The organism is Haloarcula rubripromontorii (assembly GCF_001280425.1).
Taxonomy (GTDB): Archaea; Halobacteriota; Halobacteria; order Halobacteriales; family Haloarculaceae; genus Haloarcula; species Haloarcula rubripromontorii.
In genome coordinates, this window is the sequence record NZ_LIUF01000001.1 from 1 (window position 1) to 109,412 (window position 109,412).

Genomic DNA, 109,412 nt, shown 5'->3' on the forward strand with positions numbered 1-109,412 from the left:
TGCCGGTCTTGTCGTTGAACGTGCGGTCGCAATCCTTACAGAGATACCGTTGATACTCTCGATAGCTGCCGTGTTTGATCACCGATTCAGACCGGCAGCGCGGGCAACAGAGGCCCTCGCGCCAGCGAACCTGCTCCAGCAGGTTCGCGGCGCTCTCCTCTGAACTCAGCAATTCAAATGGGAACATTGCGTCCGGGTGACGCGTTCGCGTCACCCTTGCCCGCTACGCTTTCACAGCGACAGCTCTACCCGACCAACAATCTGCTTCGGAAGAGCGATGAACGTATTTGCGTCTGTATGTGAGGGGCAACCAATCAGCTAAGGGTGGGTAGAGGGACGCAAGTGCAGGTGGCGCTGGCGGCCGTCGTCGGATTTCTCTTCGTCGAGATGGGGACGCGGACAGCCATTTCGGCGGCGTCCGTCGGCGGTGCATTCGTTGCAGCGGCTGTCCTCACCGGCCCCGCAGCACCGCTCGGTGGGGTCGCTGGGCTTGTCATCCACGACGCCTTCCACGGGGTCATCGGCTACTGGACAGTCGCCACAGCGGTCTGGATACTGACCTTTGCCGGAGTCGTCGCATGGCTGGTCGTCGGCGGTGTCAACGCGACAGCGTTCGCGGCGTGGCTGGTGCTGGTTCTGGGAGCCCAGCCGTTCTACACGGCCGTTATGAGCTACCTTCCGGGCGTCGCCGTGGCCGTGGGCCTCTCTGTGGTCGGGCTGGTCGCTGTGGGGACGGCCGAGCGAGTCAAGCGACTACCCGACACTCACAATCGTTGCACTCGCGCTGAAGACGGCAGACCACATCGACGAGAAGTTGTGACTGCCACACTGCAACCACTGTGCGCCTTCATTGACGACCCGGATACGCCGCATCGCTGGACCTGCAGTGTGGGTGAGACCGCCAGATGGGTCTACGTTTTTACCGCTGGAGGGCGTACGGTAGTGTATGAGTGAATCCGAAGAAGAACTGCCGGGGACGGACGAAGAATGGCGCGAGATACTCTCTGACGAGGAGTACCGAATCCTCCGCGAGTCCGGAACAGAGCCGCGGTTTAGCAGCGACCTCATCGACGTAGAAGGCGAGGGCGTGTTCACCTGTGCCGGCTGTGGGACGGAACTGTTCGATAGCGACCGGAAATTCGAATCAGAGACCGGCTGGCCGAGCTTCTGGGACGTGTATCAGGAGGGCAACGTCGAAACACGGGCGGACAACAGCCACGGGATGCAGCGAACGGAAGTCGTTTGTGCCGAGTGTGGCGGTCATCTGGGTCACGTGTTTGATGACGGGCCGGAGCCGACCGGAAAGCGGTACTGCATCAACGGTGCGGCGCTTGACTTCGAGTCGGAGTAGCGACCACCGGAACCCTTTTTTCCGTCATTGAAGTTGATACGGCTAGACGTGACTGAACACGGGACCGACGAGGCGGGCGACGAGGGGGCCGGACCACCGGTCGACGAGTCGCTGGTCGACGAGCCGCCGACTGCCACCGCCGAACAGCCGCAGCCGGAGAGTCACTTGCTAGCCGAGAGCCTCCGGACGTTTCCGTGGCTCCGCGCGGCCGGTGTCGCAATCGGAACGCTGGCTGTCGAGTATTTGCTCGTCGCACTGCTGTTTCTCGTCGGCCCGTCGTCGGTCGACCTCCCGGAGCTGTCGGACCGACTAGTCCAGTACGGGTTCGTGCTGTACAACGCCCACCACGTGCCGACGTTGGTGACGGCGTCGGACGCAGAGGTGTACGGCTCGGCCGCCCGAAACGTCCTGTACGGCGCACAGGGTGCGAGCGTCCCGCCGTTCGTCTATTTCCTGATTCCGGTTGTCGCGTTGCTCGTCGTCGGCGCGCTGTTTGAACGCTATCGCGGCGATACCCGGTCGGACAGCCTGCTCGAAGAGGCGGCGCTCGTCGGCACCGGCATCGGATTCGGTTATGTCGCAACGGGGTTCGCGGGGAGCTTCGTGTTCGTCCGGACGGTCATGTTCGACGGCGGGGGTGAGGGACAGGCCGCACCGGCAGTGCTGTGGCTCCTCATCCTGCTGTTTTTCTTCCCGCTCGTATTTGCGAGTCTCGGCGCGGCCGCCCGATATCTCTACGCCGACTGGGCTTCGGGCGCGTAGGTCGTGTCGATGAATTCGAGGATGCGCTCGGACTCGGCCATCGTGACGCCGCGGTCGTCGTCGACCAGCACCGGGACGCCCCGCTGGCCGGAGACGCGTTTCACCTCGTCGCGTTTCGAGTGGAGCGCCTCAACCCAGACGCTGTCGTAGTCGATACCGAGTTCGTCCAGTCGGTCCGCAACCGTCTCACAGTACGGACAGCCGTCCAGTTGGTAGAGCGTCAGGCTCATACTGGCGATACGGTCGCCGTCCTCAAGGTGGTTGTGCTGGAAAAACGCAGCAGTCGACCTGGCGTTACTCGTACAGCCAGGGCGCGTCGATCTGGTCCCAGTCGACGAGTTCGTCCTCGTCGAAGAACAGCTCGATTTCGCGCTCGTTTGCGCCCTCGTCCTCGTGGTCGGAGCCGTGGATGACGTTCCGACCGAGGTCGAGGCCGTAGTCGCCGCGGATGGTACCGGGCGCAGACTCGGCGGGGTCGGTCTCGCCCATCATGTTCCGGACCTGCCGGGTCGCGTCCTGGCCTTCCCAGACCATCGCGAACACGGGGCCGGACGTGATGAAGTCGACGAGCCCGTCGAAGAACGGCTTGTCCTCGTGCTCGCCGTAGTGTTCTTCGGCGAGTTCCTGGTCGATCTGCATGAACTTGCCACCGACCATCTTCAGGCCGCGGTCCTCGAAGCGGGAGACGATGTCCCCGATGAGGCCGCGCTGGACGCCGTCGGGCTTGACCATCACGAAGGTGCGCTCGTGCTCGGACATCAGGCCTCAGCCTCCTCAGCTTCCTCGTCGTCTTCGGCCTCAGCCTCTGCGTCGGCCTCGTCGGCAGCGCCGTCTTCGGCAGCCTCGTCCGCAGCCGTCTCGGCCTCCGCTTCTGCCTCGTCAGCGTCAGCTTCGACTGCTTCGGCCTCGTCCTCACCGGCCTCGCCGCGGGCGGTGTCGGTCCATTCGAGGTTGCGGGCCTCGCGGCCCAGGTCGGCGTTGTTCTCGCACTTCGAGGAACAGAAGTGCGTGGTCGCGCCGTCCTTGTGGACGAACATCGTGCCCGTGCCGGGCTCGATGTCCGTGCCGCAGTAGTCACATTCGCGTGTCCGGGGCATGGTTACTGCCCTCCGATAGTGTCGGCCTCGCGGGCCGTCTCGCGGAGCTGGAGCACGTCACCTTCGCGGACCGGGCCGAGAACGTTGCGCGTGATGATGCGCCCTTGGTTCTCGCCTTCGCGGATGCGGCACTTGACCTGCATGGCCTCGCCGTGCATCCCCGTCCGGCCCACGACTTCGATAACCTCGGCGGGCGTGGAACCGCTGCTTTCGGATTCCTCAGCACTCATCCGAGGTCACCTCACCGAAGCTCCTCGACCTTGTCGGCGATGTCCTCGACATCGGCGTCAGCCTCACCGGCGTCGGTGACGGCTGCGGCAGCCGAGCCGACTTCGAGCCCGGCGGCGTGACCGAGGTCGTCCTGCTGCTCGACGAAGATGAAGGGAACGCCCTTCTCGTCAGCGAGCTCCGGAATGTGCATGACGATCTCCTCGGGCTGGACATCTTCGGCGACGAAGACGAGCTCGGCGGAGCCGCGCTCGATGGCTTTGGTCGTCTCGTTTGTACCCTTCTTTACTGCGCCTGTGTCCCGGGCAACCTCGAGCGCCTCAAGGGCGTCGTCTTCGAGGTCCGCGGGAACGTCGAAATCTACGTATACTGGCATTTGTATGTTCACCTCCTGCGCGCGAGCTCAGGCTCCCCCGCCGTGTCCGGGCCGCGAGGCCCGTCACACCGTGATGGTGTGTATCCTGAAAAGGCTGGGAGCATCATCAACTCGGCGCAGGCTGTACCCCATTCTGTGCTACCGGCCCTAAAAGCGCTTTCGAAGCCGAAATCGCGTGCCAGCCCGCCACACAGGTGCTGTCGGGGGGTCTGCCTATTCCGCAGTCGCCGACGCATCGGCCAGCGCAGCCCGCGCGTCCGAGACAAGACGGGCCACCACCTCGCCGGCGGGTCGTACGTCCTGTGTGAGGCCGGCACTCTGGCCGGCGTAGTGTGGCAGGGCCTCGACATCGCCAGTCATCCCCGCAAGCGGTGGCATATCAGCAAACCGACTGATCGGCTCGCAGTCGGGCGTCTGTGCAATCTGTTCGGGGTCGCTGGCATCGTCCAGTTCATCTGAGTCGTGTTCGGCCTGCTGTCGGACCTCGTCGGTCTCCAGCACCCGGTGTGGCTGGTCCGGCCAGCCCCGGTCGAACAGGTCGGTAAACCGCGTCGCCGTCTCGGGCGCGTCGACGATTCGTTGCCGGTATGTCTCGTGTGCGCCCGATTCTTCGGTCGCCACGAACCGAGTGCCGAACCAGCCGCCATCGGCTCCGAGCGTCAGCGCCGCCGCGAGGCCGCGGCCGTCGCCGAGACCGCCGGCCGCGACGACCGGCACCTCGACTGTATCGGCCACCCGCGGGAGCAACGCCATCGTGGTCACGTCGCTCTGGACGTGACCGCCGGCTTCCCGGCCCTGTGCGACCACCACGTCGGCCCCGGCGTCGACAGCGATCCTTGCCTCGGCGGCGCTCCCGACGGTGACCATCGCCGTCCCGCCGGCGGCGTGTACCCGGTCGATGTACTGCTCTGCGTCACCGAAGGAAAACGAGACGACCGACGCGCCGGCGTCCAGACAGGCATCGAGACATGCCGAGGGGGACAGGACGCCCGTCGACTCGTCGAGGACGACGTTGACGCCGACCACGCCATCGGTCGCGGCTGCGGCGGCGGTGTACGCATCGCGAATCGAGTCGGCCTCGCGCCACGACATCGCCAGCATCCCGAGGCCACCTGCGTCTGCAACTGCCGCGGCCAGGGCCGGCGTCGAGACGCTTCCGACCGGTGCCTGCACGACTGGGTGTTCGATATTGATCTCGGAACAGAGCGGGGTCTGGAGGGGAGCCATACCGGCGACTGTGGCCGGTCGCGTGAAAAACACCGGTGGCTCCGTGGGCGGGACCGTCAGGCCCATACTGGCGCGTCTGCCACCTCCGGTATGGACATCGCGCGGTCGCTCCGAGCGGAGGCCCGTCGCGCAAACGAGCGGCGGCTCCTCGTTCTGGCGGGCGACCCTGAAACGACGCGGGAGCGAGCGGCAGCAGCGCTCGACGCGGTGGACATCCCCAGCGCGGAGACGACTGTCGTCGGTCCGGAGCCGTTCCTCGACTGTGAACACCACGAGCAGTCCCGCGCCGAGGAGCTTCTGGGCCGGACGCAGACAGCTGTCGTCCTCGATGCGCACGAGGAACTGCGACCGGACGCGGTCGGGCGGACCGTCGGTGCCGTCGACGGCGGCGGCCTCTACGTCCTCCTCGCGCCACCACTGGAAACGTGGCCCGAGAAACGCGACGGGTTCGACGCCTCGCTCGCAGTTCCGCCGTTCGGCGTCGAGGACGTGAGCGGCCACTTCCGCCGGCGGTTCGTCGAGACGCTCCGGGCACACCGGGGTATCGCCATCGTCGACGCAGACTCGGGAACTGTCGAGCAGGACGGTCTGACAGACCCGCCACCGAGCCGTCCGGTTCCGAGTCCGATCCCGCCCGCCGGCGCGCAGTTCCGCCCCGAGACCTACGTCCAGTGCCTCACCGACGACCAGCGGGACGCGGTCCGGGCGTTCGAGTCCCTGCAGCAGGACGACGAGGCAGTCGTGGTCGAGGCCGACCGGGGCCGAGGGAAATCCAGCGCCGCCGGGCTGGCCGCCGGGAACCTCGCCGCGGCGGGCAGAGACGTGCTGGTGACCGCGCCGCAGTACCGGAGCGCCGGCGAGGTGTTCACGCGGGCGACGCACCTGCTGGAGACGTTCGACGTTGAGTTCGTGCGCGACCGGGCGTCGAACCCCCAGCGGCTCGATGTTGCGGGCGCGGGCTGTGTGCGCTATGCGCCGCCGGACGAAGCTGCATTGCTTCCGGATGGTCCCGACGTGGTCATCGTCGACGAGGCCGCGGCCCTGCCAGTCCGACGGCTGGAGCAGTTCCTTGACGCACCGGCGGTCGCTTTCACCACAACTGTTCACGGCTACGAGGGAGCAGGCCGGGGCTTCTCCGTCCGGTTCCGTGACCACCTTTCCGAGAGCGACCGCGCTGTCACCGACGTGTCGATGACGACGCCGATTCGGTACGGCGACGCCGACCCCGTGGAGGTGTGGGCCTTCCGGGCGCTGTTGCTGGATGCCCGCCCGCCGGCCGACCAGCTCATCGCAGATTCGACGCCGGAGACCGTCGAGTACCGCCGGCTTTCCGCGGCGGACCTGCTCGCCGACGAACACCTGCTCAGGGAGGTGTTTGGCCTGCTCGTGCTGGCGCATTACCGGACGGAACCCTCGGACCTGGCTCGGCTGCTCGACGCACCCAATCTCACTGTCCGGGCGCTGACCCACGATGGCCACGTCGTTGCTGTGGCGTTGCTGGCACAGGAGGGTGGGCTCTCGGCTGACACGCGAGCCACGATGTATGAAGGCGGACGGGTGCGGGGAAACATGCTCCCGGACGTGCTGTCGACGCAACTCCGTGACGAAGCCGCCGGGATCCCGGTCGGCCAGCGGGTCCTCCGTATCGCAACCCACGCCGCGGTCCGCTCCAGAGGACTCGGCTCCGAACTCCTCTCGAATATCAAAGCGGAGTTCGCCGACCACGTGGACTGGCTGGGTGTCGGCTACGGCGCGACGCCGGAACTGGTCCGTTTCTGGGCGGACAACGGATATCAAACGGTACACCTCGCCACCTCGCGGAACGCGACGAGCGGCGAGTACTCCGTCGTGATGGTGGACCCGTGTTCCGATGACGGGGCGGCGCTCGCGGCGCGGCACGGTGCGTGGTTTCAGGACCGCATCGCCGCAGTGCTGTCGGACCCGCTCGACGACTGTGGCCCTGACGTGGTTCGGGCAGTACTTCGAGCGACCGCGAGAGCGCCCTCCCTCTCCCTCTCCAAGTGGGAGTGGCGACTGGTAGCCGGCGTCCCCGGCGGCGCGTCGGTTCTCGACACGAACCCGAAGCCGTTCCGCGAACTCGCCTGCCGGCACCTGTCGGACCCCATCGACCCGACCGCGCTCGCGCCGCGGGAGGAGCGCCTGCTGGTCAAGAAGGTTTTACAAGCACAGCCGTGGCCGACAGTCGCCGATGAACTGGGATTCGTCTCTGAGCGTGAGTGCATGCGGACACTCGGCGGAATAGTCGAAAGGTTGACGCGTCTGTACGGCGACCCTTGGGTACAGGAGGAACTCGACAGACACCAATGAGCCTGCTTGGCCTCGAAACGCTGTTGTTTGTACTCGCGTTTGCGCTCCTGATCGGCGGCGTCATCGGCAGTCTCACGCCACAGGTCCCCGGCGCGCTCGTCTCACTCGCCGGCGTGTACCTGTACTGGGTCGCGAGCGGCATGACCGACCCCGGGACGCTCTTGCTGGCCCTGCTGACGCTGGTCGGGCTGCTGACGTGGGCTGTCGATGTCGCGGGTGGGGCCGTCGCCGCACGCGTCGGCGGGGCGTCGAACTGGACGGCAGCCCTCGCCGGCGTCGTCGCGCTCGTTCTCTTCTTTGTCACCGGCCCGCTCGGCATCCTGCTGGGCGTCGCTGGCACGGTGTTCGTCGTCGAGTTCTATCGTCAAGAGGACGCCAGAGGTGGCCTGAAGGCGGCGCTGGTGACGACCGCGGGGATGCTGGCCTCCGGCGTTGTGCAGGCCATGCTGACCGCGTCGATACTGGTCACCATGATTGCCGTCGCGCTCCTATGACACGGTGTGCGGAGGACGGTTGCGAAAACGAGGCCGCGGTCGAACTCCACATCCCCTGGGACGCGAACCGAACGGTATGTCCGGACCATGCCCGCGTCTGGGCGCAAAAAGACGGCGTCGTCCCGGCGCCGATAGACGGCCACGAGGACAAGTGGCCGTAGGCCGGTGTTGCCGGAAGTGACGCGTTACTTCACACGTGGGTACTGAATCAGCAGGCTGTCAACTGTTCTCGAAGAAAATATAATAATAATTGGGTTTGAATACGACAAGTGAGGCGTGTTATCATGAAACGCGAGATGCTCACCACCGACTTCATCGACCGTGCAGCGGACATCTATGGCGACGTGACCGGTATCGTCGCCCATGACGGGACCGAGTACACGTACGCGGAGGTAAACGAACGGGTCAATCAGTTGGCACACGCGCTGTCGGACCGCGGTGTCTCGAAGGGAAGTCGCGTGGCGCTCCTCGCGCCGAACACGCACTACTTTATCGAGACGCTGTACGCGGCAAACAAACTCGGCGCGGTGTTCGTTCCGCTGAACTACCGGCTCGATCCTGCGAAAATCGAGTATATTCTGAACGACTGTGAAGCCGCAACAGTCATCGCCGATTACGACTTCGCGGAGAAGGTCCAGCCGGTACGGAACGACATCCCTGCAGAGACGTTCATCGGCTACAAGCCCGACCGTATCGACGGGGAATGGGAGGGGTACAGCGATGTCCTCGACGGACAACCGACAGCCGAACCGGACCGGCCGGACATGACCGAAGACGACGATGCCAGCATCAACTACACGTCCGGAACGACAGGGGACCCGAAGGGCGTGGTCAGGACCCATCGGACCGAGAGCTGGCACGCGCTGGTGCTCAACCAACACATGGAGATACGCGACGACGACACGTATCTCTGGACGCTGCCGATGTTCCACTGCAACGGCTGGGGCCACACCTACGCGATCACCGGGACAGGCGGGACACACGTCTGTCAGCGGACCTTCGACGCCGCGGACACCTTCCGCCGGGTCCGCGAGTACGACGTGTCGTTCATGTGCGGCGCGCCGACGGTGCTGAACAAACTCATCCAGCACTACCGGGCCAACGACGGCGACGTAGTGACACAGGGTGACCGCGACGTGCGAATCGCGACGGCCGGCAGCGCCCCGGCAACGGCCACCATCGAGCGCGTCGAAGACGAGTTCGGCTGGCGCATCATCCACATTTACGGGCTGACCGAGACAGCACCCATCATCACGACCAGCAACTCTCCGCGACGTATCGCCGAACGGGGCCGGGAACTCAAGGTGAAGCAGGGCTCGGAGGCGCTGTGTACCGACATCCGGGTCGTCGACGAGGACGGCAACGACGTGCCACGCGACGGGGCGACCATCGGTGAGATCGTGGTGCAGGGCAATCAGGTGATGGACCGCTATCTCAACAAGCCCGAAATCACCGAGGAGGCCTTCAACGACCGCATCGAGGGGTACTTCCACACCGGCGACCTCGCGACGTGGGACGACGACGGGATGATACAGATCATGGACCGCCGGAAGGACATCATCATCTCCGGGGGCGAGAACATCTCCTCGATAGAACTGGAAGACGAACTGTACGACCACCCCGATGTCCTGAAAGCCGCAGTCATTCCGGCTCCAAGCGAGGACTGGGGCGAAACGCCGATGGCAATTGTCGTCCCGACAGCCGACAGTGATGCGACCGAACAGGATGTTCTGGATTTCCTCAGAGAACGCGTCGCGAGCTACAAGGTCCCATCAGGCATCGACTTCCGGGACTCGCTCCCCGAAACGGCGACCGGAAAAATCCAGAAATACGAGCTCCGCGAGGAGTACTGGCAGGAACAGGAGCGGATGATCGGCCAAGAGTAAGCGCGGCGGGGCTGTGGAGCGCTAGGGCGAGATTAACACGATTCTTTATTAGCTTTCCAACAGTCGGTCACACCATGCATCTGGGAGTCGTCGTGCCACGCGTCGAGGACCACAGCACAATCGACCTGGCCGTCGAAGCCGAAGACCACGGCTACGACTCGGTCTGGCTGAACGAACTGTGGGGTGCTAGCTCCGTCGTCGAACTCACGGACATCGCAACCCGGACCGACGACATCGAGATCGGCAGCGCGATACTCAACGTCTTCTCGCGGTCACCGGCCGTACTGGCGATGACAGCGACGACCCTCGACAGGGTTTCGGACGGGCGGGCAGTGCTGGGGCTGGGGACGAGTACAGCCCGGTCCATCGAGAACATGCACAGCATGGAGTTCGAGCGCCCGGTCCGTCGCGCCCACGAGACCATCGATATCATCAAACAGCTCATGACGAGCGACGAGCGGGTAACCTACGACGGCGAGGTGGTCTCGGTCAGGGGTGTTCCACCGCTGGACCGTGACGTGCCGGTGTACCACGCTGCCCTCGGGCCAGCGAACAGGCGAGTCGTCGCCCGACTCGCCGACGGCTGGCTCCCGCACATGGTTCCATTCTCTGAGCTCGAAGCGTCGTTCGACTACATCGCCGAGACTGCACGCGATGCCGACCGCGACCCGAGCGAGATTACGGTCGCGCCGTACGTGCCGGCGGTGGTCCACGAGGACCCCGACCGGGCGACCGAGGAACTCCGGCAGCACATCGCCTATTACGTCGGCAGCGGCGAGGGCTACCGCCGGGCTGTCGCAGAGACGTATCCGGACCGGGCGGAACGCATCGCCGACGCCTGGCAGGCGGGTGACCGCGGCGAAGCAACAGAACTCGTCACCGACGAAATGACGGCTGACCTCGGCATCGTAGGGACGCCGGAACAGGCGCGGGAGAAACGAGATAGTATTGCGGACAGAGCTGTCATCGACCGACTTCTGCTAACGGTACCACAGCAGGTCGACGGGGAGCTGGCTCGGGCGACGATTCGGGCGCTGGGACCGAGCTAGAGGTCGATCTCCATCATCACTTCGTCGGCGTACTCGTCGCCGAACTTGTAGTGGTCCTCGCGGACGGCTTCAGTGTCCCAGCCGTGGCCGTCGAGGAACTCGATTGCGTCCTCGTTCGTCGATGGGACCGAGTTGTACAGTTTCTCGTAGCCGTTCGACGACGCCCATTCGGTGCCCCGGGCGAGCAACTGGGAGCCGATGCCGTGACCCCGATACCGTTCGAGCACACCCAGCGTTAGCTCTGCCGTGTGACTGAGCTTCTCGACTTCGGGGTGCTTGAGATGGACCCAGCCGACCACGTCGTCGTTGATGCAGGCGACAAAGAAGATGCGCGACTCCAGTTCGTTGTGCCGGAGCAGCACGCCCTCGCTGTCCACCACGTCGGCGACGGTCTCCGCGTCGACGTACTCGCCGCCGCCGATAGCGGCCCGGATAGCCCCGACGAGGCCGGTCAGATCCTCCTGTCGCGCCTGGCGGATAGTGAACTCAATGTCGTCAGCCTCGAACTCTTCTTCGACAGTGTCGTTGTAGGCGACGCGGAGTTCCCCGTCGATCTCCTCCAGTACGCCGTCGCGTTTGAGTATCGCGACGTGATGGCCGAACGGTCGCGGGTCCATCTGTAGCGCCGACCGGGCGGCCCTCGGTTCCACCGACCCGTGTGACTCGACGTACTCGTAGATGTCCCGTCGGTCCTCGTGGTCGAACTGCAGTGGCTCTGTTAACTCCATGGTATCTGCTACCACGACACAGTACTTAATCCTTTATCAAAAACCATGTAATTCTCACGGAGCGGCCGCTACCGCCCTGGAACGCCGGTTAGCACCTGCGCCACATCGCGGGCGTTGTGGGTGTCGACGAGCAGTTCCGCGGCTTCCCTGATGCCGTAAGTGCCGGCTAACTCCACGCCGTAGCAGGCGGCGTAGCAGTCGAGCCAGTCGTTCATCGCTCCCTCAAGACGCTCGAACTCGGACTCGGAGAACCGGACCCACCTGCTCCCGGTGCGGGCCTCGCAGTACAGCGCGACGGTGGGGCCGAATCCGTCCCGAAGGACTTCCATGGCGCGCTCCTCGTCTGGGGGGTTGGGATCGAGCGACTTTCGGACCGTCTCAGCGCGCCGGGAGAGCGTCTGAACACGGTCGTGGTACTGGCCGCTAGTCATCGACGAGATCACCCCTGCTCGAACTCGACCCCCTTGCCGCCGGCGGGGTGTTCCCACTCGGTGTCGGCGACGACCGCACAGGTCCCACACTCCACGCAGGGCTGGGTGTCCAGGCTCACGAGGTGCTCCTCGTGGCCGTTCGTCTGGACCCGCTCGTCGCGGTAACAGCCGCCGCCGAAGTCCTTCGCGCTGACCGGGCAGGCTGTGACCGCGGTCCCCGACGCCTCGAAGGACTTGTCGAGCAGTTCGATGTGGGGGTCGCCCACGTCGTAGGTCAGGTCACCGATGCGGTCGGCGAGGTCCGGCGGCGAGACGGTGTTCTCGTCCCCGACACGCTCGCCGAGTTCCTCGGCGATGACCGTCGGCAGGGTCACGTAGGGGAGCTTGGTGTCCGGTATCATCGACACCAGCGTCGGCGAGGAGTAGGCCCGTTCGAGCAGGCCCGACGCGGCCCGAACGCCGAATCGACCGAGGCCGGACTCGGCGACGCTGTTCGAGACGTCGTCGACCGGCCCGAGTTCGCCGAGCCGTCCGAACACCTCGTAGCGGGTCGGGCGGAGCTTGTCCATCACGCCCTCGTCGTGCAGTTTCTTCTCGTACAGTTCGCCGGCGCGGTGGGGTTCGTTGCGCGAGCGGGCGTCGGCGAAGGCCTCGGCGGCCAGCGCCCCCGCGGTGACGGCGTGGTTCATCCCCTTGATGATGGGCCCCTGGGCCTGCATCTGCCCGGCGGCGTCGCCGACCAGCACGAGGCGGTCCTCGTGGGGCGAGGGGTGGGCCGCCTTCTTCGAGTCCGGCACCAGTTTGGCGCTGTACTCGCGCTCGTCGTACTCGTCGCCGAGCCACTGTGCCATGAGCGGGTGGGTAAGCAGGCCGTCAAGCAGTTCGTGGGGTTCGGCCTCCTCCTCCGCGATGGAGTCGAGGTGGAAGACGGTCCCGATTGAGAGCGACGACTCGTTGGTGTAGAGGAAGCCGCCGCCCCGGACGCCGTCGAAGAGGTCGCCCGAGAACAGGTGGGCCGCGCCGTCGTCGGGGTCCACGTCGAAGCGCTCGTTGATGACCTTGGGCTCCATTTCCACGACGGCCTTGACGCCCTGGAACCACTCCTCGGGTTCCTCCCAGTCCATCAGGCCCGCGTCCCGTGCCAGTTCGGAGTTGACGCCGTCGGCGGCCACGACGATGTCGGCCTTGATGGGGTCGAGTTCCTCCGTCGTCACGCCGACGATCTCGCCGCGCTCGCGCAGCAGGCCGGTGACGTGGACCTCGGTCAGCAGGCCGCCGCCGGTCTCGCGGGTGCGCTCGTGGACCTGCTGGGCGAGCCAGGAGTCCATCTTCCGACGGAGCACCGAGTCAGCCCACGCCGTGTCGTGGTGGTGGAGGTCGCCGATGTCGAAGGTCTTGACCTTCTCGCCGGCGACGTTGTGGATGTAGTTCTCGGTGACCGGCCGCTCGGTCGCCGCCTCCCGGAAGTCGGGGAAGAGCCCGTCGATGGTGTAGGGGGCCGACTCCTCGGCGTAGATGAGGCCGCCGGAGACGTTCTTCGACCCGGCGTCGACGCCGCGTTCGAGCACGAGCGTCTCGACGCCGTTTCGCGCGAGGGTCGCCGCCGCCGCGGCCCCGCCGGGGCCACAGCCGACGACGACCGCCTCGTACTTCTCGGCTGGGTCAGTCATCGCTTGCCTCCATCACCGCGCCGAGTTCACCCGCTTCGACCGCCTCGGTCAGCCGCGGCAACACCTCGAACAGGTCGCCCTCGATGAGGTAGTCCGAGAAGTCGCGGATGTCGGCGTCCGGGTCGGTGTTGATTGCGATGATGGTGTCTGACTCGTCGCAGCCGACCTTGTGCTGTATCGCGCCGGAGATGCCCGCTGCAATGTACACGTCCGGTTCGACCTCCTGTCCGGACTCGCCTATCTGGCGCTCCTCGGTGACGTACTGCTCGACGTGGCCGTCGAAGGAGTACGAGGAGGTGATGACGCCCCGCGAGAGGCCGAGGTCGGCCTCGTCGAAGGCGTCCACGAGGTCCAGCGCCAGTTCGATGCCCCGCGTCGGGTCGTCGCCGATGCCACGGCCGACGGCGACGACGACGTCGTTCCCGGTGAGATCGACGCCGCCCGAGAGGCGGTCGAACTCCTCGACCTCGACCTTGAACCAGTCCTCGTCTAACTCCATCTCGTAGTCGACGACCTCGGCCTCGCGCTCGTAGTCGGGGTCCGGAATCTCGAAGCTCCCCGGGATGACCGAGGCCCCCTGCGGATGGAAGTCGCGGTTGGGTTTGTCGATACAGAGGATAGTCGAGTACTCGAACCCGGAGAAGTCCGGGCGCTTCATGTGCAGGACCCGCTCGAACTCCTTCTTGTCGCCGGCCGTGCCGACCTTCGCGGGGTTGGATATCATCGCGTTCTCGATGTACAGCCCCGAGCAGTCCGACGCTAATCCGGAGTCGAGTTCGCCCTGGACGAGCGCCGAGAGGTCGCGGCCGTTGTTCGTGGCCGGGAAGACCGTGTAGCGCGGTTCGTGGTAGTCCTTCCAGTCCACGTCCTCCCGTCCCTCGGCGGCCAGGTCGCCGCCCGCGCGGGCCATGTCACAGAAGATTTCGGTGTAGGGCTGGTGGCGGAACCGCTCTAAGCGGTCGTCCTCGTGGTAGAGAACGAGGTCGGCCCCGTAGGCGATGACGTCCTCGACGTGGTCGCTGGCGTCGGCTCCGACGAGGACGGCGACGACGCGCTCGTCCTCGTCGTACTCGGCGTTGTAGGTGTCCATCAGTTCGCGGGCCTTTCCGAGCATCTCCCGCGACACGTCCACGAGGTCGCCGGCCTGGGTCTCGCAGTAGACCCACATGTCGCGGTACTCCGCGCCGACGGTCCCCTCGACCCACTGCTTGTCGTTGGTCGGGTGGTCGAGGTCGGGGTACTTCTCCTCCGGCGGGACGTACTCGACCTCGCCCGCCGCCTCCTCGGTCCCCTCGACTGACTCGATGCGGCTCTCTATCTGGGACTTCGCCGTCTTTCGGTCCTCGCCCGCCTGCTCGCGCTCCAGGAGGTCCCGGAGCACGTCCGCGTCGTCGACGTCCCGAACCATGTTCGCCACGTCGGCGACGGTCAGCGTGGCGAGGTCGACGGTCTCCGGGTCAATCTCCCCGTCGCCCTCGTCCTCGACCTTCTCGATGCGGTCCTCGATGAGCGTCTTGACGGGGACGCGGTCCTCGCCGCCTTCCTCCAGTTCCAGCATCGCCCGCAGTTCGCCGGCGTCGTCGACGTCCTTGATTTTCGGTCCGAGCTCCGCGATTTCGTACTCGGTGGGGTCGATATCGACCATCGTCAGTCACCCGCCGCGTACGGCGCGAGTTCGTCCACGACCTGTTCCATCGCCTCGTCCGCGCCGGCGTCGACGACCGTCGCCTCCCGCTCGGAGGGGGCCTTCGGAATCGGGTCGACGCCCGCGACGATGGTCGGCGACCCGTCCAGCCCGATGTAGTCCGGGTCGAGGTTGAGGTCGGTGTGGTCCCAGACCGTCAGGTGGTCCTCGTAGTCCTCGGCCCGTGCTTTCGTCTCCGCGCGGAGGTCCTTGTGTTTCAGCCGGTGGCTCGCCTTCCGGTAGGTGGGTTCGAACTCCGGGTCGGCGACAATGAAACACGGCATCGGCGCTTCGACCGTCTCGATTTCGGAGACGTCGCCGTCGACCAGGCGCTTGGCCCGGACGGTCCGTTCGTCCTCGTCGATGTCCAGCGAGAGGACGTGCGTGATTATCGGCCAGTCGAGACACCAGCAGGTCTGTGGCCCGGTGTGGCCGGTCTCGCCGTCGGCCGTCTTGAAGCCCGCGAACACGAGGTCGGGTTCCTCGTCCAGTTTCTGCAGGCCGGTGGCGACGGTCATCGCGGTGGCCCAGGTGTCGGCCGCGCCCATCTCCCGGTCCGAGAGGAGATACAGGTCGTCGGCGTACACGTCCGCCATTCCCTCCTGTAAGACCTCCTCGTAGCCCGGCGGGCCCATGCTCAGCAGCGAGACGTGCCCGCCGTTGCGGACCTTCGTCTGGAACGCGGCCCGTAGCGCGTGCTTGTCGTTGGGGTTCATCACCGTCGGTGTCTTTCCCCGTTCGAGGTGTCCCTCCTCGTCGAACGATACCTGTCCCTCCCGGAAGTCCGGGACGCCTTTCGTCATCACGACTGTGTGCATGGTATCACGACCCTCGTGAGTGTATCTCACACAGGATTCTATAATAAATGTATGTTTACAATTCCGAATGACACGTTGGAAGGTCTGTCCCGACGGTCCCGGGAACTGGGCACGCGGTGTCCGCCAGCGGCCGGACGGCTACGTCGAGGGGCGTGCGCGCGACACAGAACGCTGTACTCCCGCAGAAACAGGCGGATCGGGCGGCCTCAGATACGACCGGCGCGACCCGGGTCCACGTCGATGGCGTCGACCGGACACACGTCGACACAGAGCATGCAGTCGATACACTGGTCCTCGTGGGCGGGGTCGGCCTTGATTTCGCTCTCCGGATGGTCCGGCGTGTCGACCCACTCGAACACGTCGACCGGGCAGTCCTCCAGGCACGCGCCGTCGGCGATACAGATGTCGAAATCGACTGCGACGTGTGTCCCGTGGATGCCCAGTTCCTCGGGTTCCTCGACCGGCCCCCAGACGTCGTGTCCGTCGTGCTGTTCGACAACGTCGCGGTTCTCTTCGAACTCCGGGTCTATGGCCATTGGTATCTTATCTCATCTTTGGGAGCTACTTAACTTTTCGACCTCGGCGTCAGAACCCCGGGCCGTCGCGGCGGTCCGGACCCCTGTTGCCTCCCGGTCCGGAGCCGTCGATGCGGTCGGTCGGGTCCGGCAGGTCGCCGCCGGGGACGCCGGTTTCCTCGGCCGGGTCAGGCGCGTCAGCAGTATCCGGTCCGGCGACAGCCTGCCGGAGGAACTCGACGGTCCGCTCGTACACGTCGTCGTAGTGAGCGCCGTGGAACGGGAACCCGTGGTCCGCCGGCACCAGTTCGTGAGCCACGTCGGTCATGGGCCCGAGGGCGTCGGCGAGCAGTTCGGACTGGGACGGCGGGACGGTCTCGTCCTCGCTGCCGTGGAGTAACAGCGTCGGGGGCGCGTCGGTGTCGACCTGTGCGACCGGCGAAGCGAGGTCGTAGGCCGCGGGTTCGTCGTCGGGCCCGCCGCCGAGGTACTGCCGGTGGAACTGTTCCCCCTCCGCCGTCACGGCGTCGAGCGACCGGAAGTCATAGACGCCGGCGTAGCCGACGGCGGCCGACAGGCGGGAAGACGCGCCGGGGTACAGCTCGGGTTCGAACCCGGGTTCGTCAGCCGTCAGCGCGGCCAGGACGACGAGGTTCGCGCCCGCCGAGTGGCCGACGCCGACGATTCGGTCGGCGGCGCCGTAGCCCTCGCCCTCGGACCGGGCCCACTCGATTGCGGCTTTCACGTCGACCAGCGCCGCCGGGAAGGTCCACTCCGGTGTGAGGCGGTACTGGGGCTCGGCGACGAGGAAGCCGTCCGCCGCGAGGTCGAGCGCGTGCCGGGCGAACTCGCCCTTGTCGCCGAACGTGAACGCGCCGCCGCGGACCAGCACGGCGACCGGCTCCGGGCCGCTGGTCGCCGGCGAGTCGTACAGGTCGAGCGTCAGCGTCTCGCCGTCCACCTCGTGGAACGGGATGTCGCGCTGGACGGTCACCGACTCGGGAGCGGGGTCTGTCACGGGTTGCAGTCGGGCCGTCTCCGGCTTAAGCCCGACGCTATTCGCTCTGAACGAAGCGAAAAAGCTCGATTATCGAGCGGTACGCCTGTGGCCCGACGGTTAGCCTTCGATCTCGATCTGCTTGCCTCGGGCCGTCGCGCCCGTCTCGACGAGCAGGCGCACTTCGAGGATACCGTTGTGTAGTTCGCGGCGAAACGAGCCGACGGCGCGACTGTGTCAGGGATGGGCGAAGTACGCGACGGATTCCGTCTCGGGGTCCTCGGCAATATCGTCGAGACGGGCGAAGCCGATGCGCTCGAACTGGACCACGTCATCGGCGTCGTAGCCGAGTAGTCCGGGTTCAGCCACGCCGGACACGTCACCGTCCATGGTCCGCAGGCGGAGTCGTGGGCCGTCGGCCGGTGCCCAGTGAATCACGTCGACGCCCTCCTCGCGGACGGCGTCGATGTCGTCGCCGGTGTACTCGAAGGTGTCGCGGGTGTGGCGCACGCAGCCGTACCCCTTGAGCCAGATTCGGTCGCCGTGGTCCGGCAGGTCGTCGCCCTCAACGGCGACGCCGCTGGCCACCGGAATCTCACGACGGCCGCGGTCCTCGTAGTCCGGATGCAGCGGCGGTTCGCCGGCGTCGGGGCCGCCGACGATCTGACGTTCGACAATCCCACCGTGGTCGTCGCTGTCCCGGACGAAGAACGCCCGGTCCGAGTCGTCGTCGATCAGGTCACGGTTGTTCGAGTAGATCGAGGACATCGCGAGGTCGACGTTCGAGGTCGACGTGCCCAGTTGGACCATCGCGTCGACGACGGCCTCCCCGCGGATACCGCGCCGTTCGAGGCTGGCAACGGTCGGCGCGCGCGGGTCGTCCCAGCCCGCGAGGTCGCCGTCTGCGATGAGTTCGGCGATGCTTGAGGTGGAGAGTGGCACGTCGTACTCATCGACCTGGACGTGGCCCCAGTGGATGACCTCGGGGTACTCCCAGTCGAAGTAGTCGTAGACGAACTGCTGGCGCTTCGCGGAGTCCTGCAGGTCGATGCCGCGGATGATATGGGTCACGCCCAGCAGGTGGTCATCCAGCCCGCTCTGGAAGTCCAGCATCGGCCAGCAGCGATAGTCGGCCGCCGTCTCGCGCGGATGAGGCGTGTCGATCATCCGGAAGGCGACGAAGTCCCGCAGTGCGGGGTTCTTGTGCGTGATGTCGGTCCGGACTCGCAGCACCATCTCGCCGCTGTCGTACTCGCCGTCGACCATCGCCTCGAACTCCTCTCGGGTGGTCTCGGCGTCCTTCTCGCGGTGCGGACAGGCCTCGCCGCTGTTTTTCATGTCGGAGAACTCGCCCTGCGGACACGAGCAGGTGTAGGCCCCGCCCTTGTCGATGAGGTCGCGAGCGTACTCGTAGTACGTCTCGACGCGGTCGCTGGCTCTCACCACGTCGTCTGGCTCGAAGCCCAGATAGTCGATAGCATCCAGAATTGCGTCGTAGGCCTCCAGGTCTGGCCGCTTGGTTTCGGGGTCGGTGTCGTCGAAGCGGCAGATGAACTCCCCGTCGTAGCGCTCCTTGTACGTGCCGACGACGGCCGCCATCCGTGCGTGGCCGATGTGCCACGGGCCGTTGGGATTAGGCGCGACCCGCATCCGGACGGTGTCGTAGTCGTCGGCGTCGGGCAGGTCCGGCAGCGGGTGGTCTTCGCCCTCGTCCTCGCTCTCCAGTTCTTCGAGCTTATCTGGCGCTAGCTCCGCCAGCCGCTCACGGCGCTCCTCCGCGTCCATCCCGTTGACCCGCTCGACGACCGGTGCGATGACGCCCGGAATCTCGTCGCCGTACTCGCGGAACTCGGGGTTGTCGCCCATGAGTGGCCCCATTATTGCGCCGACCTGTGCCTCGCTGTCGTGTTTGACCGCGTTGAGGAGGGCGTTCGTCTCCGCCGCCTCCTTGACGCGGTCTCGCAGCTCGTCGTCCATTACTGGGTTCTGCGACTGGGAGGGTCAAAACGCCGTCGGACCACCTTTTTGCTGCGAGGGGTGTCCTCGACCGCGGAGCGGCCTGCGGACACCCCCGCTTGCAAAAACGTGGGCGAAAAAGGCGGAAGCGCCGCGTCGCGGCGCTTCCGGGGAACCGGCGGCGAAGCCGCCGGATGCTCGTCTCTGCATGTCGTTTTGTTCACCCGCCGAGATGTGTCCCTATCTTCTCCAGCGCCTCAATACCGGTCACCTCCCCGGATTCGTCGGGCACCGTCCACAGGTCCAGCTCCGGCAGCGATGCCCGCAGTTGGTCGATGGCGTCCGCCTGCACCGCCTGCTTCCCCAGACAACGCTGGCAGTCGCCGGCGTCCTCGATGACCTTGTTCACCACCAGCGTCGTCACCGGAACCTCGAACTCCCGGAGCTTCCCGACCAGCCGCTCCGTCTCGCGGACGGCCATCGTCTCGGGGATGGTGACGACCCGGAATGCCGTCCGCTCGGGGTCCCGCAACGCCGTGCCGACCCGCTCCATCCGCTCGCGCATCGCGGTGAAGTCGTCCGGGTCGTCGTCGCGGCGGCGCGCCATCGGGCCGAACATCATGGTCCGGGCGGTGTTGACCTTCCGGCGGACCTGGTCCCGGAGGTCCATCGCCGTCGCCACGCCGCGGTCCATCACCGACGGCAGGTCGAGCAGGCGCAGCGTGTGGCCGGTCGGCGCGGTGTCGAACACCACGCGGTCCCAGCGGTCGCTCTCGACGTACGTCGCCATACCCTCGATAGCCGCCAGTTCGTCGCTCCCGGGCATCACGCCCGACGTGAACAGCTCCGCGACCTCGTCTTCGTCGAGCCTGATACCGGCGTCGGAAAACTCCGCCGCCAGCGCCTCGAACAGTGACTGGTAGCGGTCGATGCCGGTCTGTGGGTCGACCTCGACGCCCCACAGCCCCGGCCGGATTTCCGTCGGGTCGCCGCCGACCGCCGTCTCGACGGCGTCGGCCAGCGAGTGGGCGGGGTCAGTAGAGACGACCAGTGTCTCGTGGCCCGCCGCCGCCAGCCGGTGGCCCGTCGCCGCCGCCACCGTCGTCTTGCCGACGCCGCCCTTGCCGCCGTAGAGGACGAATCGAGTCACGGGCGTCCTAGGGAGCGACGCGTCTTAGTAGCTGACCAGGGGCTATCAGGGTCGGAAAAGGCGGAAAACGGGCCGACGACGGCCCTCAGTAGTCGCGCTCGACGAGGTAGTTCGCGATGCCCTCAAGCAGGTAGCGGGCCTCGTTGTCCGGCAGGACTTCGAGGTTCTGCTTGCCGCTCGCGATGAGGTCTTGACCGGTCTGGCGGGCGTACTCGATCGAGCCCACCTCTCGCAGGCGCTCGACGGCGGCGTCGATTTCGGCCTCCGAGACGGCTTCGACAGAGTCCGTATCGACCAGGTCGCCGACATCGACGCCCTGCTGCCGGGCGTGCAGCGTCACCAGCGTCTGCTTTTCTTCGACAAGGTCCGATCCCCGTTGCTTGCCCAGTTTCTCCGAGGGGGTCGTCAGGTCGAGCAGGTCGTCCTGAATCTGGAACGCGCGACCCACGTCGAGTCCGTAGTTGTACAGGGCGTCAACGGTCTCCTCGTCGGCACCCAGCAGCGTGGCCGGAATCGAGGCGGCCGCGCCGTACAGCACTGCGGTCTTGAGTTCGACCATCTCCAGATACTCCTCCGGCGTGACAACATCGCGTTGCTCGAACTCGATGTCGAGTGACTGGCCCTCACAGATGCGGGTACACGTCGTCGCGAGTCGCTTGTTCGCGGCGACGGTCCGTTCGTGGGCCGCGCCCGTATCGAGCAGGAACTCGAAGGCCTTCGAGTACAGCGTGTCGCCGGCGAGAATCGCCGTCGAGAGGTCGTACTCCTTGTGGACGGCGGGCACTCCGCGCCGGAGCGCGTCGTCGTCCATGATGTCGTCGTGGATAAGGGTGAACGTCTGGATGACCTCGATGGCGAGCGCGGCCGACATCATATCGGCCTGCCCGCCCGCAAGCGTCGGGAAGTCACGGTAGTCTGCCGTCAGCGGGTCGACATCGAGCAGCGACTCCGCGACCAGCAGCAGGACCGTCGGGCGGAGCCGTTTTCCGCCCGCGTCCAGCAGGTACCGCGACGCCTCGTAGAGGTGGTCCGGCTTCTGTACCGGAAGGTCCTCGGGGAGGGCGTCGTTGACCCGGTCTCGTCGGGCGACAATCGCGTCTTCGACCTGCTGATGGCGTTCGGACATCGATTTACTCGGTGAGCTTGATCATGTTGCCGTTGCGGGTGATGTGGAGGTCCCGTCCGGCTTTGTAGCCCATGTCTTCCGCGAGGTCGACGTACGGTGCGAACCCTTCGAGGCTCTGGTGGGCCGGAATGATGTTCTTCGGCTGGAGCGCGTCGATCATCTCGTAGTGACCTTCCTCGCGGAGGTGGCCCGAGACGTGGATATCGTCGTAGATACGTGCGCCCTGCATGCCCAGGAGCTTCTCGGACTGGTAGCGCTGGCCCTCGTTGGTCGGCTCCGGAATGACCCGGGCCGAGAAGAGGACCTTATCGCCGTCGTCTAGCTCGTAGGGCGTCTCGCCGCGGCCCATGCGGGTGAGCATCGCGCGTGGCTCGCCCTGATGGCCGGTGACGATGGGGAGGAAGTTCTCCTTGCCCTCGTTCATGATCCGCTTGAACGTCCGGTCGACGGATTTCCGGTGGCCGTACATCCCGAGGTCCTCGGGGAAGTCGACGAAGTCCAGTCGCTCCGCGGTGCCGGAGTACTTCTCCATCGAGCGACCCAGCAGCACCGGCTGGCGGCCGATGTCGTCGGCGAACTCGACGAGGCTCTTGACACGGGCGATGTGCGAGGAGAACGTCGTTGCGACGATGCCGCCGTCGTAGTCAGCGACGCTGTCCATCACGTCTTTGAGGTGCCGACGCGCCACGGACTCGGAGGGGGTCCGGCCCTTCTTGCCCGCGTTCGTACAGTCCTCGATGTAACAGAGGACGCCCTCGCCCTCGCGGCCGATCTCTCGGAACCGCTTCATGTCGATCGGGTCGCCGATGACCGGCGTGTGGTCCATCCGCTTGTCAAGTCCGTAGACGACCGCGCCCTCCGGCGTGTGGAGGACTGGGTTGATAGCGTCGATGATGGAGTGTGTCACGTTGACGAACTCCAGTTCGTTGCGCTCGCCGATGGACATCGTCTCGCCGGCCTCCATCTTCACGAGGTCGTTCTGGACGCCGAACTTCTCCTCGCTCTTGATCTGCTGTTTGACGAGTTCGATAGTAAAGGGCGTCGCGACGATAGGTGCGTCGTAGCGGTGGGCGAGCTTGGATATCGCGCCGATGTGGTCGAGGTGACCGTGTGTCGGCACGATGGCCTTCACGTCGCCCTCCAGGTCGGACATGACCCGGTCGTCCGGGATGGCACCCATGTCGATGAGGTCCAGCGAGTGCATCCGTTCCGTCTCGACGTTGTCGTGAATCAGTACCTTCGAGAGGTTCAGGCCCATGTCGAAGATGACGACGTCGTCCCCTGCACGGACGGCCGTCATCTGTCGGCCTACAGCCTCGTAACCGCCAATTGTCGCAATTTCGACTTCCATGGTTGTAGCTCCGAGTGGAAAGCCGGCCGCGGGCATCCGGTGGGGCACGGCAACGACGGTATCTGCAATGTAGGCGACTTCGTCCGCGTCGGCGCTCCAGGCCAGTCGGGTACGCCCGTAGCCTGTGCAACCGCAGTGGGAGGGACTTCCGTCCCGCAACTTACATCCGCCGTCTGCCGGCCGCCGAACCGCAGTCCACGGGCGGCCGTGCGCTCGGTTACTTCGGACTACAACGGCGCTTCTTAAAACGGTGTGGGTTCGTCGCTACTCGTCGTCTAAAGGGTCCGAGAGCGGATCGTCATCACCGGAGACATCAAAGCCAGTGACACCGTCGTCCGCGAGCGTCGAGTCCTCGTCAGCAGTTGTCTCCGCGTCCTGTGACTCCGGCTCGCCCTGCATGCTCTCGTCAGCTTCGGTACCGGAGTGTTCGGTATCAGTGCCGCCGAACAGGTCGTCCGTCGTTCGCGGCCCGTCAGACGTGTCTGCTCCACCAGCTTCGTCGAGTAATCGGGTGTCCTGAGTCACCGCATCGTGCTGATCCGCCTCGTCAGCACCGGCTGAGCTGACGCCGGTGGGTTCAGTATCGCCTTCAGGTTCGGTTTCCCGGTCGTTGGCTGGTCCTGGCTCGTCCCCTCCCCAGTCGTCAGCCGCCGCGGGGTCCTCGCTCTGCGTGTCGAACTCCGCAGGGTCCGGCGGTGTCCATTCCTGTGGTTCTGTACTCGGCTCCGGTTCTTCGGTAGCGTCCTCAGCGAGCAGATCACGGTCCGACTGCTCGCTAGGTTCGGACTGGGGTGCAACCGGTTCCGAATCGTCGGCGAACTCCGTTGGGGATGGCTCCGGAGTGGGGTCGTCCACCGCCTCAGATTCCGGTCCGGAGACGTTTTCAGCTGGCTGTGGCTCCGATATCTCTTCATCCTGAGCCGCCGGGGCTGTCTCTCCATCTGTCGCCGGGGCCATCGTCTCGTCGGCCGACGGTGGTTCCGGAGTGGCATCGGCATCAAGACGGTCCGTCTCTGTCGCTGGCACATCGTCTGCCACCGGCTCGGCAGCCGTCAGTGAATCAGCATCTGCCGGCGGATTCTCGTCGGCTGCCGTCACCGCAGCGTCATCGGTCCCGGTCGCCGCAGTCTCGGACGTAGCAGATGGCGCTGCTGTGTCAGACGGGTCGGTGTGTTGTTCCGCGGACGCGTGGATTCCCGATTCACTGGACGGGTCAGCGTCTGGCTCGGAGTCAGCGACCGGTTCCGTCATTTCGGACTCGTCAGTCGCCGACTCGACAGCCGTCGGGTCAGCAGCCGGACCGGTATCCTGTGAAACCGCCGGTTCAGACTCGGCCGACTCCGGTGTGGGTCCGTCAGACTTCGAAGCCGATTCGGTAGCGGGCGCAGCGCTGCCCTCGGCAGTGTCAGTCGCTGTCTGGTCGCTCGCCGAGGGACTTGCGGCTGGCACATCGCCCACATCGCGCTGTGCTGTCTGTGCCGCGAGCGTGCCCGCCATCGTCGCGTCGGCGATGAGCTTGTGGGTCAGGCCGAGCACTCCGGAGAGCAACAGGAGGCCACCGAGCGCACCGACGACGATACCAAGTACCGCACGATAGCCCGCGGTCCCCGAAAGAGACCTGAGCGAGCCGTTCTGTATCAACACGTACCCTGCAGCGATGAGGCCGCCACCGACGCCGGCGACGACAAGCAATGTCCCAAGAAACCTCGTTCCGTATCGATAGACGTCGGTCAGACCTACTGCAGACATAGTCGCATAATTGCTAACAGAGAACAAATATGTTACGACAGTTGCTGAAGTGATATTTAAGCTACCAGTCTGCCGAAGTCAAGCAGTGATACCGCTTCAGCAGCAAGTCTCGGGCCGACATCGACTACAGCGTACTCTGGGATGAGGTTGTTGACGACAAGTCAGTCGGCGTCACCACCAGCGATGGTCGTCCCCGGACTCTCACCGGCGAGAAAGGCGGGCAACGCATCGGGACCAAACACGAGAGCGGGGGCAGAGAGCGAAAGCAGCGCACGCACCTTGCCGGCCATCCCACCCGACACGTCCGTCGCCTCGCTCTCGCCCAGTGCCGCTGCGACGGCCTCGAACGTCTCGATGCGGTCGATGACTGTCCCGTCGTCGTCGAGAACGCCGGACACGGTCGAGCAGACGCCGACGCGGTCGGCGTCGACGGCCGGCGCGAGTTCGACGACCAGTTCGTCGCCGCTCAGAACTGTCGCGCCAGCGCCAGCGTGTGCGACGAGGTCGCCGTGCAACACCGGAACGAACCCCTCGTCCAGCAGGGTCTCGACCTGCCGCGTCGGCAATGAAAGGTCCCCGTCAGCGTCGCGTGTGGCCGCCGAGAACGGATGGACCGGAACCGCCGGGACGCCCGCGTCGGCGAGTGCGTCCACGACGGCGGCGTTGAGTCGGCACATCGCGCCGTGGATGGCCCGGACGCCGTCTACATCGTGCGTCCCCGCAGTCGTGCTGACGCCGTGTTCGGCGGCGTGGTGGTGGCCGAAACTCCCGCCGCCGTGGACGACGACGATATCGTCACCGACCGGCGACTCGGCGACGGCAGACACTGCGGCCGACAGAGCGGCCCGGTCGACCGTCTCGGGTTCGTCCTTGTCGGTGATGACACTCCCCCCGAGTTTGAGAACGACCGTCATTCCTGCCGGACTCCGTCGGTGTCCAGTTCGGCCCGGAAGACATCCTCACACCCCGGCGTGTACTTCAGCGCCGTGAGCGCGTCGTCTGTCTCGTCCAGTGCGACGATACAGCCGCCGCCACCGGCTCCGGTGAGTTTCGCGCCGTGTGCGTCGGCGTCGCGGGCCGCCCACACCATCGAGTCCAGCGACCGCGAGGAGACGCCCAGCGCCGAAAGCAGGCCGTGGTTGAAATCCATCAGCTCTCCGAGCCGTTCGTAGTCGCCCGTTCCGAGCACTGCCTCGCCCTCACGGACGATGTCGCCGATTGCCGTGACGGTGTCGGCGGCGAAACCGTACTTCCCACGGAGGTCCCGGACGCCGGCGACCAGCGCCCCGGTGTCGCCGGCCCCGCCGTCGTAGCCGATGACGAAGGGGAGGGTGTCGATGCCGTCCAGCCGCCGGCAGTCGTCGCCCTCCACGCGGACCGCCCCGCCCATCGCCGAGCAGAACGTATCCGCCCGCGAGGCCTGCCCGTCCTGTACCTCATGTTCGACCTGGTAGGCGCGGTCGGCGATCTCGCTCGCCGGCAGTTCGACGCCGAGTTCTCTGGTCGCCGCGTCTATCGCCGCGACGACGAGCGCGGCCGACGAGCCGAGTCCCGCCCCGAGCGGGATGTCGCCCTCGACGGAGATCTCGAAGCCAGCCTCCGGCGCATCAGCCGCGTCACGGGCCTGTGCGACCGCTTCGTTGACGTATCCCATCCCAGCCTCGACAAGCGACTCGGCGACATCCACGTCCGGATGGCTCTCCCCGTCGCCGGAGTACTCGACGGTAAAGCCGTCCAGTTGCAAGTCGTTCGCGTGGATGCGTAACCCCTCGTCAATTTCGGTTGCCGTCACGTGCACCCGCCGCTCGATGGCGCAGGGCACCGCCGGCTCGCCGTAGACGACCGCGTGCTCCCCGAACAGGTACACTTTCCCGGGAGCGCTCGACGTGACCATACCCGCCCGTGTGCACCCAGGGCGTTAGGCGTTTTCGGAGTCGTCGGTCAAGACAGCAGTTGGGATACTGCGAAACGCTGCTGACATCGGAGAACTCGAACCGCACGCCACCGGAGTGGTCCCGTCGGAATCCGCGCTACCGCTCCTGCACGCGCATCGACATTTCCTGCCGGGGATGTGCAGTCAGCGACGGTAGCAGCTCCAGCGGCGTCTCGCCTTGGAACTCCAGTCGGTACTGGCTGGCCGTCGTTGCGGTGATAAGCTGCGCTTCCAGCATTGCGAGGTGCTTCCCGATGCAGTGACGCGGGCCGCCACCGAAGGGGAAGTAGGCGAACCGGGGGCGCTCGCTCGCTCGCTCGGGCTTCCAGCGCTCCGGGTCGAACGCCTCGGGGTCGTCGTAGAACCGCTCGGATCGGTGGACGCCCCACTGTGGGACCATCAGCGTCGTCCCGGCCTCGACGTCGTAGCCCGACAGCGTCACGTCCTCGGTCGGCTCCCGGAAAATGGTGTACACCGGCGGGTAGAGCCGCATCGCTTCCTGAATTACCCATTCGAGATAGTCCAGTTCACGGACGTGTTCCATCCCCGGCCGGTCGTCGCCGATAACATCGTCCAGTTCCTCGTGGACCCGCTGTTCGACCTCGGGGTGTTCCGACAGCAGGAACCAGGTGTACGTCAGCGTCAGCGCCGTCGTGTCGTGGCCCGCGAGCAGCATCGTCATCATCTCGTCGCGGAGTTGGTCGGGCGACTGGTTCCCGTCGTCGCGTGCCCGCAAGAGTACTGACAGGAAGTCCATCGGGCCGTCTTCGGCTGTCCCGACCGAGTCCTCGCGGACCTCGATAATGTCGTCCAGCACCTCGTCCAGCGTCCGCACGGCGCGGTTGAACTCGGCGTCATCAGGCATCGGCATCCACTGCGGCATGGCGAACCGAATGGGGTCGGGCTCGAACCGCTGGCCCAGCGGCAACAGTTGTTCCTCGATTGTGCGGACCCGCTGTTCGGAGAGTTCGACGCCCATCATCAGGTCCAGAATCACGTCCAGCGTCACTCGGGTCATCGACTGCTCGGCGTCGATGACGTCGCCGTGGGACCAGTCGGCGATGCGGTCCTCCGCGTGGCCGGTGATGCGGTCGGCCATCCCCGAGAGCCGAGCCATCGAGAACGCGGGGTTGGCGAGCTTTCGCTGCTGCTCCCACGTCTCGCCTTCACTCAACAGCAGTCCGTCACCCAGCAGGTCCCCGAGCGCATCTCCCTGAAAGTCGGGTTTGCGGAACCGATCGGCCTCTGAAACCAGTACTCGCTCGATTGCTGTTGGGTCACACAGCATGACCGTATCCATCGGCCCCATGTCGAAGCGGGCGACATCACCATAGGCCCGCTCCAGCGCCGAGATGAACCGGAACGGGTCACGAGCGTACGTGCGACTACTGCCGAACAGCGGTTCGCCCTTCGGTCCGGGCGGCGTCTTTGACATCGACTACTGTTAGTGTCGAACACGCTTGAATGGTGTGCCAAATGGCTGGAGGCGAGCGGTTCTGGGACGCTCAGAGCCAGCGGTCGGCGTCTAGGTCCCAGCTGGTGTGTACCGATATCCAGACGCCGCCGAGGCCACCGAGAGCGCTGAGTCCGACCGTGTACAGCAGAAAGAACGCGAACACGAGCGCCAGAAACAGGTCGTACCCCGGCGCGCCGGGCGGAATCCCGAACCCGAGGAGGCCAGCGATGTACAGCGCCGGGATGAAGAGAGCAAGTAAGGGGACCATCGCACAGACGCCGGCCAGCGTCCCCAGCCAGAGCCCCGCCCGGTAGCCGCCACCGTGGTTCGCCGCGGCCACGGCACCGCCGGCTATCGACGAAAAGGGGATGAACGACAGCGCAATCGTGACGACTGCCCCGATAGCGGCGTTGGTCACCGACCCGCGCATATGCGTTCGCAGTAGTGGCAGCCGCAGTGATGTAGTTACCGACAGCGTTGTGAACGGTCAGTCGCCGATAGTCGTGTCGTGCTTGACGTAGTTGCCCAGCCAGCCCCCGAGCGCGCTCAGGCCGAGGAAGTACGCGGCGGTCATGATCGTTCCGACGACGAGTACGAGTAGCCCCATCGCGCCGAATACGCCGAGCGCGTCGGGAACGATCGCCAGGAACGCGGTCAGGAAGACGAACACGACCGCAAAGAAGACCAGCGAGATCGCCAGCCCGATGACGCCGGACAGGAACCCGACACGGACCCCGTCGTCTCGTCCGCCCCCTTCGAGGTAGCCGGCGATTCCACCGCCGAGTAACGGCGCGAGTGGGACGAACCCGCTCAGCAGGGCGGTTGCAACGGCTCCGATGACGGCGTTGACGAACGTGTCTCCCTCTCCCATTTCCCGATGCTTCTCCGGGCCTCGTGGTAGGTCTTGTGTTGGCGACACCGGCGTCGCCACTCGCGTCTCGACGGGCCGGAAAACGAAACGAAGCAGCAGCGACGTTAGATGTCGGACTCGAAGTCGTCGAGTCCGTACGTCGGCTCGGCACCGCGGCGGTCGAGCGTCTCGTTGGCCAGCAGCCAGTAGACGACCGACAGCGCCTTGCGCCCCTTGTTGTTCGTCGGGACGACCAGGTCGACGTTCGACGTGGTGTTGTTGGAGTCACACATCGCGATGACCGGGATGCCAACCGTGATGGCTTCCTTGACAGCCTGGGCGTCACCGATGGGGTCGGTAACGACCACGATGTCAGGCTCGATGTAGCCGTCGTAGTCGGGGTTGGTCAGCGTGCCGGGGATGAACCGACCGGTGCGGACGCGCGCGCCGATCGCTTCGGCGAACTTCTCGGCCGGGAACCGTCCGTACTGGCGCGACGATGCGGCCAGAATCTGCTCCGGTTCGTAGTTGGACAGGAAGTCCGCGGCGGTACGGATGCGCTCGTCGGTCATCGAGACGTCCAGCACGTAGAGCCCGTCAGTTCGGACGCGGTGGATGAACCGCTCCATGTCCTGGGTCTTCTGCTGGGTCCCGATGTGGACACCGGCGCCGAGGTAGTCCTCGACGGGGATGAGGAGGTCGGCCTCCGACTGCTCGTCGGGCATGACGTCCTCGTCCAGCTGTGGGCCGGCGGCCGAGTCGGCCGCTTCGTCGGCGTCTGCGTCTTCGTCAGTTGGTTCGGCCTCTGTCGCCTCTTCGGCGTCGTCGGCGGGCTGTTCGGCTTCCGTTTCGGTCTCCGCGTCGACCGCTTCGTCGTCCTCCTCGGACGGGTCGAAGTCGGAGTCTGACGCGTCGAGACCTTCTTTTTCGTTGCCGCTCATACTGCGTTGTCCTCGATACGGATTAGTTCGTTCAGCTTGGCTGTGCGCTCGCCGCCGACCGCGCCGGTCTTGATGAACGGTGCGTCAGTGGCGACAGCGAGGTGTGCAATTGTCGTGTCTTCCGTCTCACCACTGCGGTGGGAAACGACGGACTCGTAGCCGCTTGCCGTCGCCAGTTCGATGGCGTCGACGGCGTCGGTGAGCGTCCCGATCTGGTTCGGCTTGATCAGGATGGAGTTCCCGGCGTCGGCGTTGATGCCGGCCTGCAGGCGCTCGACGTTCGTGACGAACAGGTCGTCACCACAGACGAGCGTCTGGTCCCCGACCTGTGCGGTCAGGTCCGCGAAGGCCTCGTAATCGTTCTCGTCGAGGGGGTCCTCGACGTAGACGAGGTCGTACTCCTCGACCTTCCCGGCGATGTACTCGATCTGCTCCTCGGTGGATTTGACGCCGTCGTCGTAGACGTAGCCGTCGGACTCGTCGTCGTAGAGTTCCGCGCCGGCGACGTCGAGTCCGAACGAAATTGCGAAGCCGAAGTCGTCGGCCACAGTCTCGACGGCCTCGTCCATGATCTCGAACGCTTCGTCGTCCGAGACAGATGGTGCCCAGGCACCCTCGTCGCCTTTGCCCGCTGGCAGGTCGCGGTCGGCCAGAATGTCGTGGACCTCCTGGTGGACCGCGGCGTTGGCGAAGACAGCCTCCTCGACGCTCGGTGCGCCGACGGGGGCCGCGAGGAACTCCTGGATGTTGGTCGCGTCCGCGGCGTGCTCGCCGCCGCCGATGATGTTGCCCAGCGGCGTCGGGTACTCGTTGCCCCGGAACGTGCCGCCGAGGTGCTGGTACAGCGGTGCGCCCAGCACGTCAGCACCGGCCTTTGCGGCCGCCATCGAGATGGCGACCGCGCTGTTTGCGCCGATACCGGAGAAGTCGTCAGTGCCGTCAGCGGCGTGGAGCGCCGCATCGACATCGCGCTGGTTCCCGGCGTGGACTTCACCGATGAGTCGCGGGAGTGCTTCCTCGCGGGCCTTGGCGATGGCTTCGTTGGCGGGGAGTTCGATGGCCTCGTACTCACCCGTGCTTGCGCCGCTCGGTGCCTTGCCACGACCGAAGCCCCCACTCTCAGTGAGGACGTCGGCCTCGACGGTCGCGTTCCCGCGGGAGTCGAGGACGCGGCGGAGTCGGATGTCAGTGATGAGCGTCATCGTTAGTCACTCCTGTTGACCGTAAACGGTAGGACGCCAGCGTCGTACTCCTCGGCGGCGATGAGTATCGGCTGGGTGTGTTCCGTCTCGATGAGCACGGGAGCGCCGTGGGCCAACTGCAGCGCTCGTGCGCCGAGTTTGCGGGCCTTCTCGTAGCGGCTTTCCTGTGCGTTCATTGGTAGGGTGAGACGATGTCGACGAGGTCTTTGTGCGAGACGAGCATCCGGCGACAGCAGTGCCGCTCGACGCCGAGTTCGTCGAGGACCTTCTCCGGGTCCTCTGGCTCCTCGGCCTCGCGGGTGCGAGCCTTGAACTCCTCCCAGTGTTCGCCGACGACGTTACCGCACGTGAAACACCGAACCGGTACCATCATACCTGTATCACCTTAGCGGTACGATTTCTGGTAGCGGGCCCGCGCACCGGGGCCGCCCCACTTCTTGGGTTCGGACTGGCGAACGTCGTTGACCAGCAGCGAGCGGTCGAACTCCATGAACGCGTCGCGGAGTTCGGCGTCGTTGGTGTGGTCGACGAGCCCGCGAGCGATGGCGGTTCGGGCGGCATCTGCCTGCCCCATGACGCCGCCACCTTCGACGGACACTTCAACGTCAACCTCGCCGCGGAGGTCGTCCTCGGCGATGCGGAACGGTTCCAGCATCTTGAGCTGCGCCAGCTCTGGGTCGACGAGTTCGACCGGCTGCGAGTCGATACGCACGCGGCCCTCGCCCTCGCGTACGGTCGCGCGGGCGACGGCGGTCTTCTTCTTGCCAGACGTGTTCGTTACCATGTCTTGTTCGCTCCAAGCGTTTCGCTGATTTCGCCCAGCGTGACGAACTTGATGTTCGACAGTCGGTCAAGCGACGTGCCGTCTAGGACCTCGCCGTCCTCGTCGTACGGGTTGCCGAGGTAGACACGGACGTTCTCGAACGCCTCGCGGCCACGCTGCTTCTTGTGGGGCAGCATGCCGCGGATGGTGCGCTTGAAGATGCCGTCCGGTCGCTTGGGGTAGAAGTACCCGTTGTCGTTACCGATGTCGACACGTTTCTTGTACTTCTCCGTTATCTGCTCCTCTCGGCCGGTGATCACGGCGCGTTCGGCGTTGACGACAGCGACCGTCTCGCCGTCGAGTGCCTGTTCGGCGACCTGTGATGCGACGCGGCCCATGATACAGTCGCGGGCGTCAATGATGACATCCGCGTCGAACTCTGCGACGCTCATCGGATCACCCGGACGTGGGAGCCTTCTGGGTTGTTTTCGATTGCCTGTTCGAGTGATACAGCCTCTCCAACCTGGTCGATCTTCGTCTCGGCGGTTCCGGAGAAGTCGACAGCGGCGACGGTGACATCCTTCTGCAGGACACCGGAGCCAAGCACCTTGCCGGGCACAACGACGGTTTCGTCTTCCTGGGCGTATCGTTCGATACGGCCGAGGTTGACTTCCGCGTGTGTGCGCCGTGGCTTTTCTAAGCGCTCGGCGACGTCGCCCCAGACAGCACCGCCCGAACTGCGGGCGGCTGACTTCAGGTCGGCGATGAGACTACTGAGTCTCGGGTTCGTCTTACTCATATGATTCCTCCGTTGTGGGAAAAGTGCAGGGAGCAGGATTTGAACCTGCGGACCCCTACGGGACAGCGCCCTGAACGCTGCGCCGTTGGCCAAACTTGGCTATCCCTGCGCGCGATTGTTCGTTTTGCGTGCCCCGTAAAACCCCTTTCGGTCCTCGCGCTCGGGGAGCGGGCGGTCATCGGTGTCGATGGGGTGTGTCGGGGCATTGTGTCGTTACAGCTGGACTGCGTCTTTCAGTTCGGTCGCGCGGTCACGCAGCGTCTCGACCGCGCGCAGGACCAGTTCCTCGGTGGTGAACGACCCGTCCGTCTCGACGTGGAACACGAACGCGTTCGGCACGTCCGAAACCTCGACGTCTTTGCCGGGGTAGCGGTTCCGGAGGTCGTTGTCGAACTCGTCTGTCGCGACGAGTTCACCGTTGGTGGCGTCGCCGGCGGCGTGTTCGGCCGCCTGCTCTTCGATGACGCCACGCAGGATGTTCGGATCGTCGTCCTCGAACTCGCCGAGGTCGCCGACGACCTCCACCTGCTGGAGGTGTCGGTAGCCGACGGCCACGCCGCCCTGATGTTTGGCGTGTTCCCGACCGGTGTCGAGGACGGCGTCGGCCTCGACTTCGAGACGTTGGCCCTCCTTGAGGTCGATGATCGGGATGTTGTCGTCGGCCGCCTCGACCATCGGGTCCGAGGAGACGAGGTCGCTGGAGTAGGCCGTGGCCGGCCCGTCGACGGACAGCGACAGCGTCACCTCGTCGCCGATCTCGAAGTCGTCGAGGTCGGTCGTCAGCGGGACCAGTCCCAGTCGGAGACCGATCTGCTCGTTGAACATCACGCTGGTGTTCTCGATGACGCGGACGGTATCGATACTGAACGTCGGTACGTCCGCGACCATCGCTCGGCGGATGCCGTTAGCGAAAGCCGGCGTGATGCCGCGCACGAGGATCCGCGCCTCGCGCTCGCCGCGTTCGACGAACTCAACCTCGTAGTCCTGTGTCATTGGTTAGAATCCGGAGTTCTTGGGTGCACGAGTACCGTCGTGCGGGGTCGGCGTGACGTCCTCGATGCGACCGATCTCCAGCCCCGCTCGGGCGAGTGCGCGGATCGTCGCCTGCGCACCCGGGCCGGGCGAGGTCTGGAGGTTGCCGCCGGGACCGCGGACCCGAACGTCGACGCCTTCGACGCCACGGTCGAGGGCCTTCTCCGCAACGACCTCGGCCATCTGCATCGCCGCGTACGGCGACGCCTCGTCGCGGTTCTGCTTGACGACCGTCCCGCCGGAGCTCTTCGCGAGCGTCTCCGCGCCGGTCTGGTCGGTGATGGTGATGATCGTGTTGTTGAACGATGCGTGCACGTGGGCGATGCCCCAGATGTCTTCAGTGTCTTCGCTCATTCTTGGGCCTCCGCGCGCTCAGGGTGGAGTTCGTCCGACAGCGAGCTGTGCTCGTCGAAACCGACCGAGCTCTCGACAGCGGTTTCGACCGTCATGCCGGGCCGGGTGACGCGAGCGTCGTCCAGCACGATGTGTCCGTGGACGATGAACTGGCGGGCCTGCTCGGGCGTGTTCGCGTAGCCCTTGCGGTAGACGACCGTCTGCAGGCGGCGTTCCAGCACGTCGGTCACGTCGAGCGACAGCACGTCGTCGAGCTGGTCCTGCTCGTTGAGGATGCCGTAGCGCTTGAGCCGAGCGAGGAACTCCTCGGACTCGGTCTCGTGTTCGCCAGCGCTGCCCAGCAGCTTCCGGGCCTCACGACGGTAGCCACGAAGCTCGGACTGTGCGCGCCAGAGCTCCTCCTTGTTCTTCAGGCCGTAGCGGCCGATGAGGTTGGCCTCGTCGGCGATGCGCTCGCCCTGGAAGGGGTGGTTCGGCGTCTCGTAGAACTTCGTGTTTGAGCCAAGTGCCATTATTCGTCATCCTCCGCGGCGGCATCTTCGGCCTGCTCTTCTTTGATCGCCTCGACGTTGACGCCGATGGTCCCCTCCGTCCGGCCGGTGGACTTGGTACGCTGTCCACGAACCTTCTGGCCACGCTTGTGGCGGATACCGCGGTAGGAGTCGATCATCTTCATGCGGTTGATGTCCTGCCGGCGGGTGAGCTGGAGGTCGTTGCCGGTCTCGTGGGTGGTCTCACCAGTGAAGTAATCCTTCTGGTGGTTGGCCATCCACTCGGGCACCTCGTCGGCGAAGTTCTCGACGTGGTCGACGACGCGCTCGATGACGTCGTCGTCGAGCTTGCCGAAGACAGCGCGCCGGTCGACATCCGCTTTCTGGGCGATGATTCGGGCGGCCCGATGGCCGATACCGTTCAGTTCTGTCAGTGCTCGCTCGACGGATTTCGTCCCGTCGAGGTCTGTCTGTCCGATACGGACGAAATAGCGGATGTCCTCCTCCTCTTCGGCATCCGCGTCCTCGCCCGCGTTGGGGTCTTCTGCACTCATATGTAGGTACTGATGGGTGAGCGTCGTGGCGGGGATTCGAACCCCGGAGGCTGTACGCCACAGAGTTAGCAACCCTGCGCCTTGGGCCAGGCTTGGCTACCACGACACGCGTTCTATGACACTCGCGCCCGCGGCACGCGGACTCGGGGGCCGGTCCCCCTACACGAGTCTATCCGATTCTATTCCGGGGTTGTATTTAAACGCAACGAAGGTGGTCTGCCGCGTGAGTGTTCGACATGGCCACTGAGACATGTAATACCAAGCCCCACCATGTGGACGGCGGGCTAAAGTATTCCCCCAGGGGCTGCATGGGTCCACACATGCCCCGGCGCGTCACTGATGGCGGCAGCAGCGTTGATCCGACCGACCGAGCGGCAGTCCGTGACCACCTCGAACGGTTCGCGGGGGCCGACGCCGTTACCGAGGCGGACGACGGAACGCTCCGGGCTGAGTTCAGTGGCCGCACACACGTCGCGGTGGCTCCCGACGGTGCGGTAGACACCGGCATGCCGCTGCACTCGTTCGATGGGACGCCGGAGCGACTCGTGTTCGACCACGACAGCGGCGAGTTACGCGCAGAACTTGACGACGGCGGCGTCTACGTGTTTCGACGCCCCTGAGTCCAACTGGGCCGCTGTACCCACGGTAGCTCCGATCTGTGCGCCTTGGTACTGACCAGAACCCCAATACCGCTGGCGTCGTTCGATTGCTGGCGTGTCCGGCAGTGTCACAATCCTTATCGCACCTCCGGGACCTACCCCTGTGCATGAATACAGACGACGTACGCGAGCGCCTGCGAGCGGTCGAGGACCCGGACCTTGGGGACGATATTGTCTCGCTCGGGCTGATAAACAGCATCGACGTGACCGACGACGAGGTCAGCATCGACCTGGCGCTCGGTGCGCCGTACTCGCCGACGGAGACGAGCATCGCGAACGAGGTCCGCGAGGCACTTGGCGACACTGACCGCGAAATAGATCTCTCGGCGAGCGTCGACCGCGGTGTTCCGGAGGCGGAGGACCCGCTCCCGAAGGTCAAGAACGTCATCGCGGTCGCCTCGGGCAAGGGCGGCGTCGGCAAGTCCACCGTCGCGGTCAACCTCGCCGCCGGCCTCTCGCGGCTCGGTGCCCGCGTCGGCCTGTTCGACGCCGACGTATACGGGCCGAACGTCCCGCGGATGCTCGACGCCGACGAACAGCCCCGCGCGACCGAAGACGAGGAGATAATTCCCGTCGAGAAACACGGGATGAAACTGATGAGCATGGACTTCCTCGTCGGCAAGGACGACCCCGTCATCTTCCGCGGCCCGATGGTCGACAACGTCCTCACGCAACTGTGGGACGACGTGCTCTGGGGCGAACTCGACTACATGGTCGTTGACCTGCCGCCGGGGACCGGTGACACGCAACTGACGATGCTCCAGCAGGTGCCCGTCTCCGGAGCCGTCATCGTCACCACGCCCGAGGAGGTCGCCCTCGACGACGCCCGGAAGGGGCTGCGGATGTTCGGTCGCCACGAGACCCCTGTCCTGGGCATCGTCGAGAACATGTCGTCGTTCGTCTGCCCGGACTGTGGCGGCACGCACGACATCTTCGGTAGCGGCGGCGGCCGCGAGTTCGCCGACGAGACGGAGATGCCGTTCCTCGGCGAGATTCCGCTCGACCCCGAAGTCAGGGAGGGGGGCGCGACCGGGGAGCCACTCGTGCTCGACGAGGACAGCGAGGTCGGCGAGTCGTTCCGCGATATCGCCGCCCGCACGGCGAATATGCAGGGCATCATCCACCGGAAACGCCAGAGTGACAACAAGCGTGCGCAGCCAGAACAGTAGCGGGCAGTGACTGAGGAGAGCAGCCGCTCAGATGCCGCGGGAGACAGAGAGAAAGAACCGAGTTACGCTTCGACTGGGTTGTTCATCTTCCGGGTGACGTAGCCGGCGATGCGGTTGCGGACACCCTTGGATTCGATGTTTGTCAGTTCCTCGACGACATCTTTGTTGTGTTCGAAGTCGGCACCGAAGGCGTCGGGGTATCGCTCCATGAGGAGCGTCCCGGTCTTCTTGACGTAGGCGGGTTTGATTGCCATGCGCGCTACTTGCTTGGTCGCACTCAAAAAGGGTTCGGAACGGACCACGCACGCGAACGTTTATCAGGAGGGGCGGGGCGACCCGTGACCGTGCGCTGACCGTCGCCGTGGCAGGTCCCGCGGGAGTGCGACACAGCCTGCCACGGGCCGACTGTGTCGCCTGTCCGCCCCGCCTACCACTCTGCGTCGACCAGGTCGCGAACGCGCTCGAATGCCGCCCGTTCGCGCTCGCTCCCAGCGGTCTCGACCACTGACTCGAAGTACGCAAGTCGGTCCAGCAGCGCCTCGCGGTCGTAGCTCGGCACGTCCAGCCGCGAGGCCGCGACGGTCGCCTCGACGACGGCGGCGTGGCCGCGGTTGGTCGTCGGCACGACCCGCCGTTCAACGGCGCTGTCCACTGGCTGTAGCGCCCACTCGACCCACTGGGTGTCTCCCTCTGTACCGGCGTCTCGCCGCTTAACGTTTACTTCGACCCACGCGTCCGCGCTGTCGAGGACGGGGTCGTCTTCCTCGCGGACCGATAGCGCCGCCTCGGCGAAGTCCACCGGGTCACGCGTGAACTGGACGTAGCCGCCGCCGCGCTCCCGAAAGTTCCGCCAGGTCCGGGTCCGGCCCCACGTCGTCGCCGTGGCTGGTCCGTCGCCGTCGGGCGCGTGGACGCCGAGGGCAGCGACGTTCCAGCGCTCGTTCGGCCCCAGCGTGGTGACGACAGTCTCGGTGACGCCGGCGAGCGCGACGGGCCACGCCGTCTCGGAGTCCCGCCCGCCGCCTGCCGAGGAATCCGCTGTCACACTTCCAGCCCCCGCTCCAGCGCGACGAACAGCGCACCGGCAACGATATCCGCAGTCGTTCCAGGGTTGATGTCCCGCTCGACGAACTCCTCGGCGAGGTCGGTTGCGTCTTCGTCGCCGTCGAGAACGGCCTGTGCCCGCGTCTGGACCTCCTCTGCCGTCTCGCGGTCTTGCCGGGTGACGACGAAGGTGTCCGGGTCCGCCGCGAGCAGTTCGAGGAAGACATCGGAGGCGCGGTCGGCGACCGACCCGGACCCCTCCAGTAGCCACTCGCTGGCCTCGAACACACGTTCGAAGCCGGAAACCCACTCCGCGGCCACGCCGTCGACGTCGGCGCTCGACTCCATCACGTCGAACAGCGTCAGCTCACGCGCCCGGAGTTCCGGGACGGCGTCGCTTCCGCGGCGAACGTCGAGCGGCTCCAGCCCGTCCGGCGGGTCGTCGACGGCCACGTCAACGTGCTCGAAAGCACGGTAGAACGCCGCCGCATCCTCGACGGTCGACTCACGGACCACAGTGTCCACGCCGGACGGTGACAGCCGCTCGTCAGCGGCCGCGGCGACTAGCGGCGTGAGCACCAGCAAAGCCCCGAACTGGGTGTTCCCACCCGACTGGCCGGCCATCCCCTCGACCGCAGCCTCGAACGCTGGACCGAGGGGGTCGCCCGCGGCTGCGCGGTCAAGCCCGGGTCGTGCTCCGACAGCGCCGGCCAGGAAGTGCTCGAATCGGAGGTCGTCGTACTCCCGCTCTCGGTCGACGTTGCCGGGCTTCGGCGTCCCGGAGACTTCCAGCAGCAGCGCTAGCTGGGCGTTCTGCCCGACCGACCGCTCGCTCACGGTGACACCTCCGACGCGAACCACGACGCGGTCGTCGCCCGCACCTCGTCGAGGACTGCGGGCCGGTCGCTCGCGCGACCGACGCTGACGGCGTCCGCGCCATACGAGAGGTACTCACGCGCGGTTTCGGTCCCTCGGACCCCGTTGTTCGCAACGATGAACAGGTCGGCGGCGTCGGCCACGTCGGCGACGACCGGCTCCGAGTCCATCGCGTCGACGTGGAACATGTCCCCGCCGGCCGCTTCGATAGTCCGAGCGACGGCGGGGAGCGAGACGCCGTCGAGTTCGGCACGACCTTTCACCGAAACCGTCGCCCCTGTCGCCGCTGCTGCTTCCACGAGCGTCGCCAGTCGGTCCGGCTCACGGAGTAGTGACTCGCCAGCACCGGCGGCACACATCTCGTCTTGCCGGCAGTGGGCGTTAATTTCGAGGATTGCGCCGTGGCGCTGACAGACGGCGGCGGTCCGCGCTACGGGCGCTGTCGTCGCGCTCCGGACGTTGAACGCCGGGCGTAGCGGAGCGTCTTCGAGCGTGCCGAGCTGGTCGTCGACGAACGCGACCGGGTCGTCGGGCAGGAACTCGGAGCGGTCGCGGTCCCTCATCGCTCGGGCGGCCTCGCGGGTCTGGTCGTCAAGTGCGATACCGCCGAGGAACGCACACCCGATGTGGGACTCGACCGCGCGGGCCCACGATGCGTCGGCCTCGCCGCTCAGACTCGCCAGAGCGACTCGCGGCTCGAACATCAGGTCACCTCCGAGAGCGCCGTCTCGACGGCGCGGCTCACCCGCTCGGCGTCGGCCGCGTCGTCGAGGGTCGTGTCGGTTCGGACGACGGGGACATCGAGTGTCGTCGAATCGTCATCGTCCAGTACGAACGCGTCGGCGAAGGGGTACGCCTCGGCCACGCCGGCGGTACTTGGCTCACGTCCGACGCCGGCCATCAGGTCCGCCGCCGGCCCCGAGAACACCGTGTCTTCGATGAATGGGGAGACGGCGACGACCGTTGTTTCGTGGAGTGCCTGTTCAATCTCATCGATGGCGAGCATCGGTCCGAGCGAAGTCACAGGGTTCGACGGACCGATGACAACAGTATCGTCGAGCGCGGTCAGAACGGCGTCGGTCGCGCTGGCCGCCGCAGAGCCACGAAACTCCACGTCCTCGACCGGCGGTTCCCCGCCGTGACCGACCCACCACTCCTGGAAGTGCATCGGGCCGTCGGGCGTGTGGACGATGGACGCGACGGGGTCGTCGCTCATCGGCAACAGCGACCGCTCCAGTCCGAAGGCGTCGGCGAGCGTGCGCGTCACCTCAGTCAGTGATCGGCCCTCATCGAGGAGCGAGGTGCGCGTGACGTGGACCGCGCGGTCCCGGTCGCCGATGTGCATGAACTCCGCAACGCCGGAGAAGCGCCGCCAGCGAGCGATGTCACGCCCCGCTGTCTGTGCGTCGTCGGGAAGGTATCGCGGCCCGCCGTCAAGCCCGGCGGCGTCAGCGAGTCGCGTCAGTTCAGTGTGTGTCTCGGTGGTGTCGCCGTCGATGCCCCACCACGTCTCCCGGTCGAGGACGCCACCGTCTAGGAACAGGACAGTATCGAGGTCCGGGCACACGAGGTGGCCTCCCAGTTCGATATCGTCGCCGGTGTTGGCGACGACAGTCGTCGCCGCCGCGGAAAACACGTCGTCGGCACCGGCGAGGAGCTTCGGCGTTCCCGTCCCACCGGCGAGAAACGTCACCATGTCTCGACGTAGGGGGAACTGACAGTATAAACGTGGTCACTGACGCTGGTCGGGGCTGTGAAGCGACCTTCCAGGAACGCCCTTCTATTCAGAGAATCACAGCTGAGAACTGGGTGGGTAGAATCAAGAGGGTCGGTAAGATAGGCAGGGTAACGGGTGCTATGCCCATCGTGAATCCACACCGCTTCGCGCCTGCAGCCTCCAACGAAGAGTACGTCTACGGCTCCTGTGCGCCGGGCTGGCATACGGCCGCCGCGCATCAGGACGCTCTCGATGAGTGGGTCGCACACATGCAGGCACACGACATCGAGCGGGTCTGCTGTCTGCTTCCCGGGCGACAGCTCGACGACGCTGGGGCCAATATCCAGCGCTATCGAGAGGCTTTCGGAGCGTCATCAGTCCGCCACGTACCGGTTCCCGACCACCGACTTATTCCTCAAGACCGCCTCCACGACGATATCTTGCCGTTCCTGGTTGACGCCTGTGAGACAGAGGAGCGGGTCGTCGTTCATTGCCTGGCCGGTATCGGCCGCACCGGCCAGGTACTCGCCGCCTGGCTGGTGTACCATTACGACTACGGCCCCGACCGCGCCATTGAGACCGCTCAGGAGATGGGCCGCGACCCCAGAGATGCTATCAAATCGGGGAACGCGACTGAAGCAGAACTGTCCGATCTGCTGTCATCAGTCGCACGCCTGTAGTGGGGAGCGACGGAGCTCAGTCTGTCTGCGGGAGGAGGCGCGCACCGACCGCAAAGCCGACCACGGCACAGACCGTGAGAACAGCCAGCGGGCCGAGTGCATCGCCAGTGCCGGTCGTTGCCGCACGGACGCCACGCGAGAAGTACGTCAGCGGCGAGAGCCACGTCGGCAACCACGCGGGCAGGAGCGTCTGCGGGACGAATGTCTCCGAGAGAAAGAGCAGCGGGAGGGCGATACCGTTGCTCGCCGCGATGACGCCGTCCTGTGAGTCCGCGAGACTGCCCAGCATCGCGCCGACGGCACAGAACAGCGCGACACCAAGGCCAACGAAGGGGAGCAACAGCCCCGAGAGGCGGATTGTTGCGCCGGTGAGCCACACCATCAGGCCCAGAATCAGGAGGCCGGCGATGCCGATGATGACGACGTTGACGAGCGTCTGCGCCAGCAGCCACTCGGTCCGGGTCAGCGGCGTCGTCGCCAGTTTCTCGAAGCGGTTCCCGTCCCGGTGGCGGGCCACCTCGCTGCCGACGCGGGAGAGCGGCGTAAACAGGACGACGACAGCCAGATACCCCGGCGCGTAGAAGCTCGGCGGCTCGGTGAACAGCCCGCCGCCACCGGGCTGGGTCTGGACCAGCACGCCGAAGATGACGACGATGATGACCGGGAAGAAGAACGTGAAGAAGACAGCCGTCCGTCGCCGGAGGAAGGCCAGCGACGCCGCACGTGTCTCCGCTGTGAGTCGCCCCAGTCGGCTCATTGGGCACCACCCGCGACCGGCCCCGTCTGCTGTGGTTCACCGCGCTGGCCGACGGCCGTCCCGGTGAGTTCGAGGTACACGTCCTCTAGGTCAGGCTGTTTCCAGGTGAGGCTGTCGTACTCGATGCCCGCCTCTCCGAGTTGCTCCGTGATGTTGCCGATAGACTCTGGACGGATGCCGTAGACGACCAGCCGACCGTTCCGGGTCGCTGTCTCCGCCGGGTAGTCGATGGCTGAGACGGCGGCCTCGTCGAAGGACCCATCGACGATGAGCTGGCTGTCGCCGCCGTGTTCGGCCACGAGCCGGTCCGGTGAGTCGAGAGCGACAAGTGTCCCGTCGGCGAGCAGGCCGACGCGGTCCGCCAGGCGCTGGGCCTCCTCCATGTAGTGTGTCGTCACGAGTATCGTCACGCCGCGGTCGGCCAGACCTTCGAGCAGTCGCCAGAGGTCACGACGACCTGCCGGGTCGATACCGGTGGTGGGTTCGTCCAGTACGAGAAGGTCCGGGTCGTTTATCAGCGCCGTCGCGACGCAGGTCCGGCGCTGCTGCCCACCTGAGAGGTTCTCGTAGGTCGTGCTGGCGGTGTCGGCCAGCCCCACATCATCGAGTACGGCCGCAACGTCGCGGGTCGCGTCGTACAGGCCAGCGTAGTATTCCAGCAATTCCCGCGCCGTCAGCCGCTCGTGGGGTGAAAACGACTGCGGTAACAGGCCGATTCGGTCACGAGCGACCGTTCTGGGCGACTGGCCGAACAGCCGGACGTCGCCAGTCGCGTCCGTCGTTCCGGTCAACGCCCGTACTAGGGTGGTCTTGCCAGCCCCGTTGGGACCGACCAGCGCGAGCACCTCTCCAGCAGTCGCCGTCAGCGACACGCCGTCGAGTGCGACCGTATCGCCGTAGCGCCGCCCGACATCCGACGCGACCAGTACCTCGTCCATGCGCCCTCGTCCGGTCGGGTGGCCGAAAGCAGTTCCGTTCTCGTGCGACAGTGGCTACACGTTGCGGCCACATTCCAGACAGACAGCGGGGAGCCACGGCTTGTCCGTGACGACTGGTCTGGTGGTTTCACAGTGGTCACAGAATTCGGTTTTCGTCGCCATATGTCGGAAGTGTCACAGCAGAACAATAAATAGCTTGTTGTGTGGCATACCGCCACAAACAGCTAGTGGCTTCGCTACAGTGTTTCACGAACAGTGTTACTGTGGCCTGCTACATGACGTACGACCGTATCTCACGCACGATAGCGTCCACGTCGAACTCGTCGCCGGCCTCGGCCTTGTCGTAGACCGTCTCGTCGTCGACACTGATTCTGAACACGCCGTGGTCACCCATGACCAGTCGGACGCTGTCGAGTTCGCGCTCAAGTCCCGAGAGGATGGCCTGCTGGGCACGTACTGCCCGCTCACGGAAGCCACAGGGAACGCAGTATTCGATTTCGACAGTACTCATACTGGCTTTCACGCCTGTCGGCCTGAAAGCTCTATCGTCGGCCGATCAGTGTTCTGAGTCGACCAACCAGCGTCATGTCGAACCGATGGACGCCGTACAGCAATCCGACCGAGGTGACGAACACCACCGTCGAGAGGCCATACGACTGAGACAGGGCCGCCTGCGACAGCGTTGCGCCAACACCCACGAACCCGCCCAGTATCGACGCGATAATCGGGAGGACACAGGAGACACAGGAAAAGAGACCGACGATGCCGCCCACCGTACCGCCGCTCGCGTCGACGGCAGTCACGAATACCAGATACGAGAGCGTCAGGTAGCCGGCGACCTTCCACGGGATGAGTACCACGCTAAGGGTCGCGCCGCTGAACACCACCGTCGGCGAGAATCCGGGCGGGGCTTGCGTGACAAGTCGGAGGCCGGTTCCCTGACCGCCCGTTCCGTACACGCCGCCGACGTACCCCAGCACGAACAGATAGCCTATCGCGACCACAGCACTGCCGACCGTCCGACGGCGGCCGGGCAGTGCCGGACGCACTCGCAGGAACACGAGGCCGGCGATGTTGAGCCAGATAAACGGGAACACCAGCAGAAACGGGTCCGTCGCCGGTTGGGCCGTGTTGACGATATAGCCCAGAATGAGGATGACCTCCGCGTTCAAGACGGCCGCCAAGATGACCAGCGAGCGCGTGTCCGGTATCGCGTCCCGGAGGGTCGCTGTCGTGGTGCTCATAGGGCCAGTGCATCGACGACGATGGCGATCAGGACCGCCCCGAGGTAGGCGTTCGACGCGTGGAACGCCCGGAACGCCGCCGCTTCGGTCTGCTCACGGTGGAGCAAGATGACGGTCCAGAGGAACACCGCACCCAGCAACACCGACGTGACGGCATACAGCCAGCCAAGCGGCGTGAGAACGCCCAGAACACCTGCTGCGATGAGTGTCGCTCCAAGATAGTAGACGATGTGCTTGCGCGTCTCCGTCTCGCCGCGGACGACCGGCATCATCGGGAAGCCGCCCGCCTCGTAGTCGTCTTTGTACGCGAGCGCGAGATTGTAGAAATGCGCTGGCGTCCAGAGGAAAATGACCCCGGCGAGGACGACACCCGGCAGGCCGACCGACCCGTCGGCGGCGACCCAGCCGATGAGCGCCGGCAGTGCACCGGCGGCCCCGCCAAGAACAGTGTTCTGGACGGTGTTGGGCTTCAGCACGAGCGTGTAAATAACGCTGTAGAACACAATCGCGGTCAGTCCGAGCAGGGCCACGAGCGTGTTCACCTGCCAGAACAGCCACAGCGAGGCGAGCGACAGGAGCAGGCCGAAGGCTAACGCGTTCCGGACCGGAATCTGGTGGGTCGCGATGGGGCGGTCCGAGGTCCGGTCCATCCGCTTGTCGATATCGCGTTCGAGAACGTGGTTGAACGTCCCCGACGCACCGATAGAGAGGACGCCGCCCCCGAGCGTGAGCAACACCGTTCGAACGGTGAGCGTCTGGCCCGCCGCAAGCGCCATTCCGGCTGCGGCGACCAAGCACAGAAGCCACATCAGCCGAGGCTTCATCAGGCGGAAGTACGCAGACGCGGTCCCGACGAGGCGTTCGCGGAGGGAGAGTGTCGTGGGCCGGCCGGCGGCTTCGTCTCCGGTCGGTTCCGGCGCAGGTGTCGGGTTCTTCACCGGAGTCTCGTCGTCACTGCCCGTCTCAGCTTCGAGGTGCCACGCCAGAGCCAGCACGAACGAGCCGAAGATGCCCATCCCCAGCGCAAGGTGTGCCCCGGGGAGTGCTGTCTCGGTGCTCGTCGCGACGACAGCCCCCAGCGCAATCTGGACCGGATATAGCGCAGTGCCGAGGAGGATCGCTGCCCTGACGCGGCCGCGACAGTCAGAGCGAAGGCCGATAGCGGCGACGGCCACCACAAGGAGGCCGACGGCGGCCGCAACGAGTCGGTGGCCCCAGGCGACCAGCAGGGCCGTGTTTGTCACGTCGACCGGTCCGTCACACAGCGGCCAGGTCGTACAGGCTGCTGCCGCGTCTGTGAGCGTTGTAGTCGCGCCGGCGAGGACTAGCAAGTACACACCGACAGCAGTCGCGGCGAGCAGCCCGGTGAAGGTCCGGCTCTCTGCCATTATTGTATCCTTCGATGCTGGCCACTTAGACCTCGCGATTCCGCTGTCTCTATCCGGAGCGGTGCTGCTACCCTATTGCTGCAAATCGAGGGGCTGCGGCGAAGACAGCAGTTATTTATCTCCGAAATCCTAAGCCGCACCCATGACCCGGAAACGCGCCGGTCTGGTCGCTCTGTTCGGTGCTGCGTTGCTCGCACTCGCCGCCGAGCCGGCCGCCGCCGCACAGATTCAGGACTCGACAACGGATAGCCTCATTTGGGGGCTGAACATGAATCTCCTGTACGTCGCTATCCCGATTACGGTCCTCGTCGAAGGGATTCTGATCTACACCGTCTGGCGGTTCCGTAATCAGGAGGAGGCGCTTCCCACGCAGGAGAACCGCCGACTCGAAGTGACCTGGACTATCGCGACGGCGATCATTCTCCTGTTCGTCGGCGTCGCTTCCTATCAGGTGATGGCGAGCCCGTACGTCACCGCCGAGGCCGGCGATCAGGCTGCACTGCAGGAGCAGGACACTGAACTCATTACCGTCGAGGCCCAGCGGTACGGCTGGACGTTCTACTACAACGAATCGAGCTGGGACGGCGAGGCAGAAGTGACCACTAGGACGGACCTGAAGATACCGGCCAATCAGGACGTATCTTTGCGGGTTACGTCGGCTGACTGGCTACACGCGTTCCACGTTCCCGGACTCGGACTGAAATCCGACGCGTTCCCCGGCCAGTACAACCGTCTTCGAACCAGCGCGAGTAATACCGGCACGTACCAGCTCTACTGTGCTGAGTACTGCGGCTCGGGTCACTCACAGATGCTCGGGACCGTTGAGGTCGTCCCACAGGACGAGTACGAGGACTGGCTGGCAGAGCAAAAGAGCGGCGGCGACTCCGAAGGCAGCAGCGAGTAACGCGGTAACTGAGCGGCTTTTTTGTTTCGAGAAGAGACGACTACGAACTGGGACGCTCATCCAGCAGACTATACAGTTCTGTACGGAGAATGGGAGTCAGACCAATTCAAAGTACCACAAGAGAGTCGACGCTGCCGCCTAGTCCATTATCGGACGATCCATCTGTCAGTTACTTCGGCGTCCAAATCCACTATCGGGTCCACGCTTTGGTGGCTGTTGAGCGTTTCACTGAATGCTTGCTTGCCGTCGGCAGATAACACAACGGTACAGGTATCAGCGTCCGTGTCCGGTTGCGCTGGACTGATCTCCTGGGTGAATTGAAAACTCCGTATCATAGTGTGTGGCTACTGGGGCAGTGGCACCCGAGCGCCCGCCAACACGTAGTATTCAACGAGCGTCGACTATCGACACCATTCTAGTGTCGACACCACCGAGGGCGCTGCCCCGGTTTCAGTGGCGGTTTTGCTCTGCGCCATTATCGCCTTCGGTTCGGGGGGACGGGTCATCACAGAGAATGGCGAGATACCGATACCACTGCTCGCATGCGTAGAGGTGTAGCATTGAAACAGAGATGTGGGGCAGTGGCGGCAAGACAGCGCTCACAGATGACCCGGTGATCAGTGAGCCGATTCGCCCGTTCAGCCGTTAACCGCAGATGTTGGCGGTCGCGTACACGTTGCCGGTGTCGGTTATCTCCACACCGATGCCGACGAGATTGGCGTTGCGGAGTGTGAGTCGTTCACGGTAGTCCGGCCACGCCATCCAGTCATCGACAATCTGCCTTGCGACTTCCTTGTCGGTGGCGTGGAACTCCTCCTCGCCGTTTTCTTCGTACGTTTGGCCGGCGACTGTCTTCTCAACTGCCTCGAACCGGTTCCGATCCGGTTGCTCTATGTACTCGCCCTCTGCAGAGTCGAACGTACACCGGTCATAGAGGCCGGTATTTTCGTATCGGTCTTTACTGGAGACACCGTCGACCTTGTGGATTGCCTTCCCTTCGATGGCCATTTGCTTGCTGTGGTTCTTTGCCATCTCATTGAGGTCTTTTTCGGTCCGAAGCCCAGATTCGAACGGTGGGACACCTGCGGCCTCGCGTTCCTCGTTGAGGAACTTCCGGATGTAGCTCGAGACGTTCTGTTCGTTGAACTCCCGTGCGGGGATCGACTCCTGCTGTGGGGTCGCTGTCTCGGTCAGTGTTCCGTTTGATTCCGGCGTCGGTGTCGGTGTCGTGCTATTACCGGCTGTCGCCGTCGCCGTTGAACTACCGCCATTCCCGCCGTCGTTATTGCTCTGTGAATCGGCTGTCTGTGTCGGTGTCTCCGCTGTCCCGCCCGCAAACTGTGCTCCGATAAGAACTCCTGTCCCTAGAGCCACAAGGAGCACCACGGCGGCAATAGCGAGTAACCCTTTCTTTACCATATGCCACGGGTAGATTACAGAGGTATGTAAGCTTGATTCTTCACATATATCATTCAATAATCACCTTTCCACTGTCGGCGGTGACGATAACCCATATATGCCACGGGCGGCCACTGCCGGTATGGTCGAGAACGTTATCTGGCCGGCAGCGCTCGACGCCAACCGTTCGCGAAGCGACGGGCGTCGTGTGGCACTGGATTTGGCCGTCGAGAAGCCGACTGTCGACGAGATCGCGAAAGCGGTCCAGCAGGTCGGGTACGACGCGGTCATCGAGCGAGACAAGACGTATCCACGAGAGTACGAGGCCCGCGGGCGAGTCGTCGTCAAGGACGCGGACGATGCGACGAAAAGCGACCTGCTCGGGGCCGTGGCAGCCTACATGCAGGCGCTCCGTGAATGAAACGTATCGGCACTGTTTCACGGGTCGCACAGGGACTCGCAGTGGTCCGAGCGCCTGACGACGAGTACGCGTCCGTGGGAACTGACGTAGTCGACGAGGAACTCCAGACTGTTGGCTCCGTCGTCGATGTGTTCGGCCCGGTCGAGCGGCCGTACCTTGCAGTCTCGCCGAACGACAGCGTGCATCTTCCAGCGCTGGTCGGGAAGGTCCTGTACGCGCGGTAACGGCCCTCCGAACCGCCGACGCCTGTCTACACCTGCTTCGTAACGCTCAAATCGGTTCCTGCAGGACGTGTGTGCATGGAGCGACGGTGGCGAATCCTCGGCGGCTGTGGTCTTATCGCTGGTATCTTCCTGTTCGTCCAGCTCGGCGCGCTGGCGCTGGTCCAGCCCTTCGAATCGGCCGGTTACCAGGCCGTCGAAGACCCATCTGACCCCACGAATAGTCTCATGTACATCGGGGCGATTCTGGTCGCGACGGCCGTTATGTTGCTTGCCTTCCGCTACGACGTTGACCAGCTCATCCGCGGGCTTATCGTCTTCTCGGCAGCCTGGCTCTCGCTGTACGTGTTTCAGGTGCTGGTGCCGCCGGTGTTGACCTTCGGCGGCATCAACGTCGTTGCCGGCCTGTTAGCGCTGGGCCTGGGGACGGCCCTGCTGGTCTATCCCGAGTGGTACGTCATCGACGGTGCCGGTGCGGTGATGGGGGCTGCCGCCGCGGGTCTGTTCGGTATCAGTTTCGGGATTCTACCGTCGCTGGTCTTGCTAACCGTGCTCGCGGTGTATGATGCGATTAGCGTCTACGGGACCGAACACATGCTCACGCTGGCCTCGGGCGTGATGGACCTCAAGGTCCCCGTCGTCCTCGTGATCCCGATGACGCTGTCGTACTCGTATCTCGACGCGACGACGCCGGACCCGATGGCAGGAGACGAGACGAGTGACGATTCCCCAGCGGCGGACGACGCGGCCGAGGGGCCGGCAACCACGGAATCCGGGGCCGACGGAGATAGTCCAGCAGTTGCGGACGGGAGCCAGGCGGCCGACCGTCCTGCCGAAGCGACGGACACCGACGAAGCAGACGACGGTGTCGACAGTCACGCCGACCCGCTGGAGCGCGACGCGCTGTTTATCGGTCTCGGTGACGCCATCATCCCGTCGATACTCGTCGCCAGCGCCGCGTTCTTCGCCTCGTCGGACGTACTGACGGTACTTGGCATCCCGCTACCGGCGCTGACCGCGATGGTCGGGTCCTACGTCGGCCTGACGATACTGCTGTGGATGGTGCTGAAGGGGCGCGCACATGCAGGACTCCCGCTGTTGAACGGTGGAACTATCGCCGGCTACATCATCGGTGCGCTCGCCGCCGGCATCAGTATCGTCGACGCTCTCGGACTCGGGCCGTACCTCTAATTCCTGCGACTGCTACCGACCGGTCAGGGCTTTGCTCGCGGGTGCGAAGTCGATCTCCTCGCCTCGGCCTTCTGCCTTCGCCCGCTCGTACAGCAGATGGCCAGCAGCGACGGTTTCGATGGCTGTACCGCCGGAATCGAAGACTGTAATTTCCTCTGGAGACTGCCGCCCAGGTGCGTTTCCGGCGACGATATCACCGAGTTCAGCATGGACGTGGTCCTCGTCGACGACCCCCGCGTCGAGGGCGTTGATGAACGACCCGGCGTCCTGTGTCACCCGTTCGCGCAAGTCTGGAACGTACGTGGCGCGTTCGATTGTCGTCGCGTCCAGTTCGTTCTTTTCGGGGTGGTACTGGCCCATCGCAGTCACGTGGGTCCCCGGTTCGAGCAGGTCGCCGTCGAACACTGGTTCGCTCGCGTTGGTCGCCGTGATGACGACATCGGCCCCTTCGATTGCTGCCGCCGGAGACGCGACGGCCGCCACTGTGGGGTCCAGCGCGTCGTTCATCTCCGCGGCGAAGGACTCCCGGTTACTGGCCGTCGGCGAGTACACCTCGATGCGGTCGAAGTCGCGGACCGTCGCCGTCGCACGGACCTGACCGCGGGCCTGCGCACCGCTGCCGATGACCGCGAGGTCGCTGGCGTCGCGGCGGGCCAGTGCGTCGACACCGACGGCCCCGGCCGCGCCAGTCTTGTGGGGGTTCATGCTCGCACCGTCGAGGACAGCGAGCGGGTCGCCGCTGTCGGCGTCGAAGATCGGGAGCGTAAAGTGTGCATCCCGCCCGCTGAAGCCGGCCGCGTATGTGTACCCACCCATCGCGCCGGTATCTGGGAGAATCGCGAGATAGCCCGTCAACATACCGGCGGGCTCGTCCGCGAACAGCGTTGTTCTGGGAGTCGCCGGGGCACCGTCGCCACGCTGGCGGTACCCCTCCCGGACGACATCGACGTACTCGGCGGGTTCAGCGAGGTCGGCAACCTCGTCACTCTGCAGGAACAGCGCCGTCGCATCTGTTGTCATACTCCGTCGTTTGGGCGACCGACTCTTATACTGTCCGGCGGTGACCAATCTGTTCGAGCGGGGACACGGTCAGCGGATATCTAACGAAAACAGGAGAGGTGATGGACGGGTAGCCGTCTAATCCGCGGTCTGTAGCGGGTCTGACTGCGCACCCTGCTGGGTCGACGCGTCGTTCGGGACCGGGTCGACGGGGGCACGGACGAACATCGCGTGGCCGATGAGGCCAACTGTTACGACAGATGCCATCGGAATCGCCGTCGTCAGTTCGAAGCCGGCAACGAGCAGCGAGGCGGTGATGCCGGCCATGGCGAGCGGGATGAGTCCGAGAATGATGTCGTAATAACCCGTCATAAGTATAATGTATTCTATGATAGCGTAGTATATGAATGTTTCCCTAAAATACGGAACAATGCACGCAATGGCCCCTGCAAATTTACTCAGTACCCGCCGGGTAACAATCTCATAAGTTATGAGTGGGATAATGGGAAAAGATTTATCTAGTACAATTCCTGTGGACAGTTCACAATATAAGGACGAAGCGGACAGCTATCGCTAGCCCACGGCCACAGTCTGCCGGTGGTATCCTCACACAAAAACGAAACTAAGTGACGACAAACCGGTATACGGTAGCCGTTGTAGCAGCTATCTGTTTCTCGGGAAAGGGGCCACTGACACGCCCTTTTTCAGAATTTGAGAACTAGATTAGCGGATTAGTGATGCGGTAACGCCGACTATTTTCTCCGATGATAACTGGGTCCGTGTGCTTATTAGGTACGCCAGGATACGTTAAATCGGAGAAAAACGGAACACCGATTCCAAACGAGACAATGAGCACGAACGCAACGGACAACACGACGGACGCCGCGACCGACGACGAAGAACGACGATACGCCGAACTGAACATCGGGGACGAGGAGTTCGTAATTTACGACCGAGAGAACCACCAAGCATGGATCCAGTCGACAGAGTCGCTTGAAGTCGCCGACCTGCGATAGTCCGTCACCGACACTGCATCTCCGCTGCGAGCCCCCTATTTTGCGATTGCAATCGCGCCCCGCCAGAGCAACAGCAGCATACCACCGACGAGCATGGACACGAGTGCGAACGTCAGCGCCGCATTACCGGGGAACAGCGCCGTTGACCGGAGTCCCTGTGCGATTCCAACTGCCAGCGCCCACCCCACGATAGTACGGCCGAGAGCCGTTCGAACCGTCGCGGTTGCGGCGGCGGTGTACAGTCCCCCAAATCCCGCGACGAGGAGCCAGCCGATATAAAAAGGCGTCAGCGTCCCGGCGAACCGACCCGGATTGAGTATCGGATTGATGCCGTGGGTCACCTCGCCGACGCCGACGAACACGGCAATCGCCAGCAGGTCGCCGACAGCGAGCAGTGCCGTCCGAGTGGACAGTTCGATACGACCGTTCCCCACCGTCGAGACGCTCATACAGGCCGTTCCGGCTCCGGACACTTCGCTCTCCCGGATTCGACGACGGCGGCTGGAACCTTGGAACAGGGACCAGTACTGATTACAGTGGGCGGCCCGTTCAGTTGGACAATGGAGTTCACGCTGCTTGGCTGGCCCGAGGACGGACACCGACTCCGACTGGACCACGAGCAGTTCGCGTACGCGGGGAAGTTCGTGATGACCTCGACCGGAAAGGCCGTCGTCGGCGACGATGGGGTGGTGGCCGCGGCTGCGTTCGATGCCGACCGGACGGACCCCGACACCCTCTGTGTCCGGTACATCACCGTTCGGCAGGACCGGCAGGGGGACCGACTCGGTGCCCGTCTCCTCCGGTTCGTCCGAGAGCGGGCCACGGACCGGGGTTTCGAGCGTGTGTCCATCGGCGTCAACAACCCCTTTTCGTATCAGGCCGCCTACCGGGCCGGGTTCTGCTTCAGCGGCGCGGAGTCGGGGATGGCCGAACTCGACCTCATCTGGCCAGGCGACCGCAGTACCGAGCGGTATCAGGCCGGGCTTGACCTGTTTCGCGAGCGCGACCTCTCACCGGAAGAGGAGTCGTTCCTCACGGCAAAAGCCGACGCTGACCCGCCGTCTATTCTCGGCGACTGGGACGACCGGCCAGCCGCACGGACCGACTGAGTCGCTCGCCGTTGTCGACCTGTCTCGTCTTGGAGCGGAGTAGTACCTCGTCTCCGAGGGATTCAAGCGGCTGTCGGCCAAAGGCCTGCCAATGGGAAACGCTGATTTACGGTCGCTTGCGGCGCTGTCGGACGTGTCGTTCGGCGACCTCGGTGGGAGTGTCGTCGCCGTTGACGCCCACAACTGGCTCTATCGCTATCTGACAACGACGGTGAAGTTCACCAGTGAGTCGAAATACACCACCAGTGACGGCGAGGAGGTGGCAAACCTCATCGGCGTCGTTCAGGGCCTGCCGAAGTTCTTCGAACACGACATGACGCCGGTGTTCGTCTTCGACGGTGCGGTCACCGACCTCAAAGACGACGAGGTCGAGAAACGCCGCGAACAGCGAGCGAAGTACGAGTCCGAACTCGAAGCGGCCCGCGAGGCGGGTGACAGCACCCGTGTCGCCAAGCTCGACTCTCGAACCCAGCGACTGACCGACACTATCGTCGACACGACGCGGGACCTGCTTGCGCTACTCGACGTCCCTATCGTCGACGCCCCGGCAGAAGGCGAGGGGCAGGCGTCAGTGATGGCCCGGCGGGGAGACGTGGACTACGTCGGGACCGAAGACTACGACGCGCTCCTGTTCGGTGCGCCGATGACGCTCCGGCAGATTACGTCGAAGGGTGACCCCGAGCTGATGGACTTCGAGGCCACGCTTGCGCAGCACGACCTCACCTGGGAGCAGCTGGTCGACGCGGCGATTCTGATGGGTACAGACTTCAACGAGGGGATTTCCGGTATCGGGCCAAAGACAGCCGTCAAGGAACTCCACGAGTACGGCGACCTCTACGCGGTGCTTGAGGCCCGCGGAGAACACATCGACCACGCCGACCGTATTCGGACCCTGTTTCTCGACCCCGCAGCCACCGACGACTACGAGATCCCGGACAGCATCGAGCCGGACATCGATGCCGCTAGGGCGTTCGTCACGGAGCAGTGGGAGGTCGACGCCGACGAAGTCGCTCGCGGGTTCGAGCGCATCGACGACTCGGTCGTCCAGACCGGGCTCGACCGCTGGTCCTGAGGGCGAAGGCCTCCGGCTGTCCGACAGTACAGTAAAAGCGCGGCAGTTGCGGCTCAGACGACGGATTCGACCGTTTCGATCTCGTCGAGCGTGCGGTTCCGGATCGCCTGGCCGCTCTCCGTGTCGAAGAGGTGAATCGCGTTCTCGGGGAACCGGACTTTGACGCGCTGGCCGGCCTTGAGCTGTTTCATCCCACCGACTGTCGCGATGAACTGGTCGTCCATCGACTCATCGAACTGCAGGTGGGCCGTGTTCTCGTTTCCGCGTGGCTCGACGACGTGGACCGTCGAATCGAACACGTTCGGACTGGTGTCGCTCTGGACGAACTCGATGTCTTCGGGTCTGATGCCCAGCGTGATGTCGCTCGTCCCCTCGACGGCGGCAACCGTCTCGTCGCTGAGTTCGTACTCGAACCACTCGCCTTTGAGCGTCGACCCCTCCAGCGTCATCGGGAAGAAGTTCATCGACGGCTCGCCGATGAAGCCGGCGACAAAGAGATTGTTCGGCTCGTGGTAACACTCGAGCGGCGTCGCACACTGCTGGAGGACGCCGTCGTTGAGGATGGCGATGCGGTCGCTCATCGTCATCGCCTCCGTCTGGTCGTGGGTGACGTACACCGTCGTCACGTCGAGGTCATGCTGGAGTTCCTGCAGTTCGGTCCGCATCTCGGCTTTGAGCTTCGCGTCTAGGTTCGCCAGCGGCTCGTCCATCAGGAACACTTCGGGGTCCCGGACAATCGCGCGGCCCAGCGCCACGCGCTGTTGCTGGCCGCCCGAGAGTTCGCCGGGCTTGCGGTCGATGAGCTCGAAGATGCCCATGTCCTTACACGCCTGCTCGACGCGCTCGTTGATTTCGTCGTCGGGCATATCCGTCGACTCCTCCAGCCCGAAGGCCATGTTCTCCCGCACGGTCATATGCGGGTACAGCGCGTATGACTGGAACACCATCGCCACGTTCCGGCGGGCCGGCGGCTGATCGTTGATAATCTGGCCGTCCAGCCGGATCTCCCCGCGCGTGATGTCTTCGAGCCCGGCAATCATCCGCAGCGTCGTCGACTTGCCACAGCCGGATGGACCGACGACACAGAGGAACTCGCCGTCCTCGATGTCGACCGATACCTCGTCGACCGCGATGATTTCGCCGTCGTCGTCTTGGAACGTCTTCGTTACCTCGTCCAGTGTGAGTTGTGCCATTGTGAATGCCTCCGTGATTATTCTCCAGCGACGCCTTTCGCGAACTGTTCGCCGAACATGATGTAGACGAGCAGCGTCGGAAGTGCTGCGACGATGGCCCCTGCCATCGTGGTGTTGAACGACTGGACGACCCCGCCAGTGAGCGCCGCGAGGCGCTGGGTCGCCACCTGCGAAGCCGGTTCGTTGACGAGTACGAGCGCGAACAACAGGTCGTTGTACACCTGCGTGAACTGGTAAATGAGCGTCACCGCGAACATCGGCAGCGACAGCGGAAGGATGATGTTGCGGTAGATGCTGAACGCGCTCGCGCCGTCGAGGCGAGCGGCCTCGATCATCTCGTCGGAGATGCTCTGATAGTACGACCGGAACAGCAGCGTACAGATCGGAATCCCGTACGCCGCGTGGGTGATCGACAGCTGCAGCAGCTGTACGTACCCGTTACGGCTCGGATACTGCCAGTTACCGCCCGTGATGAAGCCAAAGACGGTGTTGACGAAGCCGTTGAGCAGCCCCGGAAGCACCTGGAACCAGAACTGTGCCAGCGGGACCAGCACAGCCTGGTATGGGATGAAGATGCCTGCGATGATGAGGACGACCACGCCGACCTGGCCGCGCCAGCTAATCGTCGTCAGTCCGTACGCGGTCATACTGCCCAGCAGCGCCGACACAATTGTCGCGGGAATCGCCATCAGCAGCGAGTTCAGCAGTCCCGGCCGAAGCGTGTTCCAGGCAGTGGCGAGCGCATCGAGTGTGAAGCCGTCACCGCCCGGCGGCGCGAACGGGAGCGTTCGGGCGAACGCGCTCTCGGTCTTGAACATCGTCATCACGGCCGTCTCCACCGGGAAGAGGTAGAAGACGATACCCGCCAGCAGGAGGGCATACAGGCCGAGACGGCTGTTCTCTGTACTGCGAAGTTCGTCGATGAAACCCCCATCTCTAATGCTCATAGTTCACCCCGTCGGTATTCGCTGTAGAGGTACGGTCCGATGACCAGCAGTGCGAGCGCAAACAGCACGATAGCGACGGCGGACCCGTACGCCCACTGCAGGCTGTCGAACGCGACCCGATACATCATCGTCGCCAGAATGTCCATGTTCGCCCCCGGCTGTGAGCCACGGAGCGCGTAGATGAAGTCGAACGCTTTCAGCGCAAACACCATCAGCACCACTGACGCAGACACGGCGGAGGCTCGGAGTTGCGGGATGATTACCCGTGCGTACAGCCGAACCGTGGACGCGCCGTCGACCCGCGCAGCCTCGTAGTGTTCGGTTGGAATCGCCCGGAGGCCGGCGAGGAAGACGACCATCGCGTAACCGCTGAACTGCCAGATGAGCGCAAAGATGACCGCCGCCAACGCGGTCGTGTTCCAGGAGAGCCACTGAATAACCTCGGCGTTGACTCCGGCCGGGCGGAGCAGTCCCACGATGGCTCCTTCGAGGTTGAACAGCCGGAGGAACTGATTGAGCACGCCGTTGCGGGCGTTGTACACCCACGCCCACATCGTCGCCGTGACGACGAACGAGAGGCTCATCGGGAGCAGGTAGATGGTCCGGAACGTATTCTCGAAGCGTATCTGCTGATCGATAAGGATGGCCACGAACAGGCCAAGCGCCAGACAGAGGACAGTGAACACGACAAGTAACACCACCGTATTCTGTGCCGCCTGCCAGAACGCCCCGTCGCTCAGCAAACGGCTGTACATGCTGAGATCGAAAGTCTCGTACTGCGCACCGCCCAGGCCGTTGTAGTCAGTTAGCGACAGGAGGAAGTTCCAGGCGATAGCGCCGTAGACAAAAAAGCCCGCAAACAGGACTGGCGGCAGCCAGAACGGGGCGGATTCGATGAGTTCCCACTCGACCGGCAGTGAGTTCCGGAGCGAGTCTCTCCGGGTCGTTTTCACCGTCGCTCCGCCGTCTGTTGCCAGTTGGTCGCCGTCCGATTCGTCTCTCGATACCGCCGACCGGAGCCGACCCCCGGTGGCGAGGAGTCTACTGAGTATCTCGCGCATGGTTTGTCAGTGGTTCGCCGACGTGAGTTCGCCGTCCATCGTCCCGACGGATGTGTCGTCAGTCACATAGGCTCGCCAGCTAGCACGCGCGGAAACCACGCGACCCGCACAGCCTGTCGCACCAACACAGGCTGGCGGCCGACATGGGTACGCCGTGTGACGGGTGTGCCATCCCGTCGTCGTGCCGAGCGGGCGAGCGGTTGCAACGCGGCGGGTACACCGGCTGCGAGCGATCACGAGGGTCACGTCCGTCGGTGTCCCATTGGCCCCAACAGCCGACGACGGCAGCAACACACTGCAGTCACCGGATATCGTAGGGCATCAGTCATGAACGTCTCTGTGGCGTCGAACTCATGGTAAGTGGAGAGAGATTCTACTTAATATTTCCGAATGATAATACACGTTTATTCAAGTCCTGAGTTCTGAACCCCACGGTCTATGCTGGCCGACTAGGGACTCGGTACAGCCCGTGAGTGATTGTCCCGGCGGTTACAGGGCTGTGCCGAGTGCTGTCCCGACTCGTACCGGTGGGTTTTACGACCGGGCGGACCACCCCCCGGACGTATGACCGACGAGTACCGGACAGAGCAGGATAGCCTCGGTGAGATGCAGGTGCCAGCCGACGCGTACTGGGGCGCACAGACGCAACGCGCCGTCGAGAACTTCCCGATCAGCGACGTAACCTTCGGGCGGCGGTTCATCCGCGCCCTCGGCGTCGTCAAGAAGGCGGCCGCGCAGGCGAACCGCGACCTCGGAACGGTTCCGGAGGACAAGGCGGACTGTATCGTCGAGGCCGCCGACGAGGTCATCGCCGGCGAGCACGACGACCAGTTCCCCGTCGACGTGTTCCAGACCGGCTCGGGCACGTCCTCGAACATGAACGCGAACGAGGTCATCTCGAACCGCGCCACGGAGCTGTACGGCGGCGACATCGGGACCCGTGAGATTCACCCGAACGACCACGTCAACTTCGGTCAGTCCAGTAACGACGTGATTCCGACGGCGATGCACGTCGCGGCCCTCGAAGCGGTCGAGAAGGACGTCATTCCCGGCCTGAAGACGCTACGCGACGAACTCGACGCCAAGGAAGACGAGTTCGAGAACGTCGTCAAGACCGGTCGAACGCACCTGCAGGATGCGACCCCGGTGACGCTCGGTCAGGAGTTCTCAGGCTACCGAACGCAGGTCGAGAAGGGCATCTCCCGCGTGCAAGACGTTCACGGTCGCCTCTCCGAACTCGCGCTCGGTGGGACCGCGGTCGGGACTGGCCTGAACACGCATCCCGAGTTCCCGGCGAAGGCAGCCGAGTACATCAGCGAAGAGACGGACCTGAGTTTCCGCGAGGCCGACAACCACTTCGAGGCCCAGGCCGCTCACGACGCGATGTCCGAGGCCCACGGCGCGCTCCGGACCGTCGCCGGCTCGCTGAACAAGATCGCCAACGACCTGCGGCTGCTCGCCTCCGGCCCGCGCAACGGCCTCGGCGAGATCGACCAGCCGGAGAATCAGCCCGGCTCCTCGATCATGCCCGGGAAAATCAACCCCGTCGTCGCCGAGGCGGTCAATCAGGTCCACAAACAGGTCGTCGGCAACGACGCCGCCGTCTCGGCCGGCGCGGCCGAGGGCCAGATAGACCTGAACCTCTACAAGCCCGTGCTGGCCTCGAACTTCCTGCAGTCGGCACAGCTCATCGCCAACAGCAGCGCGGTGTTCGGCGAGAAGTTCGTCGCCAAACTCGAAGCTGACGCCGACCACTGCGCCGAACGCGTCGAGCAGAGCATGGCGCTGGCGACGGCGCTCAACCCAGCCATCGGCTACGACAAGGCCAGCAAGGTCGCGAAGAAAGCACTCGCCGAGGAGAAGACCATCCGCGAGGTGGTCCTCGAAGAGGGCTATCTCGATGAGGACGAAGTCGACGATGTACTTGACCCCGAGAAGATGACGAAGCGTGGCATCCTCGGCGACGAGTAGGACGGCTGAGCGAAGCGAACCATCCGGATAAGCGAGCGGGAAGCGGTAGCGACTCGCGAGGGCGCGAACGGAGTGAGCAGCCCTCGGAAATGCGGGCGGCGCGAACGTCACGTAGCCCGGCGGTCGCGCCACCAAACTCGGCATGTCCCTCTGCTGGGACGGCGACGCACTCGGACCAGACGGCCCCGATAGTGGCTACGGCCGTCTCCGCTCTCAGATCAGTGACTCGTCGTCGAGGACGTAGCGGCTCTCGGGGTAGCGCTCGCCGCCGATTTCGGTTTCGCTTTCGTCGACGAACTCGAACCCGAAGCCCTCGTAGAACTCGGCTCCCGGCTCGTTCGCCGTGAGCATCATCGCGTTGATCCGCTCGATGTCGTACTCGAATAGCTCCTCGCAGGTCCGTTCTAGCAGCGAGCGGCCGATTCCCTCGCGCCTGTAGTCGGGATGGACGTACAGCCGGAGAATATACCCCTCACGGTCGGTTTCATGCCACGTCGCGTGTGCGAATCCGACGACACGCTCTCCCCGCTCTGCGACCAGCAGGATGGTTTGCGATTCGGCCAGTTCCGATTCGATCTGTTCGGTCGAATACCAGTCTCGAACGCCGTCCTCGGCCGTCTCGCGGGTGAGGATATCCGGGTAATCCGTCTCCCAGGCCGCCGTCGCGACCTGACTGATGGCCGGTACATCGTCCGGAGTTGCCAGCCTCATTGTCACATGAAAACGTATGTCATAATCTGTGAAATGTTTTCCCGCGTCAAGTGGAGCGAAATAGCAGGTCTTCCCTCACCGACTGGGTATGGTCGGCGAAACCGAGTACCAGACACGCAGAATTCATAATATTTTTTGATTAGGAATCCCGAGCTGTGGTACAGATGCGTTACTCCGAAACGTTGCAGCTGTTCGACCAGGCCTGTGAGTTCCCCGCTGACCACGCCACTGTCGTTCAGCAACTCGGTGACGTCGAGCTGGTCGCCCAGAACGGCGACTCGGTCGAAATGGGTGAGGTATTGGCCCGGACCAGCGAGGCCACGTACCAGTCCCCAGAGGGGCTGTACAACTCTCTGGTCGGGAATCTGGACGACGACTTCATCGGCCGGAAGTACTACGACGACCGGGCCGGGAGCACGTCCGGAACCGACGAAGTTCGAACCGAGACAGACCGTCTGTAGCCGCCGGGCTGCGGTGCCGCGTGCTGTCCGCACTCAGTTCGCTGGCGTCGATTCGTTGAGCCACGTCGGCCGCTGCACTGTCGTCTCGCCGATATCCTCGTACCAGAAGCTGTATTCGACGATGCGGTCTTCAGTCCGGTACCAGACGCTGAATCGGCGGACGAGGCCAGCAGGCTCGACCAGCAGTTCGACACGAAACTCCCTCAACTGTTCGGTCGCCGGAATCTCGCCGCCGGACCCGCGAATCCGGTAGGCTCGGCTGCCGTCCCGCGTGACGACGGTCGTGGTGCTCTGGTTGACCACCGCGTAACGATTCAGGTAGAATGCCGTCCGGTAGGCGTACTTGTCGCGGCTGAACTGGACCTCGCCGCGCTGGCGTTCGACAGTCCCGTTGTCACGGCGTTCGTACCAGTTGGTGCCGTCGGCGTAGGTCGACTGTTCGTACCGCTCGACGGTCGCATTCGAGTCGGTCGTTATTCTGACCAGTTCGTCGCGGTACCGCGTCGGCGATTCGACGGTAACGGTTTCGGCGCGCCGGACGGAACTACTGTCGTTCCCGATCCTGAATTCGCTGTAGCGTTCGTTCAGCGTGTATGTAGTGCCGTTGACCGCCTGCCGATGAGCCGCCGCCAAGAGGGCAATGTTTTCGAGCCGGTCGGTGGTCACGCCGGGCGGCGGGTCCAGCCTCGTTACCGTGTCCGACTCCGCTGCTGTCGGGACCGGGGCCGGCGTGACAGTGGGCCGGTCGGTGTTGTCAGTATCGGCGAAGGCGTTACAGCCGGCTGTCAGCAGAAGGACGGTCACCGCAGCTGTCGACAGCCAGCGCATACTGACAGTGAGGGAGACACGGGCAAAAGCGCGGCGCCGAGCGCGGGAAGGGTGCGTTTTTTGGCCCCCGGTCCCGGACACCTCGACAATGACTGAGTACGACTACGAGGAGCTGGGGCTCGTCGCCGGCTTAGAGATCCACCAGCAACTCGATACTGCGACGAAACTGTTCTGTGACTGTCCGACGACGGTCCGTGAACCGGAGGAGAGCGACCGCTCGTTTACCCGCTATCTGCACCCGACCAAGAGCGAACTCGGGGAGATAGACGAGGCGGCGCTAGAAGAGAGCATGGTCGACCGAGAGTTCGAGTACCTCTCGTACGACACCACCTGCCTCGTCGAGGAGGACGACGAACCGCCCCACCGCGTCGACCGCGAGGCGATGGAGACGACGCTGGAAATCGCCCAGCTACTTGACATGGCCGTCGTCGACCAGGTGAACGTCATGCGGAAAATCGTCGTCGACGGCTCGAACACGACTGGATTCCAGCGCTCGATGCTGGTCGCCAACGACGGGGCCATCGAGACGAGCGACGGCCCGGTCGGCATCGAGGACATGCTGCTGGAGGAGGAGTCCTGCCAGCGCGTCGAGGAGACCGACGACGGCGTCCGCTTTTCGCTGGACCGCCTCGGCATTCCGCTGGTCGAAATCGGCACGAAGCCGGACATCAGTTCACCCGAGCAGGCCCGCGAGGCCGCCGAGCGCATCGGGATGCTGCTTCGTTCGACGGGGAAAGTAAAGCGCGGCCTCGGGACCATCCGCCAGGACGTGAACGTCTCCATCGCCGAGGGCGCACGCATCGAACTGAAGGGCGTCCAGAGCCTCGACGACATCGACGACCTGGTCCGCAACGAGGTCCGCCGGCAGGTCGAACTGCTGGACATCGCCGACGAACTCGCCGAGCGCGAGGCCTCGGTCGGCGAGCCACAGGACGTGACCGACGTGTTCGCGGACACGGACTCGGGAGTCATCGAGGGCGCGCTCTCGTCGGGCGGCGACGTTCAGGCGGTTCTGCTGGAAGGCTTCGACGGCCTCGTCGGCCGCGAGATTCAGCCCGACCGCCGGCTCGGCACGGAACTGTCCGACCACGCCAAGCGCCACGGCGCGGGCGGCATCTTCCACACCGACGAACTGCCGGCCTACGGCGTCACCGAGGCGGAAGTCGAGGCGCTGCGGGACGCTGTGGGGGCCGGCCCCGAGGACGCCGTCGCCATCGTCGCCGACGACCCGGAGACGGCCGAACTCGCCATCGACGCCGTTGCCGAGCGGGCCGAGACGGCGCTTGAGGGCGTCCCGGAGGAGACCCGGGACGCTAACGAGGACGCCACGTCGCGGTACCTCCGCCCGCTCCCCGGCGCGGCGCGGATGTACCCCGAGACGGACGTGCCGCCGGTCGAACCGGACGTGACCGAAGTCGAGACGCCGGAACTGCTCACCGAGAAAGTCGACCGGTACGAGAGCGAGTTCGGCCTCGGCTCCGGCCTCGCCGAGCAGGTCGCCTACGGCCAGCGGTGGCCGCTGTTCGAGGCGCTGGTCGAGGGCGAGGGCGTCGACCCGACGCTGGCCGCTGGCACGCTAGAGTCGACGCTGACGGAACTCCGGCGCGACGATGTCCCCGTCGAGAACCTCACCGACGAGCACCTCCGCGGGGCGATACTGCTGGTCGACGGCGGCGACGTGCCCCGGGAGGGCATCGAGGACCTGCTGACGGCGCTCGCCGAGGACCCGTCGCTCTCGGCCGAGGCCGCCGTCGAACAGGAGGACCTCGGCGGCGTCGACGAGTCGGAGGTCAGGGACGCCGTCGTCGAGGTCGTCGAGCGCCACGAGGACCAGGTCGCCGAGGAAGGGATGGGCGCGTTCTCGGCGCTGATGGGCGAGTGCATGGGCGCGCTCCGTGGCAAGGCCGACGGCGATACGGTCAGTGACGTGTTGCGCTCGGAGATCCAGAAGCGGGCTTAATTGCTTCGCTCGGGCTGCAAGGAGTCGATATCGACGGCGTTCGAGGTCAGTCCGTTACCGCTCGCCGACAGATCGTGCTCGAGCGTCGATTCGAGCAGCGGGACGAGGGCCGGCGCGTTCGGCCCGATGTCGACCATATCTTCCGACTGGTTGTACTGGACGACACCGGCATCGACCAGCCGCGGAAGGTGGTTGTGATAGAGGGCCGTGTAAATCGTGAGCCGCTCGTCGCGGTGCTGTTCAGCCGGTGTCCCGTGTTCGAACTCGGTCACCGTGTCCGCGAGCACAGCCAGTGAAACCGGTGTCGTGTACTGTGAAAGCCCGTACAGGAGGTACCGCCGATAGTGCGACGACAGGAGCGACAGTCGGTCGTCCAGCGGAAGCGAGTCGGGGATCTCGGTTTGTTTCGTATTCATGTTGTATGGGGACAGATATCGTGTCAGATTCGGGGCGGTTCGAGTGCTATTGGACCACGGTACGCTCGTGCTCACGTTCCTCGGCAACGTCTGCGGTATCCCCGAGGGCGTTGACTCGGTCGACGACGCGGTGGACTGTTCCATCCCGCGTACAGGGCGCGACGTGCTGGAGGTCCCCGTCAACATACTCAGCGAGGGCAAGCGTCGGCAGCGTGATGACGGTGACCGACTCGTCGGAAACCATGTTCGTCACCGGGTGCTGCCAGTCGAAGGCGTCAAGCGAGGCATCGGAATCGCGTTCCCACTGTTCGAACATCGAAAGGCGCTCCAGCAGGTGTCGGCCCTCCGCAGTCCGCTGTGCGAGTCGCGGTTCGATCCGGCGTCCCCAGATCAGTATCGACAGGTCCTCGATACGGCCAGCGTCTTCGAGAGCCTGTAACCGGTCGAGCACGTAGTGCTGATGTTGTCTTGCGTCTCCCGGACACAGGGACCGGACGAACAGTTCGACCCGAACAGGATTGGCAGTGGAATCCATAGTGAGGTGGTGCGTATCCTGTGGGTCGCTACAGCGGTAACTGTCCTAAGTACTCTCTCTAGGTCCCTAGAATAAATCGGAGCAAACCGGAACCATGGCTGATATATCCGGGCCAGTCGATGATTAGTTAGTATGTGGATATGTGGTCCTTTCTCTGTCAGGTCGTCATTCGGTTACGGCTCCTTCATAGCCCAATAGACCGCTATTCGAGATGGTATTCATCACGTGCATGTGTTCAGAAGAAATATTAACAATCTAACTAGACACCGGGCGTTAAGTAGCTCGCCGCCACACTTGACGCATGGTTCCAAGTGTCGTGGATGGCCACGATATCCCTGCCCTGTATGGGCCAGCCATCGATACACTGCCGCTCATGTTTGCGATTGTAGATGCATCCGGGGTGATTCTCTCGACGAACGAGACGTGGCACGAGTTCGGCCAGGCAAACGGAACAGGGCTGACGCCGGGTACACTCGGCAAGAACTATCTCGATGCTGCTGACACGGCTGACGACACGACCGGGCAACAGGCGGCCGACGGAATCAGGGCCGTCCTTGCTGGCGAGCAAGCCTCCTTCGAACTTGAATACCCGTGTCACACTGAGTCGGCGAAACGGTGGTTCCGGTTGTACGTCGCCCCGTTTACCATCGACGGGGCGACGTTTGCGTCCATCGCACATATCGACATCACAGCCCGGAAACAGCGGGAGTTGGCCCTCGAATCGGCCTACGAGATCTGTACCGACGCGGACAGGACGTTCACTGAACAGCTCGACGCGCTGTTAGAACTCGGCTGTGAGACGCTCGGTTCGCCGTTCGGGACTCTCTCCCGCGTCCACGGTGACGAGTACGTGTTCGAGGCAGTCACTGCACCGCCGTCTGCTGACCTTGAGGGGGGCAGAACAACCAGTATCGAAACTCTCCCGAACTGCAGACACGTTGTCGAACACCGTGAACCGCTCGCGGTCAGCGATGTTGCAGCGGACGCCCCGGAACTCGCTGACTCGGAGTGGGGCATTGCGAACTACATCGGCGCGCCCGTGGTCGTGGACGGGGCCGTGTACGGGACGTTCTGCTTCTACGGACTGGAACCGCGCGCGGCGGCGTACACGCAGTGGGACCTGACGTTCGTCCGGTTGCTCTCCGACTGGGCGGGCTACGAACTCGAACGAGAGCGCCGCACGGAGCAGCGCGATGCATTGAACACTGCCCTGCCGGACCCCAGTTTCATTATCGACGCGGAAGGGCGATTTCTCGACTGTCTGACCGACCCCGAGACGATGCTGAAGGTAGACGAGACGGACACACTTGTTGGCCAGACGCTGCACGAGTTTCTCCCCCGCGACACCGCTGACTCGCTACTGGGGACTGTTCGTGCAGCCCTGCGGAGCGGATCGTTTCAGTCCGTGGAGTACAGACTGCAGACTCCCGGTTGCCAGCGATGGTTCGAAGCGCGGGTCGCACCGCTGAAAAGTCGCGCGTACGACCTCGATACTGTCATCGTCGTCGCTCGGGACATCACCGCTCACAAAGACCGCGAGGCCGAACTCGAACGCCAGCGGGACGAGCTCAGACAGGCACAGCGGCTCAACGTGCTTGGTCGAGAAATTGCGAAGGCGCTACAGGACACACAGACGCGCGAGGAGATCGAATCGGCAGTGTGTGCGCACCTCACTGAATCGGACCTGTACCGGGCCGTGTGGGCCGGAAGCCGCGGGAGTGCAACCCAGATAACACTGGGTGCCGCCGCTGGGATTGCCACGGCGTCGCCGGAGCAGATTTCGCCGGGTGAGCACGGTCTTGCCATAGACGCCATCGAGACCGGGGAGGTACAGGTCGTTGCGGACATCGCCGACGTGTCGACTCAGTCGAACACCGAGATGGACCGCCCGCTAATCGCAGCCCATTGCTCCGTCGCGGCAGTTCCCCTGACAACTGGCCAGACCACGTACGGCGTCCTGATGGTGTACGCATCGACCAACACCACGATTGGCTGTCGTGAGTCGGACATCCTTGCCGATCTGGGGCGGCTTATCGCACTGTCTATCCAGCGCGTCCACAGTCAGCAATCACTGCAGGCGGCGACGACCGTTGAGCTAGAGTTCCTGACGCCAGATTCCGACGACATCTTCGCCACCCTCTCCGCGAAGCTTGACTGTTCGTTCACACTCGAACGGCGCGTCCCGACCAGTTCCGGTAGCAGCCTCCACTACGTTCGCGTCAGCGGCGTAGACACTGCCCAAGTGTGTCAGGCGCTTGCTGGGATGCCGTCGGTCGAATCCTGTGCTGTCGTCGAGACTGCGGCGGAGAACCGAGCGCCCCTGCTCGAAGTCACGCTCAACGAGATATCCGCATCGCCGCTTGACACGCTCATAGATTACGGCGGGGCCGTGCGGCGAGCCGTGGCGGCTGACGGCGACCTGCGGTTCACAGCGGAGATGGCACCGGATATCAACGTCCGCGCTGTCGTTGAAGCGGTCCAAGAGGTAACGCCCGGGACGGAACTGCGGAGCAAGCAGTACGTCGACCAGCCGGTCTCGACGGTGACGGATTTCCGGACACGGATACGCGACCGGCTGACGCCGAAACAGGCTGCCGCGCTCAAGACTGCCTACGCACGCGGCTACTACGACTGGCCGCGAGGGAGCGCCGCGGAGGAACTGGCCGAGACACTCGATATCTCCGCGCCGACCCTGCACTACCGGTTGCGGAAGGCCCACGACGCCGTCATCGGGGCGCTGTTTGACTACGGAACCGGACCCGAGACACTCGACTAAACGCTAGTCGTCTTCGGCACGCTCGATTCGCTGCCGGGCCTGCCGGAACAGGCCGCGGAGCGTCTTCGTCTCCCGACCGGTCGGTTGCGCACGCCCGAGTACCCGACGGAACAGCCGCCGGGCCTTGTGCTGTTTCTCTTTGGGGTGGCCGATGGCCCGCAGGAACCGGTCAAACTCCTCGTGTAGTCCCTCGACAGCCGGCGTCTCGGCGAGAGTATGCAATTCATCGGGATGCTGGGTCGCGTCGACGGTCAGTTCGCGGAGTTCGTAGAGCACGATAGTGGCCGCCTGTCCGAGATTCAACACCGGATACGACGCGCTGGCCGGGATAGAGCAGATAACATCCAGCTGTGCGAGTTCGTCGTTGGAGAGTCCGACCCGCTCGCGACCGAAGACGACGCAGATGTCACCCTCGACATCCCGGAGCGAGTCAGCCAGGTCGGCCGGCGTCGTCGCCGGATACCGGACGTGGTTGGCCGGGTCCTCGTTCGTCGTCGCCGTGCAGGCGACAGTGTGGTAGTTCTCGACGATGTCGTCAAACGTCACCGTCCGGGCGTTCGGCAGGATGTCGTCACGAGCTTGCCCGGCAAAGCCGTACGCCTCGCCGTCCGGGTCCAACTCCGGCGGATCAACGAGCAGCAGCTCCGAGAGGCCGAAGTTCTTCATCGAGCGGGCGATGGTGCCGACGTTGCCCGGCGTCTCCGCATCGACGACAGCGACAGATATCATACGTCCAGATCGCTGAGGTCCATGTCGATTGTATCGAGGTCCGCTTCGTCCATTTGCTCGACCTCCGCTTCGAGCCCCGGAATCGCTTCGTCCCTGTCGGGGGCCTCCGGTAGCGCTGTCGGCTCCTCATCGACGTGTTCGAGGCCGACGTACCCCTCCGGGGCGCGATTCCCGTCGAGGAACCACTCGTGGAAGGCCGAGGCCAGGTCAGTATCGCCAGCGTAGGCCTCACCGCCTTCCTCACGGAACCAGTAGATGAAGTCTGTCTCGTGATCCGAGCAGACAACAACCTCGCCCATCGGCTCGCCGTAAATCGCGTCGGCGACGTTGCACTGCTCGATGTCTTCGTCGCCGTGAATCAGCCAGCAGGCGTCACAGGGGTCGACAACCCGTTCTGCGAGCACCAGCAACCGTTGGCGGGTCTCCGGTTCCATCGTCTTGAGCGGCCGGACCCGTCCGTCCGACCCGAGCACGTCCTCGTCGAAACGCCAGCCCCGAAGCCCGATATTGACTTTGCTCATATCTCAAGATGGGAGAGTCCCGGACTAAAAGAGCGCGATGTGCCGGACGAACAGTGCCGGTCCGTCCGCGCTTCATCGTTGTCCGGGGGTGTGAGACGGGTGCCCTAACCGGTTACACGCTGTGGTGACTCGAAACGTAGACAGTTCTAGGTAAATTTAACATAATTATTCTACCTAGCATTCGCAATCGGCGTCCAAATCAGGCAAAAGTATCAAGCCCGCCCAAACATTTATACGTGATTGGCTTTTCTCCGTAAAAGAACACATGGAACGGCCGACGCGCCAGCGGGATTCTGAACAGGAGGAACGCGAGGAGGAGTCCGAGAGCACGGGCCAGCAGACCTGCCCAGAGTGTGAGTCGGAGTCCATATCTAGCGACGGCGGTGGAGAGCTCGTCTGCGAGGACTGTGGCCTGGTCATCGAAGACGAGAACATCGACCGCGGGCCGGAGTGGCGGGCGTTCAATCACTCCGAACGCCAGTCCAAGTCACGCGTCGGAGCCCCCACGACCCAGACGATGCACGACAAGGGGCTGACAACACAGATCGACTGGAAGGACAAGGACGCCTACGGTCGGTCGCTATCCTCGGAGAAGCGGAGCCAGATGCACCGGCTGCGAAAGTGGCAGGAGCGCATCCGAACCAAAGACGCCGGCGAACGGAACCTGCAGTTCGCACTGTCGGAGATCGACCGCATGGCCAGCGCGCTGGGCGTGCCCCGCTCAGTTCGTGAGGTCGCCTCGGTTATCTACCGGCGTGCGCTCAACGAGGACCTCATCCGCGGGCGCTCCATCGAGGGCGTCGCCACCGCCTGCCTGTACGCGGCCTGCCGTCAGGAAGGCATCCCACGCAGCTTGGAGGAGGTATCGGACGTTTCCCGGGTCGAGCAGAAGGAGATCGGGCGGACGTATCGGTACGTCGCCCAGGAACTCGAACTGAAGATGGAGCCGGTCGACCCCAAGCAGTACGTCCCGCGGTTTGCGTCCGAGCTGGAACTCTCAGAGGAGGTCCAGTCAAAGGCCAACGAAATCATCGACACGACTGCCGAGCAGGGCCTGCTCTCCGGAAAATCACCCACCGGCTACGCTGCCGCGGCTATCTACGCCGCCTCGCTGCTCTGTAACGAGAAGAAGACCCAGCGCGAGGTCGCCGACGTGGCCCAGGTGACAGAGGTCACCATCCGGAACCGCTATCAGGAGCAGATTGAAGCGATGGGCATCCACTGACTGGCCGCGCTCTGTTCATCGGTGGTCTCGCTGTCCGCTGTTCACGTACGGTCCTGCCAGCTGTGGCACGGTGCAGGCAGTCGGTACAGGACTGGTAGCAAGGAACGTGTAGAGCTATCTGTCTGGGCAGCGAACTGTCGGTATGCCTGTTTCCCCCTCACAGAAGCGGATCGCACTCCTCGTCATCGGACTGGTGATCCTCTTTGCACCCGCGCTGTTTGTCCTCGCGACGCTTGAGTTTCTCATCCTGTCCGGCAACCTCGCGCTCAGCGATATTTCGCTCCTCGAATTCGTCGAGTTGTATCTTATCGACCTCGTGCTGTTCGTCCTGCTCGGGTACGGCGTCTACCGGCTGACGTTCTGGCTGATCCAAGACCAGCTTCCAGACGCACTTGCTACTGTCGACGAGACCGAGGCAGCCGGCACGACTGACGACACAGAGACAACCGGAACCGTCGGTGAGGAGCAATCCTGACTGGCTCCCTCCCTGAGACGCTACAACGACGTGCAGTGACTCTCTCGCAGAATTAGGACCGCTCGCATTTTCGAGGGCCGCTCACTCCGTTCGCGTCCCTCGCTAGTCTCCCGCAACCGCCGTCGGCTCCTCGGCAGTCTCACCGGCTGAGCCGAGGTCAATCATCGCCAGCAAGGCAATGACGCCGAAGCCGACTTTGGTCACCACGTCGAGGTAAACAATCACGAGTGTCGCTGTCTCGACGTCCATTAGTCCCAGTCCCGCCGCACCGAGCAGCCACACGGCTGGGTACACCAGCCAGAGAACGACGACAAAGTTCCGGAGCGTGCGGTACAGGCTGATCTCTACGTCGGACAGGGTCGACTTCGCAGCCACCGCGATGTTCCGGTAGAGCAGAAAGATGACGCCGCCGAACAGCGCCGCACCGACTGCAAACAGCAGGTAACTCACTGGCGACGCAGTGATGGCACCGGCAAAGCCGAAGACGATAGTTAACGCCTGCAACACGACAAGCTTCACCGTGTCCCGCCGGCCCGCGCCAGCGAGCAGTGCCAGGAACCAGACGTTGAGCGGCGTCGTCAACAGCCAGTCAGCGTAACGGATGACGTACACTGTGTGGCCGCCGCTCTGTATCGACCCGAAGCCAAGCGCCATCAGCGCGTAGGCGACGATGGCGATACCCGGGATTGCGATCAACAGCAGGTACCGCTTCCGTGTCTCTTCTGGGACGAGCGTGTAGCCGTACGCCAGCACCGCCGTCCCGAGCAGTTCACCCAGTAGTCCCAGCGTGAACCAGGTCGTTATCGTTGCCATTGTTAGTCGTCCCCCACCGCGGCCGTGCTGTCGGAGCCCGTCCCGGCGGAGCTTTCGACGGTAAAGCGGTCCAGTAGCGATTCGAGGTCGTCAGCCCGCTGTCGGAGCTCCGTCGCGGAGTCCGACACTTCGTCGATGGACGCGGACTGGTCCTGTGCCGCGCCGGCCACGGTGTCGGCCTCCGTCGCCGTCTGCTGGCTGATGGTCGTCAGGTCGTCGATGGTCCCCATCACGTCCTGTGCGGTCCGGGCCTGCTCCTCGGTCGCCCGGTCGATTTCCTGAATACCGGTGTCGACCTCCTCCGTGTACTCGACGATGGTCTCCAGCGCGTCGACGGTCTCCTCGACCGTCGAGACGCCTTCGGTGATCCGTGCACTGGTCGACTCCATCGTCTCGACGGTGTCGCCGGCCTGTTCCTGAATGCCTTCGATGCGCTGTTCGATATCGGCGGCGGCCTCCTTGGTCTCCTCCGCGAGACCCTTGATTTCGTCGGCGACGACGGCGAAGCCCTCGCCGTCGCCGTCCGCGTGCGCGGCCTCGATGGAAGCGTTCAGAGCGAGCATGTTCGTCTGCTCAACGATGCTCGTGATGACGCCGACGATTTCACCGATCTCGTCGAGTTCCTCGTCGAGCGCGTTGATCTCCGCGACGGTCTCGCCGGTCTCGTCCTCGATTGCGCTCATCTCCGCGATGGCCTCCTGTGCGGCCTCGCGGCCGTCCTCGCCGACCTCGGCGGCCGACTGGGACGTGTCGGCGACCTGCTGGGCGGAGGAGGCGACTTGCTGTGCGGTCGCCGAGAGATTCTGCATCTCGGCAGCCGCCGATTCGAGGCCTTCGTTTTGCTCGGTCGTGCCCTCGAAAATCTCGTTTATCGACTTCGACACCTGCTTGCTGGCCTGATCGACTCGTTCCGCGTTCGAGTTAACACGGTCGCTAGACTGGATGACGTTGGCCGCGAACGCCTTCATGTCCGCAATGGTGTCTTCGAGTGCGTCCAGCGTCGTGTTGATGTCCTCGCCGACCTCCGCCATCGCGTCGTTCATACTGTCCGTCTCCACCCGCGCGGTGAGGTCGCCGGCGGCGGCGGCCTCCAGCGCGTCGCTGTACTGCTGGGCCTTGAGTTCGAGGTGGCCGGTCAGCGCCTCCATCTCGTTGCGTTCGGATTCGACATCCTCGCGGGCCGCCTGTGCCTGCTCTTTGGCCTCCTCGGCTTCCTGCCGGGCAGTTTCGGCCTCGGAAATCTGCGTTCGGAGGTTCGTCCGCATGTTGTCGAAGGCCGCATAGAGCGTTCCAAACTCGTCTTCGCGGGACGTATCGAGGTCAACGTCAAGCTCACCATCGGCCATCGATTCGGCCTTCACCGAAAGCCGCCGTAGCGACGCAATCGTGTTGCCACCGATCGTGACCCCGATGAGTCCGAGGTTGACGACGGCGAGCAGGATGAGCGCGATGAGGTCGGAGTTGATCTGGTCGCTCAGCGCGTAGGCGACCTCCGGGTCGGAGTGAACCATGACGACCCAGTCTTTCGACTCAAGGGCGCTCAGCCCCATCAGCATGCTGTCAGTCTCGTGGAACGCGCTCTCGCCGGGTTCGAGCGTGCCCAGTGGGTCCGACTCCATCCGCGAAATCGGTGCCGTCGACCCTATCATCGAGACGTTGGGGTGGGAAACGAACTCGCCCTCAGTGTTGACGACCGTGGTAAATGACCCATCGCGCTGGTTCGATATCTGATCGGCCTTCTCTCGGAGGTCGATCATGTACACGAGCGCTCTGTCTTCGTCTCCGGGGACCGGCGAAACGACGGCAACTATCGGGTGGTCAACGACCGAGACAGAGAACGGCTCTGTCACATGCGTGTCGTCGGCGTCGTCGAACTGTGGCGGGTCCGTTGCGAACGGGGCCCCCTGCTCGGCAGCGTTGACCCCGACGAAGTCCTGATTCGAACTGGCGCGAATCTCGTTTGTCTCGGTGTCGAAGTAGTGCACTGCAACGACACCGGGTGGCAGTTCCTCGTTGGACCGTAGCTCCGCCAGTCGTTGCTGTTTCTCCGCTGCTGTTCCGTCAGTAAACACGGGAAGTCGCGACACCGACCGGACGTTCCGGCGCGATGTTGTCACCCATTCATCCAATTGTTCGGCTTGCGTCTCTGACAGCGCCGTAATGTCGTCTGCCACATCTTCCTCAAGGGTGGCGGACGCCTGCACGCTTGTCAGGACCCCAACAGCGATAATGACAATTATCGCAAATGAAAGTGCCAGCCCGAGTCTGGCAGCGTAACTGCCAGCAATAAAACTCGGGAGTGGCGAATCCCTATCTGGTTCCATCATCCATTTCTATGCAAACATCCTAATAAAGGGTTGGTGCGCAATTTTCACCGTTGATAAACGACATGGCCAACAGCGGAAATCCCTCGCCTCGCAACGGCTAACAGTGTAAGATCTGGCGCTCGGATGACGTACACTACAGTTGCCGGGCTGAGCACTGACCCGCTGCTGTCAGCGATGCCGCTTCGTGGACGGCGATATGCAGAGACCCGCATTCGAGTCCGCCCGGCCTGTGGGGAAAGGTTTTCCCGATACCACCAGAGGCATACGCCAATGCGTGCTGTACGATTCCACGAATACGGCGGGACAGACGTACTTCGTGTCGACGACATCGAACGACCTACACCGGGCCCGGAGGAGGTCCTGCTCGAAGTAGAGGCAGCGGCGGTTAATCCGGTCGATACGTACTTCCGGACCGGCGACTACGAGCCGGGCGAACTGCCCTGGATACCGGGGTCGGACTGTGCTGGGACCGTCGCCGCGACTGGCGAGCGCGTGGCTTCTGTCACCGAAGGCGACCGAGCGTTCGCGACCGGACTGGGCAACTGGCTCCAGGGGACCTGCGCAGAGTACGTCACTGTTCCCGAATCACATCTGGCGCAGCTCCCTGAAGCGGTGTCCGCGGAGGCAGGCGCGGCCGTCGCGCTCGTCGGTGTCACCGCCTGGCAGACGCTCGTCACGGCGTGCTCGCTGGAGCCGGCCGAGCGAGCGCTGATTCACGGCGGGAGCGGCGGCGTCGGCCATATCGCGGTCCAGTTGGCTGCGGCGAACGGGGCGCAAGTCACGACGACAGCATCACCGAACTACCACGACCAACTGGTCGACCTCGGCGCGGACGACGTGTTCGACTACAGCCGAGGAGACCTCGCCGACGCGGTAGTCAAGGCCGGCGCACCGGACGTGATTCTCGACCACCGGCTCGACGACTATCTCGCGTTCGACGCCGAGGTGGCCGCGCAGGGCGCGCGGATCGCCGCTATCGGGAACACCGACCCCGCGGCGACGTTCGAGAACGTCCCGCGCTGTCGGGCGAAAGCCCTCAGTGTCCACCACGTCTCGATGTTCAACACGCCCGAGTTCAGCGCGGTGCTTGCCCGGCTCGCGACGCTCATGGCCGAGGACGAACTGGCGCCGGTCGTCGCCCGCCGCTACGACCTCGAAGACGTCCCGACCGCTCACGACGACGTGCTGAACGACAGCTTCCTCGGCAAGCTCGTCGTCACGCCGTAGCCGAGCGCCAACAGGGGGTAGCGGACGGACCTTTATTTTCCTGCTACTCGTTGTCACAGGTATGTCAGCAGAGTTTAATTTCGACGGCGAGGTAGCACTGATCACGGGCATTGGTGGGGCACTGGGGAGCGCGGTCGCGGACGCCTTCCTCAAAGCCGATGCGACCGTCTGTGGCAGCGACATCATCGAACCGAACACTGAGGATTTCCTGTTGTCTGAGCCCGAGCGAGTCGACTTCTACCAGGGAGATTTCAGCGACGAGGACGATGTGGCCGAAGTCATCGACACCGTGATTGCGGACCACGGACGGCTTGACTACCTGTTGAACATCGCCGGCACCTGGCGCGGGGGCACACCAATCGACGAGACGGACGTGGACACGTTCGATTTCCTGTTCGACGTGAACCTCAAAACGATGTTCCTGGCGTCGAAACACGCGATTCCGCACCTGCGGGACACGGAGGGCGCGATTGTCTCCGTGTCTGCGCGAACGTCACTGGAGGGTGGTGAGGGCGACGGCATCTACCGGGCGACGAAGGCCGGCGTCCGACTCCTGACCGAGACAATCGCGGAGGAGAACCTCGGATCCGTCCGGGCTAACGCTGTCATGCCGAGCGTCATCGATACCCCGATGAACCGCGAGATGATGCCCGACGCCGACACCGAGTCGTGGGTCGACCCGAGAGACATCGCAGCGGTGATACTGTTTCTCTGTTCGGAGGCCGCAACCGTGACGAGCGGCGCAGCGGTTCCGGTGTACGGCGAGGTCTGACCCGCAACCGGTTCGGGCCAGCCCTGCATATCGCACAGTCACACACCCGAAAACAGTCAAAAATTCAATAACACGGCTCGCTCAGGTGCTGCCACTCAGTTTCTGGAAGCGTGTTTCAATCCAGACACTATCGGCCCGTATCGTCAACTGGAATCACGGTGGTTTTTATACCCCAACATAATATGCCGCATCACAATGAGTGACAGAGAAACGTGGGCCTCACGGCTCGGGTTCCTTCTCGCAGCGATCGGTAGCGCAGTCGGTCTCGGAAACATCTGGCAGTTCCCGTTCAAGACCGCGACAAACGGTGGCGCAGTGTTCCTCGTCTTCTACCTCGTCGCCGTGTTGCTCATCGGCTTCCCGGCAATGTTAGCAGAGTTCATCATCGGACGGCGAACGAACCGTAATGCCGTCGACGCGTTCGCTGAACTCGGATTCAAGCAGTGGCGGGTCGTCGGTGGCCTCGGCGTCTTTACGGGGTTCTGGATTCTCTCGTATTACAACGTCGTCGGTGGATGGGTCATGCGGTATATCCTCGGTAGCGCAACGGGCGCATACTTCGGAAACTCCGCGGAGTACTTCGGAGCCATCTCCAGTGGCCCGGAAGCCGTCGTCGGACAAGCGCTGTTCCTGCTCATCTGTGTCGGCATCGTCGCAGTGGGTGTCGAGGACGGTATCGAGAAGGCGACGAAGGTGATGGTCCCCAGCATCGTTCTCCTCATGCTTGGGATGGCGGCCTGGGTCACCACGCTCGAGGGAGCGGGGGCTGGCTACAGCTACTTCCTCTCCCCGGACTTCTCCACGCTGGCGGCGAACGCTGGCGACCTGATTCCGTTCGCAGTGGGCCAGGCGTTTTTCACCCTCTCGCTGGGGATGGCAGCCATGATTACTTACTCCTCGTACATCGGTGACGACGAGAGCCTCCCGGTCGATGGCGGCATCATCGTCGTGACGAACACACTCGTCGGTGTGCTGGCCGGGCTCGTCGTGTTCCCGATTCTCTTCGCCATCGGCATCAGTCCCGACACCAGCGGCCCGTCGGCCATCTTCGTCGCGATGGCATCGGCGTTCCCACAGCTACCGGGGGGACGACTCCTCGGCGTCGTGTTCTTCGGTGTCGTCCTCATCGCCGCAATCTCCTCTGCCATTAGCCTGCTCGAAGTTGCAGTCTCCTACGGCGTCGACAACACGTCGTACTCGCGGGTGTCGCTGTCAGCGATGCTCGGGGCTGTGCTGTTCGTGCTCGGCTTCCCGTCGGCCTGGGACCTGGCGTGGTTCGGCTGGTTCGACACGCTCGCGTACAAGCTGTTCCTCCCGCTGTCGGTGCTGCTCATCCTCGTGTTCGTCGGCTGGGTGCTCTCCTCGAACGCGGTTGCTGAACTCCGACAGGGAACGGGTGGACTCCGGGCGTTCGGCCCGGCTTGGCTCTGGATGGTCCGGACAGTAGTCATCCTCGGTGTCATCCTGACGCTGGGCCTCGGACTACAGACACTCCTCCTCGCTGAGGACCCCGCGATCATCCCGCCGATATAACCGACGTACGGCATCGGTTTCCCGCCGCCTTCTTCTCGGTCGTTCGTAGTGACCGCCCAGAATGTGCGGTCGTCACAAGAAATAGCGACAGAAGGCCAGACATCGTTTCGCGGGATGTTGCGTCTCTCTCACGCATCGTCTAGGCGGTTGCCAGCAGGCATATGGCCCCCTAACGTCTGTCTCAGTCGGACTCGAATCCGCGCGGCTCGTCCGCAATCCCCAGACTTTCCGACACGGTGTCAGTCTCGTCAGTAGTACCCGGGAGCAGTGCCCGGATGTCGACCGACTCGCTGCCAAGTACCACGAAGCCCGTGAAGATCGTCAGGAAGCCCGCCACTGCGGTCGGGGTGATCGCCTCGCCAAGCAGGGCCCACCCGCCGAGCGTCGACACGACGGGGACCACGTAGAAGATGAGGTTGGCCTGGATTGCCCCGGTGACATCGAGCAGGCCGAAGTAGGCGATGTAGGCGATTGCCCCGGCAAAGATACCGACGTACAGCAGGGCCGCAATCGCGGTCGGCGACCAGACCGCCGTGGCTGCTGATTCGCCCATACCGATGCTCAGCGCGTGACAGAACGCAGCGGCGACGGGGAGCGCCCACGCGGTTCGGACCGTACTCGACAGGCCGCCGCCGGACCAGCGGATGAGGACACTGCCCAGCGCCGCGCTGGTCGCGCCAGCGAACAGGACGAGCTTGCCGATGCCCCCGCTCAAGAGCATCGCCGGGTCGGGGCTGACGACGAGGCCGACGCCGAGCAGGCCGATAACCATGCCGAGACCACCGCGGGCCGAAAGTCGCTCGTCGGAAAGCAGGAGCGCGGCGAACACCGGTGTCAGTATCGGATTGAGACTGAACACGATAGCGGCAACCGCGCTGGTGGCGGACTGCTGGCCCACGAATATCAGCGCGTTCGTGAGACCGAGCGCGAACAGACCCGTCGAAAGAATCCCCAGCACGTCGCCGCGAGTCCGTGGGAGCAGTTCGTCCCGGGACCGCGTCACGGCGACGTAACCGAGGAGTACGACAGCGGCGATATCGAACCGCAGGGCGACGAACAGAAGCGGCGGGAGATACGACAACCCGGCCTTCGCACCGACGAAGGTCCCGCCAAGCAGGACACTGGCAACGGCAGCGAGGGCGAACGCTCGGCGCGAAATCATGCCACCACCTCGTATATGTTTCCTGAAACAACTGCACAGCCGACAGAGAGAACACGTGGAGAAACCTGACTCATCGTACTCTATAGTATGATATCCGGACGTATAGTTCCGTTTAGAAAATCTTACATAACGCGAAACAGCTGAATACCCGTGGCGGATATTCACGGTGTGAAATTATTTCATAGTGCGAAAGCGCTTTAGCACGGACCCCATAACGTGACGATATGGAATCGGCGCTCGAAGAGATCGAGTTCCTCGCGCTCTCGTCGAACCGGGTCGGGGTGTTACGGCTTCTGGCAGCAGGGCCTCACTCACGCGGGGACCTCGCAGCCGAAACCGGTGCGTCACAGGCGACGCTCGGGCGTATCATCGCTGACTTCGAAGAGCGGTCGTGGATCCGCCGAACTGGGGGCGAGTACGTCGCGACGGCGACAGGCCGCATCGTCGCTGACGGGTTCATCGACCTGCTCGACAGCCTCGAAACCGAGCAGCGACTTCGCGACATCGTCCAGTATCTGCCCACCGATGCGATGGACTTCGACCTGCAACATCTGGCCGACGCGACGATAACTGTCCCGAGCCAGACGCGCCCGAACGCGCCGGTCCAGCGACTCCTTGACCTGCTGCGGGACGCTGAGGAGGTCCGGACGTTCTCACATGCGTTCAACGACCAGGCAATTCGGGTCGTTCAGGAGCGGGTCACCGCCGACGAACAGCGGTTCTCGGGCGTGTTCTCGCCCGGCGCGATAGACGCACTGGCAGCAGACGACCGGCTCAGGAGTCGGCTCGAATCGCTGCGTTCCGAACCGAACGCGTCGGTCAGGGTCCGAAACGACGGTGTGCCACTCGCGGTGATGATCGCCGACGACGTTGTGCATCTGCTGTTGCGGGACGACAACGGCGTGCTACAGGCGTCGGTCGATACGACCGCACCGGCCGTCCGCGAGTGGGCAATCGAGACGTTCGACACGTACTGGGACTCGGCCGAGCCGCTCTCGGAGGAGTGGTCGCTGTAATAAGCAATCGAACCGCTACCGGACCAGATACGGGTCGTCGTTCGGCAGGAACCGCCCGAGGTCCGCCTCGCGGCGGTAGTCGGTCTTCAGCAGCGCAGTCAGCGCGTTGACGAGGGCGTCCTCATCGTCATCGGTCCACTCCGCAGGCTCCTTGATGGGGTAGACGAGCCAGCCGCTGCCGAGTACCTCGGTCCCGTGCAGCGCGTCCATGTCGATCGAGTCGGTCGGCTCGGCCGTTGTGTTCGCGAACACGTGTCGCGTGGCGCGCTCGCCGACGGGCAGGAGGACGTGGGCCGTGATGGCCCGGAGTTCCGTGTCGAACAGCGGTTCCTGGGCCTCGTAGTCGGCGTCTGTCGGCGGGTCGCCGCCGCACATATACAGATATGACAGGTACGTCTTCTCGACGGTCGGCGGAGTGCCGGCTTCGGCGAGCAGTCCGGCCTCGACGAGCGTCCGCTGGAGGCGTTCGCCCGCGGGATTATCGGTAAACGGGATGCCTGACGTTTCGCCACCGTGGACGCCGGGGTGGTCGCCGATGACGTGGAAGTGGGCATTGGCATCGCCGTACCCCGGCACAAACGGCTCACACGGGGCGTCGAAGCCGAAGGGGTTGTGCTGGCGGGCCGTGACGTTCTTCACGCGCGATAGCAACAGGCCGCCGCTCAAAACTCCGCCGGTTTCGGCCACCGAATACGGGAAATAATGGTTAAGTTTGATAACGCTTTTCTCGGATGCCCGCAAGGAGTCGGATATGTTCCGGTCCGGGAGAAGTGATGTGGCGTGAGCCACGACGACCGTGTCGAGGACCTTCGAGAACGAAAAGCCGAGGCCAAGCGGGGCGGTGGCGAGGAACGGATCGAGGCGCAACACGACCGCGGGAAGCTCACCGCGCGTGAGCGCATCGACTACTTCCTCGACGACGGCACCTTCGTCGAGATCGACTCGCTCCGTGAACACCGCTCGACGAACTTCGACATGGCCGACAAGAAAGTACCCGGCGACGGCGTCGTTGTCGGCTACGGCAAGGTCGACGGCCGCCGAGTGTACGTCTTCGCCCACGACTTCACCGTCTTCGGCGGGTCGCTGGGCGAGGCCTTCGCCCAGAAGGTCTGTAAGGTGATGGACAAGGCCATCGAGACCGGCGCACCCATCATCGGCCTGAACGACTCCGCCGGCGCACGCATCCAGGAGGGCATCGACTCGCTTGCGGGCTATGCCGACATCTTCCACCGAAACCAGCAGGCTAGCGGCGTCGTCCCGCAGATTTCGGCCATCATGGGGCCGTGTGCCGGCGGCGCGGTGTACTCCCCCTCCATCACGGACTTCGTCTACATGGTCGAGGAGACCAGCCACATGTTCATCACCGGGCCGGACGTCATCGAGACGGTGACCGGTGAGGAGGTCGGCTTCGACGAACTCGGCGGCGCGAAGACCCACGCCTCCGAGTCCGGGGTGGCCCACTTCACGGCCGCCGACGAGAAGGAAGCGATGGACGACATCCGCTACCTGCTGTCGTATCTTCCCCAGAACAACATCGAGGACCCGCCGCGGGTCGAACCCTGGGACGACCCCGAGCGCCGGGACGAGGCACTGAAGACGGCTGTGCCCGACGCCCCACAGAAGCCCTACGACATGACGGACGTCGTCGGACGCATCGTCGACGAGGACTCCTTCTTCGAGGTCGCCGAGGACTTTGCGCGCAATATCGTCATCGGGTTCGCCCGCATGGACGGCCACAGCGTCGGCGTCGTCGGCAATCAGCCCCGGGTCAACGCCGGGACCCTCGACATCAACGCCTCGCGGAAGGGCGCTCGCTTCGTCCGCTTCTGTGACGCGTTCAATATCCCCATCCTGACGTTCGTCGACGTGCCCGGCTTCATGCCCGGCAAGGACCAGGAAACGAACGCCATCATCAACCACGGCGCGAAGCTCCTGTACGCCTACTCCGAGGCGACCGTGCCGCTGGTGACCGTCATCACGCGGAAAGCCTACGGCGGGGCCTACGACGTGATGGCCTCGAAGCACATCGGCGCGGATATGAACTACGCCTGGCCAACCGCCGAAATCGCCGTGATGGGGCCACAGGGCGCGGTCAACGTCCTCTACGACGACGAACTGGAGGACGCCGACGACGTGGAGGCCCGCCGCCAACAGCTCATCGACGAGTACCGCGACGCCTTCGCCAACCCCTACACGGCGGCCGAGCGCGGCTTCGTCGACGACGTCATCGAACCCCAGGAGACCCGCCCGCGGCTCATCGACGACCTCGACCTCCTTCGAGGGAAACGCAAGGACCAGCCAGACCGCAAGCACGGTAACATCCCACTATGACGATGGCAGCCGACACCGACTCGGCGGTCGACGCCGAACTGGTCGCGGAAATCGCTGCTCAGCTCGACGACGCCTCGACGGACGAGGCGGCCGCCATCGCCGTTGCTATCGGCGCACACCTCACCGACCGCCAGCGCGCGGCGGCAGCGGCCGCGGCCGCCGCGGCGGCAGACGACGGTGACGGCTGGGACGGCAAGCAGTGGTCGTTCTCCGGACGCGTGGAAGCCACGCAGAAACGGTCCGTGCGGGTCCGCTCGGGCGCGCCGACTGACCCCTGGAGTGCCGCCGGCCGCGCCCAACGGTTCTAATCGCGGACAGTTCTTCTGTCAGTTATTCGGCGACGCCTTGAGCGGGTTTGTGGCCATGTTCCATACTAACATGATTATATATGTAAGATTGGCCGCTATCTGCGCATAGTTTTATGGGCCGACTCTCAGTATGAGGGCGTATGTTCGATAAGGTGCTCGTCGCTAATCGCGGGGAGATAGCGGTGCGCGTGATGCGCGCATGCGAGGAGTTGGGCATCGGCACAGTGGCCGTCTACTCTGACGCCGACAAGCACGCCGGGCACGTCCGGTACGCGGACGAGGCGTACAACGTCGGCCCGGCCCGTGCCGCCGACTCCTATCTCGATCAAGAAGCGATTATCGACGCGGCCAAGCAGGCCGACGCCGACGCCATCCACCCGGGATACGGCTTCCTCGCGGAGAACGCCGACTTCGCCGAGCGCGTCCAGGAGACGGAGGGAATCACCTGGGTCGGCCCGGAGAGCGAGTCGATGGAGGCCCTCGGTGAGAAAACGAAGGCGCGCAAAATCATGCAGTCAGCCGACGTGCCCATCGTCCCCGGGACGACCGACCCCGTCAAGGACCCCGAAGAAGTCGTCGAGTTCGGCGAGGAGAACGGCTTCCCGGTCGCCATCAAGGCCGAAGGGGGCGGCGGCGGCCGTGGGATGAAAATCGTCCACGACCCCGAGGAAGCCGAGGAGCAACTCGAAAGCGCAAAGCGGGAGGGCGAGGCGTACTTCTCGAACGACTCTGTCTATCTTGAACGGTATCTGGAGAACCCCCGCCACATCGAGGTCCAGATCATCGCCGACCACCACGGCAACGTCCGGCATCTGGGCGAACGTGACTGCTCGCTCCAGCGCCGTCACCAGAAGGTCATCGAGGAAGGCCCCTCGCCGGCCCTGAACGACGCTCTCCGCGAGAAAATCGGCAACGCCGCCCGCCGCGGCGTCCGCGAGTCCGACTACTACAACGCCGGGACCGTCGAGTTCCTCGTCGAGGAGGACACCGACCGTGAACCGGGCGAACTGCTCGGAGAAGACGCGAACTTCTACTTCCTCGAAGTCAACACCCGCATCCAGGTCGAGCACTGCGTCACCGAGGAGATAACCGGCATCGACATCGTCAAGTGGCAACTGCGGGTGGCGATGGACGAAGAGATCACCTTCGATCAGGACGACGTGGAGATCGAGGGGCACGCGATGGAGTTCCGCATCAACGCCGAGAACGCCGCCGACGACTTCGCGCCCGCGACAGGCGGCAGCCTCGACACCTACGACCCGCCGGGCGGTATCGGCGTCCGCCTCGACGACGCGCTCCGGCAGGGCGACGACCTCGTCACCGACTACGACTCGATGATCGCGAAGCTCATCACCTACGGCGGGGACCGCGCGGAGTGTATCGAGCGCGGGAAGCGGGCGCTCAAGGACTTCGATATCGAGGGGATTCCGACCGTCATCCCGTTCCACCGCCTGATGCTGACCGACGAGAAGTTCGTCGGCGGCACGCACACCACGAAGTACCTCGACGAGCAGCTCGACCGGACGCGCATTGAGGAGGCCCAGGAGCAGTGGGGCACTGTCACCGAGTCCGACGGCGACGAGGACGAGGAAGTCGTCGAGCGGGAGTTCACCGTCGAGGTCAACGGCAAGCGCTTCCAGGTCGACCTCGAAGAGCGTGGCGCACCGCCAATCAACGTCGGCGACGTGGATGCCGACGGCGGCAATCAGCCACAGCGGCCACGGGGCGGCAGTAGTTCCGACAGCGGCGGCGGCAGTGCCTCTACCGCCGAGGGTCAGGAAGTCGCCGCAGAGATGCAGGGGACGATTCTGGAGGTCAACGTCGACGAGGGCGACGAGGTCGAGGCCGGCGACGTCCTCTGCGTACTCGAAGCCATGAAGATGGAAAACGACATCGTCGCCGAACGCGGCGGCACTGTCAACGACGTGGCTGTCAGCGAGGGCGAATCAGTCGACATGGGCGACCTGCTATTCGTGATCGGCTAAATTTTTACTTCGGAGGGTGTTCTCGGCCGCTACGCGGCCTGCGGGCACCCTCACTCGCAAAAATTTAGTACAAAAACGACCGCCGAGTCGCGCTCTCCGAGCGCGCTCGGCGTGAAACCGCTCGCCGCGGCGAGCGGTATGCTTGAATCTCGCCACCATACTCCTAGCGACCGCACCGTCTCGCCGTCTGCAGACGTCTTTTATTCCGGCCCGCCGAACCCCCGCGTATGAACGAGACGCGCCACCGGGTACTCGACGCACTGGCGGACGGCCCCGTCTCGGGGCCGGAGTTGGCCGACGAACTGGACATCTCCCGCTCTGCGGTCTGGAAGCACGTCGAGGCCCTCCGCGAGGAGGGGTTCGAAATCGGGAGCGGCGACGCGGGCTACGCCCTCGATTCGGTGCCCGAGTTCGGGGCGAGCGCGGTCGAGTACGGGCTGGACGCGCCGTTTTCCGTCGAGTACCACGACAGCATCCCGAGCACGAACGCACGCGCTCGTGATCTTGCGGCAGATGGGGCATCAGGCACCGTCGTTCTGGCCGACGAACAGACCGGCGGCCGGGGCCGGCTCGACCGGGACTGGTCCTCGCCCAGCGGCGGCGTCTGGCTGTCCGTGCTGTTCCGGCCCGACGTGCCGATGGCGCACGCGCCGGTGTTCACGCTCGCGGCCGCTGTCGCGGTGACACGGGCGGCACGCGAGGCTGGTGTCGAGGCCAGCATCAAGTGGCCCAACGACGTGCTGGTCCGCCACGGCGACGGGGAGCGCAAACTGGTCGGCATCCTCACCGAGATGGAGGGTGAGGCCGACCGCGTCTCGTGGGTCGTCGTGGGCATCGGCGTCAACGCGAACGTCGACCCAGCGGACTTACCTGATGAGGCGGACCCGACGAGTCTCTCAGCCGAGCGCGGCGAGCCGGTCGACAGACGGCTGTTCACCCAGCGGTTGCTGGAAGAGTTCGACGCGCTCAGACAGGACCCGGCGGACGTCGTCGAGGCGTGGCGGGAGTACGCGACCACGCTGGGACAGCGGGTCCGCGTCGAGACGCCGGGGGGGACTATCGAAGGCGAAGCCGTGGACATCCAGTTTCCGGGTGCGCTCGTCATCGAGACAGAATCAGGGACAGAAATCGTGTCCGCGGGCGATTGTGAGCACCTCCGCCCGATTACTGAGTGAGCGCGACGACAGAGGACGCGTCACTGTGTGACGCCGGCAGGCTGCTCGTCCTCCGAGACATCTTGTGTCGTCGTCTCTACCGGAACGGTGACAACTGGGACGTGGGCTGACCGGACGACCCGTTCGGCGACGCTCCCCAGCAGCAGGCGGTCGATGCCGCCGCGTCCGTGGGTCCCCATCACGATGAGGTCACAGCTGTGCTGGTCCGCGTAATCGATGATTTCCCGGCTCGGGCTTCCCTCGGCCGTGGCCCGCGTGACAGTCAGATCGTCGGCAACGAGACGCTCCACCATGTCCAGCGCCATCTCGCCCTCGCGGTGGAGCGAGTCGGTGACACTCTCCCACGTCGGTTCGTGCGGGAGCGTCGAAAACCGGCCGGTATCAACGACGTACAGCGCGTGAATCTCGCTGTCGTGGGTTGTTGCAAGCGTTTTAGCGTGTGTGAGCACCGCCCGTGTCCCCGGCGACCCGTCCGTTGGCACCAGTATCCTGTCGTACATGCTGTACTGTTGACTGGCTGAACAGATATAGTTTGGTAACAGGCGACACACAACAATCAAGCGGGCGCTGGCTCAGTTCAACTCTCGGTTCCGCTCGGCCTCTGTTGCCCCGGAGCCGTCCAGAGACGGCTCGTCGAGAGCCTGTTCGAGCCGTCGTTCGAGTTCGGCTTCGGTTATCTCCCCCTTGGCGTAGCGCTCAGAGAGTCGTTCGACGGAGTCCGTCTCGCTAGCACTTGCCACACCTGTTGCGTGCTCGGCCTGCGTTTGTGCCGCGCTAGTCGTCGACGCCGTCGACTCGTCCTGACTGAAGACGGTCGACGCGACCCAGTAGACAGCATAGCCGATGGCCGCCAGAAACCCGATGGTGGCGGCCAGCGAGAGCAGTCCCATAATGAGACCGATGAGACCGAAGAACAGCCCGAACACAAACCTCACAGCTGCGATAACAACAAGGAACGAGACCAGCCCTAACAGGCCGTACAGGAGTAGCTTCAGTGGTGTACTCAGGGCGCGGTCAGTGGGGGAGGGCATTGCTCGGAGATACCATTTCCGCAGTGATAAGAATTATTCCGCCCCGGGGTGGACGACGTGCCGGACGTCAGCCGTCCCTGCCCGGCGGACGACGGCCCGAACGGGGTTTCGCGCCCCGGAGAGGTTGTCGGAGTCGCCGTCGAGGACGAGCAGGCGTGCCGGGTGGCCGGGCTCGACAAGCCCGCCGCCGAGACCAGCGATTTCGGCCCCGTTTACCGTCGCCATCCGCAGCACCTCGCGGGCCGAGAGGTCGTACAGTTTCGCGGTGAACTCCATCTCGCGGAACATCGAGGGACTGTTGAGCATGACGTTGTCCGTCCCGAGCGCGACGGTCGTCCGCCCGGCCAGTTCCTCGACCGGTGGGCGGCCCACGTCGGTGACGATGTTCGACCGCGGGCAGACGACGACCGGGATTTCGCTGTCGGCGACCCGCTGGAGGTGCAGCGGCTCGGCGTGGACCATGTGGACGAGAAAGTCCGGGTCAAGATCAAGCGCGGGGTTGATATCGGAACTGTCAACCTCGCCGGCGTGGATGCCGAACAGTTTGCCGGCCTGTCGGGTCGCGCGGCGCTCCACCCCGAACTCGCTGTCGTTGGCCCCGCTCGCGCCGAACCCGTCGGCCAGTTCCATCGCGTCGGTCGTCTCGCGGCCGAGAATCACGCTCTCAAGCGACGCGTCCGAGAGCGCGTCGCGTATCGCCTCGACACCCTCGACGCCGCCCTCACGGAACTCGATGAACGCGCCGGTCCCGGCCCGCTCCATGAACGACAGCGACCGCGCCATCGCTGAAATCAGTTCGTCCCGGTCGGCGTCCCGGAGCAGCCGATGTTTCAGGCCGTCCGGCGGCGCGACCAGTTCCGAAAGCGAGAGCCCCTCGCCGGCCTCCTTGGCGATTGAATCACCGATGTGGGTATGGGCGTTGACGAACGACGGCACCACGATGTCGTCACTGTCGACCGCCGTCTCCTCGATGGCGGCTATCTCCCCGTCCTCGACGACGACGCGGCCCTCGACGGCCTCGAACGACCGTCCCGTGAGAATCGTCCCTTCAACAATCATGTTCCCTGTTCGCCCGCTCTCTCAGTTAAACTCATCGAGGGTCGCGTGGAGGCCGGGCCGCACGTCCCGGACTCTGGCCCCGTCGAGGTCCAGTCCGAGCTCGCGGATGGCCGCCGCGCCGACCCGCTCGCTTTCGCCCTCTGGCGCGTAGACGCCGAGCCGCCACTGGTCGCGCTGGGCGGCGCGGATGGCGTTGACGAGCGTCGACTGCTCGCCGAGCCGACGAACTTCGCCGTTGACGAGGACGCGGCTGCTCGACTCGGTCATGGACGGCTCGGGCGGCACATCGAGGATGACGGCGTCGCTGTCGACGTTCGCCTCGTCGGCGATAGCCCGCTCCATCGCCCCAACGGCCTCGTGGCCGGCCGTCAGCACCTCCTCGGGCACGGCCCCCCACTCCGCCCAGACGGCGCGCTTGTACAGGTCCCGCTGAGTCAGCCGCCGCGCGTACGCCGCAGTCGGCTCGCACTGTCTGAGCGCTACGAGCAGGTCGTTGTCGTCCCACCGGCGCAGCGTCTCGGCGGTCGTGTCGGTCGCGGCGAGCAGTTCCTCGGTCCCGCGGCGCAGCATCGACTTGGCGATGCGGGCGACGTGGTGCTGGTAGACGGTCGGGTTCATCAGCGCCCGCGCGAGCAGGAGCGACTCGGCCGTCTGGACGTTCCCCTCGTCCAAGACGAGTTCCCCGTCGACGAAGCTCAGTTCCCGGACCAGCCGCTCGTGGTCGATAGTCCCGTAGGGGACGCCGGTGTGGTGGGCGTCACGGACGAGATAGTCCATTCGGTCGACATCCAGCTCGCCGGAGACGAGCTGGCCCAGTTCGCCCTCGCCCGCGACAAGGCCGGCCACCCGGTCGGGATTGAGCCCGTGTTCGGTGAGCACGCGTGCGACGGGACCGTCGCCGAGCAGTTCGTCCACGTCGTCGTGGTACTTGCCCGTCCGGCGGTGGATGAGCGCCTCGACGTTGTGGCTGTACGGCGAGTGCCCCACGTCGTGGAGTAGTGCCGCGGCGCGGACCCGTTCGGCCTGCTGGCCCTCGATGCCGAGGTGGGACAGCGCCCGGTCGGCGAGGTGGTAGACGCCGAGCGAGTGCTCGAATCTGGTGTGGTTCGCCGAGGGGTAGACGAGCGTCACGGTGCCGAGCTGTGAGATGTGTCGGAGCCGCTGGACCGGCGGCGTGTCGAGCAGCGCCGCCGCGACGCCCTGGACCTCGATGTGGTCGTGGACGCTGTCCTTGATTGTGGTCATCGCCCGGGCCTACGGCGGCGGCCGGCAAAATCGTTCGCCACCGCACGCGCCGGAATCAGAGCTACCGGGGAACCCAGCCGTAGATGTGGTTCAACATCACGTACGTCACGAGGCCGAGAAAGAGGCTCAGCCCCCAGGCTGAAACGGCAATACGGCCCACACGAGCGTGAATTGTCTCCCGGAGTTCGGCGGGAGAGTGGGTCAGCCCGAGGACGACGGCGTGGACGACGACCGGCACGGACACCGCGGACAGCAGGATGTGGACGGCGAGCATCACGATGTACGCTGTCCAGACGGCCCCCTCGGCGACGATCTCCTTCTCGAAGCCGCCGCCGACCTTGAGAATATACAGCGCCAGAAACACCATGATGAGCGTGAACGCGGTCAACATCGCTGCGCGGTGTTTCTTGACCTGGTTGTTCTTGATGAAGTAGACGCCCGCGATGATTGCGAGCAGGGCGATGCTGTTGACGACGGCAATTGCGTCACCCAGCAGGATGACAACGTCCCGCGAGAACTCGGGGAGCGGCAACACACCGCCGAACGCGCCGAACACGAGCGCGTAGCCAACGACCGAGACGACAGCGGTGACGAGCCGCGGGCGAGCGCGGGCACGCGACTGGAGAGTGTCTGCGACGGCCATACACGCAGTTCAGGCCCGGAGTGGTAACTGTGTTCTGAAACGGGCGAGAACGGCACCGCGATTGCCGGCCGGGCGGCTACTGGCTCGGCACACAGTAGAGAAAGCGTCGCCGAAATCAGGCGAAGGTCCGGGAAACGTCCTCGTCGTCGGTCTCTTCCTGCTGAATCTTCTCCCAGGCGTCGTGGAAGTCGGCCATCGTGACCTCGGTCCGGTCGTCGCGGATGGCGAACATCCCGGCCTCGGTACAGATGGCTTTCACGTCAGCACCGGAGGCGTCCGTTATCTCTTCGGCCAGTGCCTCGAAGTCCACGTCGTCGGAGACGTTCATGCTGCGGGTGTGGATCTGGAAGATCTGCTTGCGACCTTCGAGGTCGGGGTTCGGGACTTCGATGAGGCGGTCGAAGCGGCCGGGGCGGAGGATGGCGCGGTCGAGCATATCGAAGCGGTTGGTCGCCGCGATAATTCGGATGTCGCCGCGGTCGTCGAAGCCGTCCATCTCCGAGAGCAGTTGCATCATCGTCCGCTGGACCTCGGCGTCACCGGAGGTCTTCGACTCGGTCCGCTTGGCCGCGATGGCGTCTATCTCGTCGATGAAGACGACGGCAGGCTCTTCCTGACGAGCCAGTTCGAACAGGTCGCGGACGAGTTTTGCGCCCTCGCCGATGAACTTGTGGACCAGCTCGGAGCCAGCCATCTTGATGAACGTCGCGTCGGTCTCGTTGGCAACGGCTTTCGCCAGCATCGTCTTCCCCGTGCCGGGCGGGCCGTGCAGCAGGACACCGCTTGGCGGGTCGATGCCCACGTCCTCGAACATCTCGGGGCTCTTCAGGGGCATCTCGACGGTCTCGCGGACCTCTTCCATCTGCTCTTCGATGCCGCCGATGTCGGCGAAGGTCACGTCCGGCGACTGGTCGACCTGCATCACGCGGGCGCGAACGTCAGTCTCGTCGTCGAGTTGCTTGACGATAGACAGGGAGTTGTTGACGGCGACGCGGTCGTCGGGTTCGAGGTCCTCGCGCATCTCGTCGGTGACCTCCGTCAGGGCCTCCTGGTTGTTGCCGTGCTGTTTGATAATCACGCCATCGCTGGAGAGTTCCTGCACGGTCGCGACAAACAGCGGTGACTGCTTGAGCTTCTTGTTCTCGTGAGTGAGCCGTTCGAGCTTCTGCTGGTACTTGTTGTTCTCCGCGTTCGCGTCCAGCAGCTTGTCGCGCATCTCCTCGTTCTGGGATTCGAGCACCTCCAGCCGCTCCTGCAGCGCCTCGATCTTCTGTTGCTGAGACGCGTCATCGTCGTACGGCATATCGACTTCGTCGACGGTGTCGGTCATTACGACGCCTTTAGTAGGTGTATCGTTATGAGGCTTCGGGTAGGCTCAGAAACTGTATCGCCCGGCGTGTGCCCTGAGTGGCCTGTTACTGGCCGCTCTCCGTCTATAGGTATCAAACCGGCACGTTTCTTTGCCCCCACTGGAAACATCTGCCCATGCCAACCGACCGCGAAGAAGTCATCATCGTGGGCGGAGGCGTCGCCGGACTGTCGGCGGCGATCTACACCGCTCGCGCCGACCTGTCGACACGCATCATCTCGACCGGCGAGTCGATACTGAACCGCAACGCACACCTGGAAAACTACCCCGGATTCCCGGCGGGAATCAATCCCCGGCTCCTGCTGGAACTGATGCGGGCGCAGGCGCGGCGAGCCGGGGCCTGGTTCATCGACGGCGAAGCCGAGACGGTCGAGCGAACCGAGGGCGGCTTCGAGGTGACCTGTGCCGATGGCGAATCATACGACTCGACGTACCTCGTCGCCGCGTCCTGGTCGGACCCGTCGTATCTGGACGGACTGGATCTCTCGCTCATCGACCGCGGGTCGAAGCAGTTCATCTCGACCGACGAGCAGGGTCGGACCGATATCGAGGGGCTGTACGCGGCCGGCCGGCTGGCCGAGCAGCATCACCAGACCATCGTCGCCGCGGGCCACGGCGCGCAAGTCGGGCTCACACTGATAGAGGATTCGGACATCGACTTTTATCACGACTGGACCGCCCCGGAGGGATATTTCACCGACCGCGACCGCCCGGTTCCGCCGGGCTGTGAAGAAATCGACGAGGCAGAACGCAAGCAACGCGAACAGGAGTCACTGGAGGTCATGCGGCGGTACTTCGAGGAGCCGATGCCCGGTGAACCGACGATGCACCCGAGCGTCGATCAGGATTCGGACTGACCCAGTTCGAGCGAGCGGGCGACGGACTGCAGTCGCTCGATTCGCTCGGCCGTCGGCGGGTGTGACCGTGTTTCGATGGCCAGCGAATCGCTCGACGCCTCCGTATCGAACCCGTATGGCAGGAAGCACAACCCGCGGACGCCCGCGTACGCCGAGCGCTTGTCGGTCCCGGGGCGGTCGCCGCCGTCAAGCGTCTCTAACGCCCCGACGAGCGCGGCGGGGTCGCCGGTCAACTGGGCCGCGCTCCGGTCGGCGGCGAACTCCCGAGCGCGCGACAGCGACCGCCCGAGGACGACAACGGGGGCAGTGAACACACCCAGCGCGACGCCGCCGAACAGGACTGTCACCGCGAACAGGAACAGGAACCCAAGCGTGAACGAGAGGCTTCCGAAGGGGGCCTCAAGCACCCGGGCGCTGAACACATATGCGAGGCCGAGCGCGAGCAATCCAAGCGCGTAACGGCTTCCGCCCGGGAACAGGTCGGCAATCGGGTCGTACTCGCCGTTTGTCAGCGACGGGAGGAAGCTGGCCAGCGTCATGACAGTTGCGTCGCGGTTGGCGACGTGCATGAGTTCGTGGGCCAGCACGGCGTCGAGTTCGTCGCCGTCGAGCGCCGAGAGGAGTCCCTCGCTGACGACCACCGTCGCGCCACCGAGCGTCCCGATAGCGAAACTGTTCGGTACCTCGGCGTCTGTGACGGCAATCCGTGGCGGCGTGAGGTCGGCCAGTTGCGCGAGCCGCTGTACTCGCTCGTGGAGGTCGGGGTACTCCTCGGGGCCGACGAGACGCGCGTCGACCTCGGCCATCGTCTGGGCGCTGGTGTATCGGAGCTGTGCCCAGACGAACGCCACGAGCGCCGGAACGAGGATCGCTACCCACCAGGCGATCCGCGCCGACGCGCCACCGAACGGGAGGGCGGTGGCAACGGTATCCCGTACCGGGGCAAGCCAGGGCGTTAGAAGCACTGCCGCGGTAGCGACCACAGCGATGTCGACGGCGAGGAGGAGCAGGAGAGTCCACAGCATCCGGCGGGTCAGTGTCCGCATAGGTTAGTTCTGCTATACCCACAGCGGATGAAAGGTTTTCTGCTCACCCAGTCCAGCAGTGAGGGAAAGTATTTACTCTGCCGCTGGAAACGGTGCCGTAGTGTCAACAAAGCTGGTACGTGCCGCCCTCGCCCTCCTCTGTGCGGTTGCTGTCCTGTTCGGCACGGCGCTGTTTCCCGGCGCTCTCGGTGTCGAATTCGAGTCGAACGGCCCCCTCGACAGCCGAGCGAGCGAGCCGACCACACCCACGGGGACAGCGCCCGGCGAAGTCGACGGTGGGCCGACACCGGTAGCGACCAGTGATGGAGCAGAGACGACGCCACGAGCGACGAGCGATGATCCAGCGGCGACAGCGACGCCAGCACCGACGGAGACAGCGACAGAAACGCCGGGAGCCAGCGGTGGCAACGACGGTGGGTCCTCAGTGCTGGTGAAACTGTTCGGGCTGGTGCTGATCGGCGGGTTCGGCGTCGTTGCAGTCAGTGTCATTCGGGCCGCATCGAACGCCAAGGGTGACGGGCCGACAGCGGCTGGACTCCACCTGCATCCGATTCTGGATACACTCGTCGGGACAGTGGTCTCAGCAGTTTCGGACGGCGCGGTGGGGCGGACTCTCGGCCGGATTCCGAAGGTAACGACCGCCGCGCTACTCTCGGGATCGTCGGCGCTCGCACGAGTCGGGGCCGGTATCGCTGCCGTCTCCGGCGGTATCCTGTCCGGACTGGCGACAGGGTTCGGGTCGGTCGGCACGATGTCACTGCGGGGGATCGCCGGGCTGCCGAGTGCGCTCGGGTCGCTCTCAGTCGCGCCGTTCAGAGCGCTGCGCGGCTTCGGCGGATCCGGCGGCTTCCTTGCCTCAGTTCGGAGTGGCGTCGACAGCCCGTCGCTGTTTGGCTCATCGGATACAGCGTCCGGGCGGTCAGCGGCCGCCGAATCGACGGCAGAGGCGGACGACGGGCCGGACATCGATTCGCTGTCAGTGCAGGAAGCCTGGGCACTGCTGGCTGACCGCGTGTCAGTGCCGGACCCCGAGACGGCAACGCCCGGGGAGTACGCTCGCCGAGCTATCGACAGCGGGCTTCCGGAAGCGCCCGTGCGCCAGCTAACAACCATCTTTCGGGAGGTTGAATACGGCGGGCGGTCGGCGACCGGAGAGCGAACAGAATCGGCTCGGACCGCCCTCAGAGACCTCCGGAGCCGAGGTGACGACTGATGAGTGACACGGAATCGCGGGACGGGCAAGGGGGAACCGCTCGGGCGACCATCGATGTCAGCGTCGACCGCCCGGCACCGGGGCGTCGGTTCGTCCGGTACACCCTGCTGGGACTCGCTGCACTTGCTGGCGCTGTGTTCGTCGTCACCTTCCCATCGGTGCTTCCGAACGTCGGGAGCGGGACAACCAGGCAACTACAGCTTGTCGCAAGCGTCAGCGCCGCTGCTGTCGGCCTTTTCGGCCTGTACACCGTTGTTCGGACACAGGAATCGACGCTGCCACCGGTACGAGGGAGACAACCGCGTGAGCCGTATCACGACGATTCGGGTGACGAGCCAACGGAACTGCTCGATGAACTACTGGAACCGAAAGCGACACAGGCAGACTCCGGCGCGCTGGTCGGCGACGACATCGACGAGTTGCTTGCAAAAATCGACGGGCGTGTCGACCCCTATAACGGCCTCGAAGCGAGCTATGCGTCGGAAATCAGGAACAGGCTCCGCGAGGCCGCGCGACAGGTGCTGGTCGAAACGACGGAGCTGTCGGCAGAGGCAGCAGCCCGAGAAGTTCGAGCCGGGTCGTGGACGGACGACCGCCGGGCACTAGCCTTCCTCGGGGGTCCGGACGCACCCGATCCGCCCATCGAGATGCAGCTACGGGACTGGGCCAGCGGTTCGGGGTTCGACCGGAAGGTTGAGGCTGCGGCGGCCGAGATACGACAGCTCCAGCGGGGTGAGCAGTCGTGAGCACGCGCGAGACCACACAGCGCAACGTCGGCGTCTCGGCCGCACTGGTTGCCGGCGGAGCCGGCATCGTCACCGGGAACCCGGCGGTTTTCATGGTCGCGGCGGTGGCGCTGGTGTATGCGGCCTATCAGGCGGCTATCGGTGACCCCGAACCAGCACTCACGGTCGAGCGTCACGTCGAACCGACCGACCCGCTCCCCGGGTCAGAGGTGACAGTGACGCTGACACTCACGAACGACGGGGGCGCGACGCTGCCCGATGTTCGCGTCCTCGACGGCGTCCCGGAGCGGCTCGAAGTCATCGACGGCTCACCGCGATTCGGGACTCACCTCGAAGCCGGTGCGTCGGATTCGGTCACCTACGCCGTCGAAGCCCGGCGCGGCGACCACGCGTTCACCGACGTGGCGATCGCCTGCCGGAACCTGACCGGGACCGTCGAATTCGCCGAGCAGGTCACCGTCGAGACGACGCTCTCGTGCAGTGCCAGTGTGGACACCGTGCCGCTTTCGGGCCAGACGCTGGCACAGTCCGGGCGTGTGCCGACGGACGCCGGTGGGAACGGGCTCGCGTTCTACGCGATCCGCGAACACCAGTCCTCGGACCCGATGAGCCGCGTCGACTGGAACCGTTTCGCGAAGACGAACGAGCTAGCGACAGTCGAGTTCAAGGAGACACGAGCGGCCACCGTCGTCACGCTGGTAGATTCGAGACATCCCGTTGCGGGTACCGCAGGCGCACCCACGGCCGTGCAGTTCTGCGTCTACGCGGCCCAGCAGGTCGGCGCGGCGCTTCTGGCGATGGATAACCGCGTCGGGGCCGCCGTCTACGACAGTTGCGAGACGCTGCAGCCGTCGGCTAATCGGGCACAGGAGCAGCGATTAGAGGCGTTTCTGGAAGCGGTTGTGAGCGGGTCGGCCGCCAGGTCGTCAGGGAACCGTAATTCGTGGCTACGCGACACCGACACCCGAACCCGGCGAATGCAATCGCCGACCGAGACAGCAGACCGGTACGGTATCACTGACGGCGGGGACGCGGTGGCGACGCTCGACCGCTCGATACCGAGTGAATCACAGGTCGTATTCTGTACACCCCTGCTCGACGACCGGGCGGCCGATGCGGCGAAACGGCTCGCCGCGTACGGACACGCGGTCACAGTTGTCAGTCCGGAGATGACAACGGGTGACAGCCCGGGAACGACTGTCGAGCAAATCGACCGAACAGCCCGCCTCGATACGCTTCGAGGCACAGTTCGAGTCGTCGACTGGACGCCCACGGACCCGCTCGCTAAAGCCCTCATTCGCGCGACGGAGCGGTGGGCATGACGGAACTCGACAGTCGACCGGCGGCATCGAGTGCGGCGCTGGCCGGGACGGTCGCGATGCTCGTTTCGCTCGGCCTCGGCCTCGCTGTCGTGGACCCGATACCGGTGCTGGCCGGCTTCCTCGGCGGGCTCTGTATCGCGGCCGGGGTCTGGGCGCTCCGCAGCGATGCCCACGAGCGTATCGCCTCCGGCAGCGTCGCCATCGTCATCGGTGCGGGCGTGTTCTGTGGGACCGCGCTGCTGGCGGCTGACTACTGGTCGCTCGTTGCGGCGCTCGGGTTCCCGCTGGCCGCCACGCTCGTCGTTATCGACGCGAGTAGCGGGTTGGTGCCGCCGGCCGACGCGTCGGACGAACTCTCGACAATGCTCGACGAGAGTTTCGTAGTGCTGGTGGCCGGCATTCTTATTACAATCGTCTGTGCCGTCGCGGCTGCCGTCAGGCTGCCCTGGGTGCTCGTCCGTGTCGTCACCGGCCTCTCTCTCCATCCGCTCGTGGGCTTTGTGACGCTACAGGCTGGGGTCCTGACCGCCCTGTTGTTGCTGGACCGGGCGACGGAGACGCTGGAGTCGTGGATTCCGGCACCCACGGCGACGACCGACCGAGCGCTCGGGCGGCTAGACCTGCTAGGGCGAAGCTGGTGGGACATTGACTCCTCCCTCAAAGCCGCCGTGGGCCTGCAGTTGCTCGTGGCGTTTATGCCGACAGCACAGGGACTGTTTGACCGTTTCCTCGATACTCTCCCGGTGCTCGGGCCGGCTCTACGGGTCGCCTTCAGTGGTCCGCTCCATCTCCCCCTTGCGGTCGGGCTTCTAGCGCTACTGTGTATTCTTGTCGTCGAACGGCTCCGACAGTGGCTGCGACAGTGGCTGGGGGACAACCCCGGACGGTTGCTGGCGCGGCAGACCGGCAGTATCGTACTCCCCGTGATACTGCTGCTGGGCGCGCTGGTCCTTACGACCGCTGGCGTGACCCGGCGAGTAGCACCCACGTATGCCGGGGGCGGCCACTATGGCTCGGCTACTGTGTTGCTCCTTGGCGTCTTGATCTCGATCGTCGTCCTCCGTGGACTCGTCACACTACTGTCTGAGCTAGTCGATTCGGAGTTGCTATCCCGGCAGACAGCAGGGTTCGCCGCTGGAAGCGGGCTCCTGTTCGTCATGACGTTGCTCGGTGCTGAGCGCGGACTCACACCCATACTCGTCCTCGTCGGGAGCGCAGCGGCGCTGCTGGTCTGGGACACCGGCGCGCACGCCAGCAGTATCGGGCAGCAACTGGGCCGAGACGCCGACACGACCGACAGCCAGTTCGTCCACGTCACCGGAACCGCGGCCGTCCTCGCCGGGGCCATTCTCCTCGTGCTGCTCGTTCGCTACGTACTCATCCCGGTCGCGGTTCCGACTCCGTCGGCCGGACTCTCGTTCAGTTCTGTAGTCGCACTCGGGCTGGTTCTGCTGGCGATAGCCGCGTTCACCCTCGCACTGAACGCGCACGACGGAAGACCGCGTACCAGCAGTGACGGGAGCAGCAATCGGAGTGAGCAGACTGCCGGCGACAGTGACTAGTGCCGCCGGAGAGACAGGGGCTTTTACCCACGCACCGCGAACCGGCAGGTATGCTGACCGGAGTCAACGTCGTTCTTGGGGTGTCGGGGTCTATCGCGGCCGTCAAGACGGTGGAACTCGCACACGAACTCCGACGGCAGGGGGCGTCCGTCCGGGCGGTGATGACCGACAGCGCGACAGGTATCATCCATCCGTGGGCGCTGTCGTTCGCGACGGACAATCAGGTGATTACCGAAATCACGGGCGACGTCGAACACGTCGACCTCTGCGGGCGCTCGGGCTGGGGCGATGTACTCTTGCTTGCGCCCGCAACGGCAAACACCGTCGGCAAGGTCGCCGCGGCAATCGACGACACGCCCGTGACGACGTGTGTGACGACCGCCCTCGGCGCGGACGTGCCGGTTGTCGTCGCACCGGCAATGCACGAGCCGATGTACGACCACCCCGGCGTGCTGGATGCTATCGACCGCGTCGAGTCCTGGGGCGTCGAGTTCGTTGACCCGCGAATCGAGGAGGGAAAGGCCAAGATCGCGACCGAGGAGGCCATCGTCACGGCGACCGCCCGGGCAGCGGGCGACCGACCGCTTGCAGGTGAACACGTCGTCGTGACTGCAGGTGCGACCACGGAGTCCGTCGACCCGGTTCGGACGCTCTCGAACCGTTCTTCGGGGCGGACCGGGCGAGCCGTCGCGCGGGCCTGTTACGTCCGCGGGGCCGACGTGACGCTCGTTCACGACGGGGGGGACGTTCCATACGCGACCGTCGAGCGGGTCGAGTCCGCCGCGGAGATGACGGCGGCAACCCGTCGGGTCGCCGACTCGGCCGACGCGCTGGTGTCGGCGGCGGCTATCTCGGATTACACGGTTGAGCAGGCCCCTGAGAAAATCAAGAGCGGGCAGGCGGAACTGACGCTGACGCTCGAACCGACGCCGAAGCTCATCGACACCGTTCGGGCAGATAGCCCGGATCTCCCCATCGTCGGGTTCAAAGTCGAAACAGAGGGCGACGACGAGACGCTAATCGAGCGCGCCCGCGAGATACGCGAGCGGGCCGGGCTGGCCTTCGTGGTCGCTAACGACGCGAGCGTGATGGGCGGCGACGAGACGCGTGCCATACTTGTCGACGGAGACTCGGCCACGGAGTACGTCGGGGACAAGCAGGGGCTGGGAGCCCGTGTCGCCGACGAACTCGGTGACCATCTGTCCAGTCGTGACTGAGAGCGTAACCGATTACGAAATAGTTTTGCGTGTTCCGTTGCTCCGGTCCGATAACGACAGTACTGCCCGACGAACCGCCTATTCGGAGTTTCTAAACAGAGACTGTGACTGTACCACCACCCCGTCGCCTGCTCGTGCCAGTAGCTGATTCGGTGACGGTCCGTAACACCGTCGCCTATGCCGTTGAACAAGCCGAATCGGCGGCCAGAGAGGGACAGCAACAGATATCGCTGCACCTCGTCGCCGTCGCAAGCACGCGCGCCGTCGACCCCGACGCTCAGACGGAACTCGGCCAGGCAAAGGACCTGCTCGACCGAATCGAGGTCTGGCTCGACGAAGACCTCGGTACTGCCCCGCCGTCGAATCTCGACGTTGAGCTGGGCGTCATCGGTGCCGACCGTTACCTGTTTAGCCCCGGTGATTACGCCGACGCAATTCTGGCCTACGCCGACGAACACAGCATCGAACGGGTCGTCCTCGATCCGGAGTTCAATCCGGGCGGCACGACGCCGATGCTTCGGCCGCTCGAAGTCGAACTCGTCCGGGGCGATATCGAGGTCGAGACCGCGCCCGTCGAGCGGCCAGCACGGTCGACCGCGCTCGCTCGCGCCGCGACGCTCCCGAAGTATCTCACCATTTTCGCAGCGTCGTATCTGTTCTATATGCTGTTGAGTTCGTACAAACCGCTGGATTTCCTCACTGGCGCGATAACGGCGACGATTGTCACTGCGTTGCTTGCACCGATCGCGTTCAGCCGTCAGCCATCGCTGACACGGGCTCCGAGACAGCTCGCACGGCTGGCTATTTACGTCCCGTACCTGCTCAAGGAAATCGCCGTCGCCAACCTCGAAATCGCCTACGTCGTCTTGCACCCATCACTGCCGATCGACCCGGAGATGGTCGAGTTGGAGGCCGCCATCTGGGGTGACGGAGCGGTGACGACGCTTGCAAACAGCATCACGCTGACGCCCGGAACGCTCACCGTCAGCGTCTCCGAGCAGGCGTTCGACATCCATTCGCTCACCGGGAGTTCGCGAGAGGACCTGTTCGACGGCGGCCTCGAACGAGCCGTCCGGTTCGTTTTCTACGGCCGGGAGGCGGCAGCGATTCCCTCGCCACGCGAGCGAGGACAGGGGGGCGACGGCGCGGTCGAGAGCGATATCGGCGACCCGGAGGTGGCCGACGATGATTGAGTTCGAAGCGGCACTGCTGGCCATCGCCGGCGCGTTCGTCCTGTTCGCTATCGTGGCGCTGTACCGTGTGTTCGCAGGACCGACAGACCACGACAGAGTCATCGCGGTCAACGTGATGGGGACGAACACCGTCATTGCGATTGCGCTCGTCTCCGGTGCGCTCGATAAGCCGTTGTTCCTCGATATCGCGCTCGTGTACGCCCTGCTGAACTTCCTGCTCTCGATAGCGTTCTCGAAGTTCAACGTCGAGCACGGAGGTGTGCTATGACGCCGACGGAGTGGGCGATCATCGCGCTCGCGCTGGTCGGGGCGTTCTTCGGCGGCGTCGCCTCAATCGGTATCATTCGACTCCCTGACATATACACTCGCGCTCACGCGGCATCGAAAAGCGACACGCTGGGGGCCGTCCTCAGTATCGCTGCCGCCGCGTTCGCGATTCAGACCGACCTCGCGACGATCAAGGCCGTCTTCCTGCTGGTGTTTATGTTTCTGACGAACCCCACCGCCGCCCACGCCATCGCCCGGGCGGCACAGGACCAGGGTATCGAGCCGTGGACCACCGGCGATGAGGAGGGCAAGTCATGACCCTCTCACTCATCGAGGGGTTGTTGCTGGTGTTCGTGCTTGGCTGTGCTATCGGTGCGGCCGTCCTCCGTGACGTGCTGGCGTCACTGATGGCGTTTGCCGCCTACAGCCTCGGGATTTCCATTATCTGGGTGATGCTTGAGGCCCCCGATGTGGGGCTGACGGAAGCGGCTGTCGGAGCGGGTATCATGACGATACTGTTCATCCTGGCGCTGGCAAACACCGTTCGACCACAGGAGAACGGCCTGTTCGAGTCGATCAGCGTCCGGACCGTCGTACTGGTCGGCGCGTTCGTCGCCGTCATGATTGCGACCGTTCCGTCGCTGCCTGCCGTCGGTGCGGATGGCGCAGCGAACCCCGTCGTCAGCGGCGAGGTGACGCAGTACTACCTCGAAAACGCTTACGCGGACACGGAAGTGAAAAACGGTGTGACGGCTGTACTCGCGGCCTACCGTGGGTTCGATACGCTTGGCGAGGCCGTGGTGGTCTTCTCGGCCGGTGTCGCGGCGCTGACCGTCCTCAGACAGGAGGTGTTCGCATGAGTAGTGACGAGCGCACCGGGCTCTACGTCGAGAGTACCATCATCATGACGACGGTGCGGGTCGTCGCGCCGTTCGTACTCACCTTCGCTCTGTTCGTGATGTTCCACGGGGCGAACTCCCCCGGGGGCGGCTTCCAGGGCGGGGTCATCGCCGGCTCAGTCGTGATGATGCTCGCGTTCGCCTACGGCATCGACGCGGCCCGAGAGTGGCTCGATGTTCGCGTCGTTGCCGCGCTCGCGTCCGGTGGGGTGCTCACGTTCGCAGCCATCGGGCTGGGAACGATAGTTCTGGGCGGGAACTTCCTCGAGTACCACCTGTACGAGCAGTTCATCTCGCATGTGGTCGCCTACGCCATCGAGCTTGTCGAACTGGCCATCGGTGGTATCGTCGCCAGCGTTGCCATCGGCCTCTTTTTCCTGCTCGCAGCGGGATTCGGCCACGCCGTCGATTCACCGGAGGATGAGAGCTGATGTTTGAACTGCTGAACTCGCATTACAACTACTTCGCGGTGATGCTGCTGCTTGGTATCGGCCTGTATATGCTCATCGAGTCCCGAAACCTCGTGAAGAAGGTCATCGGGATGAACATCTTCCAGACCGGCATTTTCCTGTTTTTCATCACGCTTGCGTTCCGGGCCGGCGGGAACCCGCCAATCATCAAGGATGGTGGCGGCCCCTACGTCAGCCCGCTTCCGCACGTGCTCATTCTGACCGCTATTGTCGTCGGGGTGAGCCTGACCGCGGTGGCGCTTGCGCTCATTATCCGCATCTACGCCGAGTACGGTACGCTGGACGAAGACAAACTCAAACAGCTCTACTATGATTGAACAGATCCCTGTGTTGCTGGTGGTCCTGCCCATCGTCGGCGGCGCGATACCCTTGGTCGCCAGCCTGGTCAGCGAGCGGGCAGGGTGGCCAGTTGCGACGCTGACGCTCGTCGTCCAGGCCGGCCTGGCCGGACTGCTCGCGTGGACCGTCAGCACGAGCGGGACCGTTTCCTACGCGGTCGGTGGTTTCGCCGCCCCGTACGGTATCGAACTCGTCGTCGACGGGCTCTCAGGGGCCGTCGCCGTGCTCGTGGCCGTCGTGTCGCTGGGTGTGCTCGTGTACGCTCGGCAGGCCGGCCCACATTCGGGCCCCTTCTATGGCCTGTACCTGCTTCTGGTCGCCGGCCTGACGGGCATGACGGTCACTGGCGACGTGTTCAATCTCTACGTGTTCCTCGAAATCACGGGGCTTGCGGCGTACGGCCTCGTGGCGAGTGGCCGGGACGCCAGTGCCGCCGTCGCGGCGCTGAAATACCTCATTATCGGGACCGTCGGGGCCTCACTGTACCTGCTTGGCATCGGCTACCTGCTTGCGGCGACAGGCACGCTCAACATGGCCGACCTCGCCGAGAAGCTCGGTTCGATGGCGGCCTACGACTCGACGCTCGTCCTGACTGGGTTCGGACTGATGGTCGGTGGACTGACGGTGAAGGTCGCCCTGTTCCCCCTGCACACCTGGCAGCCCGACGCATACGCGAACGCTCCGGATACGGTGAGTGCGTTCATTTCCGCGCTTGTTTCGACAGTTTCGGCGTACGCGCTCGCCCGCCTGCTGTTCTCCGTGTTCACTGTTGAGTTCCTGGCGGCTGTGCCCACCGCTCGCTGGGCGCTGGTCGGCCTGGCCTGCGTGAGCATCATCGCCGGAAGCGCACTCGCCGTCTCGCAGGACAGCGTCCAGCGGATGCTGGCGTACTCCTCGGTGTCGCAGTTCGGCCTCGTCGTTGCCGGGTTCGCCATCGCCACCCCGCTGGCCGTCGTCGGCGCGACTGTCCATCTGCTCGGCCATGCAGTGATGAAAGGTGGGCTGTTCGCTGCGACGGGCATTATCGAGCGCAAGACGGGCGCGACGACGGTGAACGGCTACGCTGGGATGGGGAGCCGCGTCCCGGTTTCGGCGTTTGCCTTCGCCGTGCTTTCGCTGGCGATGGTCGGCGTTCCGCCCGCAGTCGGCTTCGTCGGCAAGTGGTACATCGTCCTCGGCGCGGTCAACGCCGAGAACTGGCCCGTCGTGGCTGTGTTGCTCGCGAGTACGCTGCTGACGCTGGCGTACTTCGCCCGCCTCGTCGAGCGGCTCTACTTCGCCGAGCCGACTATCCACGCGGAACCCGACGAGGCACCCGTCACAGACGGGAGCGGACAGGCAGTCTCGTTCGGCATGGTCGCCGTCGTCGTCGTCGCGGCCGCCCTCGCGGTCGCACTGACCGCAGCCGTACCGGAGTTGCAGAGAGTGCTCGAAGAAACGCTTCCACCCCTTCTAAACCAATGACTGAGTCGCTACGCCCAATCCTGGCAATCCTCGTCTCGGCGGTGGCTATCCCCGTGATTCTCTCGCTCAAACGTCGGCCGAATCTGCGAGAGGGGGTGACTCTGGCCGTCGCGTTCGCAAAGTTCGGTATTATTGCGAGCATGGTCCCCGGCGTCCTGAGCGGAACGGAGTACGAGTTCGTCGTCGGACAGTTCGCCACCGGTATCGAACTGGCGTTCACCGTCGACCCGCTCGGGCTGCTGTTTGGCCTGCTCGCCAGCCTGCTGTGGATCGTCACGAGCTTCTACAGCATCGGTTATATGCGCGGGCTGGACGAGCACGCCCAGACGCGCTACTTCGCCTCCTTCGCCGCCAGCCTCGCGTCGGCGGTCGGCGTCGCGTTCGCGTCGAACCTGCTGACGCTGTTCGTCTGTTACGAACTGCTGACGGTGTCGACGTACCCGCTCGTTACCCACGACGAGACGGACGAGGCCCGCGCTGCCGGCCGGAAGTATCTCGCGTACACATTCGGCGGTGGCGTTGCCGTGCTGGGCGGGACGGTGCTGGTGTTCGTGCTCGCCGGGACGACCGCGTTCACGCCCGGCGGGCTCGAAGGCCTCGCGACGGCCGACCCGACGCTGGCGAGGGCCGCGTTCGCCCTGCTGGCGGCCGGCTTCGGCGTCAAGGCCGCACTGATGCCGGCCCACTCCTGGCTCCCCGATGCGATGGTCGCGCCAACGCCGGTGTCGGGCCTGCTGCACGCCGTCGCAGTCGTCAAGAGCGGTGTGTTCGGCATCGCTCGGGTCGTCCTTGACGTGTACGGGACCGGGACGATGGAGCAACTCGGCGTCGGCCTCCCGCTCGCCGCGATTGCCGCCTTTACGCTCCTGACCGCGAGTATCATCGCGCTCAGACAGGACAACCTCAAGCGGCGGCTGGCGTACTCGACGATTAGCCAGCTCTCGTATATTGTGCTGGGACTGGGTCTGCTCCACGGGCAGGCGCTGACCGGCGGACTGCTTCACATCCCCGCGCATGCGTTCATGAAGCTCACGCTGTTCTTCTGTGCCGGCGCGATCCACGTCGAAACGCATACTGATGACATCAGCGACATGGCTGGCATCGGGAGACGGATGCCGCTAACGATGGCCGCCTTCGCCGTCGCCGCGGCCGGGATGGCCGGGATTCCGCTGGTCGCTGGCTTCGTCAGCAAGTGGTATCTCGTCATCGGCGCGCTGAGTCTCGAAAGCGGTGGACTCGTATTTGCCGCCGCGCTGCTGGTCTCGGGCGTCCTCAACATCGCGTACTTCTGGCCAATCGTCTATCAGGCGTACTTCGAGTCACCGGAGAGCCACGACGAGAAGCCACTCATCGGGGGACCGTTCGGCGGACGAGACGAGGTTCGGGCCGACGGCGGTGAGGACCACGAATCAGACGCTGCCGACGGTCACATCGACGAGGGAGAGGTGCCGAGACCGGAACATGTTGACCACCTCGGAAAACACGACGAGGAGCACGAACACCACGGCGGCCCGCCCGCGGGCGGCTGGGACGACCGCGGCTGGCGCGGCGGCGAGAGCACGTGGTTCATGCTCGGGCCGATACTGACCGCGGCCACGCTGTCGCTCCTGCTGGGGACAGTGCCGTACACCGCTGTATTCCTACGAATCGTCGACACCATCGTCGGTAACCTCCCGGGGGTGGTGGCCTGATGTCGATGCTGACGATGGTGCCGCCGGTCGTCGTCCTACTGGCGCTGGCAATCGTCGTCTCCCGGCTCCCGCGGCGTGCCGGACACGCGGTCGGTGCGCTTGTGCCTGCGCTCGCGGTGCCGTGGGCCGTCATGGTGCCCGAGGGCGCACACCTCCAGACACAGTTCCTCGGCTTCGAGGCCGTCCTGCTGAACGTCGATCCGTTCTCGCGGCTGATGGGTATCATCTTCGGGCTCATCGCTGCGGTCGCTGTCCTCTACTCCTACGCCAGCGAAGCGGACACGACACAGACCGGGTACGCCCTCTCGTACGTCGCGACCAGTTTCGGGGCCGTCTTCGCCGGCGACTGGCTGACGCTCATCTTCTTCTGGGAGCTGATGGCCGTCACCAGCACGCTGCTGGTGTGGCACTACGGGGGCAAGGCCGTCCGGGCCGGCTTCCGGTACGCCCTGCTGCACGGACTGGGCGGCACGCTGTTGATGGCCGCGATTCTCCGACACTACGTCGCGGTGGAGACGTTCCTGTTCGCGTCAGTGCCGGGCGGTCCGGAAACGGCCGGAATCACGTCTGGGCTGGCTGCCGCCTTAGCCGCTATCGGTATCGGCGTCAACGTCGGCTTTATCGGCCTGCACGCGTGGCTCCCCGACACCTATCCGCGCCCGCACATCGCCGCTAGCGTCTTCCTCTGTGTGTTCACGACAAAAACCGGCGTCTACGGGATGTACCGCGCGTTCCCCAACGGCCACGAGGCCATCGCGTACATGGGCGGTGGAATGGCTATCTTCGGCGCACTGTTCGCGCTGTTCCAGAACGACATGCGGCGGCTCCTCTCGTATCACATCCAGTCACAGGTCGGGTACATGGTCGCCGGCGTCGGTATCGGGTCGCCACTGGCTCAGGCCGGCGCGTTCGCCCACGTGTTCAACCACATCCTCTACAAGGGCCTGCTGTTCATGACTGCCGGTGTTGTCATCTACCGGACCGGCACAGAGAGCCTGAAGAAGCTCGGCGGTCTCTGGCGAGAGATGCCCATCACCGCGGGCGCGTTCTCGGTCGCCGCACTGTCTATCGCCGGCTTCCCCGGGTTCAACGGGTTCGTCAGTAAGGGGATCATCATCTCCGGGAGCCACTATACTTTCGGCAAGGGACCGCTCCCGCTTGGTGAGTTCTATACGCTCGAATGGATGCTGCTGCTGGGCGGCGTCGGCACGTTCATGTCGTTCATCAAGTTCGGCTACTACGCGTTCTTCCACGGCGAGTACGGCAGCAGTGTCCCGGACGCGAACCGTCTGCAGAGCGTCGCAATGGTGTCCGTCGCCGCACTCTGTGTCATCTACGGTGTGTACGACACGGCGCTGTTCACCATCCTTCCGTTCGACGTGACGAGCGACGCCGTTGTCGACCACGTCTACGAAACCTACACCGTCCCCCACCTCATCGAGGGGGTCGTCCTCGCCGTCCTCGGGCTTATTGGCTTCGCGGTGACGAAAAAGCCGCTCTCGAAGCTCGGCCGCGTCCCGGATGTCGATTCGCTGTACAACCCCGCCGTCTTCTATGGCTCTCGCGGGCTCGTCGTCGGCGTGACCGAACTGTACGCCGCCGTCGACCGTGTGGTGGTCCGTGCGACGGGCATCGTCACACGAGCGGTGACTTCCCCGGACGACGTTATCCAGCGGCTCCGTGACGACGATAGTCTCGTGCATCCAATGCGGGCCGGCATCGGACTCAGCATCCTCATTCTTGCAGTATTCGTTACAGTAGCGCTGCTGGCCCTTTCATGATGGTTCAAAAACATATCCTGTGATAATTGCGTACTATATTGGACGTATATCGTTTCAAACACCCAAAAAATGGCTGTTACCAGACAGGGTAATTACAGGTTCTGATAATACAGGTGCAGACTTATATATCTCCACAGCCACGATTCGATAAGCACGGCATAACAGGGGTACCTGTTGATGCGTGCGGACAATACAATGGAACTCAAACGATTCTTCAACGACGACGATGCTGTGTCGCCGGTCATCGGGGTCATCCTGATGGTCGCAATCACGGTCATCCTCGCGGCCGTTATCGCAACGTTCGTCCTCGGTCTGGGCGATCAGGTAAGCAACACGGCTCCACAGGCTAGCTTCAGTACCGATTACGACTCAGACAAGGGCGAAGTTACGGTAACTCACGACGGTGGCGATTCGATCAAGGCAAGCAACCTCTACTTCAGAGGGAGCGGATTCGGATCCGGCGCTGCTACTAATGAAATCGATAGCAATAACGAGCAGTGGCCGAGTGCCAACGCCAGCAGTAACAGCAAAGTCGTTGCCGGTGACAGAGTCGCTGTCATGGTCTCTGGCGATAGCTACGACTTCAGCGTCGTCTACGAGTCAGCCACCGGCGACAACTCCGCAACACTCGCCACTGCATCCGGGCCGGACGCATAATCCCGCGGCATCTCGTTTTTTCCGGCACCGAAACCCGTGAGTTTATAACTGATGAACACCCTGATTTTCGCTGTATTCCCCGCTATGGGTGGTGGGAATTGGAGACCATACTATGAGTAAGCAGGTAGAACGGTCAGACTCCGCTGTGGATGACGACCTTTCAAAAGGCGAGATATTCGATGTCCTGCAGAATGAGCGGCGTCGGTACACGCTTCAGTATCTGCGGGAACACGACGGGCCGATACAGCTCGGTGACCTCGCGTCACACGTTGCGGCACAGGAGTACGACTGCCCGAACACGGCTGTCACGAGCGCACAACGGAAACGTGTCTACACCACGTTACAGCAGTCCCATCTCCCGCGGATGCATGAGGCGGGCATCATCGATTACGACGACGAGAACGGGACGATCTCCAAGACGGCACACACGGAGGAACTCACTGTCTATCTTGAAATCGTGCCGGGGAGCGAGTTTCCCTGGCGCGAGTACTACCTTTCGCTCGGCGCGGTCAGTCTGGCAATCGTGACGATTCTCTGGGTCGGCGTCTATCCGTTCACGGTGATTCCGCCGCTTGTCTGGGCCACGCTGATCGCCATTGTACTCAGCGTCTCCGCAGGCTATCACACCTACGCCGGTCGTGAGATGACACTGACCGAGTACGTGGCACAGGAAGCCGAGTCCGACGACTGAATCACGCAGTTTGTTTCACAGCTTGTCCGCTTTCGTTTGTCTCGTTTACTCCTGAACTATTGAAACGGGGCTATGTCAATTTCGGCAGTACAGCCAGCCTTGAAGGGTTTCAAGACAACGTTGAACGACTAAAACGTGCTGTGTGTATAAGTGGGTACCTCTCATGTGGTTGAAGCAGCACACCCCGCGAGCCGGTAAGGAAATCCTTCGAACTATAGGGGTCTCCTACTCGGGTCACGCTCGCGGTGTGCGTCGAACAAACCATGGATATCAAACAACTCATCCACGACGACGACGCAGTGTCGCCGGTCATCGGGGTCATCCTGATGGTCGCAATCACGGTCATTCTGGCCGCAGTAATCGCCTCCTTCGTGCTCGGTCTCGGAGATCAGGCACAGCAGGCAACGCCGCAGGCGAGCTTCTCATGGGAATACGATGCCTCAAAAGCCGATGATGGATACGGATACCTATCGGTAACCCACGACGGCGGAGATACCATTGAAGCAGGAAGCCTCTATACTAGAGGTAGTGGAATAGAGGCTACCGGCTCGAATGGGTTGGATTCATCAGATATAGACTTCGAGGATGGAGATGAATCTTGGGACGACTCTGATGCGTTTGGAGCGAGTGGGAGTGAGGTATCTGCTGGAAATAGTATGGTAATTGCCGCTTCTGATTCGTACGATCTCCGAGTTGTTTACGAACCGCCAGAAGGTGACACGTCCGCAACGCTCGCACAGGATACCGGTCCTGACGCATAATCCGTCCACTATTTCTTCGTTTTTCAGCCGTTGAGTGACGGCGCTGTATCGTTTTCTGATTGCAGCAAATCTAAACAACTAGAAATCTCCTAAGTCGATAGGGTACTGTGACTAACTATACTCCCGTTGTGCTGTAGTATTTACATCTTCTCAAACGTAGGACGGCCCTGTCAGTCCCGCCCAATAGATCGGGCAACCAGCTCAGAGGCTTTCTTCTGGCGTCAAAGTCGCCGACCTAGAATCAAACACGAGAAGTCGCCACGATACTTTTATCACCAGATATCTAGTGACTGCTAACAATGGAAAAGACGCGGGCCGTTACCATCAGTGTAATCGCCGTTATACTCAGCGTCACACTCCTTTCCGGCCCGCTCGCCCCCGGCGTCACGCTAGCAACGGAACCAGAACCAGTGGCGCTCGAATCGGGCAACGTCACGGTTTCCGAGGTCGAAATGCCCGAGAAAGTAACGATTGAGAAAGGGTCCTACGGCGCGGCAAGCTACTATCTCGATGCGCCGCCGGTCCGCATACAGTTCGCGAATCGGACCGGACGGCCCACACTCGTCTACGAACTCACAATCGAGGAACTGGGCTACACGCGGACGACAAATCACTTTCTGGACGACTCAACCGGTGACACGTACGACCTGACGCTGGCGTCGGACACGTTCACCGGTGGCGAGATAGAACACGAGAAGTACAATGGCACAGTGACGGTGAGCAAGCGCGACGGGGCGGGCCACGGCGTGGTGGCGACGCGCAACGTCACGATATCGGTGGTCGAATGACGGAGACGGAGTTTGTCGGGCGTCTTCGACAGCGGACGCCCGCCCTTTCAACCACTCGCGAGACGGCGTACGCTGTACTGTTTGGCGACCGGCTCGGCCTGACCGTGTTTCTCGCGACAGTCGTGCTGTTCGGGCTGGTGTGGCGGACGGCGTTCCTGATAAACGATTCCTACACGCTGGCGAATGGGCTGTACAGCCTCTCAAACGGACAGCTAGCGATGACTGAAGCTGCCTACGGCCCCGGGCTAGAGACGCCGGGGGCGAACAGGTACGGCGGCCAGTGGTACGCGCGAAACTACGGCGTCGTTGTCCTCTCGCTACCGCTCGTGTTCGTGCTTGACCTGCTCACCACCATCGTCGAACTCCGCATTGCGCTGGTCGCGCTCTGGTCGCTCGCGTTGTTGGCGCTGGTGGTCCAGTGCAGTTACTACACCGATGGTGACTGGGTTCTCTACGGCGGCACCATCGCCGTTCTGGGGCTGTTCGGGCTGA

At 64.3% G+C, this 109,412-nt stretch carries 121 protein-coding genes and 2 tRNA genes (1 of these 123 running past the window's edge); 52 read left to right on the forward strand and 71 right to left on the reverse strand.

The annotated features are described in order from the left end of the window. Positions 1-187: IS1/IS1595 family N-terminal zinc-binding domain-containing protein (locus tag AMS69_RS19530; protein WP_162230980.1), on the reverse strand; the 187-nt coding region annotated here is incomplete at its 3' end. A gap of 137 nt (positions 188-324) precedes the next feature. Between AMS69_RS19530 and AMS69_RS20420 the strand changes: the two genes are divergently transcribed. From AMS69_RS20420 to AMS69_RS00015, 3 genes are read left to right on the forward strand one after another with little or no spacing between them, the layout of a single operon-like run. Further along, on the forward strand, positions 325-954 hold the full coding sequence (locus AMS69_RS20420) for a hypothetical protein (RefSeq protein ID WP_202904499.1): 630 nt from the start codon (positions 325-327) through the stop codon (positions 952-954). After that, positions 947-1,351 carry a peptide-methionine (R)-S-oxide reductase MsrB gene (gene msrB / locus AMS69_RS00010; protein WP_053966068.1) on the forward strand — a complete coding sequence of 135 codons (405 nt, stop codon included), beginning with the start codon at positions 947-949 and terminating at the stop codon, positions 1,349-1,351. The genes AMS69_RS20420 and msrB overlap by 8 nt, the downstream gene beginning before the upstream one ends. A 48-nt stretch (positions 1,352-1,399) precedes the next feature. Continuing rightward, positions 1,400-2,113 (forward strand): hypothetical protein, encoded by a 714-nt coding sequence (locus AMS69_RS00015; protein ID WP_053966069.1) that lies wholly within the window; start codon positions 1,400-1,402, stop codon positions 2,111-2,113. Here AMS69_RS00015 and AMS69_RS00020 read toward each other — a convergent pair. From AMS69_RS00020 to AMS69_RS00045, 6 genes are all read right to left on the reverse strand, one after another. Further along, the gene (locus AMS69_RS00020; protein ID WP_053966070.1) at positions 2,086-2,343 is read right to left on the reverse strand and encodes a glutaredoxin family protein; all 258 of its coding nucleotides are present in this window, start codon (positions 2,341-2,343) and stop codon (positions 2,086-2,088) included. The two genes, AMS69_RS00015 and AMS69_RS00020, sit on opposite strands and share 28 nt — an antisense overlap. A 64-nt stretch (positions 2,344-2,407) precedes the next feature. Then, the gene (gene ndk / locus AMS69_RS00025; RefSeq protein WP_053966071.1) at positions 2,408-2,872 is read right to left on the reverse strand and encodes a nucleoside-diphosphate kinase; all 465 of its coding nucleotides are present in this window, start codon (positions 2,870-2,872) and stop codon (positions 2,408-2,410) included. Then, on the reverse strand, positions 2,872-3,210 hold the full coding sequence (locus tag AMS69_RS00030) for a 50S ribosomal protein L24e (RefSeq protein ID WP_053966072.1): 339 nt from the start codon (positions 3,208-3,210) through the stop codon (positions 2,872-2,874). Before AMS69_RS00030 ends, ndk begins: the two co-directional genes overlap by 1 nt. Positions 3,211-3,212: 2 nt before the next feature. Continuing rightward, the gene (locus tag AMS69_RS00035; protein ID WP_004516764.1) at positions 3,213-3,440 is read right to left on the reverse strand and encodes a 30S ribosomal protein S28e; all 228 of its coding nucleotides are present in this window, start codon (positions 3,438-3,440) and stop codon (positions 3,213-3,215) included. Positions 3,441-3,451: 11 nt separating this feature from the next. Next, the gene (gene rpl7ae / locus AMS69_RS00040; protein WP_004516765.1) at positions 3,452-3,814 is read right to left on the reverse strand and encodes a 50S ribosomal protein L7Ae; all 363 of its coding nucleotides are present in this window, start codon (positions 3,812-3,814) and stop codon (positions 3,452-3,454) included. Between the two features lie 213 nt (positions 3,815-4,027). Then, on the reverse strand, positions 4,028-5,041 hold the full coding sequence (locus AMS69_RS00045) for an NAD(P)H-dependent flavin oxidoreductase (RefSeq protein ID WP_053966073.1): 1,014 nt from the start codon (positions 5,039-5,041) through the stop codon (positions 4,028-4,030). A gap of 90 nt (positions 5,042-5,131) precedes the next feature. Between AMS69_RS00045 and tmcA the strand changes: the two genes are divergently transcribed. The 5 genes from tmcA (at position 5,132) to AMS69_RS00065 (ending at position 10,798) form a co-directional block, all read left to right on the forward strand. Next, complete coding sequence (gene tmcA, locus AMS69_RS00050) at positions 5,132-7,369, forward strand: tRNA(Met) cytidine acetyltransferase TmcA (RefSeq protein WP_053966074.1); 2,238 nt, start codon at positions 5,132-5,134, stop codon at positions 7,367-7,369. Further along, on the forward strand, positions 7,366-7,863 hold the full coding sequence (locus AMS69_RS00055; RefSeq protein ID WP_053966075.1) for a DUF456 domain-containing protein: 498 nt from the start codon (positions 7,366-7,368) through the stop codon (positions 7,861-7,863). Before tmcA ends, AMS69_RS00055 begins: the two co-directional genes overlap by 4 nt. Further along, the gene (locus AMS69_RS20425) at positions 7,860-8,024 is read left to right on the forward strand and encodes a hypothetical protein (RefSeq protein WP_170083808.1); all 165 of its coding nucleotides are present in this window, start codon (positions 7,860-7,862) and stop codon (positions 8,022-8,024) included. Before AMS69_RS00055 ends, AMS69_RS20425 begins: the two co-directional genes overlap by 4 nt. Before the next feature lie 123 nt (positions 8,025-8,147). Then, positions 8,148-9,749, forward strand: coding sequence for a class I adenylate-forming enzyme family protein (locus tag AMS69_RS00060; RefSeq protein WP_053966076.1), 1,602 nt, complete (start codon positions 8,148-8,150; stop codon positions 9,747-9,749). 74 nt (positions 9,750-9,823) lie between these two features. After that, positions 9,824-10,798: an LLM class flavin-dependent oxidoreductase gene (locus AMS69_RS00065; RefSeq protein ID WP_053966077.1), complete on the forward strand. Its 975-nt coding sequence runs from the start codon at positions 9,824-9,826 to the stop codon at positions 10,796-10,798. Here the strand turns inward: AMS69_RS00065 and AMS69_RS00070 are convergent. From AMS69_RS00070 to AMS69_RS00215, 30 genes are all read right to left on the reverse strand, one after another. Continuing rightward, positions 10,795-11,526, reverse strand: a complete 732-nt coding sequence (locus AMS69_RS00070) for a GNAT family N-acetyltransferase (protein WP_053966078.1) — start codon at positions 11,524-11,526, stop codon at positions 10,795-10,797. The two genes, AMS69_RS00065 and AMS69_RS00070, sit on opposite strands and share 4 nt — an antisense overlap. 68 nt (positions 11,527-11,594) lie before the next feature. Beyond that, positions 11,595-11,957: a hypothetical protein gene (locus tag AMS69_RS00075; RefSeq protein ID WP_053966079.1), complete on the reverse strand. Its 363-nt coding sequence runs from the start codon at positions 11,955-11,957 to the stop codon at positions 11,595-11,597. Positions 11,958-11,965: 8 nt separating this feature from the next. Beyond that, on the reverse strand, positions 11,966-13,627 hold the full coding sequence (locus tag AMS69_RS00080) for an FAD-dependent monooxygenase (RefSeq protein WP_053966080.1): 1,662 nt from the start codon (positions 13,625-13,627) through the stop codon (positions 11,966-11,968). Continuing rightward, a complete protein-coding gene (locus tag AMS69_RS00085) occupies positions 13,620-15,272 on the reverse strand; it encodes an electron transfer flavoprotein subunit alpha/FixB family protein (protein ID WP_053966081.1) in 1,653 nt (550 codons plus the stop codon). The genes AMS69_RS00080 and AMS69_RS00085 overlap by 8 nt, the downstream gene beginning before the upstream one ends. A gap of 2 nt (positions 15,273-15,274) precedes the next feature. Further along, positions 15,275-16,129, reverse strand: coding sequence for an electron transfer flavoprotein subunit beta/FixA family protein (locus AMS69_RS00090; RefSeq protein ID WP_053966082.1), 855 nt, complete (start codon positions 16,127-16,129; stop codon positions 15,275-15,277). A gap of 206 nt (positions 16,130-16,335) precedes the next feature. After that, positions 16,336-16,665 (reverse strand): 4Fe-4S dicluster domain-containing protein, encoded by a 330-nt coding sequence (locus AMS69_RS00095; RefSeq protein ID WP_053966083.1) that lies wholly within the window; start codon positions 16,663-16,665, stop codon positions 16,336-16,338. A 49-nt stretch (positions 16,666-16,714) separates the two neighbouring features. Next, the gene (locus tag AMS69_RS00100; RefSeq protein WP_053966084.1) at positions 16,715-17,662 is read right to left on the reverse strand and encodes an alpha/beta hydrolase; all 948 of its coding nucleotides are present in this window, start codon (positions 17,660-17,662) and stop codon (positions 16,715-16,717) included. Positions 17,663-17,878: 216 nt separating this feature from the next. Next, a complete protein-coding gene (locus tag AMS69_RS00105) occupies positions 17,879-19,618 on the reverse strand; it encodes a glutamate--tRNA ligase (protein ID WP_053966085.1) in 1,740 nt (579 codons plus the stop codon). Positions 19,619-19,817: 199 nt separating this feature from the next. After that, positions 19,818-20,747 carry an ArsA family ATPase gene (locus AMS69_RS00110; RefSeq protein WP_053966086.1) on the reverse strand — a complete coding sequence of 310 codons (930 nt, stop codon included), beginning with the start codon at positions 20,745-20,747 and terminating at the stop codon, positions 19,818-19,820. A gap of 85 nt (positions 20,748-20,832) precedes the next feature. Next, positions 20,833-21,873 carry a geranylfarnesyl diphosphate synthase gene (idsA3, locus tag AMS69_RS00115; RefSeq protein WP_053966087.1) on the reverse strand — a complete coding sequence of 347 codons (1,041 nt, stop codon included), beginning with the start codon at positions 21,871-21,873 and terminating at the stop codon, positions 20,833-20,835. Between the two features lie 4 nt (positions 21,874-21,877). Next, entirely contained in the window at positions 21,878-23,224 is a 1,347-nt protein-coding gene (locus tag AMS69_RS00120; protein WP_053966088.1) for a ribonuclease J, read from the reverse strand. A 264-nt stretch (positions 23,225-23,488) separates the two neighbouring features. Further along, a complete protein-coding gene (locus AMS69_RS00125) occupies positions 23,489-24,973 on the reverse strand; it encodes a hypothetical protein (RefSeq protein WP_053966089.1) in 1,485 nt (494 codons plus the stop codon). Between the two features lie 161 nt (positions 24,974-25,134). After that, a complete protein-coding gene (locus AMS69_RS00130; protein ID WP_053966090.1) occupies positions 25,135-25,887 on the reverse strand; it encodes an isopentenyl phosphate kinase in 753 nt (250 codons plus the stop codon). After that, positions 25,884-26,867 carry a mevalonate kinase gene (mvk, locus tag AMS69_RS00135; protein ID WP_053966091.1) on the reverse strand — a complete coding sequence of 328 codons (984 nt, stop codon included), beginning with the start codon at positions 26,865-26,867 and terminating at the stop codon, positions 25,884-25,886. Before mvk ends, AMS69_RS00130 begins: the two co-directional genes overlap by 4 nt. A gap of 136 nt (positions 26,868-27,003) precedes the next feature. Continuing rightward, the gene (locus tag AMS69_RS00140; RefSeq protein WP_053966092.1) at positions 27,004-28,341 is read right to left on the reverse strand and encodes a cytochrome P450; all 1,338 of its coding nucleotides are present in this window, start codon (positions 28,339-28,341) and stop codon (positions 27,004-27,006) included. 70 nt (positions 28,342-28,411) lie between these two features. Then, the gene (locus AMS69_RS00145; RefSeq protein WP_053966093.1) at positions 28,412-28,792 is read right to left on the reverse strand and encodes a DUF5518 domain-containing protein; all 381 of its coding nucleotides are present in this window, start codon (positions 28,790-28,792) and stop codon (positions 28,412-28,414) included. 57 nt (positions 28,793-28,849) lie between these two features. After that, positions 28,850-29,233 carry a DUF5518 domain-containing protein gene (locus AMS69_RS00150; RefSeq protein WP_053966094.1) on the reverse strand — a complete coding sequence of 128 codons (384 nt, stop codon included), beginning with the start codon at positions 29,231-29,233 and terminating at the stop codon, positions 28,850-28,852. Between the two features lie 104 nt (positions 29,234-29,337). Then, positions 29,338-30,153: a 30S ribosomal protein S2 gene (gene rpsB / locus AMS69_RS00155; RefSeq protein ID WP_053966095.1), complete on the reverse strand. Its 816-nt coding sequence runs from the start codon at positions 30,151-30,153 to the stop codon at positions 29,338-29,340. After that, a complete protein-coding gene (gene eno, locus AMS69_RS00160) occupies positions 30,150-31,355 on the reverse strand; it encodes a phosphopyruvate hydratase (protein ID WP_053966096.1) in 1,206 nt (401 codons plus the stop codon). Before eno ends, rpsB begins: the two co-directional genes overlap by 4 nt. Before the next feature lie 2 nt (positions 31,356-31,357). Continuing rightward, positions 31,358-31,531, reverse strand: a complete 174-nt coding sequence (locus tag AMS69_RS00165; protein WP_004516796.1) for a DNA-directed RNA polymerase subunit K — start codon at positions 31,529-31,531, stop codon at positions 31,358-31,360. Beyond that, positions 31,528-31,728, reverse strand: a complete 201-nt coding sequence (locus AMS69_RS00170) for a DNA-directed RNA polymerase subunit N (RefSeq protein WP_004516797.1) — start codon at positions 31,726-31,728, stop codon at positions 31,528-31,530. Before AMS69_RS00170 ends, AMS69_RS00165 begins: the two co-directional genes overlap by 4 nt. Positions 31,729-31,740: 12 nt before the next feature. Further along, positions 31,741-32,139, reverse strand: coding sequence for a 30S ribosomal protein S9 (locus AMS69_RS00175; RefSeq protein WP_004516798.1), 399 nt, complete (start codon positions 32,137-32,139; stop codon positions 31,741-31,743). Next, on the reverse strand, positions 32,133-32,570 hold the full coding sequence (locus tag AMS69_RS00180) for a 50S ribosomal protein L13 (protein WP_053966097.1): 438 nt from the start codon (positions 32,568-32,570) through the stop codon (positions 32,133-32,135). Before AMS69_RS00180 ends, AMS69_RS00175 begins: the two co-directional genes overlap by 7 nt. Continuing rightward, positions 32,567-32,917 (reverse strand): 50S ribosomal protein L18e, encoded by a 351-nt coding sequence (locus tag AMS69_RS00185; RefSeq protein ID WP_004516800.1) that lies wholly within the window; start codon positions 32,915-32,917, stop codon positions 32,567-32,569. Before AMS69_RS00185 ends, AMS69_RS00180 begins: the two co-directional genes overlap by 4 nt. Before the next feature lie 24 nt (positions 32,918-32,941). Further along, a tRNA-Leu gene (locus AMS69_RS00190) sits at positions 32,942-33,026 on the reverse strand. A 104-nt stretch (positions 33,027-33,130) separates the two neighbouring features. Beyond that, a complete protein-coding gene (locus AMS69_RS00195; protein ID WP_004593560.1) occupies positions 33,131-33,910 on the reverse strand; it encodes a DNA-directed RNA polymerase subunit D in 780 nt (259 codons plus the stop codon). 3 nt (positions 33,911-33,913) lie between these two features. Next, positions 33,914-34,303 carry a 30S ribosomal protein S11 gene (locus tag AMS69_RS00200; RefSeq protein ID WP_005535604.1) on the reverse strand — a complete coding sequence of 130 codons (390 nt, stop codon included), beginning with the start codon at positions 34,301-34,303 and terminating at the stop codon, positions 33,914-33,916. After that, positions 34,300-34,815: a 30S ribosomal protein S4 gene (locus AMS69_RS00205; protein WP_004593562.1), complete on the reverse strand. Its 516-nt coding sequence runs from the start codon at positions 34,813-34,815 to the stop codon at positions 34,300-34,302. The genes AMS69_RS00200 and AMS69_RS00205 overlap by 4 nt, the downstream gene beginning before the upstream one ends. Further along, positions 34,815-35,348 (reverse strand): 30S ribosomal protein S13, encoded by a 534-nt coding sequence (locus tag AMS69_RS00210; protein ID WP_053966998.1) that lies wholly within the window; start codon positions 35,346-35,348, stop codon positions 34,815-34,817. Before AMS69_RS00210 ends, AMS69_RS00205 begins: the two co-directional genes overlap by 1 nt. A gap of 21 nt (positions 35,349-35,369) precedes the next feature. Beyond that, a tRNA-Ser gene (locus AMS69_RS00215) sits at positions 35,370-35,454 on the reverse strand. 214 nt (positions 35,455-35,668) lie between these two features. Between AMS69_RS00215 and AMS69_RS00220 the strand changes: the two genes are divergently transcribed. Then, complete coding sequence (locus tag AMS69_RS00220) at positions 35,669-35,968, forward strand: hypothetical protein (protein ID WP_053966098.1); 300 nt, start codon at positions 35,669-35,671, stop codon at positions 35,966-35,968. Positions 35,969-36,114: 146 nt separating this feature from the next. Continuing rightward, positions 36,115-37,176, forward strand: a complete 1,062-nt coding sequence (locus AMS69_RS00225) for an Mrp/NBP35 family ATP-binding protein (RefSeq protein ID WP_053966099.1) — start codon at positions 36,115-36,117, stop codon at positions 37,174-37,176. A 62-nt stretch (positions 37,177-37,238) separates the two neighbouring features. On the opposite strand, the gene AMS69_RS00230 is transcribed toward AMS69_RS00225, so the two are convergent. From AMS69_RS00230 to cofD, 5 genes are all read right to left on the reverse strand, one after another. Beyond that, on the reverse strand, positions 37,239-37,430 hold the full coding sequence (locus AMS69_RS00230) for a 30S ribosomal protein S17e (protein ID WP_004516807.1): 192 nt from the start codon (positions 37,428-37,430) through the stop codon (positions 37,239-37,241). A 173-nt stretch (positions 37,431-37,603) separates the two neighbouring features. Beyond that, complete coding sequence (locus AMS69_RS00235; protein ID WP_053966100.1) at positions 37,604-38,221, reverse strand: DUF447 domain-containing protein; 618 nt, start codon at positions 38,219-38,221, stop codon at positions 37,604-37,606. Next, the gene (locus AMS69_RS00240; protein ID WP_053966101.1) at positions 38,218-39,081 is read right to left on the reverse strand and encodes a triphosphoribosyl-dephospho-CoA synthase; all 864 of its coding nucleotides are present in this window, start codon (positions 39,079-39,081) and stop codon (positions 38,218-38,220) included. The genes AMS69_RS00235 and AMS69_RS00240 overlap by 4 nt, the downstream gene beginning before the upstream one ends. Next, complete coding sequence (locus AMS69_RS00245) at positions 39,054-39,800, reverse strand: tRNA-dihydrouridine synthase (protein WP_053966102.1); 747 nt, start codon at positions 39,798-39,800, stop codon at positions 39,054-39,056. Before AMS69_RS00245 ends, AMS69_RS00240 begins: the two co-directional genes overlap by 28 nt. Further along, entirely contained in the window at positions 39,800-40,792 is a 993-nt protein-coding gene (gene cofD / locus AMS69_RS00250) for a 2-phospho-L-lactate transferase (protein ID WP_053966103.1), read from the reverse strand. The genes AMS69_RS00245 and cofD overlap by 1 nt, the downstream gene beginning before the upstream one ends. A gap of 161 nt (positions 40,793-40,953) precedes the next feature. On the opposite strand from cofD, the gene AMS69_RS00255 reads away from it, so the two are divergent. Continuing rightward, positions 40,954-41,493 (forward strand): protein-tyrosine phosphatase family protein, encoded by a 540-nt coding sequence (locus AMS69_RS00255; RefSeq protein ID WP_053966104.1) that lies wholly within the window; start codon positions 40,954-40,956, stop codon positions 41,491-41,493. Positions 41,494-41,509: 16 nt separating this feature from the next. Here the strand turns inward: AMS69_RS00255 and AMS69_RS00260 are convergent, their stop codons facing one another. From AMS69_RS00260 to AMS69_RS00280, 5 genes are all read right to left on the reverse strand, one after another. Further along, on the reverse strand, positions 41,510-42,250 hold the full coding sequence (locus AMS69_RS00260) for an ABC transporter permease (protein ID WP_053966105.1): 741 nt from the start codon (positions 42,248-42,250) through the stop codon (positions 41,510-41,512). Further along, positions 42,247-43,188: an ABC transporter ATP-binding protein gene (locus tag AMS69_RS00265; protein ID WP_053966106.1), complete on the reverse strand. Its 942-nt coding sequence runs from the start codon at positions 43,186-43,188 to the stop codon at positions 42,247-42,249. The genes AMS69_RS00260 and AMS69_RS00265 overlap by 4 nt, the downstream gene beginning before the upstream one ends. A gap of 271 nt (positions 43,189-43,459) precedes the next feature. Then, positions 43,460-43,699 carry an Rdx family protein gene (locus tag AMS69_RS00270; RefSeq protein WP_053966107.1) on the reverse strand — a complete coding sequence of 80 codons (240 nt, stop codon included), beginning with the start codon at positions 43,697-43,699 and terminating at the stop codon, positions 43,460-43,462. Positions 43,700-43,730: 31 nt separating this feature from the next. Continuing rightward, entirely contained in the window at positions 43,731-44,432 is a 702-nt protein-coding gene (locus tag AMS69_RS00275; RefSeq protein WP_053966108.1) for a DUF7546 family protein, read from the reverse strand. Continuing rightward, the gene (locus tag AMS69_RS00280; protein ID WP_053966109.1) at positions 44,429-45,820 is read right to left on the reverse strand and encodes a heme o synthase; all 1,392 of its coding nucleotides are present in this window, start codon (positions 45,818-45,820) and stop codon (positions 44,429-44,431) included. The genes AMS69_RS00275 and AMS69_RS00280 overlap by 4 nt, the downstream gene beginning before the upstream one ends. 142 nt (positions 45,821-45,962) lie before the next feature. Between AMS69_RS00280 and coxB the strand changes: the two genes are divergently transcribed. Then, positions 45,963-46,724 (forward strand): cytochrome c oxidase subunit II, encoded by a 762-nt coding sequence (gene coxB / locus AMS69_RS00285; protein WP_053966110.1) that lies wholly within the window; start codon positions 45,963-45,965, stop codon positions 46,722-46,724. Between the two features lie 645 nt (positions 46,725-47,369). Here the strand turns inward: coxB and AMS69_RS00290 are convergent. Continuing rightward, complete coding sequence (locus AMS69_RS00290) at positions 47,370-48,143, reverse strand: CAP domain-containing protein (RefSeq protein ID WP_053966111.1); 774 nt, start codon at positions 48,141-48,143, stop codon at positions 47,370-47,372. Between the two features lie 121 nt (positions 48,144-48,264). On the opposite strand from AMS69_RS00290, the gene srp19 reads away from it, so the two are divergent. The 3 genes from srp19 (at position 48,265) to AMS69_RS00305 (ending at position 49,955) form a co-directional block, all read left to right on the forward strand. Next, a complete protein-coding gene (srp19, locus tag AMS69_RS00295; protein WP_053966112.1) occupies positions 48,265-48,543 on the forward strand; it encodes a signal recognition particle subunit SRP19 in 279 nt (92 codons plus the stop codon). Continuing rightward, positions 48,540-48,767 carry an H/ACA ribonucleoprotein complex subunit GAR1 gene (locus tag AMS69_RS00300; protein WP_053966113.1) on the forward strand — a complete coding sequence of 76 codons (228 nt, stop codon included), beginning with the start codon at positions 48,540-48,542 and terminating at the stop codon, positions 48,765-48,767. Before srp19 ends, AMS69_RS00300 begins: the two co-directional genes overlap by 4 nt. 75 nt (positions 48,768-48,842) lie before the next feature. After that, positions 48,843-49,955, forward strand: a complete 1,113-nt coding sequence (locus AMS69_RS00305) for a presenilin family intramembrane aspartyl protease PSH (RefSeq protein ID WP_053966114.1) — start codon at positions 48,843-48,845, stop codon at positions 49,953-49,955. Between the two features lie 12 nt (positions 49,956-49,967). On the opposite strand, the gene AMS69_RS00310 is transcribed toward AMS69_RS00305, so the two are convergent. After that, a complete protein-coding gene (locus AMS69_RS00310) occupies positions 49,968-50,975 on the reverse strand; it encodes an ornithine cyclodeaminase family protein (RefSeq protein ID WP_053966115.1) in 1,008 nt (335 codons plus the stop codon). A 117-nt stretch (positions 50,976-51,092) separates the two neighbouring features. After that, positions 51,093-51,326, reverse strand: coding sequence for a hypothetical protein (locus AMS69_RS00315; protein WP_053966116.1), 234 nt, complete (start codon positions 51,324-51,326; stop codon positions 51,093-51,095). Between the two features lie 476 nt (positions 51,327-51,802). On the opposite strand from AMS69_RS00315, the gene AMS69_RS20430 reads away from it, so the two are divergent. After that, the gene (locus AMS69_RS20430) at positions 51,803-51,970 is read left to right on the forward strand and encodes a DUF7331 family protein (RefSeq protein WP_170083836.1); all 168 of its coding nucleotides are present in this window, start codon (positions 51,803-51,805) and stop codon (positions 51,968-51,970) included. A gap of 35 nt (positions 51,971-52,005) precedes the next feature. Here AMS69_RS20430 and AMS69_RS00320 read toward each other — a convergent pair whose 3' ends face one another. Further along, a complete protein-coding gene (locus AMS69_RS00320) occupies positions 52,006-52,419 on the reverse strand; it encodes a DUF3054 domain-containing protein (RefSeq protein ID WP_053966117.1) in 414 nt (137 codons plus the stop codon). Between the two features lie 111 nt (positions 52,420-52,530). On the opposite strand from AMS69_RS00320, the gene AMS69_RS00325 reads away from it, so the two are divergent. Together AMS69_RS00325 and fen are read left to right on the forward strand one after the other, a co-directional pair. After that, entirely contained in the window at positions 52,531-53,079 is a 549-nt protein-coding gene (locus AMS69_RS00325) for a GNAT family N-acetyltransferase (RefSeq protein ID WP_053966118.1), read from the forward strand. A 91-nt stretch (positions 53,080-53,170) separates the two neighbouring features. Continuing rightward, a complete protein-coding gene (gene fen, locus AMS69_RS00330; protein WP_053966119.1) occupies positions 53,171-54,151 on the forward strand; it encodes a flap endonuclease-1 in 981 nt (326 codons plus the stop codon). A 53-nt stretch (positions 54,152-54,204) separates the two neighbouring features. On the opposite strand, the gene AMS69_RS00335 is transcribed toward fen, so the two are convergent. From AMS69_RS00335 to AMS69_RS00345, 3 genes are read right to left on the reverse strand one after another with little or no spacing between them, the layout of a single operon-like run. Beyond that, on the reverse strand, positions 54,205-55,344 hold the full coding sequence (locus AMS69_RS00335) for an ABC transporter ATP-binding protein (RefSeq protein ID WP_053966120.1): 1,140 nt from the start codon (positions 55,342-55,344) through the stop codon (positions 54,205-54,207). Positions 55,345-55,361: 17 nt separating this feature from the next. Next, a complete protein-coding gene (locus AMS69_RS00340; RefSeq protein ID WP_053966121.1) occupies positions 55,362-56,291 on the reverse strand; it encodes a carbohydrate ABC transporter permease in 930 nt (309 codons plus the stop codon). Continuing rightward, positions 56,288-57,352: a carbohydrate ABC transporter permease gene (locus AMS69_RS00345; RefSeq protein WP_053966122.1), complete on the reverse strand. Its 1,065-nt coding sequence runs from the start codon at positions 57,350-57,352 to the stop codon at positions 56,288-56,290. The genes AMS69_RS00340 and AMS69_RS00345 overlap by 4 nt, the downstream gene beginning before the upstream one ends. 564 nt (positions 57,353-57,916) lie before the next feature. On the opposite strand from AMS69_RS00345, the gene AMS69_RS00350 reads away from it, so the two are divergent. Beyond that, positions 57,917-59,323 (forward strand): class II fumarate hydratase, encoded by a 1,407-nt coding sequence (locus tag AMS69_RS00350; RefSeq protein ID WP_053966123.1) that lies wholly within the window; start codon positions 57,917-57,919, stop codon positions 59,321-59,323. 213 nt (positions 59,324-59,536) lie between these two features. Here AMS69_RS00350 and AMS69_RS00355 read toward each other — a convergent pair whose 3' ends face one another. Further along, a complete protein-coding gene (locus tag AMS69_RS00355) occupies positions 59,537-60,040 on the reverse strand; it encodes a GNAT family N-acetyltransferase (protein WP_053966124.1) in 504 nt (167 codons plus the stop codon). A gap of 158 nt (positions 60,041-60,198) precedes the next feature. Here AMS69_RS00355 and AMS69_RS00360 point away from each other — a divergent pair, with 158 nt between their 5' ends. Beyond that, positions 60,199-60,495, forward strand: coding sequence for a DUF5789 family protein (locus AMS69_RS00360; protein WP_053966125.1), 297 nt, complete (start codon positions 60,199-60,201; stop codon positions 60,493-60,495). Between the two features lie 33 nt (positions 60,496-60,528). Here AMS69_RS00360 and AMS69_RS00365 read toward each other — a convergent pair whose 3' ends face one another. Further along, positions 60,529-61,323 (reverse strand): DUF7537 family lipoprotein, encoded by a 795-nt coding sequence (locus tag AMS69_RS00365; RefSeq protein WP_053966126.1) that lies wholly within the window; start codon positions 61,321-61,323, stop codon positions 60,529-60,531. Positions 61,324-61,411: 88 nt separating this feature from the next. Here AMS69_RS00365 and gatE point away from each other — a divergent pair, with 88 nt between their 5' ends. Then, positions 61,412-63,283, forward strand: a complete 1,872-nt coding sequence (gatE, locus tag AMS69_RS00370; RefSeq protein WP_053966127.1) for a Glu-tRNA(Gln) amidotransferase subunit GatE — start codon at positions 61,412-61,414, stop codon at positions 63,281-63,283. Here the strand turns inward: gatE and AMS69_RS00375 are convergent. Beyond that, positions 63,280-63,699, reverse strand: a complete 420-nt coding sequence (locus AMS69_RS00375; protein WP_053966128.1) for a DUF7344 domain-containing protein — start codon at positions 63,697-63,699, stop codon at positions 63,280-63,282. The genes gatE and AMS69_RS00375 overlap by 4 nt on opposite strands. 46 nt (positions 63,700-63,745) lie before the next feature. After that, positions 63,746-64,234 carry an HTH domain-containing protein gene (locus tag AMS69_RS00380; RefSeq protein ID WP_053966129.1) on the reverse strand — a complete coding sequence of 163 codons (489 nt, stop codon included), beginning with the start codon at positions 64,232-64,234 and terminating at the stop codon, positions 63,746-63,748. Positions 64,235-64,535: 301 nt separating this feature from the next. On the opposite strand from AMS69_RS00380, the gene AMS69_RS00385 reads away from it, so the two are divergent. Then, positions 64,536-67,010 (forward strand): bacterio-opsin activator domain-containing protein, encoded by a 2,475-nt coding sequence (locus tag AMS69_RS00385; RefSeq protein WP_053966130.1) that lies wholly within the window; start codon positions 64,536-64,538, stop codon positions 67,008-67,010. Positions 67,011-67,013: 3 nt separating this feature from the next. On the opposite strand, the gene AMS69_RS00390 is transcribed toward AMS69_RS00385, so the two are convergent. Together AMS69_RS00390 and AMS69_RS00395 are read right to left on the reverse strand one after the other, a co-directional pair. Beyond that, the gene (locus AMS69_RS00390; protein ID WP_053966131.1) at positions 67,014-67,739 is read right to left on the reverse strand and encodes an RNA methyltransferase; all 726 of its coding nucleotides are present in this window, start codon (positions 67,737-67,739) and stop codon (positions 67,014-67,016) included. Beyond that, positions 67,736-68,260 carry a hypothetical protein gene (locus AMS69_RS00395; RefSeq protein ID WP_053966132.1) on the reverse strand — a complete coding sequence of 175 codons (525 nt, stop codon included), beginning with the start codon at positions 68,258-68,260 and terminating at the stop codon, positions 67,736-67,738. The genes AMS69_RS00390 and AMS69_RS00395 overlap by 4 nt, the downstream gene beginning before the upstream one ends. 265 nt (positions 68,261-68,525) lie before the next feature. Between AMS69_RS00395 and AMS69_RS00400 the strand changes: the two genes are divergently transcribed. Beyond that, entirely contained in the window at positions 68,526-69,485 is a 960-nt protein-coding gene (locus AMS69_RS00400; RefSeq protein WP_004518753.1) for a transcription initiation factor IIB, read from the forward strand. Positions 69,486-69,627: 142 nt separating this feature from the next. After that, complete coding sequence (locus AMS69_RS00405) at positions 69,628-69,960, forward strand: hypothetical protein (protein ID WP_053966133.1); 333 nt, start codon at positions 69,628-69,630, stop codon at positions 69,958-69,960. Between the two features lie 102 nt (positions 69,961-70,062). Here AMS69_RS00405 and sop2 read toward each other — a convergent pair whose 3' ends face one another. Then, on the reverse strand, positions 70,063-70,773 hold the full coding sequence (gene sop2, locus AMS69_RS00410) for a sensory rhodopsin II (RefSeq protein ID WP_053966134.1): 711 nt from the start codon (positions 70,771-70,773) through the stop codon (positions 70,063-70,065). A gap of 2 nt (positions 70,774-70,775) precedes the next feature. Continuing rightward, positions 70,776-72,977, reverse strand: coding sequence for a methyl-accepting chemotaxis protein (locus tag AMS69_RS00415; RefSeq protein ID WP_053966135.1), 2,202 nt, complete (start codon positions 72,975-72,977; stop codon positions 70,776-70,778). A 393-nt stretch (positions 72,978-73,370) separates the two neighbouring features. Here AMS69_RS00415 and AMS69_RS00420 point away from each other — a divergent pair, with 393 nt between their 5' ends. The 3 genes from AMS69_RS00420 (at position 73,371) to AMS69_RS00430 (ending at position 76,632) form a co-directional block, all read left to right on the forward strand. Then, entirely contained in the window at positions 73,371-74,327 is a 957-nt protein-coding gene (locus tag AMS69_RS00420; protein ID WP_053966136.1) for an NADPH:quinone reductase, read from the forward strand. Positions 74,328-74,388: 61 nt separating this feature from the next. Next, a complete protein-coding gene (locus AMS69_RS00425) occupies positions 74,389-75,099 on the forward strand; it encodes an SDR family oxidoreductase (protein ID WP_053966137.1) in 711 nt (236 codons plus the stop codon). A 195-nt stretch (positions 75,100-75,294) separates the two neighbouring features. Further along, positions 75,295-76,632: a sodium-dependent transporter gene (locus AMS69_RS00430; protein ID WP_053966138.1), complete on the forward strand. Its 1,338-nt coding sequence runs from the start codon at positions 75,295-75,297 to the stop codon at positions 76,630-76,632. 181 nt (positions 76,633-76,813) lie between these two features. Here the strand turns inward: AMS69_RS00430 and AMS69_RS00435 are convergent, their stop codons facing one another. Further along, positions 76,814-77,794 carry a DMT family transporter gene (locus tag AMS69_RS00435; protein WP_053966139.1) on the reverse strand — a complete coding sequence of 327 codons (981 nt, stop codon included), beginning with the start codon at positions 77,792-77,794 and terminating at the stop codon, positions 76,814-76,816. A 224-nt stretch (positions 77,795-78,018) separates the two neighbouring features. Here AMS69_RS00435 and AMS69_RS00440 point away from each other — a divergent pair, with 224 nt between their 5' ends. Next, entirely contained in the window at positions 78,019-78,810 is a 792-nt protein-coding gene (locus tag AMS69_RS00440; protein WP_053966140.1) for a helix-turn-helix transcriptional regulator, read from the forward strand. Positions 78,811-78,825: 15 nt separating this feature from the next. On the opposite strand, the gene AMS69_RS00445 is transcribed toward AMS69_RS00440, so the two are convergent. Continuing rightward, the gene (locus tag AMS69_RS00445; protein ID WP_053966141.1) at positions 78,826-79,449 is read right to left on the reverse strand and encodes a uracil-DNA glycosylase family protein; all 624 of its coding nucleotides are present in this window, start codon (positions 79,447-79,449) and stop codon (positions 78,826-78,828) included. Between the two features lie 141 nt (positions 79,450-79,590). On the opposite strand from AMS69_RS00445, the gene AMS69_RS00450 reads away from it, so the two are divergent. The 4 genes from AMS69_RS00450 to AMS69_RS00465 all read left to right on the forward strand — a co-directional run bounded on the left by AMS69_RS00450 (position 79,591) and on the right by AMS69_RS00465 (position 84,609). Beyond that, positions 79,591-81,141 (forward strand): acyl-CoA carboxylase subunit beta, encoded by a 1,551-nt coding sequence (locus AMS69_RS00450; RefSeq protein ID WP_053966142.1) that lies wholly within the window; start codon positions 79,591-79,593, stop codon positions 81,139-81,141. A 2-nt stretch (positions 81,142-81,143) separates the two neighbouring features. Continuing rightward, complete coding sequence (locus tag AMS69_RS00455; protein WP_053966143.1) at positions 81,144-81,449, forward strand: hypothetical protein; 306 nt, start codon at positions 81,144-81,146, stop codon at positions 81,447-81,449. Positions 81,450-81,589: 140 nt separating this feature from the next. Beyond that, a complete protein-coding gene (locus AMS69_RS00460) occupies positions 81,590-83,434 on the forward strand; it encodes an acetyl-CoA carboxylase biotin carboxylase subunit (protein WP_053966144.1) in 1,845 nt (614 codons plus the stop codon). 227 nt (positions 83,435-83,661) lie between these two features. After that, complete coding sequence (locus tag AMS69_RS00465) at positions 83,662-84,609, forward strand: biotin--[acetyl-CoA-carboxylase] ligase (protein WP_053966145.1); 948 nt, start codon at positions 83,662-83,664, stop codon at positions 84,607-84,609. A gap of 20 nt (positions 84,610-84,629) precedes the next feature. On the opposite strand, the gene AMS69_RS00470 is transcribed toward AMS69_RS00465, so the two are convergent. From AMS69_RS00470 to pan1, 6 genes are all read right to left on the reverse strand, one after another. Further along, complete coding sequence (locus AMS69_RS00470) at positions 84,630-85,109, reverse strand: universal stress protein (RefSeq protein WP_053966146.1); 480 nt, start codon at positions 85,107-85,109, stop codon at positions 84,630-84,632. Positions 85,110-85,181: 72 nt separating this feature from the next. After that, complete coding sequence (locus tag AMS69_RS00475; protein ID WP_053966147.1) at positions 85,182-85,640, reverse strand: SHOCT domain-containing protein; 459 nt, start codon at positions 85,638-85,640, stop codon at positions 85,182-85,184. A 33-nt stretch (positions 85,641-85,673) separates the two neighbouring features. Then, positions 85,674-86,699 (reverse strand): amidohydrolase family protein, encoded by a 1,026-nt coding sequence (locus AMS69_RS00480; protein ID WP_053966148.1) that lies wholly within the window; start codon positions 86,697-86,699, stop codon positions 85,674-85,676. A 21-nt stretch (positions 86,700-86,720) separates the two neighbouring features. Beyond that, positions 86,721-87,944 (reverse strand): HD domain-containing protein, encoded by a 1,224-nt coding sequence (locus tag AMS69_RS00485; protein ID WP_053966149.1) that lies wholly within the window; start codon positions 87,942-87,944, stop codon positions 86,721-86,723. Positions 87,945-88,005: 61 nt separating this feature from the next. Continuing rightward, complete coding sequence (locus AMS69_RS00490) at positions 88,006-88,587, reverse strand: DUF420 domain-containing protein (protein WP_053966150.1); 582 nt, start codon at positions 88,585-88,587, stop codon at positions 88,006-88,008. Between the two features lie 115 nt (positions 88,588-88,702). Further along, a complete protein-coding gene (gene pan1, locus AMS69_RS00495) occupies positions 88,703-89,917 on the reverse strand; it encodes a proteasome-activating nucleotidase Pan1 (protein ID WP_053966151.1) in 1,215 nt (404 codons plus the stop codon). A 155-nt stretch (positions 89,918-90,072) separates the two neighbouring features. Between pan1 and AMS69_RS00500 the strand changes: the two genes are divergently transcribed. Next, entirely contained in the window at positions 90,073-90,813 is a 741-nt protein-coding gene (locus AMS69_RS00500; RefSeq protein ID WP_053966152.1) for an NAD(P)/FAD-dependent oxidoreductase, read from the forward strand. Here the strand turns inward: AMS69_RS00500 and AMS69_RS00505 are convergent. Next, the gene (locus AMS69_RS00505) at positions 90,798-91,859 is read right to left on the reverse strand and encodes a M48 family metalloprotease (RefSeq protein WP_053966153.1); all 1,062 of its coding nucleotides are present in this window, start codon (positions 91,857-91,859) and stop codon (positions 90,798-90,800) included. The genes AMS69_RS00500 and AMS69_RS00505 overlap by 16 nt on opposite strands. A gap of 100 nt (positions 91,860-91,959) precedes the next feature. Here AMS69_RS00505 and AMS69_RS00510 point away from each other — a divergent pair, with 100 nt between their 5' ends. The 19 genes from AMS69_RS00510 to AMS69_RS00600 form a co-directional block, all read left to right on the forward strand. Next, complete coding sequence (locus AMS69_RS00510) at positions 91,960-93,072, forward strand: DUF4129 domain-containing protein (protein ID WP_053966154.1); 1,113 nt, start codon at positions 91,960-91,962, stop codon at positions 93,070-93,072. Beyond that, positions 93,072-93,818: a DUF7269 family protein gene (locus AMS69_RS00515; protein ID WP_053966155.1), complete on the forward strand. Its 747-nt coding sequence runs from the start codon at positions 93,072-93,074 to the stop codon at positions 93,816-93,818. Before AMS69_RS00510 ends, AMS69_RS00515 begins: the two co-directional genes overlap by 1 nt. Continuing rightward, a complete protein-coding gene (locus tag AMS69_RS00520) occupies positions 93,815-95,140 on the forward strand; it encodes a DUF58 domain-containing protein (RefSeq protein WP_053966156.1) in 1,326 nt (441 codons plus the stop codon). Before AMS69_RS00515 ends, AMS69_RS00520 begins: the two co-directional genes overlap by 4 nt. Further along, on the forward strand, positions 95,137-96,702 hold the full coding sequence (locus AMS69_RS00525; protein WP_053966157.1) for a DUF7519 family protein: 1,566 nt from the start codon (positions 95,137-95,139) through the stop codon (positions 96,700-96,702). The genes AMS69_RS00520 and AMS69_RS00525 overlap by 4 nt, the downstream gene beginning before the upstream one ends. A 50-nt stretch (positions 96,703-96,752) precedes the next feature. Further along, positions 96,753-97,919: a bifunctional phosphopantothenoylcysteine decarboxylase/phosphopantothenate--cysteine ligase CoaBC gene (gene coaBC / locus AMS69_RS00530; RefSeq protein WP_053966158.1), complete on the forward strand. Its 1,167-nt coding sequence runs from the start codon at positions 96,753-96,755 to the stop codon at positions 97,917-97,919. A 152-nt stretch (positions 97,920-98,071) separates the two neighbouring features. Beyond that, positions 98,072-99,112 (forward strand): monovalent cation/H+ antiporter subunit E, encoded by a 1,041-nt coding sequence (locus AMS69_RS00535; RefSeq protein WP_053966159.1) that lies wholly within the window; start codon positions 98,072-98,074, stop codon positions 99,110-99,112. After that, positions 99,105-99,380 carry a cation:proton antiporter gene (locus AMS69_RS00540; RefSeq protein ID WP_004518724.1) on the forward strand — a complete coding sequence of 92 codons (276 nt, stop codon included), beginning with the start codon at positions 99,105-99,107 and terminating at the stop codon, positions 99,378-99,380. The genes AMS69_RS00535 and AMS69_RS00540 overlap by 8 nt, the downstream gene beginning before the upstream one ends. Then, positions 99,377-99,697 carry a monovalent cation/H(+) antiporter subunit G gene (mnhG, locus tag AMS69_RS00545; protein ID WP_053966160.1) on the forward strand — a complete coding sequence of 107 codons (321 nt, stop codon included), beginning with the start codon at positions 99,377-99,379 and terminating at the stop codon, positions 99,695-99,697. Before AMS69_RS00540 ends, mnhG begins: the two co-directional genes overlap by 4 nt. Next, the gene (locus AMS69_RS00550; RefSeq protein WP_053966161.1) at positions 99,694-100,239 is read left to right on the forward strand and encodes a DUF4040 domain-containing protein; all 546 of its coding nucleotides are present in this window, start codon (positions 99,694-99,696) and stop codon (positions 100,237-100,239) included. Before mnhG ends, AMS69_RS00550 begins: the two co-directional genes overlap by 4 nt. Next, positions 100,236-100,709: a Na(+)/H(+) antiporter subunit B gene (locus AMS69_RS00555; RefSeq protein ID WP_053966162.1), complete on the forward strand. Its 474-nt coding sequence runs from the start codon at positions 100,236-100,238 to the stop codon at positions 100,707-100,709. Before AMS69_RS00550 ends, AMS69_RS00555 begins: the two co-directional genes overlap by 4 nt. Continuing rightward, positions 100,709-101,065 carry a cation:proton antiporter subunit C gene (locus AMS69_RS00560; RefSeq protein WP_053966163.1) on the forward strand — a complete coding sequence of 119 codons (357 nt, stop codon included), beginning with the start codon at positions 100,709-100,711 and terminating at the stop codon, positions 101,063-101,065. Before AMS69_RS00555 ends, AMS69_RS00560 begins: the two co-directional genes overlap by 1 nt. Next, complete coding sequence (locus AMS69_RS00565; RefSeq protein WP_053966164.1) at positions 101,058-102,551, forward strand: monovalent cation/H+ antiporter subunit D family protein; 1,494 nt, start codon at positions 101,058-101,060, stop codon at positions 102,549-102,551. Before AMS69_RS00560 ends, AMS69_RS00565 begins: the two co-directional genes overlap by 8 nt. Then, on the forward strand, positions 102,548-104,242 hold the full coding sequence (locus tag AMS69_RS00570) for a cation:proton antiporter (protein WP_053966165.1): 1,695 nt from the start codon (positions 102,548-102,550) through the stop codon (positions 104,240-104,242). The genes AMS69_RS00565 and AMS69_RS00570 overlap by 4 nt, the downstream gene beginning before the upstream one ends. Next, positions 104,242-106,023 (forward strand): Na(+)/H(+) antiporter subunit D, encoded by a 1,782-nt coding sequence (locus tag AMS69_RS00575; RefSeq protein WP_053966166.1) that lies wholly within the window; start codon positions 104,242-104,244, stop codon positions 106,021-106,023. The genes AMS69_RS00570 and AMS69_RS00575 overlap by 1 nt, the downstream gene beginning before the upstream one ends. 195 nt (positions 106,024-106,218) lie before the next feature. Beyond that, a complete protein-coding gene (locus AMS69_RS00580; RefSeq protein WP_053966167.1) occupies positions 106,219-106,680 on the forward strand; it encodes a type IV pilin in 462 nt (153 codons plus the stop codon). A gap of 112 nt (positions 106,681-106,792) precedes the next feature. Continuing rightward, positions 106,793-107,371 (forward strand): DUF7344 domain-containing protein, encoded by a 579-nt coding sequence (locus AMS69_RS00585; RefSeq protein WP_053966168.1) that lies wholly within the window; start codon positions 106,793-106,795, stop codon positions 107,369-107,371. Between the two features lie 263 nt (positions 107,372-107,634). After that, positions 107,635-108,132, forward strand: a complete 498-nt coding sequence (locus AMS69_RS00590; protein WP_053966999.1) for a type IV pilin — start codon at positions 107,635-107,637, stop codon at positions 108,130-108,132. Positions 108,133-108,431: 299 nt separating this feature from the next. Next, on the forward strand, positions 108,432-108,920 hold the full coding sequence (locus AMS69_RS00595) for a hypothetical protein (RefSeq protein WP_053966169.1): 489 nt from the start codon (positions 108,432-108,434) through the stop codon (positions 108,918-108,920). Continuing rightward, a protein-coding gene (locus tag AMS69_RS00600; protein ID WP_053966170.1) for a hypothetical protein crosses the window boundary here: on the forward strand, positions 108,917-109,412 show its start. 1,409 nt of this gene lie beyond the right edge of the window; only the first 496 of its 1,905 coding nucleotides appear in the window; the start codon lies at positions 108,917-108,919; its stop codon lies beyond the right edge, outside the window. The genes AMS69_RS00595 and AMS69_RS00600 overlap by 4 nt, the downstream gene beginning before the upstream one ends.

Bases quoted from the DNA above. Each gene is read 5' to 3' on its own strand.
- msrB (WP_053966068.1), top strand. From the start codon at position 947: ATGAGTGAATCCGAAGAAGAACTGCCGGGGACGGACGAAGAATGGCGC.
- AMS69_RS00020 (WP_053966070.1), bottom strand. From the start codon at position 2,343: ATGAGCCTGACGCTCTACCAACTGGACGGCTGTCCGTACTGTGAGACG.
- ndk (WP_053966071.1), bottom strand. From the start codon at position 2,872: ATGTCCGAGCACGAGCGCACCTTCGTGATGGTCAAGCCCGACGGCGTC.
- AMS69_RS00030 (WP_053966072.1), bottom strand. From the start codon at position 3,210: ATGCCCCGGACACGCGAATGTGACTACTGCGGCACGGACATCGAGCCC.
- AMS69_RS00035 (WP_004516764.1), bottom strand. From the start codon at position 3,440: ATGAGTGCTGAGGAATCCGAAAGCAGCGGTTCCACGCCCGCCGAGGTT.
- rpl7ae (WP_004516765.1), bottom strand. From the start codon at position 3,814: ATGCCAGTATACGTAGATTTCGACGTTCCCGCGGACCTCGAAGACGAC.
- AMS69_RS00045 (WP_053966073.1), bottom strand. From the start codon at position 5,041: ATGGCTCCCCTCCAGACCCCGCTCTGTTCCGAGATCAATATCGAACAC.
- tmcA (WP_053966074.1), top strand. From the start codon at position 5,132: ATGGACATCGCGCGGTCGCTCCGAGCGGAGGCCCGTCGCGCAAACGAG.
- AMS69_RS00055 (WP_053966075.1), top strand. From the start codon at position 7,366: ATGAGCCTGCTTGGCCTCGAAACGCTGTTGTTTGTACTCGCGTTTGCG.
- AMS69_RS20425 (WP_170083808.1), top strand. From the start codon at position 7,860: ATGACACGGTGTGCGGAGGACGGTTGCGAAAACGAGGCCGCGGTCGAA.
- AMS69_RS00060 (WP_053966076.1), top strand. From the start codon at position 8,148: ATGAAACGCGAGATGCTCACCACCGACTTCATCGACCGTGCAGCGGAC.
- AMS69_RS00065 (WP_053966077.1), top strand. From the start codon at position 9,824: ATGCATCTGGGAGTCGTCGTGCCACGCGTCGAGGACCACAGCACAATC.
- AMS69_RS00070 (WP_053966078.1), bottom strand. From the start codon at position 11,526: ATGGAGTTAACAGAGCCACTGCAGTTCGACCACGAGGACCGACGGGAC.
- AMS69_RS00075 (WP_053966079.1), bottom strand. From the start codon at position 11,957: ATGACTAGCGGCCAGTACCACGACCGTGTTCAGACGCTCTCCCGGCGC.
- AMS69_RS00080 (WP_053966080.1), bottom strand. From the start codon at position 13,627: ATGACTGACCCAGCCGAGAAGTACGAGGCGGTCGTCGTCGGCTGTGGC.
- AMS69_RS00085 (WP_053966081.1), bottom strand. From the start codon at position 15,272: ATGGTCGATATCGACCCCACCGAGTACGAAATCGCGGAGCTCGGACCG.
- AMS69_RS00090 (WP_053966082.1), bottom strand. From the start codon at position 16,129: ATGCACACAGTCGTGATGACGAAAGGCGTCCCGGACTTCCGGGAGGGA.
- AMS69_RS00095 (WP_053966083.1), bottom strand. From the start codon at position 16,665: ATGGCCATAGACCCGGAGTTCGAAGAGAACCGCGACGTTGTCGAACAG.
- AMS69_RS00105 (WP_053966085.1), bottom strand. From the start codon at position 19,618: ATGGACGACGAGCTGCGAGACCGCGTCAAGGAGGCGGCGGAGACGAAC.
- idsA3 (WP_053966087.1), bottom strand. From the start codon at position 21,873: ATGTCCGAACGCCATCAGCAGGTCGAAGACGCGATTGTCGCCCGACGA.
- AMS69_RS00120 (WP_053966088.1), bottom strand. From the start codon at position 23,224: ATGGAAGTCGAAATTGCGACAATTGGCGGTTACGAGGCTGTAGGCCGA.
- AMS69_RS00125 (WP_053966089.1), bottom strand. From the start codon at position 24,973: ATGTCTGCAGTAGGTCTGACCGACGTCTATCGATACGGAACGAGGTTT.
- AMS69_RS00130 (WP_053966090.1), bottom strand. From the start codon at position 25,887: ATGACGGTCGTTCTCAAACTCGGGGGGAGTGTCATCACCGACAAGGAC.
- mvk (WP_053966091.1), bottom strand. From the start codon at position 26,867: ATGGTCACGTCGAGCGCTCCCGGGAAAGTGTACCTGTTCGGGGAGCAC.
- AMS69_RS00140 (WP_053966092.1), bottom strand. From the start codon at position 28,341: ATGTCAAAGACGCCGCCCGGACCGAAGGGCGAACCGCTGTTCGGCAGT.
- AMS69_RS00145 (WP_053966093.1), bottom strand. From the start codon at position 28,792: ATGCGCGGGTCGGTGACCAACGCCGCTATCGGGGCAGTCGTCACGATT.
- AMS69_RS00150 (WP_053966094.1), bottom strand. From the start codon at position 29,233: ATGGGAGAGGGAGACACGTTCGTCAACGCCGTCATCGGAGCCGTTGCA.
- rpsB (WP_053966095.1), bottom strand. From the start codon at position 30,153: ATGAGCGGCAACGAAAAAGAAGGTCTCGACGCGTCAGACTCCGACTTC.
- eno (WP_053966096.1), bottom strand. From the start codon at position 31,355: ATGACGCTCATCACTGACATCCGACTCCGCCGCGTCCTCGACTCCCGC.
- AMS69_RS00165 (WP_004516796.1), bottom strand. From the start codon at position 31,531: ATGAACGCACAGGAAAGCCGCTACGAGAAGGCCCGCAAACTCGGCGCA.
- AMS69_RS00170 (WP_004516797.1), bottom strand. From the start codon at position 31,728: ATGATGGTACCGGTTCGGTGTTTCACGTGCGGTAACGTCGTCGGCGAA.
- AMS69_RS00175 (WP_004516798.1), bottom strand. From the start codon at position 32,139: ATGGTAACGAACACGTCTGGCAAGAAGAAGACCGCCGTCGCCCGCGCG.
- AMS69_RS00180 (WP_053966097.1), bottom strand. From the start codon at position 32,570: ATGAGCGTCGCAGAGTTCGACGCGGATGTCATCATTGACGCCCGCGAC.
- AMS69_RS00185 (WP_004516800.1), bottom strand. From the start codon at position 32,917: ATGAGTAAGACGAACCCGAGACTCAGTAGTCTCATCGCCGACCTGAAG.
- AMS69_RS00195 (WP_004593560.1), bottom strand. From the start codon at position 33,910: ATGACACAGGACTACGAGGTTGAGTTCGTCGAACGCGGCGAGCGCGAG.
- AMS69_RS00200 (WP_005535604.1), bottom strand. From the start codon at position 34,303: ATGAGCGAAGACACTGAAGACATCTGGGGCATCGCCCACGTGCACGCA.
- AMS69_RS00205 (WP_004593562.1), bottom strand. From the start codon at position 34,815: ATGGCACTTGGCTCAAACACGAAGTTCTACGAGACGCCGAACCACCCC.
- AMS69_RS00210 (WP_053966998.1), bottom strand. From the start codon at position 35,348: ATGAGTGCAGAAGACCCCAACGCGGGCGAGGACGCGGATGCCGAAGAG.
- AMS69_RS00220 (WP_053966098.1), top strand. From the start codon at position 35,669: ATGCCCCGGCGCGTCACTGATGGCGGCAGCAGCGTTGATCCGACCGAC.
- AMS69_RS00225 (WP_053966099.1), top strand. From the start codon at position 36,115: ATGAATACAGACGACGTACGCGAGCGCCTGCGAGCGGTCGAGGACCCG.
- AMS69_RS00230 (WP_004516807.1), bottom strand. From the start codon at position 37,430: ATGGCAATCAAACCCGCCTACGTCAAGAAGACCGGGACGCTCCTCATG.
- AMS69_RS00245 (WP_053966102.1), bottom strand. From the start codon at position 39,800: ATGTTCGAGCCGCGAGTCGCTCTGGCGAGTCTGAGCGGCGAGGCCGAC.
- cofD (WP_053966103.1), bottom strand. From the start codon at position 40,792: ATGGTGACGTTTCTCGCCGGTGGGACGGGAACGCCGAAGCTCCTCGCC.
- AMS69_RS00255 (WP_053966104.1), top strand. From the start codon at position 40,954: ATGCCCATCGTGAATCCACACCGCTTCGCGCCTGCAGCCTCCAACGAA.
- AMS69_RS00260 (WP_053966105.1), bottom strand. From the start codon at position 42,250: ATGAGCCGACTGGGGCGACTCACAGCGGAGACACGTGCGGCGTCGCTG.
- AMS69_RS00265 (WP_053966106.1), bottom strand. From the start codon at position 43,188: ATGGACGAGGTACTGGTCGCGTCGGATGTCGGGCGGCGCTACGGCGAT.
- AMS69_RS00270 (WP_053966107.1), bottom strand. From the start codon at position 43,699: ATGAGTACTGTCGAAATCGAATACTGCGTTCCCTGTGGCTTCCGTGAG.
- AMS69_RS00275 (WP_053966108.1), bottom strand. From the start codon at position 44,432: ATGAGCACCACGACAGCGACCCTCCGGGACGCGATACCGGACACGCGC.
- AMS69_RS00280 (WP_053966109.1), bottom strand. From the start codon at position 45,820: ATGGCAGAGAGCCGGACCTTCACCGGGCTGCTCGCCGCGACTGCTGTC.
- coxB (WP_053966110.1), top strand. From the start codon at position 45,963: ATGACCCGGAAACGCGCCGGTCTGGTCGCTCTGTTCGGTGCTGCGTTG.
- AMS69_RS00290 (WP_053966111.1), bottom strand. From the start codon at position 48,143: ATGGTAAAGAAAGGGTTACTCGCTATTGCCGCCGTGGTGCTCCTTGTG.
- srp19 (WP_053966112.1), top strand. From the start codon at position 48,265: ATGGTCGAGAACGTTATCTGGCCGGCAGCGCTCGACGCCAACCGTTCG.
- AMS69_RS00300 (WP_053966113.1), top strand. From the start codon at position 48,540: ATGAAACGTATCGGCACTGTTTCACGGGTCGCACAGGGACTCGCAGTG.
- AMS69_RS00305 (WP_053966114.1), top strand. From the start codon at position 48,843: ATGGAGCGACGGTGGCGAATCCTCGGCGGCTGTGGTCTTATCGCTGGT.
- AMS69_RS00310 (WP_053966115.1), bottom strand. From the start codon at position 50,975: ATGACAACAGATGCGACGGCGCTGTTCCTGCAGAGTGACGAGGTTGCC.
- AMS69_RS00315 (WP_053966116.1), bottom strand. From the start codon at position 51,326: ATGACGGGTTATTACGACATCATTCTCGGACTCATCCCGCTCGCCATG.
- AMS69_RS20430 (WP_170083836.1), top strand. From the start codon at position 51,803: ATGAGCACGAACGCAACGGACAACACGACGGACGCCGCGACCGACGAC.
- AMS69_RS00320 (WP_053966117.1), bottom strand. From the start codon at position 52,419: ATGAGCGTCTCGACGGTGGGGAACGGTCGTATCGAACTGTCCACTCGG.
- AMS69_RS00325 (WP_053966118.1), top strand. From the start codon at position 52,531: ATGGAGTTCACGCTGCTTGGCTGGCCCGAGGACGGACACCGACTCCGA.
- fen (WP_053966119.1), top strand. From the start codon at position 53,171: ATGGGAAACGCTGATTTACGGTCGCTTGCGGCGCTGTCGGACGTGTCG.
- AMS69_RS00335 (WP_053966120.1), bottom strand. From the start codon at position 55,344: ATGGCACAACTCACACTGGACGAGGTAACGAAGACGTTCCAAGACGAC.
- AMS69_RS00340 (WP_053966121.1), bottom strand. From the start codon at position 56,291: ATGAGCATTAGAGATGGGGGTTTCATCGACGAACTTCGCAGTACAGAG.
- AMS69_RS00345 (WP_053966122.1), bottom strand. From the start codon at position 57,352: ATGCGCGAGATACTCAGTAGACTCCTCGCCACCGGGGGTCGGCTCCGG.
- AMS69_RS00350 (WP_053966123.1), top strand. From the start codon at position 57,917: ATGACCGACGAGTACCGGACAGAGCAGGATAGCCTCGGTGAGATGCAG.
- AMS69_RS00360 (WP_053966125.1), top strand. From the start codon at position 60,199: ATGCGTTACTCCGAAACGTTGCAGCTGTTCGACCAGGCCTGTGAGTTC.
- AMS69_RS00365 (WP_053966126.1), bottom strand. From the start codon at position 61,323: ATGCGCTGGCTGTCGACAGCTGCGGTGACCGTCCTTCTGCTGACAGCC.
- gatE (WP_053966127.1), top strand. From the start codon at position 61,412: ATGACTGAGTACGACTACGAGGAGCTGGGGCTCGTCGCCGGCTTAGAG.
- AMS69_RS00375 (WP_053966128.1), bottom strand. From the start codon at position 63,699: ATGAATACGAAACAAACCGAGATCCCCGACTCGCTTCCGCTGGACGAC.
- AMS69_RS00380 (WP_053966129.1), bottom strand. From the start codon at position 64,234: ATGGATTCCACTGCCAATCCTGTTCGGGTCGAACTGTTCGTCCGGTCC.
- AMS69_RS00385 (WP_053966130.1), top strand. From the start codon at position 64,536: ATGGTTCCAAGTGTCGTGGATGGCCACGATATCCCTGCCCTGTATGGG.
- AMS69_RS00390 (WP_053966131.1), bottom strand. From the start codon at position 67,739: ATGATATCTGTCGCTGTCGTCGATGCGGAGACGCCGGGCAACGTCGGC.
- AMS69_RS00395 (WP_053966132.1), bottom strand. From the start codon at position 68,260: ATGAGCAAAGTCAATATCGGGCTTCGGGGCTGGCGTTTCGACGAGGAC.
- AMS69_RS00400 (WP_004518753.1), top strand. From the start codon at position 68,526: ATGGAACGGCCGACGCGCCAGCGGGATTCTGAACAGGAGGAACGCGAG.
- AMS69_RS00405 (WP_053966133.1), top strand. From the start codon at position 69,628: ATGCCTGTTTCCCCCTCACAGAAGCGGATCGCACTCCTCGTCATCGGA.
- sop2 (WP_053966134.1), bottom strand. From the start codon at position 70,773: ATGGCAACGATAACGACCTGGTTCACGCTGGGACTACTGGGTGAACTG.
- AMS69_RS00420 (WP_053966136.1), top strand. From the start codon at position 73,371: ATGCGTGCTGTACGATTCCACGAATACGGCGGGACAGACGTACTTCGT.
- AMS69_RS00425 (WP_053966137.1), top strand. From the start codon at position 74,389: ATGTCAGCAGAGTTTAATTTCGACGGCGAGGTAGCACTGATCACGGGC.
- AMS69_RS00430 (WP_053966138.1), top strand. From the start codon at position 75,295: ATGAGTGACAGAGAAACGTGGGCCTCACGGCTCGGGTTCCTTCTCGCA.
- AMS69_RS00435 (WP_053966139.1), bottom strand. From the start codon at position 77,794: ATGATTTCGCGCCGAGCGTTCGCCCTCGCTGCCGTTGCCAGTGTCCTG.
- AMS69_RS00440 (WP_053966140.1), top strand. From the start codon at position 78,019: ATGGAATCGGCGCTCGAAGAGATCGAGTTCCTCGCGCTCTCGTCGAAC.
- AMS69_RS00455 (WP_053966143.1), top strand. From the start codon at position 81,144: ATGGCAGCCGACACCGACTCGGCGGTCGACGCCGAACTGGTCGCGGAA.
- AMS69_RS00460 (WP_053966144.1), top strand. From the start codon at position 81,590: ATGTTCGATAAGGTGCTCGTCGCTAATCGCGGGGAGATAGCGGTGCGC.
- AMS69_RS00465 (WP_053966145.1), top strand. From the start codon at position 83,662: ATGAACGAGACGCGCCACCGGGTACTCGACGCACTGGCGGACGGCCCC.
- AMS69_RS00470 (WP_053966146.1), bottom strand. From the start codon at position 85,109: ATGTACGACAGGATACTGGTGCCAACGGACGGGTCGCCGGGGACACGG.
- AMS69_RS00475 (WP_053966147.1), bottom strand. From the start codon at position 85,640: ATGCCCTCCCCCACTGACCGCGCCCTGAGTACACCACTGAAGCTACTC.
- AMS69_RS00480 (WP_053966148.1), bottom strand. From the start codon at position 86,699: ATGATTGTTGAAGGGACGATTCTCACGGGACGGTCGTTCGAGGCCGTC.
- AMS69_RS00485 (WP_053966149.1), bottom strand. From the start codon at position 87,944: ATGACCACAATCAAGGACAGCGTCCACGACCACATCGAGGTCCAGGGC.
- AMS69_RS00490 (WP_053966150.1), bottom strand. From the start codon at position 88,587: ATGGCCGTCGCAGACACTCTCCAGTCGCGTGCCCGCGCTCGCCCGCGG.
- pan1 (WP_053966151.1), bottom strand. From the start codon at position 89,917: ATGACCGACACCGTCGACGAAGTCGATATGCCGTACGACGATGACGCG.
- AMS69_RS00500 (WP_053966152.1), top strand. From the start codon at position 90,073: ATGCCAACCGACCGCGAAGAAGTCATCATCGTGGGCGGAGGCGTCGCC.
- AMS69_RS00505 (WP_053966153.1), bottom strand. From the start codon at position 91,859: ATGCGGACACTGACCCGCCGGATGCTGTGGACTCTCCTGCTCCTCCTC.
- AMS69_RS00515 (WP_053966155.1), top strand. From the start codon at position 93,072: ATGAGTGACACGGAATCGCGGGACGGGCAAGGGGGAACCGCTCGGGCG.
- AMS69_RS00525 (WP_053966157.1), top strand. From the start codon at position 95,137: ATGACGGAACTCGACAGTCGACCGGCGGCATCGAGTGCGGCGCTGGCC.
- coaBC (WP_053966158.1), top strand. From the start codon at position 96,753: ATGCTGACCGGAGTCAACGTCGTTCTTGGGGTGTCGGGGTCTATCGCG.
- AMS69_RS00540 (WP_004518724.1), top strand. From the start codon at position 99,105: ATGATTGAGTTCGAAGCGGCACTGCTGGCCATCGCCGGCGCGTTCGTC.
- mnhG (WP_053966160.1), top strand. From the start codon at position 99,377: ATGACGCCGACGGAGTGGGCGATCATCGCGCTCGCGCTGGTCGGGGCG.
- AMS69_RS00550 (WP_053966161.1), top strand. From the start codon at position 99,694: ATGACCCTCTCACTCATCGAGGGGTTGTTGCTGGTGTTCGTGCTTGGC.
- AMS69_RS00555 (WP_053966162.1), top strand. From the start codon at position 100,236: ATGAGTAGTGACGAGCGCACCGGGCTCTACGTCGAGAGTACCATCATC.
- AMS69_RS00560 (WP_053966163.1), top strand. From the start codon at position 100,709: ATGTTTGAACTGCTGAACTCGCATTACAACTACTTCGCGGTGATGCTG.
- AMS69_RS00565 (WP_053966164.1), top strand. From the start codon at position 101,058: ATGATTGAACAGATCCCTGTGTTGCTGGTGGTCCTGCCCATCGTCGGC.
- AMS69_RS00570 (WP_053966165.1), top strand. From the start codon at position 102,548: ATGACTGAGTCGCTACGCCCAATCCTGGCAATCCTCGTCTCGGCGGTG.
- AMS69_RS00575 (WP_053966166.1), top strand. From the start codon at position 104,242: ATGTCGATGCTGACGATGGTGCCGCCGGTCGTCGTCCTACTGGCGCTG.
- AMS69_RS00580 (WP_053966167.1), top strand. From the start codon at position 106,219: ATGGAACTCAAACGATTCTTCAACGACGACGATGCTGTGTCGCCGGTC.
- AMS69_RS00585 (WP_053966168.1), top strand. From the start codon at position 106,793: ATGAGTAAGCAGGTAGAACGGTCAGACTCCGCTGTGGATGACGACCTT.
- AMS69_RS00590 (WP_053966999.1), top strand. From the start codon at position 107,635: ATGGATATCAAACAACTCATCCACGACGACGACGCAGTGTCGCCGGTC.
- AMS69_RS00595 (WP_053966169.1), top strand. From the start codon at position 108,432: ATGGAAAAGACGCGGGCCGTTACCATCAGTGTAATCGCCGTTATACTC.